The 114505-nt window shown below is 62.2% G+C and carries 106 protein-coding genes, 1 tRNA gene and 4 pseudogenes (1 of these 111 cut by a window edge); 77 read left to right on the top strand and 34 right to left on the bottom strand.

All coding sequences use genetic code 11. From position 1 onward, the window contains the following. On the top strand, nt 1–299 hold the 3' portion of the coding sequence (locus NKH98_RS12805) for a site-specific DNA-methyltransferase (protein ID WP_352898883.1). Its footprint begins 835 nt before the window's first position; 299 of the gene's 1134 nt are visible here — the last part of the coding sequence; its start codon lies beyond the left edge, outside the window; its stop codon occupies nt 297–299. 62 nt (nt 300–361) lie between these two features. On the opposite strand, the gene NKH98_RS12800 is transcribed toward NKH98_RS12805, so the two are convergent. Next, complete coding sequence (locus NKH98_RS12800) at nt 362–973, bottom strand: HAD family hydrolase (protein WP_352645940.1); 612 nt, start codon at nt 971–973, stop codon at nt 362–364. A gap of 11 nt (nt 974–984) precedes the next feature. After that, on the bottom strand, nt 985–2097 hold the full coding sequence (gene mutY / locus NKH98_RS12795) for an A/G-specific adenine glycosylase (RefSeq protein WP_352898881.1): 1113 nt from the start codon (nt 2095–2097) through the stop codon (nt 985–987). A 47-nt stretch (nt 2098–2144) separates the two neighbouring features. Between mutY and NKH98_RS12790 the strand changes: the two genes are divergently transcribed. The 8 genes from NKH98_RS12790 (at nt 2145) to nadE (ending at nt 13139) form a co-directional block, all read left to right on the top strand. Then, a complete protein-coding gene (locus tag NKH98_RS12790; RefSeq protein ID WP_352645944.1) occupies nt 2145–2645 on the top strand; it encodes a DUF721 domain-containing protein in 501 nt (166 codons plus the stop codon). Between the two features lie 129 nt (nt 2646–2774). Beyond that, nucleotides 2775–3503: a DsbA family protein gene (locus NKH98_RS12785; protein ID WP_254818473.1), complete on the top strand. Its 729-nt coding sequence runs from the start codon at nt 2775–2777 to the stop codon at nt 3501–3503. Between the two features lie 117 nt (nt 3504–3620). Next, nucleotides 3621–7079: a chromosome segregation protein SMC gene (smc, locus tag NKH98_RS12780; RefSeq protein WP_352898878.1), complete on the top strand. Its 3459-nt coding sequence runs from the start codon at nt 3621–3623 to the stop codon at nt 7077–7079. Between the two features lie 109 nt (nt 7080–7188). After that, the gene (locus tag NKH98_RS12775) at nt 7189–8160 is read left to right on the top strand and encodes an NAD-dependent epimerase/dehydratase family protein (protein WP_352898877.1); all 972 of its coding nucleotides are present in this window, start codon (nt 7189–7191) and stop codon (nt 8158–8160) included. A 184-nt stretch (nt 8161–8344) separates the two neighbouring features. Next, nucleotides 8345–10282: an asparagine synthase (glutamine-hydrolyzing) gene (asnB, locus tag NKH98_RS12770; protein ID WP_352898874.1), complete on the top strand. Its 1938-nt coding sequence runs from the start codon at nt 8345–8347 to the stop codon at nt 10280–10282. A gap of 19 nt (nt 10283–10301) precedes the next feature. Then, on the top strand, nt 10302–10565 hold the full coding sequence (locus NKH98_RS12765; RefSeq protein WP_254818658.1) for an acyl carrier protein: 264 nt from the start codon (nt 10302–10304) through the stop codon (nt 10563–10565). 22 nt (nt 10566–10587) lie between these two features. Further along, a complete protein-coding gene (locus NKH98_RS12760; protein WP_352898872.1) occupies nt 10588–12135 on the top strand; it encodes a class I adenylate-forming enzyme family protein in 1548 nt (515 codons plus the stop codon). Then, entirely contained in the window at nt 12132–13139 is a 1008-nt protein-coding gene (gene nadE / locus NKH98_RS12755) for an NAD(+) synthase (protein WP_352898871.1), read from the top strand. The genes NKH98_RS12760 and nadE overlap by 4 nt, the downstream gene beginning before the upstream one ends. Nucleotides 13140–13186: 47 nt before the next feature. Here the strand turns inward: nadE and NKH98_RS12750 are convergent, their stop codons facing one another. Continuing rightward, on the bottom strand, nt 13187–14302 hold the full coding sequence (locus NKH98_RS12750) for a hypothetical protein (protein WP_352898870.1): 1116 nt from the start codon (nt 14300–14302) through the stop codon (nt 13187–13189). Nucleotides 14303–14819: 517 nt separating this feature from the next. On the opposite strand from NKH98_RS12750, the gene NKH98_RS12745 reads away from it, so the two are divergent. The 13 genes from NKH98_RS12745 to NKH98_RS12685 all read left to right on the top strand — a co-directional run bounded on the left by NKH98_RS12745 (nt 14820) and on the right by NKH98_RS12685 (nt 28782). After that, a complete protein-coding gene (locus tag NKH98_RS12745; protein WP_352898867.1) occupies nt 14820–15947 on the top strand; it encodes a transporter substrate-binding protein in 1128 nt (375 codons plus the stop codon). Continuing rightward, a complete protein-coding gene (locus NKH98_RS12740; RefSeq protein ID WP_254818481.1) occupies nt 15944–16546 on the top strand; it encodes an ANTAR domain-containing response regulator in 603 nt (200 codons plus the stop codon). Before NKH98_RS12745 ends, NKH98_RS12740 begins: the two co-directional genes overlap by 4 nt. Nucleotides 16547–16565: 19 nt before the next feature. Next, a complete protein-coding gene (locus NKH98_RS12735; protein ID WP_254818659.1) occupies nt 16566–17432 on the top strand; it encodes an ABC transporter permease in 867 nt (288 codons plus the stop codon). Then, on the top strand, nt 17429–18349 hold the full coding sequence (locus NKH98_RS12730; protein WP_352898865.1) for an ABC transporter permease: 921 nt from the start codon (nt 17429–17431) through the stop codon (nt 18347–18349). The genes NKH98_RS12735 and NKH98_RS12730 overlap by 4 nt, the downstream gene beginning before the upstream one ends. 31 nt (nt 18350–18380) lie before the next feature. Beyond that, a complete protein-coding gene (locus NKH98_RS12725; RefSeq protein WP_352898862.1) occupies nt 18381–20024 on the top strand; it encodes an ABC transporter substrate-binding protein in 1644 nt (547 codons plus the stop codon). Then, nucleotides 20014–20958, top strand: coding sequence for an acetamidase/formamidase family protein (locus NKH98_RS12720; RefSeq protein ID WP_352688925.1), 945 nt, complete (start codon nt 20014–20016; stop codon nt 20956–20958). The genes NKH98_RS12725 and NKH98_RS12720 overlap by 11 nt, the downstream gene beginning before the upstream one ends. Next, complete coding sequence (locus NKH98_RS12715; protein ID WP_352737043.1) at nt 20955–22751, top strand: ABC transporter ATP-binding protein; 1797 nt, start codon at nt 20955–20957, stop codon at nt 22749–22751. Before NKH98_RS12720 ends, NKH98_RS12715 begins: the two co-directional genes overlap by 4 nt. Nucleotides 22752–22940: 189 nt before the next feature. Further along, nucleotides 22941–23825, top strand: a complete 885-nt coding sequence (locus NKH98_RS12710; protein WP_352898859.1) for a dihydrodipicolinate synthase family protein — start codon at nt 22941–22943, stop codon at nt 23823–23825. A 39-nt stretch (nt 23826–23864) separates the two neighbouring features. Continuing rightward, a complete protein-coding gene (locus tag NKH98_RS12705; RefSeq protein ID WP_023674176.1) occupies nt 23865–24524 on the top strand; it encodes a GntR family transcriptional regulator in 660 nt (219 codons plus the stop codon). A 62-nt stretch (nt 24525–24586) separates the two neighbouring features. Further along, nucleotides 24587–25924: an extracellular solute-binding protein gene (locus tag NKH98_RS12700; protein WP_352898856.1), complete on the top strand. Its 1338-nt coding sequence runs from the start codon at nt 24587–24589 to the stop codon at nt 25922–25924. Then, entirely contained in the window at nt 25924–26862 is a 939-nt protein-coding gene (locus NKH98_RS12695; RefSeq protein ID WP_352898853.1) for a carbohydrate ABC transporter permease, read from the top strand. Before NKH98_RS12700 ends, NKH98_RS12695 begins: the two co-directional genes overlap by 1 nt. Beyond that, nucleotides 26863–27684 carry a carbohydrate ABC transporter permease gene (locus NKH98_RS12690; RefSeq protein ID WP_023674179.1) on the top strand — a complete coding sequence of 274 codons (822 nt, stop codon included), beginning with the start codon at nt 26863–26865 and terminating at the stop codon, nt 27682–27684. Between the two features lie 39 nt (nt 27685–27723). After that, nucleotides 27724–28782, top strand: a complete 1059-nt coding sequence (locus NKH98_RS12685; protein ID WP_352898850.1) for an ABC transporter ATP-binding protein — start codon at nt 27724–27726, stop codon at nt 28780–28782. 30 nt (nt 28783–28812) lie between these two features. On the opposite strand, the gene NKH98_RS12680 is transcribed toward NKH98_RS12685, so the two are convergent. Together NKH98_RS12680 and NKH98_RS12675 are read right to left on the bottom strand one after the other, a co-directional pair. Then, nucleotides 28813–29886: a Gfo/Idh/MocA family protein gene (locus NKH98_RS12680; protein ID WP_502894249.1), complete on the bottom strand. Its 1074-nt coding sequence runs from the start codon at nt 29884–29886 to the stop codon at nt 28813–28815. Nucleotides 29887–29946: 60 nt separating this feature from the next. Beyond that, nucleotides 29947–30684, bottom strand: coding sequence for a GntR family transcriptional regulator (locus NKH98_RS12675; protein WP_352898844.1), 738 nt, complete (start codon nt 30682–30684; stop codon nt 29947–29949). A 136-nt stretch (nt 30685–30820) separates the two neighbouring features. On the opposite strand from NKH98_RS12675, the gene NKH98_RS12670 reads away from it, so the two are divergent. Both NKH98_RS12670 and NKH98_RS12665 read left to right on the top strand, forming a co-directional pair. Next, on the top strand, nt 30821–31978 hold the full coding sequence (locus NKH98_RS12670; protein ID WP_352898841.1) for an LLM class flavin-dependent oxidoreductase: 1158 nt from the start codon (nt 30821–30823) through the stop codon (nt 31976–31978). Further along, nucleotides 31978–32460 (top strand): flavin reductase family protein, encoded by a 483-nt coding sequence (locus NKH98_RS12665; RefSeq protein WP_352898838.1) that lies wholly within the window; start codon nt 31978–31980, stop codon nt 32458–32460. Before NKH98_RS12670 ends, NKH98_RS12665 begins: the two co-directional genes overlap by 1 nt. Here the strand turns inward: NKH98_RS12665 and NKH98_RS12660 are convergent. After that, on the bottom strand, nt 32445–33512 hold the full coding sequence (locus NKH98_RS12660; protein ID WP_352807644.1) for a LacI family DNA-binding transcriptional regulator: 1068 nt from the start codon (nt 33510–33512) through the stop codon (nt 32445–32447). The two genes, NKH98_RS12665 and NKH98_RS12660, sit on opposite strands and share 16 nt — an antisense overlap. Nucleotides 33513–33623: 111 nt before the next feature. Here NKH98_RS12660 and bglB point away from each other — a divergent pair, with 111 nt between their 5' ends. The 24 genes and pseudogenes from bglB (at nt 33624) to NKH98_RS12540 (ending at nt 59878) form a co-directional block, all read left to right on the top strand. Next, nucleotides 33624–34724, top strand: a complete 1101-nt coding sequence (gene bglB, locus NKH98_RS12655; RefSeq protein ID WP_352898835.1) for a beta-galactosidase BglB — start codon at nt 33624–33626, stop codon at nt 34722–34724. Further along, entirely contained in the window at nt 34721–35554 is an 834-nt protein-coding gene (kduI, locus tag NKH98_RS12650; RefSeq protein ID WP_352898832.1) for a 5-dehydro-4-deoxy-D-glucuronate isomerase, read from the top strand. The genes bglB and kduI overlap by 4 nt, the downstream gene beginning before the upstream one ends. Beyond that, on the top strand, nt 35551–38070 hold the full coding sequence (locus tag NKH98_RS12645; protein ID WP_352898829.1) for a hypothetical protein: 2520 nt from the start codon (nt 35551–35553) through the stop codon (nt 38068–38070). The genes kduI and NKH98_RS12645 overlap by 4 nt, the downstream gene beginning before the upstream one ends. Nucleotides 38071–38157: 87 nt before the next feature. After that, nucleotides 38158–39425, top strand: a pseudogene (locus NKH98_RS12640) (ABC transporter substrate-binding protein). Further along, on the top strand, nt 39422–40444 hold the full coding sequence (locus tag NKH98_RS12635; RefSeq protein WP_502894241.1) for a carbohydrate ABC transporter permease: 1023 nt from the start codon (nt 39422–39424) through the stop codon (nt 40442–40444). The pseudogene NKH98_RS12640 and the gene NKH98_RS12635 overlap by 4 nt, the downstream one beginning before the upstream one ends. Then, nucleotides 40441–41493: a carbohydrate ABC transporter permease gene (locus NKH98_RS12630; RefSeq protein WP_352898827.1), complete on the top strand. Its 1053-nt coding sequence runs from the start codon at nt 40441–40443 to the stop codon at nt 41491–41493. The genes NKH98_RS12635 and NKH98_RS12630 overlap by 4 nt, the downstream gene beginning before the upstream one ends. Before the next feature lie 7 nt (nt 41494–41500). Continuing rightward, nucleotides 41501–42589: an ABC transporter ATP-binding protein gene (locus tag NKH98_RS12625; RefSeq protein WP_352898825.1), complete on the top strand. Its 1089-nt coding sequence runs from the start codon at nt 41501–41503 to the stop codon at nt 42587–42589. A gap of 191 nt (nt 42590–42780) precedes the next feature. After that, nucleotides 42781–45909 (top strand): PAS domain-containing protein, encoded by a 3129-nt coding sequence (locus tag NKH98_RS12620; protein ID WP_352898823.1) that lies wholly within the window; start codon nt 42781–42783, stop codon nt 45907–45909. A 393-nt stretch (nt 45910–46302) separates the two neighbouring features. After that, complete coding sequence (locus tag NKH98_RS12615) at nt 46303–49140, top strand: sensor histidine kinase (RefSeq protein ID WP_352899037.1); 2838 nt, start codon at nt 46303–46305, stop codon at nt 49138–49140. Further along, entirely contained in the window at nt 49137–49778 is a 642-nt protein-coding gene (locus NKH98_RS12610) for a response regulator transcription factor (RefSeq protein WP_352476711.1), read from the top strand. The genes NKH98_RS12615 and NKH98_RS12610 overlap by 4 nt, the downstream gene beginning before the upstream one ends. Before the next feature lie 2 nt (nt 49779–49780). Further along, entirely contained in the window at nt 49781–50170 is a 390-nt protein-coding gene (locus NKH98_RS12605) for a response regulator (protein WP_352898820.1), read from the top strand. Beyond that, nucleotides 50160–50843: a response regulator transcription factor gene (locus NKH98_RS12600; protein ID WP_254818664.1), complete on the top strand. Its 684-nt coding sequence runs from the start codon at nt 50160–50162 to the stop codon at nt 50841–50843. Before NKH98_RS12605 ends, NKH98_RS12600 begins: the two co-directional genes overlap by 11 nt. A gap of 567 nt (nt 50844–51410) precedes the next feature. Beyond that, nucleotides 51411–52394 (top strand): alpha/beta fold hydrolase, encoded by a 984-nt coding sequence (locus NKH98_RS12595; RefSeq protein ID WP_502894240.1) that lies wholly within the window; start codon nt 51411–51413, stop codon nt 52392–52394. Nucleotides 52395–52444: 50 nt separating this feature from the next. After that, nucleotides 52445–52708 (top strand): hypothetical protein, encoded by a 264-nt coding sequence (locus NKH98_RS12590; RefSeq protein ID WP_352476715.1) that lies wholly within the window; start codon nt 52445–52447, stop codon nt 52706–52708. Nucleotides 52709–52882: 174 nt separating this feature from the next. Beyond that, nucleotides 52883–53632, top strand: a complete 750-nt coding sequence (locus tag NKH98_RS12585) for a glucose 1-dehydrogenase (protein WP_352476716.1) — start codon at nt 52883–52885, stop codon at nt 53630–53632. A gap of 458 nt (nt 53633–54090) precedes the next feature. Further along, nucleotides 54091–54882 carry an alpha/beta fold hydrolase gene (locus NKH98_RS12580; protein ID WP_352476717.1) on the top strand — a complete coding sequence of 264 codons (792 nt, stop codon included), beginning with the start codon at nt 54091–54093 and terminating at the stop codon, nt 54880–54882. A 65-nt stretch (nt 54883–54947) separates the two neighbouring features. Further along, nucleotides 54948–55706 (top strand): SDR family oxidoreductase, encoded by a 759-nt coding sequence (locus NKH98_RS12575; protein ID WP_352895689.1) that lies wholly within the window; start codon nt 54948–54950, stop codon nt 55704–55706. Nucleotides 55707–55748: 42 nt separating this feature from the next. Further along, nucleotides 55749–56150: a cupin domain-containing protein gene (locus NKH98_RS12570; protein ID WP_352898816.1), complete on the top strand. Its 402-nt coding sequence runs from the start codon at nt 55749–55751 to the stop codon at nt 56148–56150. A gap of 51 nt (nt 56151–56201) precedes the next feature. Further along, the gene (locus tag NKH98_RS12565) at nt 56202–56849 is read left to right on the top strand and encodes an HD domain-containing protein (RefSeq protein WP_352804469.1); all 648 of its coding nucleotides are present in this window, start codon (nt 56202–56204) and stop codon (nt 56847–56849) included. Between the two features lie 261 nt (nt 56850–57110). Continuing rightward, complete coding sequence (locus NKH98_RS12560; protein WP_352898814.1) at nt 57111–57632, top strand: carboxymuconolactone decarboxylase family protein; 522 nt, start codon at nt 57111–57113, stop codon at nt 57630–57632. 137 nt (nt 57633–57769) lie between these two features. After that, nucleotides 57770–58207: a CBS domain-containing protein gene (locus NKH98_RS12555; RefSeq protein ID WP_352455793.1), complete on the top strand. Its 438-nt coding sequence runs from the start codon at nt 57770–57772 to the stop codon at nt 58205–58207. 127 nt (nt 58208–58334) lie between these two features. Beyond that, entirely contained in the window at nt 58335–59069 is a 735-nt protein-coding gene (locus NKH98_RS12550; protein WP_352898811.1) for a sensor histidine kinase, read from the top strand. A gap of 54 nt (nt 59070–59123) precedes the next feature. Beyond that, a complete protein-coding gene (locus NKH98_RS12545; RefSeq protein ID WP_352898808.1) occupies nt 59124–59423 on the top strand; it encodes a GNAT family N-acetyltransferase in 300 nt (99 codons plus the stop codon). 23 nt (nt 59424–59446) lie between these two features. Further along, on the top strand, nt 59447–59878 hold the full coding sequence (locus tag NKH98_RS12540; protein WP_352898807.1) for a DUF1810 domain-containing protein: 432 nt from the start codon (nt 59447–59449) through the stop codon (nt 59876–59878). A gap of 277 nt (nt 59879–60155) precedes the next feature. Here NKH98_RS12540 and NKH98_RS12535 read toward each other — a convergent pair whose 3' ends face one another. The 3 genes and pseudogenes from NKH98_RS12535 to petA form a co-directional block, all read right to left on the bottom strand. Next, the gene (locus NKH98_RS12535) at nt 60156–61673 is read right to left on the bottom strand and encodes a mechanosensitive ion channel family protein (RefSeq protein ID WP_352898804.1); all 1518 of its coding nucleotides are present in this window, start codon (nt 61671–61673) and stop codon (nt 60156–60158) included. Nucleotides 61674–61696: 23 nt separating this feature from the next. Further along, nucleotides 61697–63000, bottom strand: a pseudogene (locus NKH98_RS12530) (cytochrome b). A gap of 15 nt (nt 63001–63015) precedes the next feature. After that, nucleotides 63016–63492: a ubiquinol-cytochrome c reductase iron-sulfur subunit gene (gene petA, locus NKH98_RS12525; RefSeq protein ID WP_352898803.1), complete on the bottom strand. Its 477-nt coding sequence runs from the start codon at nt 63490–63492 to the stop codon at nt 63016–63018. A gap of 435 nt (nt 63493–63927) precedes the next feature. On the opposite strand from petA, the gene NKH98_RS12520 reads away from it, so the two are divergent. The 9 genes and pseudogenes from NKH98_RS12520 to NKH98_RS12480 all read left to right on the top strand — a co-directional run bounded on the left by NKH98_RS12520 (nt 63928) and on the right by NKH98_RS12480 (nt 72724). Further along, nucleotides 63928–64512 carry a glutathione binding-like protein gene (locus tag NKH98_RS12520; RefSeq protein ID WP_352476729.1) on the top strand — a complete coding sequence of 195 codons (585 nt, stop codon included), beginning with the start codon at nt 63928–63930 and terminating at the stop codon, nt 64510–64512. 435 nt (nt 64513–64947) lie between these two features. Further along, nucleotides 64948–65205 (top strand): annotated as a pseudogene (locus NKH98_RS12515) (alpha/beta hydrolase); the annotation flags it as partial. A gap of 239 nt (nt 65206–65444) precedes the next feature. After that, on the top strand, nt 65445–66617 hold the full coding sequence (gene dgoD / locus NKH98_RS12510; RefSeq protein ID WP_352898801.1) for a galactonate dehydratase: 1173 nt from the start codon (nt 65445–65447) through the stop codon (nt 66615–66617). A gap of 5 nt (nt 66618–66622) precedes the next feature. Beyond that, nucleotides 66623–67399 (top strand): SDR family oxidoreductase, encoded by a 777-nt coding sequence (locus NKH98_RS12505; RefSeq protein ID WP_352898799.1) that lies wholly within the window; start codon nt 66623–66625, stop codon nt 67397–67399. Nucleotides 67400–67431: 32 nt separating this feature from the next. Then, nucleotides 67432–68415, top strand: coding sequence for a substrate-binding domain-containing protein (locus tag NKH98_RS12500; protein ID WP_352898798.1), 984 nt, complete (start codon nt 67432–67434; stop codon nt 68413–68415). Between the two features lie 106 nt (nt 68416–68521). Then, nucleotides 68522–70042 (top strand): sugar ABC transporter ATP-binding protein, encoded by a 1521-nt coding sequence (locus tag NKH98_RS12495; protein ID WP_352898795.1) that lies wholly within the window; start codon nt 68522–68524, stop codon nt 70040–70042. A gap of 53 nt (nt 70043–70095) precedes the next feature. Then, complete coding sequence (locus tag NKH98_RS12490; protein WP_352898792.1) at nt 70096–71040, top strand: ABC transporter permease; 945 nt, start codon at nt 70096–70098, stop codon at nt 71038–71040. A 2-nt stretch (nt 71041–71042) separates the two neighbouring features. Beyond that, nucleotides 71043–71849, top strand: coding sequence for a FadR/GntR family transcriptional regulator (locus NKH98_RS12485; protein ID WP_352898791.1), 807 nt, complete (start codon nt 71043–71045; stop codon nt 71847–71849). Then, nucleotides 71849–72724: an aldose 1-epimerase gene (locus NKH98_RS12480; protein ID WP_352898789.1), complete on the top strand. Its 876-nt coding sequence runs from the start codon at nt 71849–71851 to the stop codon at nt 72722–72724. The genes NKH98_RS12485 and NKH98_RS12480 overlap by 1 nt, the downstream gene beginning before the upstream one ends. Before the next feature lie 43 nt (nt 72725–72767). On the opposite strand, the gene NKH98_RS12475 is transcribed toward NKH98_RS12480, so the two are convergent. From NKH98_RS12475 to NKH98_RS12450, 6 genes are all read right to left on the bottom strand, one after another. After that, nucleotides 72768–73271, bottom strand: coding sequence for a sarcosine oxidase subunit gamma family protein (locus NKH98_RS12475; protein ID WP_352898786.1), 504 nt, complete (start codon nt 73269–73271; stop codon nt 72768–72770). Beyond that, a complete protein-coding gene (locus NKH98_RS12470) occupies nt 73264–76218 on the bottom strand; it encodes a sarcosine oxidase subunit alpha family protein (RefSeq protein WP_352898784.1) in 2955 nt (984 codons plus the stop codon). Before NKH98_RS12470 ends, NKH98_RS12475 begins: the two co-directional genes overlap by 8 nt. Then, on the bottom strand, nt 76215–76511 hold the full coding sequence (locus NKH98_RS12465; RefSeq protein ID WP_352898782.1) for a sarcosine oxidase subunit delta: 297 nt from the start codon (nt 76509–76511) through the stop codon (nt 76215–76217). The genes NKH98_RS12470 and NKH98_RS12465 overlap by 4 nt, the downstream gene beginning before the upstream one ends. Before the next feature lie 13 nt (nt 76512–76524). Then, nucleotides 76525–77781: a sarcosine oxidase subunit beta family protein gene (locus tag NKH98_RS12460; protein ID WP_352898781.1), complete on the bottom strand. Its 1257-nt coding sequence runs from the start codon at nt 77779–77781 to the stop codon at nt 76525–76527. A 10-nt stretch (nt 77782–77791) separates the two neighbouring features. Further along, on the bottom strand, nt 77792–78940 hold the full coding sequence (locus NKH98_RS12455) for a M24 family metallopeptidase (RefSeq protein WP_352898780.1): 1149 nt from the start codon (nt 78938–78940) through the stop codon (nt 77792–77794). A gap of 74 nt (nt 78941–79014) precedes the next feature. Beyond that, on the bottom strand, nt 79015–80211 hold the full coding sequence (locus NKH98_RS12450; RefSeq protein WP_502894248.1) for a M24 family metallopeptidase: 1197 nt from the start codon (nt 80209–80211) through the stop codon (nt 79015–79017). A gap of 235 nt (nt 80212–80446) precedes the next feature. On the opposite strand from NKH98_RS12450, the gene ehuB reads away from it, so the two are divergent. Genes ehuB through NKH98_RS12425 form a run of 5 tightly spaced genes read left to right on the top strand, consistent with a single transcriptional unit; the run spans nt 80447 to nt 84255 of the window. Beyond that, the gene (gene ehuB / locus NKH98_RS12445) at nt 80447–81316 is read left to right on the top strand and encodes an ectoine/hydroxyectoine ABC transporter substrate-binding protein EhuB (RefSeq protein WP_352898778.1); all 870 of its coding nucleotides are present in this window, start codon (nt 80447–80449) and stop codon (nt 81314–81316) included. Between the two features lie 53 nt (nt 81317–81369). Beyond that, nucleotides 81370–82098 (top strand): ectoine/hydroxyectoine ABC transporter permease subunit EhuC, encoded by a 729-nt coding sequence (gene ehuC, locus NKH98_RS12440; RefSeq protein WP_254818529.1) that lies wholly within the window; start codon nt 81370–81372, stop codon nt 82096–82098. Further along, the gene (gene ehuD / locus NKH98_RS12435; RefSeq protein WP_254818530.1) at nt 82095–82754 is read left to right on the top strand and encodes an ectoine/hydroxyectoine ABC transporter permease subunit EhuD; all 660 of its coding nucleotides are present in this window, start codon (nt 82095–82097) and stop codon (nt 82752–82754) included. The genes ehuC and ehuD overlap by 4 nt, the downstream gene beginning before the upstream one ends. Further along, nucleotides 82751–83530: an ectoine/hydroxyectoine ABC transporter ATP-binding protein EhuA gene (ehuA, locus tag NKH98_RS12430; RefSeq protein WP_302895675.1), complete on the top strand. Its 780-nt coding sequence runs from the start codon at nt 82751–82753 to the stop codon at nt 83528–83530. Before ehuD ends, ehuA begins: the two co-directional genes overlap by 4 nt. Further along, a complete protein-coding gene (locus NKH98_RS12425; protein WP_352898776.1) occupies nt 83527–84255 on the top strand; it encodes a GntR family transcriptional regulator in 729 nt (242 codons plus the stop codon). The genes ehuA and NKH98_RS12425 overlap by 4 nt, the downstream gene beginning before the upstream one ends. Before the next feature lie 107 nt (nt 84256–84362). On the opposite strand, the gene NKH98_RS12420 is transcribed toward NKH98_RS12425, so the two are convergent. Further along, nucleotides 84363–85133, bottom strand: coding sequence for a helix-turn-helix domain-containing protein (locus NKH98_RS12420; protein ID WP_352898774.1), 771 nt, complete (start codon nt 85131–85133; stop codon nt 84363–84365). A 261-nt stretch (nt 85134–85394) separates the two neighbouring features. Here NKH98_RS12420 and NKH98_RS12415 point away from each other — a divergent pair, with 261 nt between their 5' ends. Beyond that, entirely contained in the window at nt 85395–85757 is a 363-nt protein-coding gene (locus NKH98_RS12415) for a VOC family protein (RefSeq protein ID WP_352898773.1), read from the top strand. Nucleotides 85758–85827: 70 nt separating this feature from the next. On the opposite strand, the gene NKH98_RS12410 is transcribed toward NKH98_RS12415, so the two are convergent. Both NKH98_RS12410 and NKH98_RS12405 read right to left on the bottom strand, forming a co-directional pair. Continuing rightward, nucleotides 85828–86142 carry a hypothetical protein gene (locus tag NKH98_RS12410; RefSeq protein WP_352898771.1) on the bottom strand — a complete coding sequence of 105 codons (315 nt, stop codon included), beginning with the start codon at nt 86140–86142 and terminating at the stop codon, nt 85828–85830. Between the two features lie 50 nt (nt 86143–86192). Further along, complete coding sequence (locus NKH98_RS12405; protein WP_254818534.1) at nt 86193–86435, bottom strand: DUF1127 domain-containing protein; 243 nt, start codon at nt 86433–86435, stop codon at nt 86193–86195. Nucleotides 86436–86589: 154 nt separating this feature from the next. Here NKH98_RS12405 and NKH98_RS12400 point away from each other — a divergent pair. After that, nucleotides 86590–88099 (top strand): annotated as a pseudogene (locus tag NKH98_RS12400) (winged helix-turn-helix domain-containing tetratricopeptide repeat protein). 31 nt (nt 88100–88130) lie between these two features. Here NKH98_RS12400 and NKH98_RS12395 read toward each other — a convergent pair. Beyond that, nucleotides 88131–88523, bottom strand: a complete 393-nt coding sequence (locus tag NKH98_RS12395; protein ID WP_352898770.1) for a GFA family protein — start codon at nt 88521–88523, stop codon at nt 88131–88133. A gap of 172 nt (nt 88524–88695) precedes the next feature. Further along, nucleotides 88696–89544, bottom strand: coding sequence for a beta-keto acid cleavage family enzyme (locus tag NKH98_RS12390; protein ID WP_352898767.1), 849 nt, complete (start codon nt 89542–89544; stop codon nt 88696–88698). Nucleotides 89545–89640: 96 nt separating this feature from the next. On the opposite strand from NKH98_RS12390, the gene NKH98_RS12385 reads away from it, so the two are divergent. The 10 genes from NKH98_RS12385 (at nt 89641) to NKH98_RS12340 (ending at nt 101677) form a co-directional block, all read left to right on the top strand. Further along, the gene (locus NKH98_RS12385) at nt 89641–90546 is read left to right on the top strand and encodes a MurR/RpiR family transcriptional regulator (protein WP_352476750.1); all 906 of its coding nucleotides are present in this window, start codon (nt 89641–89643) and stop codon (nt 90544–90546) included. Then, on the top strand, nt 90543–91874 hold the full coding sequence (locus NKH98_RS12380) for an aspartate aminotransferase family protein (protein ID WP_352898765.1): 1332 nt from the start codon (nt 90543–90545) through the stop codon (nt 91872–91874). The genes NKH98_RS12385 and NKH98_RS12380 overlap by 4 nt, the downstream gene beginning before the upstream one ends. Nucleotides 91875–91968: 94 nt before the next feature. Beyond that, nucleotides 91969–92922, top strand: coding sequence for a TAXI family TRAP transporter solute-binding subunit (locus tag NKH98_RS12375; RefSeq protein ID WP_352899033.1), 954 nt, complete (start codon nt 91969–91971; stop codon nt 92920–92922). 56 nt (nt 92923–92978) lie between these two features. Continuing rightward, the gene (locus NKH98_RS12370) at nt 92979–95579 is read left to right on the top strand and encodes a TRAP transporter permease (protein WP_352898763.1); all 2601 of its coding nucleotides are present in this window, start codon (nt 92979–92981) and stop codon (nt 95577–95579) included. A gap of 87 nt (nt 95580–95666) precedes the next feature. After that, nucleotides 95667–96572 (top strand): DMT family transporter, encoded by a 906-nt coding sequence (locus NKH98_RS12365; RefSeq protein ID WP_352898760.1) that lies wholly within the window; start codon nt 95667–95669, stop codon nt 96570–96572. 193 nt (nt 96573–96765) lie between these two features. Continuing rightward, nucleotides 96766–97485 (top strand): FadR/GntR family transcriptional regulator, encoded by a 720-nt coding sequence (locus NKH98_RS12360; protein ID WP_352898758.1) that lies wholly within the window; start codon nt 96766–96768, stop codon nt 97483–97485. Between the two features lie 51 nt (nt 97486–97536). Continuing rightward, on the top strand, nt 97537–98511 hold the full coding sequence (locus NKH98_RS12355) for a sialic acid TRAP transporter substrate-binding protein SiaP (protein WP_502894239.1): 975 nt from the start codon (nt 97537–97539) through the stop codon (nt 98509–98511). A 137-nt stretch (nt 98512–98648) separates the two neighbouring features. After that, a complete protein-coding gene (locus tag NKH98_RS12350) occupies nt 98649–99221 on the top strand; it encodes a TRAP transporter small permease (RefSeq protein ID WP_352508693.1) in 573 nt (190 codons plus the stop codon). 3 nt (nt 99222–99224) lie between these two features. After that, on the top strand, nt 99225–100631 hold the full coding sequence (locus tag NKH98_RS12345) for a TRAP transporter large permease (protein ID WP_254818544.1): 1407 nt from the start codon (nt 99225–99227) through the stop codon (nt 100629–100631). Further along, nucleotides 100628–101677: an L-idonate 5-dehydrogenase gene (locus NKH98_RS12340; protein WP_352777288.1), complete on the top strand. Its 1050-nt coding sequence runs from the start codon at nt 100628–100630 to the stop codon at nt 101675–101677. The genes NKH98_RS12345 and NKH98_RS12340 overlap by 4 nt, the downstream gene beginning before the upstream one ends. Before the next feature lie 126 nt (nt 101678–101803). On the opposite strand, the gene NKH98_RS12335 is transcribed toward NKH98_RS12340, so the two are convergent. From NKH98_RS12335 to NKH98_RS12290, 10 genes are all read right to left on the bottom strand, one after another. Further along, nucleotides 101804–103546: a relaxase/mobilization nuclease domain-containing protein gene (locus NKH98_RS12335; protein ID WP_352898755.1), complete on the bottom strand. Its 1743-nt coding sequence runs from the start codon at nt 103544–103546 to the stop codon at nt 101804–101806. Continuing rightward, a complete protein-coding gene (locus tag NKH98_RS12330; RefSeq protein WP_254818547.1) occupies nt 103543–103794 on the bottom strand; it encodes a hypothetical protein in 252 nt (83 codons plus the stop codon). Before NKH98_RS12330 ends, NKH98_RS12335 begins: the two co-directional genes overlap by 4 nt. Continuing rightward, nucleotides 103791–104834: a lytic transglycosylase domain-containing protein gene (locus NKH98_RS12325; protein ID WP_352898753.1), complete on the bottom strand. Its 1044-nt coding sequence runs from the start codon at nt 104832–104834 to the stop codon at nt 103791–103793. The genes NKH98_RS12330 and NKH98_RS12325 overlap by 4 nt, the downstream gene beginning before the upstream one ends. A gap of 4 nt (nt 104835–104838) precedes the next feature. After that, nucleotides 104839–105165, bottom strand: a complete 327-nt coding sequence (locus NKH98_RS12320; RefSeq protein WP_352895641.1) for a DUF736 domain-containing protein — start codon at nt 105163–105165, stop codon at nt 104839–104841. Between the two features lie 45 nt (nt 105166–105210). After that, the gene (locus NKH98_RS12315; protein ID WP_352898751.1) at nt 105211–105771 is read right to left on the bottom strand and encodes a S26 family signal peptidase; all 561 of its coding nucleotides are present in this window, start codon (nt 105769–105771) and stop codon (nt 105211–105213) included. After that, nucleotides 105768–106199: a replication initiator protein A gene (locus NKH98_RS12310; RefSeq protein ID WP_352898749.1), complete on the bottom strand. Its 432-nt coding sequence runs from the start codon at nt 106197–106199 to the stop codon at nt 105768–105770. Before NKH98_RS12310 ends, NKH98_RS12315 begins: the two co-directional genes overlap by 4 nt. Before the next feature lie 16 nt (nt 106200–106215). After that, nucleotides 106216–106506: a helix-turn-helix transcriptional regulator gene (locus NKH98_RS12305; RefSeq protein ID WP_254818552.1), complete on the bottom strand. Its 291-nt coding sequence runs from the start codon at nt 106504–106506 to the stop codon at nt 106216–106218. 114 nt (nt 106507–106620) lie between these two features. Continuing rightward, a complete protein-coding gene (locus NKH98_RS12300) occupies nt 106621–107145 on the bottom strand; it encodes a DUF2285 domain-containing protein (protein ID WP_352895635.1) in 525 nt (174 codons plus the stop codon). Nucleotides 107146–107191: 46 nt separating this feature from the next. Next, nucleotides 107192–107377, bottom strand: a complete 186-nt coding sequence (locus NKH98_RS12295; protein ID WP_352476789.1) for a transcriptional regulator domain-containing protein — start codon at nt 107375–107377, stop codon at nt 107192–107194. A gap of 167 nt (nt 107378–107544) precedes the next feature. Continuing rightward, nucleotides 107545–107823 carry a DNA -binding domain-containing protein gene (locus tag NKH98_RS12290; RefSeq protein ID WP_352895633.1) on the bottom strand — a complete coding sequence of 93 codons (279 nt, stop codon included), beginning with the start codon at nt 107821–107823 and terminating at the stop codon, nt 107545–107547. Between the two features lie 126 nt (nt 107824–107949). Here NKH98_RS12290 and NKH98_RS12285 point away from each other — a divergent pair, with 126 nt between their 5' ends. Continuing rightward, complete coding sequence (locus NKH98_RS12285) at nt 107950–108165, top strand: helix-turn-helix domain-containing protein (RefSeq protein WP_023674290.1); 216 nt, start codon at nt 107950–107952, stop codon at nt 108163–108165. Between the two features lie 194 nt (nt 108166–108359). On the opposite strand, the gene NKH98_RS12280 is transcribed toward NKH98_RS12285, so the two are convergent. From NKH98_RS12280 to NKH98_RS12265, 4 genes are all read right to left on the bottom strand, one after another. Beyond that, nucleotides 108360–108689, bottom strand: coding sequence for a DUF736 domain-containing protein (locus NKH98_RS12280; RefSeq protein ID WP_352896004.1), 330 nt, complete (start codon nt 108687–108689; stop codon nt 108360–108362). Between the two features lie 783 nt (nt 108690–109472). Then, nucleotides 109473–110408: a DUF2493 domain-containing protein gene (locus NKH98_RS12275; protein WP_352898748.1), complete on the bottom strand. Its 936-nt coding sequence runs from the start codon at nt 110406–110408 to the stop codon at nt 109473–109475. Nucleotides 110409–110719: 311 nt separating this feature from the next. Then, nucleotides 110720–111766: a DUF7146 domain-containing protein gene (locus tag NKH98_RS12270; RefSeq protein ID WP_352898747.1), complete on the bottom strand. Its 1047-nt coding sequence runs from the start codon at nt 111764–111766 to the stop codon at nt 110720–110722. Beyond that, entirely contained in the window at nt 111766–112083 is a 318-nt protein-coding gene (locus tag NKH98_RS12265; protein ID WP_352899048.1) for a hypothetical protein, read from the bottom strand. Before NKH98_RS12265 ends, NKH98_RS12270 begins: the two co-directional genes overlap by 1 nt. Nucleotides 112084–112987: 904 nt before the next feature. Between NKH98_RS12265 and NKH98_RS12260 the strand changes: the two genes are divergently transcribed. Continuing rightward, complete coding sequence (locus tag NKH98_RS12260; protein ID WP_352898745.1) at nt 112988–114259, top strand: tyrosine-type recombinase/integrase; 1272 nt, start codon at nt 112988–112990, stop codon at nt 114257–114259. Beyond that, nucleotides 114260–114357, top strand: a tRNA-Pro gene (locus tag NKH98_RS12255). It abuts the gene before it with no gap. Nucleotides 114358–114505: the final 148 nt, after the last annotated feature.

Raw genomic sequence — 114505 nt, 5'->3', positions numbered from 1 at the left:
TGACCGGCAAGCGGGCTGAGCCGCGCGTCGCATTCGTCACGCTTCTCGACAATGGCTTGGTGGCGCCCGGCGCCACGCTCTACGACGCCAAGAAGCGCTGGGCGGCAAAAGTGCGTGCCGATGGCACGCTGGCGATCGGCGACAGTGCCGGGTCGATCCACAAGATCGGCGCACACGTGCAGGGGCTGGACGCATGCAATGGCTGGACCTTCTGGCATTATGAGCGCAGCGGCGGTCTGACACCGATCGACGAGCTTCGCCGCATTGCCCGCCTGGGCATGGAGCGGGCAGGGGCCTGAGGCTCCAAGCTGCGATAGATCGGTTATGCCAAGGCTCACCCAACCTCTGGAAGCGATTCAAATCACACTTTGATCCCAAGGCGCTCAAGGTCCGCCCTGAGCGTCTTTGCATCGGTGAACAGCACAGCCTGCCAACCGGCCGCCTTGGCGCCGTCGACATTCTTCTGGCTGTCGTCGATGAACAGCGTGGCTGCCGGATCGAGGCCGAACGCGGCGACGTGGTGATCGTAGATGGCGCGATCCGGCTTGATCTGGCGGATGTCGCCCGAAACGGTCACGCCGCGCGGCCTATTGAGGAAATCGAACCGCTCGCGGGCCTCGGCAAGCGTATCGGCCGCGAAATTGGTCAGCATCGTCACGTCGTGGCCGCTCTCGATCAGCCCGATCATGATGGCGACGCTGTCCTCATAGGCATGAGGCACCATCTCGTGCCAGTGCCGGCGGAAATTGCGGATGTTTTCGGCATGGTCGGGATACTGAGCGATTGCCAGCGCTTCGGCCTCTTCCCAGCTGCGGCCGCGGTCCTGCTCGATGTTCCAGTCATGCGTGCAGACATTGTCGAAGAACCATTTCCGTTCGTCGGGATCGGGGATCAAGCGGCTGAACGGCAGGTTCGGATCATAGTGGATCAGCACTTTGCCGATGTCGAAAACGATGTGGCGGATTTCGGACATTCTTCTCTCTTTCAATGCGGCCGCTGCTTCTTCGTCGCGCCCGGTATCGCCGCTTCGATTACCTTTTTCATGACGCTCGGCAGCGCCTCTCCGGAAATTTCATGGGCCAGCGACCAGAAATGCCCGGCCGGGCCGACGCTGTCGGTCTTCGCCTTGAACACGTCGAGTTCAAGCGCAAAATGGGTAAAGATATGGCCGATGCGTCCGGCCTGCCGCCAGTCGCCGGGGAACGGGGCCGCCGCCGCCGTGGTGGCGCCATCGATCCGCGCGGTCCAGCCGGTCGTCGGCACTTCTGTCATGCCGCCCAGCAGGCCTTTATCCGCGCGCTTGCGCAAAAGGATGGCGCCGTCGCTCCTGACGGCGACGAAGGCGGCGCCGCGGCGCAAGGGTTTCTCGGCCTTGGGCAGGCGGACCGGAAAGCGCTCGGGATCGCCCGAGATTGTGGCGCTGCAATCCTGCCTGACGGGGCAGAGCATGCAGCGGGGCCGGCGCGGCGTGCAGATCGTCGCGCCCAGGTCCATCATCGCCTGCGCGAAGTCGCCGGGCCTTGTCGGGGGAACCATGCGTTCGACCTGACCGCGTATCTCGCCCTTGGCGTCGCCCAGCGGCGTGGCGATCGAATACAGCCGTGAGACGACCCGTTCGACATTGCCGTCGACGACCGCGGCTGGTCGGTCGAAGGCGATCGCCGCGATCGCCGCCGCCGTATAGGCGCCGATGCCGGGCAGTTCCCTCAAGCCGGACTCGCTGTCCGGAAAGCGGCCGCCTTGCCGCGCGACGAGATCGGCGCAGGCTTTGAGGTTACGGGCGCGGGAATAATAGCCGAGCCCGGCCCAGGCCTTCATGACGTCTTCGGTCGGTGCCGCCGCCAGTGCCTCGACAGTTGGCCATTTCTGCACGAAAGCCCGGAAATAGGATTTTACCGCCTCGACCGTGGTTTGCTGCAGCATCACTTCGGAAAGCCAGACGAGATAGGGATCGGGCTGGGCGCCGCCTGCCAGCGCACGCGGCGGAACGCGCCACGGCAGCTCGCGGTGATGCGCGTCGTACCAGCTAAGCAGCCGGAACGCGATCTCGCCATTGTCTCCGGATACGGCCTTGCGGGTCTGGTCGTGCAGTGCCATTGATCGAGGGTCGGCTAATCCACTGGTGCTGAAGTTGGAGAACGCACATGGCAGGGAAAAGGCCCTTCGGCAATCCCGTTCCGGTGAGCGATCTCGCAACCGAGATCCTCGACCCGGTGCTGCGCAAGCGGGCCGGCATGTCGATCGGGCTGGTCCAGTCGTGGGAAGAGATTGCCGGACCGCGGCTTGCCGGCCGCTCACGCCCGGAAAAGATCCAGTGGCCGCGCCGCATGCACGAGGACGATCCGTTCGAGCCGGCAGTGCTGGTAATTGCCTGCGAGGGTGTGGCGGCACTGCATCTGCAGCACGAGACCGGCGAGATCATCAACCGGGTCAATGCGTTTCTCGGTTTCAATGCGATCGGCCGGATCAGGATCGTGCAGAAGCCGGTAATGGCGGGCAAGGAAAAGCCGAAATCCAGTTTGCGGCCGCTGACCGTGGCGGAGAAGGCGAAGCTGTCGGGCACTGTCGGTTTGATCGAGGACGACGGGCTGCGCGCCTCGTTGGAGCGGCTTGGCGCCACCATTCTTGGTCAAAAGAAGCCGTGATCTCGCGCTATCGTGATGGTATGCCCGGATTTGGCGATTGGAATAGGGGCGGTAATGCCTTAATTCGCGCCAACTCTCGCTTTTTGTAGCCTTTGCATTGCAAAATCCAACTATTGCCAGGTGATTCGTATGCTTCGTTCCTTGTCCCGCAGACACCTTTTGACTTCGCTGGCCGCAATACCAGCGGCGGCCCTGCTTGCCGCCTGCAGCGACTCGGGCGAGAAAGCCGAGGCGCAGGATGTGAAACCTGCGGCTCCGGCGGAACCTGCGAAGCCGGCCGCTCCGGCCGCCGCCAAAGCGCCTGAAGCTCAGGGCACGGTGGATATGGCAGCCTTGTTGAAGCCCGGCGCGCTGCCCGACATGCAGCTCGGCAAGGACGATGCAAAGGTCACTATCGTCGAATATGCATCGATGACCTGCCCGCATTGCGCGCATTTCGCCGAGACCACTTTTCCGGAGCTGAAGACGAAATATATCGACACCGGCAAAGCCCGTTACATCCTGCGCGAGTTTCCGTTCGATCCCAGCGCCGAGGCCGGTTTCATGCTGGCGCGCTGCTCCAAGGACAACTATTTCCCGATGGTCGACGTTCTGTTCAGGCAGCAGGCCAACTGGGTTGGTGTGAACAATACCAAGGACGCACTGCTGCAAATCGCCAAGCTTGCCGGTTTTACACAGGAGTCCTTCGAGGCCTGCTTGACGGACCAGAAACTTCTGGACGATGTGAGATCCGTCCAGAAGCGCGGCGCCGACGAATTCAAGGTCGATTCCACACCGACCTTTTTCATCAACGGAAAGACCTACAAAGGGGCGATGTCGATTGCGGAAATGTCGGCCATCATCGACCCTCTGCTCTGACGTTTCGGCAGTGCCGAAGCGGCGTCGCTTCGGCGTACGCACTTCTTTGTTTTGCCGCGGGTTCTCCTTGCAAAACCCCGGAACAGTGTTGCGAAACTTGGCTATGGGCCGGCGCGAATGAAGTTCTCGCGCCTTCGCCTGCTCGGCTTCAAATCCTTCGTAGAACCCGGCGAGTTCGTCATCGAACGCGGTCTGACCGGCATCGTCGGGCCGAATGGCTGCGGCAAATCGAACCTGGTCGAGGCGCTGCGCTGGGTTATGGGCGAAAGCTCCTACAAGAACATGCGTGCGTCCGGCATGGACGACGTCATCTTTTCCGGTTCCGGAACACGACCGGCCCGCAACACCGCTGAAGTCACGCTTTTTCTCGACAACAGCGACCGTAGCGCGCCCTCGGCCTTCAATGATGCAGACGAGTTGCAGGTTTCGCGCCGCATCGAACGCGAGGCGGGTTCGCTCTACCGCATCAACGGCAAGGAAGCCCGCGCCAAGGATGTGCAGTTGCTGTTCGCCGACCAGTCGACCGGCGCGCGTTCGCCGTCGATGGTCGGGCAGGGCCGCATCGGCGAGCTGATCCAGGCAAAGCCGCAGGCGCGCCGCGCGCTGCTGGAAGAGGCGGCCGGAATTTCCGGCCTGCACACACGGCGCCACGAAGCCGAGCTGCGGCTGAAGGCGGCGGAACAGAACCTCGAAAGGCTGGACGACGTCGTCGGCGAGCTGGAAAGCCAGATCGAAAGCCTGAAACGCCAGGCCCGCCAAGCCTCGCGCTTCAAGAACCTGTCGGCCGACATCCGCAAGGCCGAAGCGACGCTGCTGCATCTTCGCTGGACGCTGGCCAAGACGCAGGAAGGCGAAGCGCGTTCGGCGCTGGCGATTGCCACCGCGCTGGTCGGCGACCGTGCTGCCGCCCAGATGGCTGCCGCCAGGGAACAAGGCATCAACGCCCACCGGCTGCCGGACCTGCGCGATGCGGAAGCAGCAGCCGCCGCAGCCTTCCAGCGTCTGTCGATCGCCAAGGCGCAGATCGAGGAAGAGGCAGGCCGCATCCGCGCCCGCCAGGCAGAGCTCGACCGCCGACTGCAACAGCTTGATGGCGACCTTGCCCGCGAGGAGCGCATGGTCCGCGACAATGCGGATATTCTCGAACGTCTCGCTGCCGAAGAAGCCGCGCTCAACGCCGAAAACGCCGGCGCCGCCGAGCGTGAGGCCAGCACCCGCGGGGCTTTCGAGCAGGCGGCATCGACGCTTGCCTCGAGCGAGGCCAGGCTCGCCGCGCTGACCGCCGAACGGGCGGAGGCCGCCGCCTCGCGCAACCAGATCGAACGGACGCTGCGCGACACCGCTGAGCGCCGCGACCGCTTTGGCCGCCAGCTTGCCGATGTCGACCGCGAATTGTCGGAGATCGTCTCCAGGGCCGCCGGCCTGCCCGATCCCGCCGAGAAGCGGCTGCTGGTCGAACAGGCGCTGGCACTGCTCGAAGGGGCCGAGGCAGCAGCGATTGCAGCCGAACGGGCGGTCGCCGAGGCGCGTGCGGGCGAAGGTGCTGCCCGCCCACCGGTTCAGGACGCAAAGGCCGAGCTGGCGCGGATCGAAACCGAGGCCCGCACGCTTGCCAAGATCCTCAATGCTGCGAGCGGCGACTTGTTTCCCTCGGTGCTGGAGCAGATCAGCGTCGAGCGCGGCTACGAGACGGCGCTGGGTGCCGCACTTGGCGAAGATCTCGACGTGCCCCTCGACCGCAGCGCGCCGGTGCATTGGGGCCAGAGCGAAATCCAGCCCAGCGACGCCGCGTTGCCCGAAGGTATAAAGAGCCTCGCTAGCGTGGTGCGCGCGCCGGCGCAGCTGGCCCGCCGGCTGGCCCAGATCGGCATTGTCGAAGCCGCCGACGGAAGAAGGCTGCAGACGCTGCTTGCTCCCGGGCAGCGATTGGTCAGCCGCGAAGGCGCGCTGTGGCGCTGGGACGGCTTTACCGCCAGCGCCGATGCGCCGACCGCTGCCGCGCAGCGGCTGGCGCAGAAAAACCGGCTGGCCGAACTCGACGCCGAAGCCGTTGATGCCACCCGCATCCTGCGCGACGCCGAACAGGCTCTTGCCCGGGCCGAACAGGCGCTTGCCCAGGCGAGCGAAGCCGAACGCTCCGCTCGACAGGCCGGGCGCGACGCCCAGCACGGGCTGGACGCTGCTCGCAATGCGCTGGCCGAGGCCGAAAAGGCCGGCGGCGAACTGTCGAGCCGGCGTGCAGCACTTGACGAGGCGCGCGCCCGCATTGTCGACAGCCATGAGGAAACGGCGACAGCATTCGTCGAGGCGGAAATGCTGCTGCAGGACGCGCCCGATCTCGGCGATCTGCAGTCGCAACTCGACCAGTCGGCCGCCAACGTCGCCCGCGACCGCGCCGCCCTTGCTGATGCGCGCGCCGTTCACGAGGGCCTGAAGCGGGAAGCCGAGGCACGTGCGCGCCGGCTCGACGCCATCGGCGCGGAACGGCGCAACTGGGTGGAGCGCGCCGAAAACGCGTCGACGCAGATCGCAGCGCTCGGCGAACGCAAGGCCGAGGCCGAGGCCGAGCGCGAGCGGCTGGCCGACGCCCCCGACGAGATCGACGCCAAGCGGCGCGCCTTGCTGTCGCAGCTCGCCGAGGCCGAAAGCCTGCGCAAGGCTGCCGGCGACCGCTTGCAGGAAGCGGAGAACCGGCAGTCCGAGCTGGACAAGGCTGCGACCGCTGCCATCCAATCGCTCGCCGAAGCGCGCGAAACGCGTGTTCGCGCCGAAGAGCGGCTGACCGCCGCCGACGAGCGTCGGCTGGAAGTCGAAGCGCGCATCCAGGAAACGCTGAACACGCCGCCGCATCTGGTGATCCGCCACACCGGCCTCGAACCCGACAGCCCGATGCCCGAAATGGCCGAGATCGAGCGTCAGCTCGACCGGCTGAAGGTCGAGCGCGAACGGTTGGGCGCCGTCAATTTGCGCGCCGAGGAAGAGCAGAAGGAACTGTCGGACCGGCTGGAGACCATCGTCTCCGAACGCGACGACATCATCGAGGCGATCCGGAAGCTGCGGCAGGCGATCCACAGCCTGAACCGTGAAGGCCGCGAGCGGCTGCTCGCTGCCTTCGAGGTGGTCAACGGCCATTTTCAACGGCTGTTTTCGCATCTGTTCGGCGGCGGCACCGCCGAGCTGCAACTGATCGAGTCCGACGATCCGCTCGAAGCCGGGCTCGAGATCCTGGCGCGACCGCCCGGCAAGAAGCCGCAGACGATGACGCTGCTGTCCGGCGGCGAGCAGGCGTTGACGGCAATGTCGCTGATCTTCGCCGTGTTCCTGACCAACCCGGCGCCGATCTGCGTGCTCGACGAAGTCGACGCGCCGCTCGACGACCACAATGTCGAACGCTTCTGCAATCTGATGGACGAAATGGCCGCAACCACCGAAACGCGCTTCGTCATCATCACACACAACCCGATCACGATGGCGCGCATGGACCGGCTGTTCGGGGTAACCATGGCCGAGCAAGGCGTCAGCCAACTGGTGTCGGTTGACCTGCAGGCGGCCGAAGCCATGCGCGAGGCAAGCTGACGCATCAGCTTAATGGTGGTCTCCACCTCGGCTTTCGACTATAGCACGACGAAATGGGCTGGATCTGCCGCTCCAGATACCGGCCCGGCTGTGCACGTGGAGAAGCTTGTTGCCTATACTTGTCACCGGAGCCGCAGGGTTCATTGGCAGTCACGTTTGCCACTATCTGCTCGACCGGGGAGAAGCGGTCGTCGGCGTCGACAACATGAACGACTATTACGACCTGGCGCTCAAAAAGGGGCGGCTTGCCCGCCTTCTGCCCCGCAAGGATTTTTCGTTCCACCAGCTCGATATTGCCGAACAGGGCGCGCTTGCGGCTGCTCTGGCCGGGCAAGGCATCGTCAGGATCGTGCATCTCGCCGCGCAGGCCGGTGTGCGTCACTCACTCGACAATCCGCGGCTCTATGTCCGCTCCAATGTCATGGGCCACCTCGAAGTGCTCGAATTCTGTCGCGCCGAGCCGGCATTCGAGCATCTGGTCTATGCCTCGTCGAGCTCGGTGTATGGCGGCAACCGCAGCGTGCCGTTCAGCGAAGCCGATCAGGTCGACAAGCCCGTTTCGCTCTACGCCGCCACCAAGAAAACCGATGAGTTGATGAGCCACACCTACGCCCATCTGTTCGGCATACCGCAGACCGGCCTGCGGTTTTTCACGGTCTATGGTCCCTGGGGCCGCCCCGACATGGCCTATTGGATGTTCACCCGGGCGATGCTCGAGGGCAAGCCGATCCGGGTTTTCAACAATGGCGAAATGTGGCGCGATTTCACCTACATAGACGATGTGGTCAAGGCGGTCGTCGCCGTGCTCGATAAGCCGCCGGCAGCCGACGTTCCGCCGAACAGGCTCTACAATGTCGGCAACAACCGGCCGGTGCGCCTGGGCGACTTCATCGACATTCTGGAAAGGCTGCTCGAGGTCAAGGCAATCCGCCACAACGAGCCGATGCAGGCGAGCGACGTCGAGAAGACTTACGCCGACATGACCGCGCTGGAGCGGGATTTCGGCTTCAGGCCTAGCGTTTCGATAGAGGACGGGCTGAAGAAGTTTGTCGACTGGTACCGGCCGTACTCGAAGCAGTGATTTGCACCACTCGCCGTGAGGCCTTCAAGCGGGACACCTGGGGTGGGCACAAGTCGGTCCGCAAAAGCATCATTTTGTCCTAACATCCTGTTAACCACATGCTCGCTGAAAGGTATCCGATTAACCTTTGAGGCGCTTATGACCGCTATGTTTCGTGGCTTGCTGTTCAATATGAGCTGTGTGGATGTGCGGATTCGGGGGCTATTTCGGTTCAGTCCGGGATGCGGAAGCTTTGCTTGCGCGCATGACGTCCGCGATCGCCCATCGCGGACCGGATGAACAAGGCAGATTCGTAGCGCCCGAGGCTGGACTTGGGCATGCGCGGCTGTCGGTGATCGGGATTGGTGATGGCCAGCAGCCGATGTCCGACGAAACCGGCAATTTGACGATAGCGTTCAACGGCGAGATTTTCAATTACGTGGAATTGCGCGAAGGGCTGCTGGCCAAGGGCCGATGCTTCCGCACCTCGAGCGACACCGAAGTTCTCCTGCAGCTGTATGAGGAGATGGGCGAAGACTGCCTGCCGCTCCTGAACGGTGATTTCGCCTTCGCGATTTGGGACAACCGGCGGCGGCGGATGGTGCTTGCAAGAGACCGCATGGGTGTTAGGCCGCTGTTCTATACCAGCAAGGACGGGGTGCTCTACTTTGCATCCGAGATAAAAGCCCTGCTGAAGGTACCCGGCATCTCGGCCGAAATCGATCCGATTGCACTCGACCAGATCTTTACGCTGTGGGCGCCGATCGCTCCACGCACGGCTTTCCGCGATATCCACGAGCTGGAGCCGGCAAGCGTAATGATCGCGACACAGGGGCAAGTGACGATCAAACCATACTGGCATCTGGACTATCCTCATCGAGATACGCCATCGAAGATCACCAATGAGGACGACGCGGCCGAGGAACTGCAGGCCCTGTTGACCGACGCGGTGAGGCTTCGCATGCGCGCCGACGTGCCGGTCGGTTCTTACCTTTCGGGTGGGCTCGATTCATCCCTCGTTTCGGCACTCGCGGCCGGTATGACTCCTCTTAAGCTGCAGACATTTTCCGTAACGTTCGACAGCGCCGAGCATGACGAAAGCGCCTTCCAGACCGAAATGGCGTCAGCACTTGGCACGCGCCATCGAACCGTAGCCTGTCGTGCCGGTGATATCGCCGGCGTGTTTCCCGAAGTCATCCGCTTTACCGAGCGGCCGATCATCCGCACCGCCCCGGCCCCCCTCTATCAACTGTCCGGCCTCGTTCGCCAGGCCGGTTTGAAAGTGGTGCTGACAGGCGAAGGCGCCGACGAAGTCTTTGCCGGCTATGATGTCTTCAAGGAAGCGCGGGTTCGCCGTTTCTGCGGACGACAGCCGGCGTCGCGCATAAGACCACAGCTGTTCCGGAAGCTTTATCCCTATCTGCCAGGTCTGCAGCAGCAGTCCGTAGAGTACCTGGCCGCGTTCTTCGGCACCGGCAGCGCAGCCCTGGACGATCCGCTGTTCTCGCATCGGCCGCGTTTCAAGACCACATCAGCGGCCAAGATGTTTTTCTCCGGTGATCTGCGTGCGACATTGAAGGGCTACGACGCAGCCGAGGAACTGGCCGGCCGGTTGCCTGAGGCGTTTTCCCGGTGGCATCCACTGCATCAAGCGCAATATCTCGAAACCCGCTTTCTCCTGCCGGGCTACATTCTCTCCAGCCAGGGCGATCGCATGGCAATGGCGCATGGTATCGAAGGGCGTTTCCCCTTCCTTGACCATCGTTTGGTGGAGTTTGCGGCAAGACTTCCGCCGGAGATGAAGCTCAAGGGACTGGTGGAAAAACACATACTGCGCAAAGTTGCCAAGCACCTGCTTCCGACTACCATCAGCGAGCGCACCAAACAGCCTTACCGGGCGCCGGAAGCCCGCTCCTTCGTTGGACCCGGAGAACTGGACTACATACGCGACTCGCTGAGCGAGGCGAGCATCGCCGCCGGAGGACTATTCAACGCCAAGGCGGTGGCGAACCTGCACGAGAAATGCCGCTTGCAGCCCGCGTCCGGATTCCGCGACAATGCGGCTTTCGTCGGCATTTTGTCGACGCAGCTGTGGCAGAAGATTTTCACCGGCGAAAAGGTCGGTGCAGCACGAGCGGCCTGAGAAATCGAGGGAATGAAAAATCATGGTAGCAATCAAGGACAAGGTCAAAACCTTTATCGTCGACAACTTCTTGTTCGGCGACACGTCCTACGAGCTTGCGGACTCCGCATCACTGATCGAGAACGGCATCATCGATTCGACGGCCGTGTTGGAGCTCGTGGCATTCATAGAGGATGATTTCGGCATAGCGATGGTCGATGCCGATATCGTACCGGCCAATCTGGATTCGATTGACCGCATCTCAGCCTTCATCAAGGCAAAAGCAGAAGCGCTGGCAGCGTAGGCGCCATCGGCGAGGAGCGTCCGTGCGGATCGAACATTTTCTGACGGCGAAAGCCGCTGCCCATCCAGCCAAAACGGCATTGATCACCGAGCACAAAAGGCTGTGCTACGAAGAGCTGGACGATCTCTCGAGCCGTCTGGCCGCCGCCCTTTTCATGAATGGCGTCAGGCGCGACGACCGGGTCCTGATCTTCATGGACAATTGCTGGGAGGCTGCGGTTTCGATTTTCGCGGTTCTTAAAGCGGGCGCGACTTTCAGTCCGATCAACGCATCCACCAAGGCCGAAAAGCTGGCCTACATCATCACCGATTGCGATGCGGCCGCGATCCTCACGCAAGCAAGACTGATGCCCGTGGTCGCCGAGGCGTCCGGATACTCCGGCAAGACCGGTATCTTCGTGGCTTCCACCGTTGCTGCCGATAACCAATGCCCGGCAGGAGCCACATCCCTGACGGATTGCTTGACGTTTCAAGCCGGAGAGATTGACCATCGCGGCATTGACGTCGATCTTGCGATGTTGATCTACACCTCGGGCTCGACCGGCCGGCCCAAGGGTGTGATGATGACGCACCGCAATTGCGACGCGGCGGCCGACTCCATCACCACCTATCTGCGCAACTCGCCCGACGACATCATCTTGAATGTTCTGCCGCTCGCCTTCGACTACGGCCTCTATCAGTTGCTGATGGCCGTCAGGCTCGGCGCCACGCTCGTGCTCGAGAAGTCCTTCGCTTTTCCCCAGGCGGTCTTTGAACGCATCCGCCAGGAACGAGTGACCGGGCTTCCGCTCGTGCCCACGATGGCAGCGATGATCCTGCAGATGCGTGATCTGGCGCCGGGCTTCCTGCCCAGCCTTCGCTATATTTCCAACACGGCGGCTGCCTTGCCGCCCTCTCACATAGAACGCCTTCGGTTCCTTTTCCCCGGTGTCAGGCTCTATTCGATGTATGGCCTGACGGAATGCAAGCGCTGCACCTATCTGCCGCCGGAGGAGCTCGACCGCCGGCCGGGCTCGGTCGGAATAGCCATTCCGAACACCGAAGCCTTTGTCGTCGACGACCACGGGCAACGGGTGCCGCCGGGCGTAGCAGGCGAGCTGATTATTCGCGGGCCGCACGTCATGCAGGGTTATTGGCGAAACGAAGCTGCGACGGCACGAGCCCTGCGCCCGGGTCCCAACCCTTGGGAGAAGGTTCTCTACACCGGCGATCTGTTCAGGGCCGACGAGGAGGGCTTTCTTTATTTCGTAGGCCGCAAGGATGACATCATAAAGTCGCGGGGAGAGAAGGTGGCGCCCAAGGAAGTGGAAGCCGTGCTTCACGCTCATCCGGGCATCGCGGAAGCGGTGGTTGTCGGTGTGCCGGATCCCGTGCTCGGGCATGCGATCGGCGCAGTTATCGTACGGTCCGACCCGGCGCTTAGCGAAAAGGATATCATCCGTCACTGTGCACGCCACCTTGAGGACTTCATGGTCCCCAAGGTCATCGAGTTCCGCCGGGAGCTGCCGAAGACCGATACCGGCAAGGTCAGCCGTCGGCTTGCGGCAGAAACCATGGAGGTCGCGCAATGAATGTTCGCCCGACCGAGGATGCGCGGACCTTTCTGGCGCAGGCTCTGGCAATCGACCTGATCACCGAAACGGACCGTATCGTAACGGCCTTGCGCCAGCAGTTGCGCGGGCTTCGCAAGCGGGGCCTTGTGCTCGGTCTTTCGGGCGGGATCGATTCGAGCGTGTCGGTCGCGTTGGCGGCACGCGCCGCCGGGCCCAAGAATGTGCTTTGCCTGTTCATGCCGGAAAGCGATTCCGATCCTGAAAGTCTGCGGCTCGGCCGCCTCGTCGCCGAAACTTTCGGTGTCGAGGCTGTGACGGAGGATATCGGGCCGATCCTGCGCGCAATGGGCTGCTACAAGCGTCGCGACGCCTTCATCCGCGAAGTGGTCCCGGAATACGGCGAAGGCTGGGCCTCGAAGATCGTCATCGCGAACGCGCTCGAGGGCGGGGGTTACAACATCTCATCCCTGGTGGTGCAGGATCCGGAAGGCAAGCAGACGAAACTGAGAATGCCGCTGCCTGTCTATCTCGGCGTTGTCGCCGCTACCAATATGAAACAACGCACCCGCAAGCAGATTGAATACTATCATGCCGATCGCCTGAACTTCGCCGTTCTTGGAACGCCGAACCGGCTGGAATACGATCAGGGTTTCTTCGTGAAGAACGGTGACGGCGCCGCGGACGTCAAGCCGATCGCCCATCTCTATAAAACGCAGGTCTATGCGCTTGCGGCCCATCTCGGCGTTCCGGAGGAAATCCTTAACCGGCCTCCGACCACCGATACCTACTCGCTGGCGCAGACCCAGGAGGAGTTTTACTTCTCGCTTCCTTATGACCGTATGGATCTTTGCCTTTACGGTCTCAACAACGGCGTGGCGGCTGAGGTAGTGGCGCAGGCGGCGGGGTTGGCCGCCACACAAGTGGAAAGCGTCTGGGCCGATATTATCGCCAAACGCAGGGCGACGCGTTATCTGCACCAGCGTCCGCAACTCGTTGATGTCGTCGAGGAAATCGGCACCTGACAAACAGGTAGAGCGGTGTGCACGGTTCGATTTGCATGCATCCCGCTCTAGCTGAAACGGCTCCCGATCAGTCGGCTCCATTGCTCGCCCGCAAGCCCGTTCAGGAAGGCTTGCGAGTTCTTCATCGCGTCCAACAGCTCTGGATCACGTGAATGCACGACCGTTGAAGCAACGGTCAGGAAAGCGATCCGTCGTCCAAGCATCGCCTCTAGAAGTGCAGGTTGAACACGTCCACGCAGGCCGCTGACGCCGCGCGCGGCCGCATGATCGATCAGGCAGTCTATCACGGAGCCCGCCTGGCCGGGCAGGGCGAGGATCTGCAGCACGCGGCCAATTTCATACTTCCGTGCGTAATAGGCGAAAGCGCCGACATCGGTGCCGACTGGCGACGTCACGCAAACGTAGACAAGCTCGCCCAGATCCGGCTTTTGTGCGGCATCGGTCAGGATGTGGTCGAGTTGGTCTTCCGTCCATTCCGGGCGTAGCGCGAAACGCGCGATAAACGGCTCGATTAGCTTGGCAAATGTGTGGCTGTCGATTTCGGACATCCGAAATCCCCCGTGACCTGCCCCGTCCGCCGCCACACCCGACCAGCGTCGTTCGCTGGACGTCATCCTCCTGCAATAGAATCGGTCGACGGCACGCGCCAACGGATTGAGCGCTCGGGCAAGCTCCATGCGATTGGCGGAAAGGCTGAGCATGAAGGTCGCTGGCCGCATCACACGCACCCAGTCGAGGCTGTATTGCGGCAGGACCACGCCGCGCAGCCGGGTCCACAATTTCACGGAGATATCGTTGGCCGTCTCGCTGAAGGAGATGTCCTGCGGACCATCCAGGTAAGCTTTCAGCAAGCGGGCGCCGGCCAGCGGGTCGTGCTCATGGTCCTCGACCATGAGCGAGCTACAGATGGCGGCGCGTACTTGACGGCCGTTGAACGTCATCGGCAACACATGAACACCGACAAACCCGGAGACACGACCGGCGTCGTTGACGTGGACAAGCGACCGGAGGCTATCTCCGCAACCGGGCGCATCCAGATAAAACCGTTTCATGTATTCCACGAGAGAGGCCGGCGCTTCGGTCCTTTCCTTCAACAGCACGCGTTGAAACATGTTCGCGACTGCTGGGAGATCGGCGCCTTGCAAGGCGCGAATGACGCTCAAGCCCGGCTCCCGCCACCAAAGTTCCGCCCACCGAGCTTCCGGGCCAAGGCGACACGAGGCACGAGAACATCGGGCGCGCGTTCCAATTCGACGCCCATGAAGCCGTGGAACCTCGGCCAGTTGCGATCGCCCGGGTGACCGAACGGAGTGCTGAATTGCTGCGGCAAGGTGAACCCTTTGCTTGACCGACGAAAAACCGGCGTCATTGCTGCTAGCAGATTCAGGTAAACCGATATTAAAGTCGTTGCTTTGAATGGTAGCGAACCTGGTTGTCCGGGCCTCATACCTGGGGATCAGCAATTTTGGTTCCTGGCGGACTCCATACGACCGGCGTGAGTTGCGTGCCCCACGTCGAACCGTTTCGGCTAGCCAAAGTTTCGTGCGGCGGCTCTTGACTGCGGGCGCGGGCGGAATACGGTGAGGACAAATACCGGCTCTGGCCGCCGGGCGGCAAGAATGCCTCGTATGCCTCGCCTTGCGGCGGTGGCTGCGGGGCATTGTCATTTTGAGGCTTTGCTTGAAACGGCATATCGAGATCGGCATTCTCTATTCGCGGTCCGGCAACTACCGGCTGGTGTCCGAATCCTGCCGCGCGGGCGCGATGAACGCCATCGCCGACGTCAATGCCGATCCCGCTGTCCCCTTCGAATTCGTCCCGGTCGAGCGCGACCCGCAGGGCAACATCGACCGGTATGCAAGCGGCTGCGCGGACATTCTCGCCAACAGTGGCGCGCGTCACATCATTGGCTGCGTGACCTCGTGGAGCCGCAAGGAGGTCATTCCAATCCTGGAAAGGGCAGGCGGCACGCTGTGGTACGCCTGCCCGTACGAAGGCTTCGAAGCCAACGAGCACGTCGTCTATACGCACGCCTGCCCCAATCAGCATCTCGTACCGCTGCTTGCCTATGTCGTGCCTCGTTTCGGCGCCGACGGCTTCCTGCTCGGTTCCAACTACATCTGGGGTTGGGAGACCAACCGTGTGGCGCGCGACCTGATTGCGGACGCCGGCGGCAAGGTGCTGGGCGAACGCTATCTGCCGCTAGGGGAGGTCGACGTTGCGCGGCTGATCGCGGAGGTACAGGCGACGAGACCTGATTTCATTCTGAATAATCTCATCGGCCCTTCGTCCTATGCCTTTATCGCCGCCTATGCCGAGCTTGGCCGGCGCGACCCGCATTTCAGGCCGGAGCGTTGCCCGATCCTGTCCTGCAATCTCACGGAATGCGAATTGCCGGCGCTCAACGGGGCAGGCGATGGCCATCTTTCGGTTGGGCCCTATTTTCACGACATCTCGGGCGCGGATCGCGGAGCGGCTTCAGTGTCTTCCGTTATGCCTGCCTCATCCTTCGAGGCGGCGGCTTATGCCTCGGTGCGTACGCTCGCAGAGATACTCACCCGCAACCCCGGTGCACAATGGATGGACCTTCCCAAGGTCTTTGCCGGAACATCATTTCGAACGCCGCTGGGCGACATCGCCATCGACCCGCAAACCCAGCATGCTACGTTGCCGGTGCAGATCGGACGTATCGATGGAACATCGTTCAAAACGGTCACGCTGGCGAAGGGCGTGGCACCCGATCCCTACCTTTCCCGCTATGACCGGACGGAGACGTTCGGGCGGCCACGCCTGCGGGTGGTGTCGTGAGCAAGATGGCGCGTATCCCGAACCTTGGAGGCGCCAGGGCTTTTGTCCTGCATCGTCCACATCCGACCGTGCAGGCGATCACAAGACAATTGTCGGCCATCGGCCTTGAGGCGATTGGCTTCTGGCCGGAACTGCCGGCCGAAGCGCTGGCGGCGGACTTCGTCTTCTTCGACGTCGACCTCGGCTTTGACGAGCAATTTCCGTGGAAGCCGGGCGAGGCCCCGATGCCGCTGATAGCGCTGATCGGCTCCGAGGCGCCGGGGCGTGTCGAATGGGCACTGTCGCACAAGGCCGATGCCCAATTGCTGAAACCGGTCGGCAATGCCGGCGTCTATAGCGCGCTTTTGATCGCAAGGCAGAGTTTCGAGGCGCGCAAGCTTCTGGCCGGCGAGATCGCCTCGCTTCGTCAGCGGGTCGCGGAGCGCCAGACCATCGTACGCGCGGTGGAGGCCTTGTCGAAGGGCGCCGAGGACGGCCGTGCCTATGCGCAGCTCCGCTCGCTGGCGATGAGCTGGCAAATCAGCGTCGAGGAAGCAGCGCGCAGGATCGTGGCGATGACACAAGGTGAAGGCGACGATGACCAATCCGATCGCGCCTGAGCTTTCAGCCGCCGGGCGTATGCCAGCCAAGCCTCGCGCCGGCGTCTGGCGACGTCTGCTAAAACGGCCTCTCGCTTTGCTCGGCCTCGGGATTATTGCCCTTGTCTTGGCCGGCGCCATTCTTGCACCGTGGCTGACAGGCTACGATCCGAACGAGCAGATGTTCGACGGGCTCACGCTTGAAGGCGCGCCACTGCCGCCGGGAGCCCAGTTCTGGCTAGGCACCGACCTGCTTGGCCGCGACCTGCTGACCCGTCTCCTATTCGGCGCGCGCACGTCGCTGATCATCGGCATCGTCGCCAATGGCGTGGCGCTTCTGATCGGTACGCTGGTCGGCATCACCGCCGGCTATTTCCGCGGCTGGATCGGCAGCGCGCTTATGCGCTTCACCGATTTGATGATGGCTTTCCCGGCGCTGCTGCTCGCCATCTGCCTGGCGGCGGTGCTCCAGCCGAGCCTGTGGATCGTCGCCATGGTGATCGCGTTGGTGAACTGGGTGCAGACCGCCCGCGTCATCTACACCGAGACAAGTTCGCTCTCCGAGCGCGAGTTCATCGATGCCGAGCGCACCATCGGCGCAAGCGCTCCACGTATCCTGTTTCGCCATATCCTGCCCCACCTTTTGCCGACGATCATCGTCTGGGGCACGCTCGGCATCTCGACGACGGTGCTTCTGGAAGCGACGCTCAGCTATCTCGGCATCGGCGTGCAACCGCCGACTGCTTCCTGGGGCAACATCATCTTCGAAAATCAAACCTATTTTCAGGCAGCGCCCTGGCTGGTTTTCTTTCCGGGTGCGGCGATCCTGGCGCTGGCGCTAGCCTTTAACCTGGTCGGCGATGCGCTGCGCGACATCCTCGATCCGACGCAAAGGGGGCGGGCATGATCGCCTATCTCGGCCGCCGCGTTGTCCAGTCGGTGCTCATCTTGCTCGGCGTCTCCCTGATCACCTTTGCGCTGCTCTATCTGCTGCCCGCCGATCCCGTCCGCCAGATCGCCGGCCGCAGCGCAACGCCCGAGACGGTCGAGAGCATCCGCCGGCAGCTCGGTCTCGACCAGCCCTTTTTCGTCCAGTACTGGCACTACCTGACCAGCCTTCTCAGCGGCGATCTGGGGCGCTCCTACATTCAGCGCTCGGAGGTCACGGAGCTTATCGTCTCGCGGCTGCCGGCAAGCCTGCTGCTAATGGTCGGCGCCGTTGCTTGCGAAGTGGTGATCGGGCTGACGATGGGCCTCATCGCCGCCGTAAAGCGTGGCACCGCTACCGACCAGTCGCTGATGGTCGCCTCCTTCGTCGGCGTCTCGGCGCCGCAGTTCGTCGTCGGCCTGCTGCTGCTTTATGTATTCGCGGTACGGCTCGGCTGGTTCCCGATCGGCGGTTACGGCACCTGGCGTCATCTGGTGCTGCCGTCGCTGACCATGGGAATTCTTGGCGCCGGGTGGTACGCCCGCATGATGCGCTCGTCGATGATCGACGTGCTGCGCCAGGATTACGTGCGTACCGCGCGTGCCAAGGGTCTTGCACGCAGCGCCATTATCTTCCGGCACGCGCTGCCCAACGCCATCCTGCCGGTCATCGCCATGATCGGCATCGACATCGGCATCTTCATGGGCGGCATCGTGGTTGTCGAAAGCGTGTTCGGCTGGCCAGGCATCGGCCAGCTAGCCTGGCAGGCCATTCAGCGCATCGACATTCCGATCATCATGGGGGTCACCCTGGTTTCGGCCTTTGCCATCGTGCTCGGCAATCTCCTGGCCGACACTGTCGCACCGTTCATCGATCCGCGCATCAAGCTCAGATGAAAACCAAAAAATCAGAGAAAGGGAACATGACATGAGAAAATATCTAATATCCACCGTGGCGGCATCGGCGCTTGCGCTGGTGCTTGGCATGACGAGCGTACGCGCCGAAGACGTCGTCGATCCGAATGCCAAGCAGGGCGGCGCGATCACCATCACCTACAAGGACGACGTCGCCACGCTCGATCCGGCCATCGGCTATGACTGGCAGAACTGGTCGATGATCAAGAGCCTGTTCGACGGGCTGATGGACTACGAGCCGGGCACCACCAACCTGCGGCCCGACCTTGCCGAGAGCTACGAGATTGCGCATGATGGCAAGACCTTCACCTTCAAGCTGCGCCATGGAGTGAAGTTCCACAACGGCCGCGAGATGACCGCCGACGACGTGAAATATTCGCTCGACCGGGTCACCAATCCAAAGACACAGAGCCCGGGTGCCGGCTTCTTCGGCTCGATCAAAGGCTATGACGATGTCGCTGCCGGCAAGGCGGAAAGCCTGGCCGGCATAACCGTCGTCGATCCCTACACGATCAAGTTCGAGCTGACCCGGCCCGACGCCACCTTCCTGCATGTCATGGCGATCAACTTCTCGCACGTCGTGCCGAAGGAAGAGGTCGAAAAATACGGCGCGGACTTCGGCAAGCATCCGGTCGGAACCGGCGCCTTCAAGCTCGCCGAATGGACGCTCGGCCAGCGCGTGGTCTTCGAGCGCAACCCGGATTACTGGCACAAGGGTCTGCCGCATCTCGACAAGATCACCTTTGAGATCGGCCAGGAGCCGATCGTGGCGCTGCTGCGGCTGCAGAAAGGCGAAATCGACGTTCCCGGCGACGGCATTCCCCCGGCGAAATTCCAGGAGGTGATGGCCGATCCCGAGCAGAAGGCCCGTGTCGTCGAGGGCGGCCAGTTGCACACTGGCTATATCACCATGAATACCACCATGGCGCCCTTCGACAATGTGAAGGTACGGCAGGCGGTCAACATGGCGATCAACAAGGACCGCATCGTCCAGCTGATCAACAACCGTGCGGTGCCGGCCAATCAGCCGTTGCCGCCGTCGATGCCTGGCTACGACAAGGAATTCAAGGGCTATCCCTATGACGTGAGCAAGGCCAAGGCTTTGCTTGCCGAGGCCGGGCATCCCGACGGATTTGACACGCAGCTGTTTGCCATGAACACCGATCCCAACCCGCGCATCGCGCAGGCCATTCAGCAGGATCTGGCGGCGGTCGGCATCAAGGCCAGTATCCAGTCGCTCGCGCAGGCCAACGTGATCGCTGCCGGCGGCGACAAGGCCGGTGCGCCGATGATCTGGTCCGGCGGCATGGCCTGGATCGCCGACTTCCCCGATCCGTCGAACTTCTACGGCCCGATCCTCGGCTGCGCTGGTGCCGTCCCGGGCGGCTGGAACTGGTCGTGGTATTGCAACAAGGACCTCGACGCCAAAGCGGCCGAAGCCGACTCAATCGTCGACCCGGCCAAGGCTGGCGAGCGCGCCAAGATGTGGAGCGAGATCTACGGCAAGATCATGGAAGACGCGCCCTGGGCACCGGTGTTCAACGAGCAGCGTTTCACCATGAAATCAGCCCGCATGGGTGGCGCCGACAACCTCTATGTCGACCCGGTCCACATCCCGATCAACTACGACAATGTGTATGTGACCGATGTGCAATAACTGCGACTACACCATCCACGGGCGCCACCATCATTTCGGCTGGGACAATTCCTTTGTCCCGGCCGAACGAGTGGCGCCAGGGTCGACGATCGAGTTCCAGTGCCTGGACTCGTCCGGCGGGCAGCTGACGATGGAGAGCACCGTCGACGACGTTGCTGTGCTCGATTTTGCCAAGGTGAACCCGGTCACTGGGCCGATCTATGTCGACGGGGCGGAGCCGGGCGATGCCCTGAAAATCACCATCGAAGCGTTCAAGCCGTCCGGCTTCGGGTGGACGGCAAATATCCCGGGATTCGGTCTGTTGGCGGATGACTTCACTCAACCGGCACTGAATATCTGGAAGTACGACGCCGCCTCGCTCGAGCCGGCGCTGTTCGGCAAGAGCGGCCGGGTGCCGCTCAAGCCCTTCGCCGGCACCATCGGCAATGCCCCGGCTGAGCCGGGTCTGCATTCGGTGGTCCCGCCGCGGCGCGTGGGCGGCAATCTGGACATACGCGATCTCGCTGCCGGCACGGTGCTCTACCTGCCCGTAGAGGTCGCGGGAGCGTTGTTCTCGGTCGGCGACACGCACGCCGCGCAAGGCGACGGCGAGGTCTGCGGCACGGCAATCGAGAGCCCCATGAATGCCGTGCTGACGCTCGATCTGGTCAAGGATGCCCGGCTGCGGACGCCGCGTTTCACAACGCCCGGTCCGGTGTCGCGGCATCTCGACGCCAAGGGCTATGAGGTGACAACCGGTATCGGGCCGGATCTGATGGATGGCGCCAGGAGCGCCGTCTCCCAGATGATCGACCTGCTCTCCGGCCGCTACGGCATGGATCCGGTAGATGCCTATATGCTCGTCTCGGTTTGCGGTGACCTGCGCATCAGCGAGATCGTCGACATGCCCAACTGGGTGGTTTCGTTCTACTTCCCCCGCTGCGTCTTTGAATGAACGTGGAGGACATCAAACGATCCGGGCAGGCCGCCGCGGAGAGTGGCTCCATTAGGCCGGTACTCAGCGTCTCAGGTCTGAGCGTCGCCGTGCGTGGCGAGGAGGGCGAGCGCGACGTCGTTTCCGACCTGACATTCGGCCTGATGCGCGGCGAAACGCTTTGCATTGCCGGCGAGTCCGGTTCCGGCAAGTCGATGACGGCGCTGGCCATCATGGGCTTGCTGCCGCAGCCGGCGGCACGCATCAGATCAGGCTCCATCCGGCTCGGCGATCAGGATCTCGCGGCTCTCAGCGAGAGCGGCATGCGCCGCATCCGCGGCAACCGTATCGCAATGATTTTTCAGGAACCGATGACATCGCTCAATCCGGTTCTGTCCATCGGCCGTCAGCTCACGGAGGCGATCGAGGCACACACCTCGCTGTCGCGCTCCGACTCGCGGCTGAGGGCGCTCGAGGCGCTGAAGGCAGTCCGAATTCCGGATGCCGAACGGCGGCTCGAGCACTATCCGCACGAACTCTCAGGCGGCATGCGTCAGCGCGTGATGATTGCCATGGCTCTGGCCCTGAACCCGGATGTGCTGATCGCCGATGAGCCGACGACCGCCCTCGACGTCACGGTTCAGGGCGAGGTGCTGGAGCTGCTGCGCGACCTGCAGCGCGAGCACGGCACCAGTGTTATCCTGATCACGCACGACATGGGCGTCGTCGCCGAGATGGCGGACCGCGTCATTGTCATGCGCGACGGCCGGATGGTCGAGCAGGGCAGGGCGGCTGACATCTTCAATCGCCCGCAGGCCGACTATACGCGCGAGCTTCTGGCCGCCGTGCCGCGTATCGGCGGCGGACGGATGGCCGAAGACCGACAAGATGCCGCCAACATGCCGGCCGAGCTTGTACATGTCGGCGATCTTCACGTCCGCTTCGACCTGCGTGGCGGCTTCTTCGGCCGCGTCGACCGCAGGGTGCACGCGGTCGAAGGGGTCAGTTTCTCGATCGCGCCGCACGAAACCCTGTCGCTGGTCGGCGAATCGGGCTGCGGCAAGTCGACGACGGCCAAGGCGATCGCCGGGCTGGTGCCCTACATCGGCAGCATTTCAATCGGCGGCCAGGACTTGTCGGCACTCAGCCGAAAGGAGCGCAAGGCTGTCCGCCGCAATGTGCAAATGATCTTTCAGGATCCCTTCGCGTCCCTCGACCCGCGCATGCGAGTAGGCGATCTCGTCGCCGAGCCTCTGCTGATCCACGGCCTTGGCGACAGAGAGCAACGGCGTGCCCAGATCGCCGCCCTGTTCGAACGCGTGGGCCTCTCCGCTGACCAGATGGAGCGCTATCCCCACGAATTCTCCGGCGGGCAGCGCCAGCGAATCTGTATTGCAAGGGCGCTGGCGCTGCGACCAAAGCTGATCATTGCCGACGAGAGCGTCTCTGCTCTCGACGTGTCGGTGCAAGCGCGCGTGTTAAGATTGCTGAAGGAACTGCAGCGCGAATTTGGCGTCGCATATCTCTTCATCTCGCACGACATGGCGGTGGTAGAAAACATCTCGGATCGCGTGGCGGTAATGTATCTGGGGCAGATCGTCGAGATGGGCACCCGCGACCAGATCTTCTCCAACCCGTGCCATCCTTACACAAAGCGGCTGATCGAAGCCGTTCCGGTTCCCGATCCAGGCCGCCGGCGCGCCCGGTTCGCCCGCTTGGACAGCGAAATTCCAAGCGCTGTGCGGCGCATCGGTGACGAGCCCCGGAAGCTCAAGCTTGAAGATGTTGGCGACGGCCACCTCGTCGCCACTTGAGCGAGCTTAGGCTACCTCGTCCAGCCAATCCGCAGAGCTCGGGACAGCAGCCTATGTGATGCCGGGCGCGGGAAATGATCGGCGATGGCGCTGCCGCGGCAGCGCCAGTCGGCGATGCCGATCGCCAGTTTACATCTGACATGTTAGCGTGCTAACGCTACGTGCACATTGATTTCAACGGAGTTCGCATTGGCTTCCCGCTTTGGTCTTTCGGTTGCCCTAACCACACCCTTCGACCCGTCGGGGCAGATAGCGCTCGCGCCGATGATCGCGCATGCCCGAGCCTGCCTTGGCGCCGGCTGCAGCAGTGTGACGCTGTTCGGCACCACCGGCGAAGGAGCCTCGGTCGGCACCGACGAGCGGCGGATCGTGATCGAGGCCATGCTGGCGGCCGGTATTCCGGCACATCAGCTCGTTGCCGGCGTGCTGGTCGATGCAGCCGAAGATGCCGCCGATCAGGCCCGGCACGCTTTGCAGCGCGGCGTTCGCAACATTCTGCTCGCTCCGCCGAGCTACTTCAAGAATGTCGGCGAGGACGGGCTGTTCGGATGGTTTTCCGCCGTCTTCGCCGCACTCGGTCCGCTGGCGCGCGACGTGCTCCTCTATAACATCCCCTCAGTCACCATGGTGCCGATCCCGCTTGGGCTGATCGGCCGGCTGCGCACCGCTTTTCCCGCCGCGGTGGCCGGGGTGAAGGATTCCGGTGGGGACTGGAGCTACAGTGAGGAGCTGCTTGAAGCGCACGGCGATCTGGTGATCCTCATCGGCGACGAACGGCATCTGGCAAGAAGCGTGCGCCGCGGCGGACAGGGTGCGATTTCCGGCATGGCTAATTTTGTTACCGGCGAAATCCGCGCAATGGTCGAAGAGGGCCGCGACGACTCACGCGTCGAGGACTTCGTGCTCGAATTGCTCAAATACCCGGTCACGCCGGCGGTGAAGGTCATGGTCGCGCGCAAGATCGGCGACGAGCGCTGGCTGGCGGTTCGCCCGCCCCTGGAGGCGATTGGCCCGCAGGGACAGCGGCAGCTTGCTGCTGCATACGACAGGCTGTTTGCGACAGAGGCGGCCTGACCGACAAGGCCGGGCTGACCGACAAGGAAGCGAGCTGAAGTGGAAGACGGCAGCGAACCGATTACTCTCCGGGAGAAAGCCTATGCCAGCTTCACGCGGCATTTGCTGGCCCGTGATCTGCGGCCGGGGCAGTTCGTGTCACAGCGCGAACTGGTCGCTTTCACCGGACTGCCGCTGGGTGCCATTCGCGAGATCGTGCCGCGTCTCGAGGCTGAGGGACTGCTGACCACCATCCCGCAGCGCGGCATGCAGATCGCGCATATCGACATCAATCTGATCCGCGAGGCGTTTCAATTTCGGTTGTTCATGGAACGCGAGGCAGTGGCGCTATTCACGACCAGCGCTTCTGATGCCGAACTTGCCCGCATGCGGCGCGAACATGAGGAGATGCTGGCTCAAGCTCTGGGACAGGCGCCGACGCCGGAAATGGAAGCCAAGGCCCAGAACATCGACTGGGCAATGCACGACACCTTCATCAATGCGCTCGGCAACGAGATTATCGCCAAGGCCTATCTGGTCAACTCGGTGAAAATCCGGCTGATCCATCAGGAGCGTTTCCGCATCGACGGACGTGTGGTGCCGGTGATGCGCGAACATTTGGCGGTCATCGAAGCCATGGAGAGCCGCAATCCGCAAAAGGCGGTTGAAGCGATCAGTCTGCATATCGACAATGCGCGCCGGCTGGCGCTCCAGATCTGAGGAAATATAGCCGCGCCGCGGGTTCGCGGCGCACCCACAACGACAGCAACCGGGAGGAAGAAATGTCGTCCAATCTGTTCAACCCAACCAGGAGGCAACTCCTTGCCGGAACCGCAGCGCTAACCGCTGCCGGCCTTGTGGGGCTTCGCCCCGGCTTTGCCGCAGGCGTCGACTGGAAACGCTTTGCCGGGACGACGCTTGACGTCAATCTGGTGAAAAGCCCGCGCAGCGACACCATCCTGAAATATCTTGCCGAGTTCGAGGAACTGACCGGCATCAAGGTCAATGCCGAGGCGACGCCCGAGCAGCAGCAGCGCCAGAAGACGGTGATCGAGTTGAGCTCGGGCAAGCCGAGCTTCGATGTCGTGCATCTGAGCTACCACGTGCAGAAGCGCCAGTTCGAGAAGGGCGGCTGGCTGGCCGACATCGCCGGCTATCTCGCCGACCCGTCGCTCACCGATCCGGCGCTGGTCGAAAGCGACTTCGCCGAAGCCGGCATGCTGTTTGCCAAGGACGGCCAGGGCGTGCTGCGCTCGCTACCCTTCTCGGTGGACTACTGGATCCTCTACTGGAACAAGGAGCTGTTCGAGGCCAAGGGCCTCAAATACCCCGAGACCTTCGAGCAACTGGTGGCCGCCGCCGAAGCGCTGACCGACCCCTCGACCAATACATACGGCTTCGTCGCCCGCGGGCTCAAGAACGCAAACACGCCGGTGTGGACGTCGCTGATGCTCGGCTACGACATGACGCCGCTCGATGACAAGGGCACGCTGCGCACCGAGGCTCCCGAGGCGGTCGAGGCTGCCGCGCTCTATCAAAGATTGATGACCAAGTCCGCCCCTCCGGGCGTCACGGGGTTCAATTGGGCCGAAGCACAGTCTGCCTTCCTGCAGGGAAAGATCGGCATGTGGTTTGACGGTGTGGGTTTTGCCCCGCCGATGGAAAACCCGGAAAAGTCGCGGGTAGTCGGTAAGGTCGGTTATGGCGTCATGCCCAAGGGTCCCAAGGCGCATGCCTCGGGCACCTTCGGCGACGGGATTGGCGTTACCGCCGCCAGCGAGAAGAAGGAAGCTGCCTATCTGTTCTGCCAGTGGGCGGTATCGCCAGCCATGAGTGCACGGCTGTTGCAGGCCGGCGCCGGTGTTCCGTTCCGCAAATCCGTGCTGGAGGATCCCAAGGTGCGCGAAGGCGTCACCATGCCGGCAAGCTGGCTCGATGCCGTGGTCGGCTCGGGCAATATCAGCCGGCTGGCGCTGCCGGTCATCATCCCCGTCACCGAATTCCGCGACATCTATGGCGTGGCGCTGACCAACATGATTGCCGGCGCCGATCCCGCCGCGGAGCTGAAGAAGGCCACCGAGCAGTTCCAGCCGGTTCTCGACAGGAGCGAGCAGGGCTGATGTCGGCCACCACCCCAGAACAGACCGGGGTGACGATTCCGGTTATCGACGGGAGCCAGACCATCCGGCTGGCTCCCAACTACTGGCCTTTCGTTGTCCCCGCACTCGTCGTCGTCGGCGCCGTCATCGTCTTCCCCTGGGCTTTCACCCTGTGGATGAGCGTCAACCGTTGGACGCTCGGCCAGTCGCGGAGCTTTGCCGGGATGGAAAACTATTTGCGCCTGGCCAGCGACCCACGTTTCTGGGAATCCCTTGTTCATACGTTGACCTACACCTTCCTCTCGGTTGCAGCGCCGATGCTGCTGGGCACTCTGGCCGCCCTGATTTTCGACGCCAGGTTTCCGCTGCGCGGCTTGCTGCGTGGCGTCTTCGTCATGCCGATGATGGCGACACCCGTTGCCGTGGCACTGGTTTGGACAATGATGTTCCATCCTCAGCTCGGCGTGCTCAACTACCTGCTGTCGCTGGTCGGCATCCCGGCTCAGGAATGGATATTCAACGCCAACACGGTCATCCCGTCGCTGGTTGCGGTCGAGACCTGGCAGTGGACGCCGCTGGTCATGCTGATCGTGCTCGGCGGGCTGGCCTCGGTGCCGCGCGAGCCCTTCGAAAGCGCCGAGATCGACGGCGCCAATGCCTGGCAGCAATTCCGCTATCTCACTCTGCCGATGATCGCGCCGTTCCTGATGATCGCGGTCATCATCCGCACCATCGATGCGTTGAAGAGCTTCGACATCATCTACGCGATGACCCAGGGCGGCCCGGGCACGGCGTCGGAGACCATCAACATCTATCTCTACAACACCGCCTTCTCCTACTACGATATCGGCTACGGTTCGGCCATGGCCGTGGTGTTCTTCATCGTCATCGTGGCCCTGTCTTTTGTCCTGCTGATGCTGCGCCAACGCTCGCAGTGGATCGATACGGAGGGCAAATAGATGAGTTCACGGCTGCTCAACCAGATCGGTCTGTTTTTCGCTGCCCTGGTTTTCGTCTCGCCGGCGATCCTGTTCTTCCTCTGGATGATCTCGTTGTCGCTGAAATTCGAAATCGATAACGGTGCCTATCCGCCGATCCTGATCCCCGAACGTTTCGCCTGGTCGAACTATGTGAAAGTGTTCGAGGAGAACAATTTCCTGCTGTATCTCTGGAATTCGGTTCTGGTCACCGGCACGGCGACCTTGCTGGCGCTGTTGATCGGCGTACCGGCCGGTTATGGCATTGCACGGCTCAAGGCTGAACGATCGGCGGTCGTCATCATGATCGCCCGCATGACGCCCGGACTATCCTATCTCATCCCGCTGTTTCTGCTGTTCCAATGGATCGGGATCCTCGGCACGCTCTGGCCGCAGATCATCATCCATCTGGTGGTGACGGTGCCGATCGTGGTCTGGGTGATGATCGGCTATTTCGAGACCACGCCGATGGAACTGGAGGAGGCGGCCAACATCGACGGCGCCAGCTCCTGGCAGGTTTTCCGGCTGGTTGCCCTGCCCATCGCCAAGCCGGGCATCGTCGTCGCCTTCATCCTGTCCGTTATCTTCTCGTGGAATAATTTCGTCTTCGGTGTGGTGCTCGCCAGCCGTGAGACGCGCACACTCCCGGTCGCCGTCTACAACATGCTGTCCTACGAGCAGGTCAGCTGGGGGCCGCTCGCCGCGGCGGCGCTGGTGGTGACGCTGCCGGTTCTGATCCTGACCATGTTCGCGCAAAGGCAGATCGTCGCGGGGCTGACCGCCGGCGCCGTCAAGGGCGGCTGAGGGCGCGTCCTGACATCACTCTTTTCCAGGAAAGATCCAATGGCATCGGTAACAATCAACAACGTGCAGAAGGCCTTCGGGGCCACCAAAATCATTCACGATGTCACCGTTGACATCGCCGACGGCGAATTCGTCATCCTGGTCGGTCCGTCGGGATGCGGAAAATCGACGCTGCTGCGCATGATCGCAGGCCTTGAAACGATCTCCGGCGGAAAGATCGCCATCGGCGAACGCATGGTCAACAATCTGCGCGCGCGGGACCGGAACATCGCCATGGTGTTCCAGAATTATGCGCTCTATCCGCATATGACTGTTGCCGACAATATGGGCTTTGCCCTCAAGATCAAGAAAGCCGATCCGGCCGACACCGCTGGCCGGGTCCGGAAGGCAGCCGGCATTCTTGGCCTGGAAAAGTTGCTTGACCGCTATCCGCGCCAGCTTTCTGGCGGCCAGCGTCAGCGCGTTGCCATGGGTCGCGCGATCGTACGCGACCCACAGGTCTTCCTGTTCGACGAGCCGCTCTCCAACCTCGATGCCAAATTGCGCGTCCAGATGCGCGGCGAGATCAAGGCCCTGCACCAGCGGCTGGGTACTACGACGATCTATGTCACGCACGACCAGATCGAGGCCATGACCATGGCCGACAAGATCGTCGTGCTGCATGACGGCCTGGTCGAGCAGATCGGCGCGCCGCTGGACCTCTACGACCATCCGGCCAATCTCTTCGTTGCCGGCTTCATCGGCTCGCCCGCCATGAACTTCATTGCCGGCCGCATTGAGGAGGGCGTGTTCCGCAGCGCCGGCGGGTTGATCCTGCCGTTACCGGAAGGCGCCCAGCCGGCGGATGCCGCAGGACGCGAACTCGTCTACGGCATTCGACCGGAACATATCCGGGCAACCGGGCAGGGCGTGCCGGGCACGATCACGCTTCTCGAGGCGACCGGCTCGGAAATCTTCGCCAGGGTCGACTGCTCCGGTGAAGAAATCTCCTGCCTCTTCCGAGAAAGGCTTGCGCTCAAGCAAGGCGAAGGGGTGCGGATCGAAATCGACCGCGCATGTGCACATCTGTTCGACGCAGCAACCGGTCGGCGCATCTGACCCGATGGTTTGGTGAATGCGTGGTTGGCCTTAGGTCGGCAATGCGAATTCACCGGCGAGTTCGATGGCGCGGCCTTCGCGGGCCGATCTCTCGGCGGCGAGGCCCATGACGACAGCCCACCAGCCGTCTCGCAAGGTCACTTCCACTTTGCCTTGTCCGCGCACCGCAGCGGTGAAGCGAGCGTGCTCGAAAAAGGTCGAACCGTTATGGTCGCCTGCCTCGAGCAGCCGGGGGTCGACGGGAATCTCCAGCAGTCGTGGTCCAGGCGGATTGCGCGGGCTGACGATCAACTGGGGCACTGGCGCAGGGCCAAGGTGGGTCGGCCAGAAACGGCCTGGTCCGGGCACCAGACATTCGATCTTTCCGTCGCCGCCGACAGCGCAGAGTTCCTCCTGGTAGCGGCTGCCCTCGGCAAACATGCACAGTTCCAGCATGGCGCGCGCGCCGCTCGCGAAATCAACCAGCACATAGCCATGGTCAAGGATATCCGGCCTCTCACCGTCATAGCGTTCGTCGAGATGGTTTACGGCCTGTCCAGCGCTCGCCATCACGCGGACGGGGTCGGATTCGAGGATCAGCCGCATCAGGTCGAAGAAGTGGCAGCATTTCTCGACGAACGTGCCGCCGGTGTTGCGGTTGAAGCGGTTCCAGTCGCCGACTTTGGCCAGAAACGGGAAGCGGTGCTCGCGGACCGTCAGCATGTGGATGCCGCCGGTGGCGTGGCGCGCCTGCTCGACGAATGCGGCGACGGGCGGCATATAGCGGTATTCCATGGCCACCCAGACGAGCGGAAGCCGAGCTTTCAACGCCGCGATCCGCCCCTCGTCGGCGGCCGCGGTGAAGAGCGGCTTTTCCACCAGCACCGGCAGTGGTCGAAGTGCGGCGATCTCCTCCATCTGACTGAGGTGATGGTGGTTGGGGCTGGCAATCAAGATGCAGTCCACCTCGTCCATCGCCAGCAGCTCGGCGATCGATGCCGCCGATCGCGCGCCCGACGCCGCCGCCAGTGACGCCACCAACATGCCGGGGTCCGGCTCGAAGATCGCGGCCACATGCGCGTCGGGCAACAGAGCGATGTTGCGGATATGCTCGCGGCCCATCATGCCGCAGCCGATGATGCCGTAGCCGATCGATGATCTGGTCACGCTGCGTCTTGCTCCGGCCTATCTGAAACGTGTGACGTACCGCGCCGCGCCCGGATCGAACCAGCTGCGGGAATATTCCGCGCTGGCGCCGTCGCCAGCCCAGGCGATACGTTCTATGAGACCCACGACCGTCCCCGGCGGTGGCCTGAACTCGAGCGGGGCCCAGTCCGGCACAGGCGCGACGGCGACATGGTCTTCGGCGCGAACGATCGAAAAGCCGAGCGCGAGCCTGTAGTGGAGATAGAGGGATTCCGACAGGTCCTCGCGCTTGAGCTTCTCGGCGCGGCTGACGTCCAGCCAGATCTCCTCGACCGCGGCCGGCTCTCCGTCGAGCCGCCGCAGCCGGCGTATACGATGGGCTTCGCCGGCGCTGCCGAATTGCGGCAGGTCGGCTGGCTTGGGCAGTCGCTCGACGGATAGCACGTCGGCGCTCGGCAGGCCGCCGCCACCGATACGCTCCAGGCGAAAGAAAGCATAGATCCCGAGCAAGTCGCCGCGCGCCCGCACATAGTTACCCGAGCCCTGGATGCGGTCGAGAAGGCCCTTTTCGGTCAAATCTGCCAGCGCCCGCCTGAGCGTGCCGACGGCAATCCCGAGGCTCGCCGCCATCGCGCGCTCGGGCGGCAGCCGCGCCCCGTCGGCCAGCCGTCCGGCCGCGATTTCGCGGATCAGCATTTCGCTGGTCTGCAAGTGCACAGGCAGGGGGCCGCGCATCTGGCTGGATCGGTGGCCGGGGTCCGCCCTTGTCAAATGCATCCGGTGTTTCCAATCGCATCCCGGTTTCGGGTTTGGCTCCAAAATTGATACAGTATTGATCTACACTAAAACGAATGCTACGCAAGCCCCTGAGGTCATTGAAGAGTGGCCCGGACGTCTTTTCTGAAGAGTGGCAATGAGCATCGTCCCAATCACTTCGCCGGATCTCGAAGCTGCCGAAGTCTCGTGGTTCGCCGCACTCTGCTCGGACGACTATCGATATCTCGGCGTTCCGGACGGCGCGCTGCGCTCGAGCTGGGCGCATTGCTCCGAGATCGTGAAGACGTCCGAGGAACTCGGTTTCCGCAACATCTTGTGTCCGTCGTCCTATCAGGTCGGCCAGGACACGCTGAGCTTCGTAGCCGGCTGTGCGCCGATCACGTCGAAGATCAATCTGCTCGCCGCTGTGCGCTGCGGCGAGATGCAGCCAATTATGCTGGCGCGCACGATTGCGACGCTGGATCACATGCTGGAAGGCCGGCTGACGGTAAACATCATTTCGTCGGACTTTCCGGGCGAGACGGCCAACAGCGCCTACCGCTATCAGCGTTCCCGCGAGGTGGTGCAGATACTGCGCCAGGCCTGGACCAGAGACAGCATCGATTTCGAGGGCGAGGTCTATCGTTTCAAGGGGCTCTCGACGGCACCGGCGAAGCCCTATCAGCAAAATGGCGGTCCGCTGCTCTATTTCGGCGGTTATTCGCCCGACGCACTCGAGCTTTGCGCCGAACAGTGCGACGTCTACCTGATGTGGCCTGAAACCAGGGTGGAACTTGCCGGCCGCATGAAAGCCGTCCACGAACGCGCCCAGCGCCATGGGCGGACGCTCGACTACGGCCTGCGCGTCCACATGATCGTGCGCGACACCGAGGCCGAGGCAAAGGAATATGCCCGGGAGCTGGTTTCGAAGCTGGACGACGAGCAGGGCAGGGCGATCCGCGAGCGCGCGCTCGACGCCCGATCGCTCGGCGTATCGCACCAGGCCAGGAACCGCCAGATCGCTGATGCCGAAGGCTATGTCGAGCCGCATCTGTGGACGGGCGTCGGGCGAGCGCGCTCTGGCTGCGGCGCGGCGCTGGTGGGCTCGACCGATCAGGTTCTGTCGGAAATCGAGGCGTATATGAAGATGGGGATCCGCGCCTTCATCTTTTCCGGCTACCCGCATCTCGACGAGGCGCGCCATTTCGGCACCAAGGTGCTGCCCGAGCTCAAGACATGCTCGCTCCCGCACGCCTATGGCCGGGTGCCGGAACGGATCCCGGCGACACCACTGGGAACGGGGGAGCGCCGCTGATGGAGCATGTCGTGTGCGATCCACGCCTTTTGCGCAATGCCTTCGGGCGCTTCGCCACCGGCGTAACGGTCGTCACCACTGGCACGGCCGACGGTCCGGTCGCAATCACCGCCAACAGCTTCTCATCCGTGTCGCTCGACCCGCCGCTGGTGCTCTGGTCAATCGGCCGCCACTCGCGCCGGTTCGGAGCCTTCGCTAATTCCGCGCACTACGCCATTCACGTGCTGGCGGAAGATCAGATCGATCTGTGCTGGCGTTTTTCGAAGTCGGGCACGGACTTTGCCGATCTTGACCTGTCGTGGAGCGAGCACGGCGTGCCATTGCTGCCGCGCGCGCTGGCGCGGTTCGAATGCAGCGTCGCCGACCGTTTCCCGGCTGGCGACCATATGATCCTGCTTGGACGTGTCCTTGAACTGGAGACGCAAGAGGGTTTGCCGCTGCTCTTTGCTGGCGGCAAGTCGCGCGCTCAAGAGGCCAGTTGATGACCGCCGGCGCCGCTCCGGGCTGGTGCCGTCGACTGGCGCACCACGAGATTGCAGGCAAGCTCGACGCGGCGCGGCGGCGACCCCGAATGGGCCATGTCGTCGAGCAGCAGGCTAAGTGCTGCCGATCCGATCTCGCGCATGGGAATGTGCATCGCCGTCAGCGGCGGGTTGCAGAAGGCAGCGAGCGGCAAGTCGTCCATACCGACCACGGATACATCGCCAGGCACCGAATATCCGGCCTCCTGGAGGCCGGCGATGGCACCAAACGCCAGGCTGTCGCCGGCTGTCAGCACGGCGGTGAAATCGAGGCCGCGGGCCGCGATGCGCTCGGTCACGGCTCTGTTCGCAAGTTCCGGCAGCCAGTCCTGCACCTCGACCACGAAGTCGTCGAAGCCGGCAATGCCGGCCGTGATCAGCGCGTCGCGCCAACCTTCATAGCGCCGCTCGATTGTGCGCCGGCCACGCCGCATCAGGAACAGGATGCGGCGGTGGCCAAGGCCGATCAGATGCTGCGCGGCAAGCATGGCGCCAGAGCGATTGCAGGGCGTCACGCTCGAATGGCGCATCGAGGGATCGTCGCCGTTGACGAGCACGATCGGCTTAGCGAAGCCGGCTGTCAGCGTCAGCACATCGTCATCGTCCAGCGTCAGAAACAGGCAACCGGCGACGCTGTCGTCGCGCTCGGATTCACGCAGCAGCGCGATTTCGTCCTCGGGCGCCGAAACCGGCCGGGTCACCAGTTCGACGCCCAGCAACCGGGCACGCTCGTTCAGTCCATCAAGGACATGGTAGGTGAACTGATTGCGGGCACTGTCCACCATTGCCACGCTGCTTGCGGCCAGGATGACCTTGCGCCCGGCAACCGAGGCGGGAATGGCGTAGTTCATCGACTTCGCTATTTCGATGATCCTGGTGCGAAGCTCATCCCTCACGCCGCCGACGCCGCTCAGCGCACGGGAGGCGGTGCTGACCGACACGCCGCAACGCGCCGCGATCTCTTCAAGTCGAATGCGGCGGCTGGGGCGGCCGCGCTTGCCCTGGATATTCATCCGCTCCGTCATCTCCAGCAAAGTCATCCGATTAATGCAAAAAATTTTCAGATTGCGCAAGAAAAATGGCTGTGAAACAGTTCTGATGAAGCGGGAGAAACGGGAGGAGTGATGCCGCTATCGGCCGAACGCCTGAATTCCGCGCTTGCCAGCCTCGTGGCGGGCATGACCGGCTTGCGTCATGACGGGCGGTTCCATGAGCCGAATCTCGACGGCACGCCGGGCGACTATGTCAGCTTCGACAGCTGGGAATGGCCGCAAGGCGTGGGGCTCTACGGGCTGGTTCGGCTGTGGGCGCAGACCGGCGACGATCGGCTGCTACAGACGATCGAGGCGTGGTACGATCGACGCATCGCTGCCGGTCTCCCGGCGATGAACGTCAACACCACCGCGCCTCTGCTGGCGCTAAGCGAATTGTGGCGACGCCGGCGCCAGCCGCGCTTCGAGCCGGTGCTGCGCGAATGGGCCGAGCAGGTAGTCACCGCCTTCCCGCGAACGCCCGAAGGCGGTTTCCAGCATGATGTTTCGGATCGGGTCAACGACGACGAATTGTGGGACGACACGCTGTTCATGGTGGCGCTGTTCCTCGCATCCTACGGCCAGGCTGCCGGCCAGCGCCGCTTCGTCGAGGAAGCGGAACGGCAATTCCTGGTTCACGCCCGTTATCTTGCCGATCCGGCATCAGGGCTGTGGTTCCACGGCTGGACGTTCGCGGGCCGGCACAATTTCGCCCGCGCGCTTTGGGCGAGAGGCAATGCCTGGATTACCGTCGGTATCCTGGAACTGGTGGAGTTCGCCGAAGTTGCGCCTTCGGTTCGGGCCTATCTGCTCGGCGTGCTGGAGACGCAGATCAACGCCCTGCTCGAAGTGCAGGCGAGTTCGGGCGCCTGGCACACTCTGCTCGACGACCCGACGTCTTACGAGGAGATTTCTGCCACGGCCGGCTTCGGCTACGGCTTAATGAAAGCCGCGCGGCTCGGAATCGGCTCGACAGAGTGCCGTGCCGCCGGCCTCCGCGCCTTGGAAGCCGTGGTGGCCAACATCGATGACAAAGGTGTGGTTGCGAACGTGTCCTATGGCACACGCATGGGCGCCGACCTGCAATTCTATCGCGATATACCCATCCATCCGACGGGCTACGGGCAGGCGCTGGCCATTCTGTGCCTGACCGAAGGGGCGCGGCATCTGCAGTCGAAGGTGGAGGCGGCATGATGCGGACGCTCTATGGCGTGTCGCCGGCCGATATTGCCGGCATGGACACGGACCGGCTGAGGGCCGAGTTCCTCGTCGACGGGTTGTTCCGGCCCGGCGCGATCGAATTCGTCTACACCCATGTCGACCGCATGATCGTCGGTGGCGCGGTGCCGCTGGCCAACCCGCTGGCATTCGGCAACGGGGCCGAAGTCGGCACCCCGCTCTTCTTTGACGCGCGCGAGATGGGTATCGCCAATCTCGGCGGCAATGGCGCGGTCGCGGTGGACGGCCGGCGCTTTCACGTCGCTAACCGCGACATCGTCTATGTCGGACGCGGAGCGCGTGAGGTGACGCTGGAGAGCGACGATCCGGAGAGGCCGGCACGCTTCTCCATGAACTCGGTGCCAGCCGGCGCCGATATTGCGCATCGGCTTATCGTCAGCAGCGAAGCCAAGCCGCTTGTGCTCGGCGATGAGGCCCGTACGAACAGGCGCACGCTGCGTATGTACATCCATCCCGAAGTGGCCCCGTCCTGCCTCTTGTTGATGGGGATCACCGACCTCGCGCCGGGCAGTGTGTGGAACACCATGCCGCCGCATCTGCATGAGCGGCGCATGGAAGCTTATTGCTACTTCGACCTCGCCGAGGCCGACCGTGTGGTCCATCTGATGGGCCGGCCTGACGAGACGCGCCACCTGATGGTCGCTGACGGCGACGTCGTCCTGTCGCCCGCCTGGTCTATCCATATGGGCGCCGGCACCGGCCCCTATGCTTTCGTCTGGGGCATGACTGGCGAGAACCAGGCCTATACCGATGTCGATCCAGTTGCCGTGAAGGATTTGCGATGAGCGAGGCCGCGCAAGGCGTTCGGACGGATTTTACGCTGCGCCGGCCGCTCACGGCGGGGCAGCCTATCGTCTATTGGCGGCTCGGGTCCATCGCCGGGCAGCGCTACGACGTGGCCGACCAGCCTATGCAAGGCGAGATGGATCCCTTCTTCTTCCTGACCAAGCACAAGAATTTCATTCCGCATGAATATCCGTGCCGCACGCAGTTCGCAGCGGAACGCCGCGGCAAGCGACCACAGGTCAGCGCCGAATTCGGCGCCGAGCGCATCTGGCTGCCCTTCGCCTCACCGCGCATCGACCTGTCGGGCTTCTGGTTTCGGCCGACGGTGCTTGGCACCTGGGCCGAGACCACCATTGAGGCGGCCTCGACTGGCGAGGCGCTGGTGCGGCTGCGCACATGCGGCGGCGCCTTACTCTTTGCCAATGGCGAGAAAGCCGGCTGGATGGCGCCCTACGGCCGCAATCTGGAAAGTGCCGAGCATTTCAAGATAGTGCTGAAGGCCGGCCGTAACGACATTCGCGTGTGGTTCGACGATCTCGCCGAGCGCGACGCCCGCTACTATTTCCAGCTCGACTATCTATCCGGTCCGGCTGCTTCGGTGGCACTGCCGATCGAAGTCGAGAGCGGCGTTGCCGATGCGATGGAAGCAGCCCTCGACGACATGCATTTCGAGCGTCCCGCCTATGACGGCGGCGAGGTGGCGCTCGTCACCGGCGTGGCCCTGCCGCGCGACGCGCAAGTCGAGGTCGAGATCGAAGGCGATTTCATGTCGATCGAGGCGCCGGTGCGCTTCGCCTTCGATCTGCCGGCGGGCCAGGCGCGGCTGGCGATCGCCGATACCGAGCAGCTGCCGGCCGACTTTCGCCATTTCAAGGTGACGCTGAAGGTCGCCGACCATGCCGTATCGCGTGTCTTCGGCGTCGAGATATGCCACGCGCGCCGTCAGGGCGATGCGCCGGAAACGCTTACCGCGCGTATAGATGAAGCCCTGCGCGAGGTCGCCGGTCACGCCGAGGCCGACACCGTGCGCGCGCTGGCGCGCCTGGCGATCGGACAGCAGGGCGCCGAGACCGACGCCATGATCGCCGGCACGCTGCCGGCGATCGAGGATTGTCACGATTGCGCCGACTTCATCCTGGTGCCGCTGCTGTGGTGCCGCACGGCCTATGGCGATCGGCTGGAAGCGAGCCTGCGTGCGCGCGTCGACAACGCCATCCTCGGCTATCGCTACTGGATGGACGAGCCCGGCAATGATGTACAGTGGTACTTCTCCGAGAACCACGCGCTGCTCTTCCACACCGCCGCCTATATTGCTGGGGGCCTGTTGCCTGATGTGCGGTTCGTGCGGTCGGGCCGCCTTGGCCGCGAACAGTCCGCGGTTGGAGCCGCGCGTGTACGCGCCTGGCTCGACCATTTCGAGGCATGGGAGATGGCCGAGTTCAACTCGGCGCCTTATTTCCCGATCGACCTCAAGGGCCTGTGCGCGCTCTACGCGCTGGCCCCTGACAAGGACATCGCCGAACGTGCCGGCAGGGCAATCGTACGCCTGCTTGAAATCGTCGCGCGCTCGGCGCACCGCGGCATCCTCACCGGGGCGCAGGGCCGCTCCTACGAGCACACGCTGCGCGCCGCGCGTTCCCTGGAATTGTCCGGCATCTGCCGCATGCTTTGGGGCAAGGGCAATTACGGCATGCGCTTTCACGCGCTGCCGCAGCTGGCACTCTGCCTGCGGGATCACGATTTGAGCGTTCCGGATGGGTTGGCTGCAATTGCTTCCCTCACCGACGATACGGCGTGGGAATGGACTTTTGCGCAGGGACAAGACCGCTTCGCGCGGCTCTACCACTACAAGACGCGCGACCATGCGATGGGCAGCGCCGCTGGCTTCCGCTGGAACCAATGGGGCTATCAGGAAACCGTCATTCACGCCCGGCTGGGCAAGAATCCGGATGCGCAGATCTGGATCAACCACCCCGGCGAAGTGCTGCAGTCGGGATATGGCAGACCATCATATTGGGGCGGCTCAGGCACTTTGCCCCGACTTCATCAATACCGCGACCTCGCCATAGTCAGCTTCTCCTGCTCGGATGAACAGCCCGACTTTACACACGCCTGGTTCCCCGCAAGTGCCTTCGATGCCGTGCAAGTGGGCGGCGATCGGGCGTTCGCGCAATCTGGCGACGCCTTCGTTATGCTGAAGACGGATGTTCCGCTCACGCAGGTCGTGGCCGGCCCGACCGCCGGCAACGAGTTGCGGGCGGCGGGACGCAGGACGACATGGATCGTCCGCCTCGGTGACCGGAATGCCAATCTGCCGGCGCTCGACGCCTGGGCGGGCGCCTTTGCCGGCCTGTCGGTGCGGTCGGGTCCCGACGGCGAGTTGACCGTCGAGGATCCGGAGTACGGCACGGTGCATTTCCTCGCCGACGCAAGGATTGTGGCTGAGGGACGTACACTCGATCCGGCCAATTGGACCGTGCGCGGCGAGGCGATGCGTATGAAGCAAAGAGAGTAGGGAGGAAATCGGCTGCGACGCTCAAGAGGAGAGGGCGTGGCGGCTTGAACCATCGGGGCGCCGCCCTGGTAAAGGAGGAGACGAAGCATGAATAAGACCCGCACTTTGCTGGCCGCGCTATCGGTCAGCCTGCTCGCATCGACCAGCGCGTTTGCCGGCGACGTGCGCATCATGTGGTATTCGGACGGTGTCGAGGGCGATGTCATCCAGGACATTCTGAACCGCTTCATGAAGGACAATCCCGACATCCACGTCACGCTCGACAACGTCGCCTACAAGGTGATCCAGGAGCAGCTGCCCATCCAGCTCGAAGCCGGCCAGGGGCCGGACATCGCCCGCGTCACGAACATCAAGGAGCTTGCCCAGCACTGGCTCGATCTCAGGCCCCTGGTGGCCGATCCGAAATATTGGGAGGCCAATTTCGCTGACACGCTGGACTGGATGCGCCCCGATGGCTCCAACGCCATCCCGGGTTTCATGACCCAGCTCACGCTCACCGGCGGCTTCGCCAACAAGACGCTGTTCGAACAGGCCGGCGTGCCGCTGCCCGGTGACAAGGCGACCTGGGACGACTGGATCGCCGCCGCCGCCGAGGTGGCGAAGAGCCAGCAGCTTCCGGCTGCCTTCGCCATCGACCGTTCCGGTCACCGCATTTCGGGTCCGAATGTCTCCTTCGGAGCGAACTATATCGGCCCCGATGGCATGCCGGCGAAAGTGGACGACGGCACCAAGGCGTTCGTCGGCAAGCTCGTCGACTGGACCGCCAAGGGCCTGATGCTGAAGGATACCTGGGTTTCAGCGGCAGGCTCGACCTATCGCGCGGCCGCCGACGACTTCATCAACGCCCAGATCCCATTCTACTATTCGGGCAGCTGGCAGGTCGCCAATCTGTCGACCAAGATCGGCGATAGTTTCGACTGGGTGGCAACCGGCTCGCCCTGCGGTACCGCAGGATGTTCGGGCGTGAAGGGCGGCGCGGCGCTGGTCGCCATCAAATACACTAAGAATCCCAAGGACGTCGCCAAGGTCATGGATTATCTGGCCCGTGAAGACGTGGTGAAAGAATTCAGCGAGCGCACGCTGTTCTGCCCGCGCACAAGGGCGTCGTAGACAAGGGCGGGCTGAAATGGGTCTCGGCCGACAAGAACGTCGGTCCGGCGCTCGACAAGTTCGTCAAGGCGGCGGGTGAAACCCTGCCGGCGGCCGATGCGCTGCCGCCGTGGAAGTGGGCCAACGCTTACTTCGCCGCGCTGGTGACGCGCGTCAGCCAGGTGATGGCCGGCGAACTCAGCCTCGACGATGCCTGGGGCAGGATCGACCAGGATATCGCCGACAAGGTTGCCGAGGCGAAGTGACCGCCGCCGCGACACTGAAGGCATGGACTGGCGCCGCGCTCGCGGCGCCGGTCGTCTGGCTGGCATCGATCGTCAACGTGCCGCTGAAGTTCTGGCAGCGCGCGACAGGCACCGGTGGCATGGCCGCGTTCTTCCTCGCCCCAAACATGGCGATCTTCGGCATTTTCGTCCTGGTGCCGATGATCATCAACTTCTTCTATTCGGCCACGTCGGGAACGGCCTATTTCCTGCAGGACCGAACCTATGTGGGGCTCGAGCAATACCAGCGCTTGCTCGATTGCGGCAACTACCTGGACACTGCCACTTGCCACGAGGATCTCTTCTGGAAGGCCGTGCACAATACGGGCCTGTTCGTCGTCGTGCAGGTGGCACTGATGACGGTCGTGTCGATGGCGACAGCGTTGATCCTCAACCGCGAGATCGTCGGGCGCAGCTTCTGGCGCGCGGTGTTCTTCTTTCCGGTGCTGCTGTCGCCGGTCGTCACCGGCCTGATCTGGCGTTGGATCCTGCAGCGCCAGGGCCTGCTCAACCTGATCGTCCATGATCTGGGCGGCGAGCCGCACAACTGGCTGACGGACCGTTTCTGGGCCTTCACCGCCGCCGTCAGCGTTTCGGTCTGGGCACATATGGGCTTTTACACGCTCATCCTGCTTGCCGGATTGCAGGCGATCCCGCGCGACCTTTACGAAGCGGCCGAGATGGACGGCACGAAGCCGGCGCGGGTGTTCTGGCGCATCACGCTGCCGCTGCTGATGCCGAATCTGCTTGTCGTCATCGTACTGACGCTGATCCGCGCTGTGCAGATCTTCGACGAAGTCTATGTGCTGACGGGTGGAGGGCCGGGAACTTCGACCCTCTATATCACGCAGTATATCTATGAGATCGGCTTCGCCTCCCTGTTGCGCAATCCGGGGCTGGCTTCGGCGGCTTCGATCCTGATGGGATTGGTGCTGGTCGTGCTCACCTTGGTTCAGCTGCAGGTCGGACGCCGGGGTGAGCGGAAAGGAGCCCGCGAATGAGCCGGGTCGTGACATTCCTGACCCGCCGGCGCGGCGGTCGCGGCTGGCACTGGACGGATATCGTGAGCTGGCTGTGGCTGCTCGGCGGCGTTGTCATCATGTTCGGTCCGGCCGTCTGGCTGGTGGGTTCGTCATTCAAGACGCCGGCACAGCTCGCCGAGTTCCCGCCGACCATAATGCCTTATGTCAGCCAACAGGCGAGGGTCGAAGGCTACGACAAACCGCTGACCCTCTACAAGGTGAAGCTGGCGGATGGTTCGACCAAGGTGCTGGCCGAGGTGCGGCGCATCGGCATCATGGCGCAGATGGTGGACCCGCAGGCGCCCAACGATGTCGTGAAGATCAACATCGCCGACCGGCAGCCGGTGCGCGAAATCGGCTTCGCGACGGAGAACTACACCGAGCCCTTCGTCCATTTCGACTTCCTGCGCTATCTGCGCAATTCGATTTTTGTGACGGCAATGGCGACGCTGATCACGCTGCTCACCAATTCGATGGCCGCCTTCGCCTTGTCGAAATACAAGTTCCGCGGTCGCGATCTGACGATGCTTGTTATCGTCGGTACGCTGATGGTGCCGCTGTCGGTCATCCTGGTGCCGCTCTATTCGGTGGTGGGCGCCGTTGGGCTGCTCGATTCGCTGTGGGGCGTGATCTTGCCGACCGTGGCGACGCCAACCGGCGTCTTCCTGCTGCGCCAATACATGCTGACCATCCCCGACGAGCTGCTCGATGCGGCTCGCATGGACAATGCTTCCGAATGGCAGATCTACTGGCGCATCGTATTGCCGCTTGCAGCACCGGCGCTCGCCGTGCTGGCGATCTTCTCGGTCGTCTGGCGCTGGAACGACTTTCTGTGGCCGCTGGTGGTGCTGTCGCGCAAGGAACTCTACACACTCCAGGTCGGCCTCAATACCTATGCCGGCCAGCTAAACGTGCAGTGGCACTACATCCTGGCGATGACCGTGGTGACGATGATCCCCGTCGTCCTCGTCTTCGTTTTCCTGCAGCGTTACATCACTTCCGGCATTGCCGGCACCGGGCTGAAGTGAGGATGTCATGGGACGGATAACGCTGACCAACATCGATCGCGCGTACGGCAAGATGAAGATCTTGCACGGCATCAACCTCGACGTCGGTGACGGCGAGATGCTGGTCCTCGTCGGCCCGTCGGGTTGCGGCAAGTCCACGTTGCTGCGGCTGATTGCCGGGCTCGATCGACCGACCGACGGCAAGATCGAGATCGACGGGGTCGACGTCACCAACGTTTCGGCCGCACAGCGCGGTCTGGCAATGGTGTTTCAGTCTTACGCGCTCTACCCGCACATGAGCGTGCGCCAGAACCTCGCCTTCGGCCTCGAAAACATCCGTATGCCCAAAGCCGAGATCGACGCGCGGATCACGGAAGCGACGCGCATGCTGGAAATCGCTCCCTATCTCGACCGCCGGCCCGGTCAACTGTCGGGCGGCCAGAAGCAGCGCGTGGCAATCGGCCGTGCGGTGGTGCGCAATCCGACCGCCTTTTTACTCGATGAACCGCTGTCCAACCTCGATGCCGAACTGCGTATCACCATGCGCGCTGAACTGGCGGGCCTGCACCGGCGGCTGGCAACCACGATGATCTACGTCACCCATGACCAGATCGAGGCGATGACGCTGGCGGACCGCATCGTGGTCATGCGCTCGGGGCGGATCGAACAGGTCGGCCGGCCACTCGATCTCTACAACGCGCCGGCCAACCTGTTCGTCGCCGGCTTCATCGGCGCGCCGCGGATGAACCTGCTGCCGGTGAAGGTGCGTTCGGCAAGCGCCGCCGAGGTGCGTGTCGAAGGTCCAGGCGGGCTCTCAGCCTCGATCGCGGCCGATGGGGTCGCGCTGAAACCGGGAGACGACGCGACGCTTGGCATCCGGCCACACGACATCCAACTTTCGAATGGCAGCAAGGGATCGGTGGAAGCGCGTGTAACGCTGGCCGAGGCGTTGGGACCGGAAACCGTTGTCCACGCCACCATTGCCGGCGGCACCAAACTGATCGCCGTTCTCCAGCAGCAGGGCGTTGAAACGCAAGGGCCGCCGATCAACCTCGCTCTGCCGCCGGAGCGCATGCATCTCTTCGATGCCGTCGGGCTGCGTGTCGCACCGCGTTAGCCTCACGCGAGGCCATCGTTAGGGGCCTCGTAGCGGCGATATCTCCGCGCAATACATGGATTTCCATGAGATGCAGCCGAGGCATGGCGGAACTAGATTTAGGCGGTGAGTTCGCCTGTCCAGATATTGAAAACAAGTGCTATATCAAGCGCTGACCCTCCCCAGGCTTTTTTTTCCGACAGGAGAAGCCAATGACAGCAGCGTCCGACTCACTTGGCGAAATCGACCCCGAAGCAACGCTCGCGCTGCAAATCATCGAGAGCATGCCCGGCAACGCGTGGGCAGCCGATGCCATCGGAAGGTTCACCTATGTCAGCCCAAATACCCTGGCGTTCATCGGCAACACGCATGAGGGTCTCAACACCTCCGAAGACAACGATGAGTTCAGCTGGCGTCGAGCCGTCCATCCCGACGATTATGATCCTGTAGCCGCCAGATGGCGGCATTGCCTCGAAACCGGCGATCCCTATGATGCCGAGCATCGCCTGCGGCGCGCCGATGGCGCCTATCGCTGGTTTCGAAGCTCAGGACGACCTTTTCGCGATAGCCAGGGGCGCATCATTCAATGGTACGGCACGACAATAGACATTGAGGACCAGAAGCGGGCCGAGTCAGCATTGCGCGACCGGGAGCGGGAACTCTCGCAGCTCGTGGATATGGTCCCGAGTCACATCTGGCGGCTCGATCCCGACGGCGAGCCGATCTTCTTCAATGGGCGCATGGTTGACTTTCTTGGCCTCGACGTAGCGGATCTGGACCGACCGGGCATGAGCCGGCTGGCGGCGATGATACAGGCCGCCGTTCATCCGGACGACGCGGCAGCATTCGGCGATGCACTCCGTGGTTGCTTCGCTACCGGTGCGAGCTTCGCCATGCGCTATCGCCTGCGCCGTGCCGATGGCGTCTATCGCTGGATGTCGAGCCGGGCGGAGCCGATGCGCGATGACGCCGGCCGCATCGTCCAGTGGTACGGCCTCTGTCACGATATAGACGATCAGATGCACGCCGAAGCGGCGTTGCGGCAGAGCGAGCAACAACTTCGGCACATGATCGACGCCGTGCCGGTCCGTATCTGGAGCGTGATGCCGACCGGCGGGCCGGTCTACTTCAACAAGCGATACCAGGACCATTTCCGCTCCGTTATCGCGAACTTTGACGCGCTCGGCGAGCCGGGAATCGAAACGTTGCTGCACGAGGTGATTCATCCCGAAGATGCTCCCGAGGTGCAGCGCACGTTGCTGAGGTGTTTCGAAACTGGCGGCGGCTCCGCGATGCGGTTTCGCTGGCGCGAAAAAGACGGCACCTATCGCTGGGCTGAGTGCAGGGTCGAGCCGCGGCGCGATGACGACGGAACGGTCGTGCAGTGGTACGGGGTTTCTCTCGACATCGACGATGAGGTGCGCGCGCAGGCGGCGTTGCGCAAAAGTGAGCGGCGCCTTCAGCAGCTTATCGACACCGTGCCCGCTTTGATCTGGAGTACGACACCGGAAGGGACGCCATCCTACGTCAACAAGCGGTTCACCGATGTAACCGGGGCCACGCTCCATGACATCACGGCCCCGGACGGCTCGCCGTCGCTGAGCGTCATCCATCCAGACGATATCGACACCGCACGGCAGGCGATCCGCCATTCATTCGCAACGGGCGTGCCTTACGTTCAGAGATATCGCCAACGGCGGGCCGACGGCGGCTATCGCTGGACCGAGACTCGCGCCGAGCCGCTGCGCGACGAAGATGGCAGCATTCTCCAATGGTACGGTGTGAGCGTCGACATCCATGACCTGGTGACCACGCAAGCGGCGTTGCACGACCGGGAACGAGAGCTCTCTCAACTCGTCAACATGGTTCCGAGCTACCTCTGGCGGCTGTCTCCCAACGGTGAGCCGACCTTCTTCAACAAGCGCCTGATAGATTTTCTCGGCCTGGACATAGCGGACGCGGAAAAGCCGGACACGAGCCTGCTGGCGGCCTTCATTGCCACCGTCGTCCATCCCGACGATGCAGCCAGCCTGAAGGAAGCACTCGACAGCTGCTTTGCCACCGGCGAGCGCTTCTTCATGAGGTATCGCCTGCGCCGTGCCGATGGCGTCTATCGTTGGATGGAGGGCCGCGCGGAGCCGCTGCGGGATCACGGCGGACGTATTGTCCAGTGGTACGGTCTTACGCACGACATCGACGATCAGCTGCGCGTCGAAGCGGCGCTGCGCGAGAGAGAACGCGCTCTCTGGCAGCTCGTTGAAACGCTGCCGGCAATGATCGATTGCGCCGCGCCGGATGGCGAACCGATATACCGCAGCCAGCAGCTCCGCGAATTCCTCGGATACAATCTTGAGGAATTGGACGAAGCGGGAAAGTCGCGGCTGGCTGGCACACTCGACGCCGGTGTTCATCCCGACGACCTGACAGGCGTCAAAGAAAGATATGCCCATTGTCTGTCCACAGGCGAGCCGTATGCGCGACGGCACCGTCTGCGGCGCTTCGATGGTGAATATCGCTGGGTCGAGACGCGTGCCGCGCCGATGCGCAATGCTGAAGGCGCCATAGTGCAATGGAACGTTATCTGCCTCGACATCGAAAATGAGGTGCGGACACAAGAGGAGCTTCGACTGGCACAAGAGAGACTTGCGCGTGCGAGTCAGGCGGCGAGCCTTGCCGAACTCTCCGCATCCATCGCTCATGAGGTGAACCAGCCGCTGGCCGCCATCGTCGCCAACTCGAACGCATGCCACCGTTGGCTGTCCGCCGAGCCCCCGAACGTCGAGCGCGCGAAGATCACGGCCGAGCGCATCATCCGCGACGCCAACTCGGCGGCGGATGTCGTCAGCCGCATCCGTGCCTTGTTCAGACCTTCGCTTGAAATGAGAACCAGTACGCCGATCCCCAGCGTCGTTGCGGAAGCCCGTGACCTTATGGCCGAGGAAGCCATGCGGCGTCGCGTTCGCATGGACATCGACGTCGAAAGCAACCTTCCGCTGGTTGCGTTCGATCGCGTCCAGATCCAGCAGGTCCTGGTCAACCTCATTCGCAACGGCATGGAGGCGATGGACACCACCGCGGGCGACAAGGTTCTTGGGATGCGCGTGCACCGGATAGAGGACACGATCCAGACCGAGGTCAGCGACCGAGGCCCGGGTATCGAACGTCCTAACAAGATATTCGAGCCGTTCTTTACAACGAAAGGGAACGGGATGGGCATGGGGCTCGCGATCTCCCGTTCGATCATTGAGTCTCACGGCGGACGCCTTTGGGTGGAAAATAGCGTGCCGCGTGGGGCGACATTCATCTTCACTCTCCCGGTTGAAGCGAAAGCTGCGCAATAAGTCGGGCGACACCTCGGCCACCGGCGGCGCTCAGTAAGCGCTTGGTTTTTCGGCTCTCGGTGAAGGGGCGCCGCCGCCCCGTGCAATGCATGGATTTCCATGAGGTGCGGTTGGGGCGTGGCGGGATTAGGGTGGCGACGTGAGTCCGTCAGCCCAGTCCAGCTATCAAGAACAAGTGCTACACGAAGCGCCGACAATCTCCAGATTTTGTTTGTCCGTCAGGGGCACCCGATGACGATAGCGCCCAACTCACTTGGCGAGACCGATTCCAACGCAACGCTCGCGTTAACGCATGACTTGGACCGATCCGGACCAGGAAGTGGCCGACCTTTCGCGACGAATGAACCGGGCCTGATTCGCGGCAACATGATCAGCGATCTTGAAAGAGGCAGGTTGTCGCGCGTCTGGTCGCACCGCCCTCAATTCTTGCATCTGGGGCTTTTTATTACGGCCTATGTCGTGGGCTGCGGCTTCGCCCAGTCGCTCGCAATTATACCTGGAACAGGGATTTCCATTTGGCCTCCGAGCGGGCTTTTCATCGCTACGCTTGTCTTCGCCTCCAGGTACAGCTGGCCGTGGTGGGTGTTGGGGGCCTGTGTGGCAGAACTGTTCAGCAACTTCTTGTGGTTCCACACTCCGCTGCCCGCGGCCTTCCTGATCTTTGCCGGCAATGCTCTTGAAGCGGTGACCGGGGCATGGCTTGTGAACCAGACCTGCAAGCGCCCAGTTCGGCTGGAAACGTTGCGGGACGTCCTCGCATTCGTCGTACTGGCCGCTGGAGTTGCGCCGGTTGCAAGCGCCACGGTCGGAAGTGCGGCGCTTGCGTGGTTTGGCATACAATCGCAAAGCTTTGTGACGGCTTGGCCGCTGTGGTGGATCGGAGACGCGACGGGAGTCCTGATCGTAGCGCCACTGGCGCTGGTCGTGTTCCAGAACTGGCGCGGCAAGGCGCAACTCTCGGCAGCGCGGTGGATGGAAGCTTGCGTCCTAGGGTTGATCTTTCTTGGGATCGCCGCCCTTTCCTTGAGCGGCTATCTACCCTTCGCCTACATCATCATGCCGCCCCTTCTTTGGGCCGCGGTGCGCTTTGAGTTCCGAGGCGCCGCCGTAGCATTGACCGTTCTCGCTCTGATCACGGCGGTATTCACGATATCCGGTGCCGGCCAATTTGCCGGCGATCCCGAGTCCCAGAAGCACAACCAGATCATGCTGCAGCTTTTTCTGGGCATCTCTGCATTTTCGGCGCTCGTCGTGGCCGCCATTTCCAGGCAGCATCAGGCGGCGGTGCTCACTTTGCACCAAAGTGTGGAGACCTTGCGGGAGCGGGAGCGAGAACTCTCGTTGCTGGTCGAAATGATTCCCGCTCACATCGCCCGCATGGCGCCCAACGGCGAACCAACCTTCTTCAGCAAGCGCACGACAGACTATATCGGCCTCAACGACATCGCGGGCTGGGACAAGCCGGGCACGAGCCGCCTGGCGACCGTAGTCGCGGCAGCCGTCCATCCCGACGATGGACCCAGGATGAGAGAATGGCTCAGCCGCTCCCTCGCCACCGGCGAACCCTGTCCCATACGGTATCGCCTGCGTCGCGCTGACGGTGTCTACCGCTGGAGGGAAGGCCGCGCCGAGCCGCTGCGGAACCAGAGTGGAGCGATCGTCCAATGGTACACGGCCAGCATCGACATCGACGATGAGGTGCGCGCGCAGGAGGCATTGCGCGACCGGGAGCGGGAGCTCTCGCAGCTTGTCGACATGGTTCCGAGCCACGTTTGGCGCCTGACGCCGGACGGCGAGCCGACCTTTTTCAACAAGCGAATGGTCGACTTTCTCGGCCTTGACGTAACGGATTTGGACAAACAGGGCATCGGCCGGCTGGCGGCGATGATAGCGGCCACCGTCCATCCGGACGACGCAGCAGCATTCGGCGACACGCTCAGTCACTGCCTTGCTACCGGCGAGCGCTTCTCCATGAGGTATCGCCTGCGCCGCGCCGATGGGGTCTATCACTGGATGTCGAGTCGGGCAGAGTCGATGCGCGATCACGCTGGCCTGATCGTGCAGTGGTACGGCCTCTGTCACGACATAGACGATCAGATGCAAGCCGAAGAGGCGCTGCGGCGGAGCGAATTGCAGCTTCAGCAGATGATCGACGCTGTGCCGGTCCGCATTTGGAGCGCGGTGCCGACCGGCGGGCCGGTCTACTTCAACAAGCGATACCAGGACCATTTCCGCGCCGTCATCGCCAATGTCGAAACACTCGGAGAGCCGCGCATCGAGGAATTGCTGCAAGAACTGGTTCATCCCGAAGATGCTCCCGAGGTGCTGCGCACGTTGCTGACCTGTTTCGAAACAGGCGGCGGTTCCGCGATGCGGTTTCGCTGGCGCGAAAAAGATGGCTATCGCTGGGCGGAGTGCAGGGTCGAGCCGCGGCGTGATGAAGACGGGGCGGTTGTGCAATGGTACGGGGTTTCCCTCGACATCGACGAAGAGGTGCGCGCGCGGGAAGCGCTGCGACAAGCCTCCGACAAACTCGCGCAAGCCACTCAGGCTGCAAGTCTCGCCGAGCTTTCCGCTTCGATCGCGCACGAGGTGAATCAGCCGCTGGCCGCGATCGTCGCCAATTCCCATGCATGCCACCGTTGGCTGGGCGCCGTCCCGCCGAACGTCGAACGCGCGAAGATTACGGCCGAGCGCATTATCCGGGACGCCAATTCGGCGGCGGACGTCGTCGGCCGCATCCGCGCGCTGTTCAAGCAATCCACCGAGACGAGGACCAATGCGGCGCTCAGCAGTGTCATCGCAGAGGCCCGCGACCTCGTGACCGAGGAAGCGATGCGGCGGGGCGTTCGCATCAGCGTTGATGTCGGAAGCGACATTCCGCCTGTCGCGCTCGATCGCGTCCAGATCCAGCAGGTTCTGGTCAATCTCATTCGCAACGGCATGGAGGCGATGGACTCTGGTGCGGATGACGGAGTTATCAGCATCCGCGTGCGCCATATCGGGGATGTTGTCCAGACCGAAGTCAGAGATCGCGGCCGGGGCGTCGAGTTTCCCGACCGGATATTCGAACCGTTCTTTACCACGAAAGAGCAAGGGATGGGCATGGGACTGGCGATCTGCCGTTCAATCATCGAGTCCCACAGCGGGCGTCTATGGGTCGAGAAGAACGAACCACGTGGAGCGACGTTTATCTTCACGTTGCGGGTTGAAATGGAAGCGGCGTCATGACGACGGACGGCCAAATTGTCTTCATCGTAGATGACGATGAACGCATCCGGGAGGCGCTTAGTGAGCTGCTGGCCGCACATGGCCTGCGTGCCGCAGCGTTCGGATCGGCGGGCGATTATATCCGCGCTGACAAGCCGGACGTCCCTGCCTGCCTCATCCTCGATATCGAGTTGCCGGATATTAACGGCCTCGATCTGCAGCGGCAGATTGCCGAGGGCGATCATCCGCCGATCGTTTTCCTGACAGGACATGGCGATATCCCGTCCTCCGTGCGTGCGATCAAGCACGGTGCCGTGGATTTCCTGACCAAGCCCTTCAGCGATGCAGACCTCATGGCCGCAATCCATGCGGCGATTGCCCAGGATCGGATACAGCGATCGGAGCGCGCCGAGCTGGGCGTGTTGAAGCAACGTTATCTCGAGCTGACGCCGCGCGAACGTGAGGTGCTGCCGCTGGTGGTCAGCGGCCTGCTCAATAAGCAGGCCGCCGCTGAACTAGGGATCAGCGAAGTTACGCTGGAAATTCATAGAAGGAACGTCATGCAGAAGATGATCGCGGCGTCGCTCGCCGACCTAGTGCGCATCGCCGAGCGATTGGGAATACCGATCACGCACTCGCGCCGGGCAGGGGGGAGCTGAGGGTGAGCAAGCGGAGGCCTGTCGTTGCGATTGTCGACGATGACCCAAGACTGCTCGAGTCGCTGGAGGACCTCTTGGAGTCCGCCGGCTATGTGGCCCGCAGCTTCTCGTCGCCGGGGGCATTGCTGGTCAGCGGCCTGTCTGGATTGGACATGCTCATCACCGACATCGGGATGCCCGGCATGGACGGCTTTGAACTTCGTGACCTGGTCAAGAAGGCGCGTCCGGACCTGCCTGTGTTCCTGATCACCGGTCGCCACGAGATAGTGGATCAGCACCGCGCCAAGGGCATTGGCGGGCTTTTCTGCAAGCCCTTCGATGGCCAGGCCCTGCTTGCGGCGATCGGCGATGCTTTACGCAACCCAAGAACGGAGCCTAAACATGACAGTTGACCAATTGCCATTACGGAGATCGACGCCGTCATCACAGCAGCGGAGGGCTGAAGCCGAGCAGCCGCTGGTCATTATTGTTGATGATGATGCCTCTGTTCGGGAGGCGCTGTCGGAATTGATCCTGTCGGCGGGTTTCCTGCCGGTCAGCTTTACCTCGACCCGCGAATTGCTTGACGCCGATGTGTTGGAAAGTCCCGGCTGCTTGATCCTCGACGTGCGCATGCCAGGGACGAGCGGTCTCGATCTGCAGCACCATCTTGCGAAAAACGGCAACCCCAAACCCATCATCTTCCTGACCGGGCATGGCGATATCCCGATGACTGTCCAAGCGATGAAGGCCGGCGCCGTGGACTTTCTCACCAAGCCGGTGCGGGATCAAACGCTGCTTGACGCCGTGATCACGGGCATTGCGGTGGACGCCAAGCGGCGGGCGGATGCGGTGATCGTCAAGCGCAATGTAGAGCGGGTCGAGACGCTGACGCCGCGCGAGCGCGAGGTTCTGCGAGAAGTGGCGCGCGGACGCCTCAACAAGCAGATCGCCTTCGACCTCGGCATCAGTGAAGTGACGGTCAAGCTGCATCGCGGCAATGTCATGCGCAAGATGGAGGCCGCTTCCATCGGCGAGCTGATCAGGACATGGGAAACGCTGCCCGCGCCGATGCGCCAGGCCTAGAATTTGGCACAAGCCGATCCGTGCCCCATCCAATAGGATCGCCCGGCGCGCCCGGCTGCTTCAGGCTGCGGGAAATTGCTTCCTCTGCGCGCCCCAGGCCTTCCTGCTGTCGGTACGCTCGTGCTGATGGGGGTGATCCTGATGTACATCGGTGGTCCTGTTGGGTGTTTCGCGGCAAGGCCCGCGCCAACATCGGTTACCATTGAGCGGCGCTCCTTGGCGGCCCCAGCCTGACCGACAAACTCGCAACATTCCATGCAACAACAACTGACGCCGGCCATGCCGCGTCGGTCCCCGCGCCGCTACCCGAGCCTAAATTGACGTGTGTCTATAAGAGCTTGCCTTAGCCCGCCCCTATCCTCGGCGTGCCTGCCCTGCACCTTGGCATCGTATGACAGATGCTTCGGTAGAATAGGTTCGCGGCCCGGATCGGTGCATCCTGTTCCTCGCAAGCATCACGACCGTCGCGTTTCTACCGCTCCTCGCTCGCTCCTCCCCGAACGCGACCGCACAGGCCGACTCGACGGTCGTGATGGTGAGCAGGATGTTCAAAGCACATGGATGGACATGATGAACAAAGACGGACTTTTCTCCGTCGGCGGATCTCGCCGCGATGTCTTGTTGGCAGGCCTGATCTCTACGGTAGCCGCCGGACTGCCCCGCGCTGCTTCGGCCGCGAGCCGAAAACAAAAGCTTTCCTCTTCCCCCTCCATCAAAGGAACCAAGACGATGAGCACCATCACGACCAAGGACGGCACCGAAATCTACTACAAGGATTGGGGCAAGGGTCCTGTCGTCACATTTTCGCACGGCTGGCCGCTGAATTCCGACGCCTGGGACGGCCAGATGCTGTTTCTTGCCCATAACGGCTTTCGCGTCGTTGCGCATGACCGGCGCGGCCATGGCCGATCGAGCCAGGCCACGTCCGGCAACGACATGAACGGCTATGCGGACGATCTTGCAGCCGTGATCGAGGCGCTGGATCTCCGGGACGCCACGCTGGTCGGGCATTCCACCGGAGGAGGCGAGGTTGCTCGCTATATCGGACGGCACGGGACGAAGCGGGTGGCCAAGGCTGTTCTTATCGCCGCTGTTCCGCCGATCATGGTGAAGACGCCGGCCAATCCGGAAGGCCTGCCGATCGAGGTATTCGACGGCATAAGGGCTGGCCTCGTCAAGGATCGTTCGCAGTACTACCGGGACCTCGCACCGTTGTTTTATGGCGCGAACAGGCCGGGCGCTAAGGTTTCCCAGGGGACTCTGGATCAGTTCTGGCTCTGGAGCATGCAGGCGGGTCTCGTCAACGCGTACGAAAGCGTCAAGGCGTTCTCCGAGACCGATTTTACCGAGGACCTCAAAAAGTTCGACGTACCAACCCTGGTCCTGCATGGCGAGGACGACCAGATCGTCCCCGTCAAGGACTCGGCAGTCAAGTCGGCCCGACTGATCAAAGGCGCAAAGGATATCTACTACCCCGGCGCGCCCCACGGGATCACGGCCACGCACCAGGATCAGGTCAATGCTGACCTGCTCGCCTTCATCAAAGGATAGTACGCCCTCAGACACGACCGCATGTTGTCCGCACTTCCTTGGAGCCGCCGATGACCACCTTTGGCAATATTTCGCGCGCCCTGAACAGCATTTCAGGTGGCGCGCCAGGTCAAACCTTGTGCGCTCGCATAGCCGAGCGGTGGCCTGAATGCCGGTTCTGTCGGCTCATGTCCCGGATTGTGGAACCGAACCACTGCGCCATCGAGTTGGAGCGCTGGCAAAGGCGGCAAACATATGCCGCGACAGCGCTGCCATTCGGGCAACTGCGCCTGTGCAGCGCGGAGGCGATCGCCGGGGTCGCCGCCGCGCCTTGAAGGCCAAAGCGCTCTCGAGGACGTCAAACTGGCTAATCGCCGGGAGTTTATCAATCGGTAGCCGTTTGCGATTGCCGCTCATTTTGGCGGTCTCAATTCGGCGTGAAATTTTCTTGGCCAGCAGTTGCGACCATCGCAGCAGCACCGGCACAATTTTTCGAAGGCAGGAACGACATGGGCGCACTCTCAGGCAAGATCGCGGTGGTCACCGGCGGAAACAGCGGGATCGGACTATCGGCTGCAAAAATCTTTGCGGCCGAGGGCGCGCAAGTCGTCATTACCGGCCGCCGGCGGCAGGCGGTCGAGGAAGCGGTCGCACAGATCGGGGCAGGCGCGCTGGGCATTCAGGGAAATGTGGCCGACGTGTCGCACCATGACGAGGTAGCGCAGCAGATCCGCCAGAGGTTCGGGGCGCTCGACATCTATATGGCGAACGCCGGCATAAACACCATCACGCACTCGGCCGACGTCTCCGAGGCAGAATATGATGCGCAATTTGCCGTTAACACGCGAGGCGTCTTCTTCGGCGTCCAGAAGCTGATTCCGATCATGCGGAACGGCGGCGCAATCATCCTCACAGGCTCGCTCGCCAGCGAGAAGGTTCTGGACGGTCATGCTGTTTACGCGGGCTCGAAGGCGGCCATAAATGCCTTTGCGCGCGCTTGGGCGATCGAACTGAAGTCTCGCGGCATCCGGGTCAACGTGCTCAGCCCAGGTCCGGTGGATACGGCTATTCTCGATAAGCTAGGCATACCGTTTGAGCAGCGCGGGCTGTTTGAAAAGGCGATGGCGGAGGCAATACCCCTGGGCCGGATGGGGCAGCCGGACGAGCTGGCAAAAGCTGCTCTGTTCCTTGCCTCGGACGCGAGCAGTTTCGTCACGGGTATCAATCTGCGGGTGGATGGCGGGATGGCAGTGCTGTGAGCCATGACTGCGAGATCCCGCCAATAGACTGCCGGTTATCGGCTGAGCAATCGGTCTTCCTCACGAAAATTTTTTGGGAAGCTGCCGCACGAGTCGCGCCAAATAGGTCGGAGGCGACACGTTTTGTCGACGTGGCGCAAATTGAGCCACGTAAATAGCAAGTCGCATTGCAGGGATCGACGCGCAAGAGAAGTCGGGTCGCCAGGTCTCGCCACGGCGGCAGCGGCGTCTTGCAAACACAGCTCTCCGGCCGCGCGCCCTCAGTGTCTGTTCCGGCGTCCGCCGACAATGCACACCCGGCATAGACACCTCAATTATGCTGCAGGCACCTGATCTCCCCGGTGACCTACCCTGCACCTTGGCATTGTATGACAGACCCTTCCGCACAATAGGTTGGCGGGCTGCGTCGGCGCATTCTCTTGAGCATTGGTCACCACAGGCCACACGGGAGAAAGCAAATGCGAAACATAACTCGAGCCCTGGCGCTCACCGCAGCGCTGGCCGCGTCGAGCGGCGGGATGGCGCAGGCCGCCAATTCTCAGCCCAAGCCGACGATCGTACTAGTGCACGGCGCCTTCGCGGAATCGTCGAGCTGGGACGCAGTCATCACCAAGCTCAGCAAAGACGGTTATGTAGCGATAGCCGCAGCTAATCCGCTCCGCGGCGTTGCCAGCGATGCGAAAGCAGTCTCAGCCATCGTCCGGTCGGTTTCCGGGCCGGTCGTGCTGGTGGGGCATTCCTATGGCGGGCCTGTCATCACCGAGGCCGCCAATGGCAATCCCAATGTAAAGGCGATGGTCTACGTGGCGGGTTTCGCGCCGGATACCGGCGAATCGAGCCTTACGTTGTCCAGCATGTTTCCCGGCAGCACCTTGGGGAGCGCGCTTGCTCCGGTAGCGTTGCCGGACGGCGGGCAAGACCTCTTCATCGAGCCGGCCAAGTTCCGCGCCCAGTTCGCCGCCGACGTTCCGCAAGAGCAGACTTTGCTGATGGCTGCCACTCAACGTCCTGTTGCGCAGGCGGCTCTGGCTGAAGCCTCGGGCGTCGCCTCATGGAAGACGCTGCCGTCCTACATGATCTACGGCTCGGATGACCGCAACATCCCGGCAGCCGTCATGAGCTTCATGGCCAAGCGTGCGCACGCGGTAAAGACCGTCGTCATCGAGGGTGCGTCCCACGCGCTCATGGTTTCGCACCCCGACGAGGTCACGTCACTCATCGAGGATGCTGCTGCATCGGTCAGTCAATAGCAGGCTGGAAACGCCTGCATCCGATCGAGCAACGAAAATAGACACGCAAGACCAGGAGACCAGACATGAAGATCGTCGTCATCGGCGGAACCGGGCTGATCGGTTCAAAGACCGTGGAGAGGCTGCGAAACAAAGGACACGACGTGCTGGCGGCGTCGCCGAATTCGGGCGTCAACACCGTTACGGGAGAGGGTCTGGCGTCCGCGCTTGCCGGTGCGCAGGTCGTCGTCGACCTGGCGAACTCGCCGTCGTTCGAGGAAAAGGCTGCCCTGGAGTTCTTCGGGGCATCCGGGCGTAATCTTTTTGCCGCCGAAACGGCCGCCGGCGTCCGTCATCACGTGGCGCTGTCCGTCGTCGGTACCGACCGGCTGCAGGGCATGGGCTATTTCCGCGGCAAGTTGCTTCAGGAAAAGCTGATCACAGAGTCCGGAATTCCCTACACCATCGTTCACGCCACTCAGTTCTTCGAATTCACAGCCGCCATCGCAAACACGGGCGCCGTCGGAGATACCATTCATATGTCGCCGGCCTACTTCCAACCCATGGCGGCTGATAATGTTGCCGATGCGATGGCGGACGTCGCGCTTGCCGCGCCGTTGAACGGCATGATCGAAATTGCCGGCCCGGAGCGTGTTCGCATGAGCGAACTTGTCGAGCGCTTCCTGAAGGCCACCAACGACCCGCGCAAAGTCGTCCCGGATCCCGGCGCGCTCTACTACGGCCAAGTGGCAATCGACGACCGAACGCTGGTGCCCGGCGAGAATGCGCGCATCGGCGCCGTGCGTTTCGATGATTGGCTCAGCCGATACACGCCACCGAAATAAGCAATCATCGGATAGGCCATTCTCACAACAAGGAGACCAGACATGATCAGAACACTTCTCTGCGCCGCGCTCACCGTCGCTTCCGTCACCGCAGCAATGGCCAATGACGCCGCCAGCGTGAAGCTTGTCTACGACCAGGCCCTTCCAAACGTGCCCGGCAAGAGCATGAAGGCCGTGCTCGTCGAGTACGCGCCGGGGGGTACGTCGCCGGCCCATACCCATCCCAAATCCGCGTTCATCTATGCCACGGTTCTGGAGGGGGCGATCCGAAGCCAGGTCAACGATGGGCCGGTGAAGACTTATCGCGCCGGCGAGAGTTTCTCCGAATTCCCGGGCGACCGTCATGCCGTCAGCGAAAACGCCAGCAAGACGGAAGGCGCTCGTCTGCTTGCTGTTTTCGTCGTCGACACCAGCGAGACGGAACTGACGACGAACGCGAAATGAAATCGTAGCCCCCGGGACCATCGGGGCGTATGCGAAAGGACGGTCAGTGACATGAATTCGATCGCCAGCCGCACACTTGCGGGGATTTTGGTCCCCGATACACCGCTTGTTGGCCGAGCGATCGAACATGCCCGCCAGCGATGTGAACCCTACCTGTTCAACCACGTGGTCCGATCCTGGCTTTTCGCGGCCCGGATCGGACAGATTCAGAATATCCAGCACGACGCGGAGGTTGTTGCCGTTGCAACCCTGTTGCATGACATCACGCTCAATGAGGACTTCGCCGGGCCGCGCCGTTTCGAAGTGGAAGGCGCCGATCTTGCCCGCACCTTCGTTCGGGAAGGTGGCTTCGACGAGCGGCGCGCCCAATTGATCTGGGACAGCGTCGCCCTCAATTCGACGCCGTCGATCGGCCTCTACAAGGAGGCTGAGGTGGCGCTTTGCACAGCCGGCATCTGTCTCGATGTCGTCGGCTTGCAATACAGCCTCATTTCGTCAGCCGAGATTGCAAAGATCATCGGTGAGTTTCCGCGCCTCGGGATGAAGCGGCGGATGACGCGATGCTTTTGCCATATCGCCGAGATCAGGCCCGAAACCACCTACGACAACTTTGCCCGGGACTTCGGCGAGCGCTTTGTTTCAGGCTACAAGGCGACTTCAGCAGTTGATCTTGTGATGAACGCTCCCTTCGAAGAGTGAACGCAGTTTCGATCCAGGTCTCCCGATCGACGCCGGCCAGCTCAGCCGACCCCTTCATATGACCCAAAACGCTGTGCGCCTGTCGCATGCCTGCGGCAAAGCGAATTGCCGAGGGCAGCGTTCCACCGCTTCCTATACTTCGGTTTAGGCGCGCCGACCTATTGAATGGCAATACATATCATCGGGCACGATAGCAACAATTTGGCTCGCCGGTCATCCTTACGCTGCAATGGATTGCAAACACCTCAAGGAGATAAAGTAATGAATATTGCAGCGTCACCGGTCGCTCTGAAAGGAAAAGCCGCCGCCCAACGCGCGAGTTATGCTGAGCAGTCGCCCGAACTTCTAAAGAAATTTATTGAATTTCTTGGTGCGACGCGAGAGGGGTCGATCGAAGAGCCAATCCGGGATCTTGTTGCCGTCCGAGCCGCGCAGCTGAACGGGTGCACCTTCTGCCTCGATATGCACGTCAAACAGGCAAAGATTCATGGCGAGCGCGAACTGCGCCTTTACCACCTGGCAGCCTGGCGGGATTCGACCTTGTTCGTTCCTCGCGAGCGTGCAGCCTTGGCATGGACGGAAGTCTTGACGAAGTTGCCCGAGCAGGGTGTCCCGGACGAGATCTACGATCGGGTCAGGTCGCAGCTTTCCGAGAAGGAAATCTCCGATCTGACCTTCGTTGTCATGGCGGTCAACTCTTGGAACCGTCTGAACATCGGCTTCAAACCCGTCCCGGGCTCAGGCGATGCGAAGTTTGGCCTGAGCAAAGCAGCACTGAGCTAATCTTTGGAATGGGTCAGAATGGCGCTTGTTTGTGAGCCATTCTGAGCGGCCGGGCAAAGTCGCCGAGCTCGGCGACCAACACTGGAACCGATCTCAGCCTCCCGGCCGCGGCCGCGAGGCGCTCTCAGGAGGGCGTCATGCGCATTGACAGTCTGCATCCAGTAATATCGGCCCGTCTTATGGTGGTCGATGTCGACGCTCCACTCCGCAGTGCGGCACTCTCACTTTCCAGGCCTGCAATAGGCCTGGTCGTGGTGTGCCACGGCAGTGGGGAGGCGGCAGGCGTGCTGAGCAAGTCCGACCTTGTCCGCCATCTGGCCAATTCAGGGCCAACAGAAGCGCCGATTGCGGCATTGATGAGCCGGTCCATCGTGTCCTGTGGTCCCGATGATGATCTTCATTCAGTCTGGCAGACCATGGCCGCGCAAGGCCTGCAGAATGTGCCGGTGCTCGGGGCTGACTCGAAACCGCTAGGCGTCCTCGATATCCGTGATGCGATGAAGGCGCTCTTTAAACAAGAGGAACTGCAGGAACGGCTGCTTGCCAACTACATCAGCGGGATCGGCTACCAATAGAGCATGGTCTGGCGATTGAATATACGGAAGTATGCATCGGCGTCTTCTTAGATATAGTAGAAAATAAAGGTCGCAAATTATAGCGTATTGAAGCAGATAGGTGACGACTTAGCCAGCTGGGAATGAAATGTTTCGTCCGGACATAAAAGAAGATGTCTTCGACGGCCCGCCCGATGGCCCTGGAAGTGGTATGTCCGTGCAAATGTCGACGACCGGCATCGTCCATGACCTGGGCAATCTCATTCAGGTCGCCTCGTCGGCGTTGAACCACCTGGCCCGCGATCCGAGCGTCCAAGCGGCTCCGGCGCTCGGGCCTATAATAGCCGGCGCCAAAACGGCTTTGGAACGGGCCGGGGGCCTTGTCCGGCAAACCATCAGCCTGGCCCGAGAGAGCCACGCTGAAATCGAATACACAAACGTAGGTGCTTGCCTGGCTGAGATCGAGACCCTCGTACGGAGCGCCTTGGACGCCAATTTCGGTCTTGAGCTTCGGGTCGGGTCCGACCTGCCTTTGGTGCGATGCGATCGCTTTGGATTGCAAAATGCGGTTCTGAATCTTCTGTTCAACGCGCGCGATGCAATGCCTGACGGCGGTTTCATCTCGATCGATGCCGGCGTGGCCTCTGAAAACTCTGCCGCCAGTCAGGTAGATATCCGTGTCGCGGACAACGGTATCGGGATGACCAGCGAGACGATGGTCTGCGCCTTCGATCCGTTCTTCACCACCAAAAGCGAAGGCCTCGGCGGCGTCGGTTTGCCGATGGTGAAGCACTTTGCCGAGCAATCAGGCGGAAGCATCAATATTCAGAGCACACTTGGGGCAGGCACGACCGTCACTCTGCGGTTGCCTGCGATGCGATAGCGGCCCGCCAATCTGCCTCCGGTGACAAACGTGACATACAATCGAGAGATAAAGATGGATGCACAAGTCGTCGAAAACGTCCAACAGCACCGTTTCGAGCTGCCGATCGCCGGCGATATGTTTGCGGCGGCCTATTGTCGGCTCGAGGGCGGGAAGGTTGCGCTGATACACACCGAAGTCCCGTCGGAATTTTCCGGACAAGGGATCGCGTCGCAATTGGCCCACGGGACCTTCGAACTGCTCCGCAAAACCGGCCGTAAAGCGATCTTGAAATGTCCCCTCATGAGCCGCTTTTTCGCCAAGCACCCGACTATGCAGATGTCGTCGGCGGCTAGTCATGGGCACGAATGTTGAGGGTTTCCCAAGGATCCATCCAAATGCCTGACGAGTATGATTTGCAGAGGTTCGTCAGCGCACAGGATCCGGTCTACGACGACGCGCTGGCCATTCTACGTCGAGGGATGATGTGCACTCCCTACATGGAGTTCATTTTCCCAAGGTTGGCCACAAGGCAAAGTGGTGCAGCGCCTGAGCCATATGCAATCACATCGCTCGACGAAGCCAGCGCCTATCTCTCATTTCCGATCCTCGGAGGCCGTTATCGGGAATGCGTTGGCGCCCTGCAACGGCTCTCCGGCCTGAGCGCTCGCGCTGTCTTCGGTGAGGTTGATGCGAAGAAGGTGCACGCGTCCCTCACGCTGTTTTCCGAAGCAAGCAACGAGGAGTTCCTGCTCGAGACAATCTTCGACGTCTGGTTCGACGGTTTGCTCGACGAGGAAACGATGAACGATCTCTACTTGATGTCGTAGTGGTCTGCTCGTGCCAGCGGCGTAAAGCCGTCGCGGCGCAGAGGTCACCATCCGCTGCCTTCTCATGCGGTGCCATTTCGAAACCGTGACCTGTGTCGAATATAGCGGTGCCGAAATGGTCGAACAGGACGAAGGGCCCGATCATGAGGCGATTCGAGGAGGGCAATACGCGCCCTACCTTCAGTCCGTCCGCAAAATCAAGGATAGCCGGCTGGATCGATGCCTGTGATATCGCTTTGGCGGATGGTCATGGATCTCTGTCCTTCTGCATGCCTTGTCAGCCAGGTGCTCGAACGCGCTTGAACGGAGCGGCGCGAAAGACCGTCTGAATGGCTTTGAGGAGCGCGAATTTGGAGCTCGCGTGGTGCTGTCCGGCGATGCCGCTTTCATTAAATGCCGACACCCTCATCGACAGGATCGCGGCAAGATCTTCGGCCATTTCGGGCCTGTCGTGCAGCAGCGGCGCAAAGCTTTCCTGGTCTATCTCGTAGACCGTGGCGGGGGTCATTGCCCGCAAACTCGACATCTCGCCAATGCCGGCGAGCAATCCGGTCTCGCCAAAGAAATCGCCAGGTGCAAGCCGGCCGATCTCCTTCAGTTGATCATCGTCCTCGCCAATTTGCCGCACGATGACTCCCGTCCGTACGATCATGAGCGACGGCAGCATCTCTCCCTGTCGTGCGATGATCTCGCCCTTATGGTAGGTGCGAACCGAGGCCGCTTTGGCGAGCGACTCCTGCTCGGTACCCGTCAGAGCCGAGAATACCGGTATGGAATTGATGAGGTCGATCGGGGTGAAGCCTTGCGAGGCTGCCGTCTCGTGGCTCGGCCGGTTGGTCATGGCAATCGAAGCCGAAAGTGGCTGCGCCAGCAGCATGCCGGTCGACCTTGAATGGCGATAAATGAGATCGAAGATGTCGTTCCGAGCGGTACTTCGCTGGTCAATACTTGCGACGCGAAACGACAACTCGATCTCGATAGCTGCGGCATCCAGGCTTCTGATGGTAACCGAAGGCGAAGGGTCCTGGAGGATTGAATTGCAGCTCAGCAAGACAGTGCGCATGAGATCTACGATGATCGCCGGCGTCTTCGTTGGCGCCACCTTGACGGTGACGGCAAGTCCATGGCTCTCGTCCGGACCGCTTAAATTTGTTACCCCGATCTTGGCGAGAAGGCTGTTTGGCAGCGCGACGACATTGTGGGTCGGGGTAAGGAGTTGAGTCGACCGCCAGTTGGTCTCGACAACGCGGCCTTCGGTTCCGTCGCCCAGAATGATCCAGTTTCCAAGCACGTAAGGGCGGCCGAGGTTAAGCGCGATCCCCGAGAATACGTCGCCAAGCGTATTCTGGAGCGCCAGTCCCAGCATAACGGCAAACACGCCCGACGTGGCAATGAGCGTTCCGACCGGCACTGCAAAGACGAACGCCAGGATCGACAGGAACATTCCAGCATAGACGATGCCGACCACGACGTCCTGCAGGAGACGTGCCTCGCGCGGCTTTCGCTCAAAGACGAGATAGATACGGACAAATCCGATCAGCGCCCAGGCAAGGTGAACCCACCAGAGCAGCTTGACCGAGCCGATGAGGATCGCTCCTCCGGTTGTCTCGTTGTCCCCTGCGGCCTCGTACGGCACGACGCGCAGGTGGAGAACCATGGCCGACATCGCGACGAAAAAGGCGAGTTGGACGACCAGCTTCGCATTGGCGAAGCGTCTGGGGATGAGAGACCAAACGACGATCCCGGCGAGGCCGAGCAACACGATGTAGACCAGAGGAGAGTTCCACCAGTTCATGAACGATCACCGCAATGCCCAGTTCAATGTTTGGTCTCCGGCCCGGCGATCGGGCCTCTGCCCCTGGCCTTGTCTTTTTCGAGCACTGCTTCGGTGATCGAATTCGGCAGCCGTCGCGGCTTTTCGATCAGCCCGAGCACCGGCATGGCGATGAGGAAGAACGCGAAATAGTAAAGCGTCGCCAGTTGGGACATGACGACGTATGCGCCTTCCGCCGGCCGGGAGCCGAGCCAGCCGAGAAAGAGGGCATTGGCAACGAACAGCCAGAAGAGCACCCTGTACCAGGGGCGATAGACTGCCGAGCGCACCTTCGAGGTGTCGAGCCACGGCACCAGGAACAGCACCGCGATCGAGCCGAACATCGCGAGCACCCCGCCGAGCTTGGAATCGATCGGCCCGATATTGAAGGTGATGGCGCGCAGGATCGCGTAAAACGGCAGAAAGTACCATTCCGGCACGATGTGGGCCGGCGTCTTCAGCGGATTGGCGATGCTGTTGTTGTCTGGATGGCCGAGATAGTTCGGCAAGTAGAAGACGAAGTAGGCGAAGACGAACAGGAACACGAGGATGCCGAAGGCATCTTTGACGGTGGCATAGGGCGTGAAGTCCACGACATCGGTTTTCGATTTGACCTCGATGCCGGTCGGATTGTTCTGGCCGACGACATGAAGCGCCCAGATATGCAAGGTCACCACGCCCGCAAGCACAAATGGCAGCAGGTAATGCAGCGCAAAGAAGCGGTTCAGCGTCGGATTATCGACCGCGAAGCCGCCGAGCAAAAGCTGCTGGAGCCAGTCGCCGATCAGTGGGACGGCCGTGAAGAAGTTGGTGATGACAGTAGCGCCCCAGAACGACATCTGTCCCCAAGGCAGCACGTAGCCCATGAAGGCCGTCGCCATCATCAGCAGGAGGTTGGTGCAACCGAGCACCCACAGCAGCTCACGCGGCGCCTTGTACGAACCATAGTACAGCCCGCGGCAGATATGGATGTAGACGGCGACGAAGAAGAACGACGCGCCGTTGGAATGGAGATAGCGCAGCAGCCAGCCCGAATTCACGTCGCGCATGATTTTCTCGACCGAATTGAAGGCCAGCCCCGTATCAGGAGCGTAATGCATCGCCAGCACGATGCCGGTCAGGATCTGTGAAACCAACATGATCGTGAGGATGCCGCCGAACGTACGAACGTATAAGCGTAGTTTAGGTTGCGCGGGACGGGATAGACGATGAAGCTGTCATAGACCAGCCGCGGCAGCGGCAGGCGGGCGTCGAGCCAACGTTCGATTCTGGTTTTGGGCGTATAGGTCGAGTATTTGTCGCCGCTCATCGAAAGCCCCCTGCCTCAGCCGATACGGATCTTGGTGTCGGAAACGAACTGGAACACCGGTACCGCCATGTTCTCTGGTGCCGGCCCCTTCCGGATGCGGCCGGCGGTGTCGTATTGCGAACCGTGGCAGGGGCAGAACCAGCCGTCGAAATTGCCTTCCTGACCATGCGGGATGCAGCCGAGATGGGTGCAGACCTGGATCATCACTACCCAGGCTTCCTTGCCCGGCACAGTTCGGTTGGCGTCGGTTGCCGGCGCATCGGCCGGCAGGTTGGCATTGCGGGCGATTGGATCCTTGAGCTCGGGGAGACTGACCGCCTCGGCGTCTTTCCTCTCTTTTTCGGAGCGGTTGCGTACGACCACCGGCTTGCCATGCCAGTCGACGATCAGCGACGTTCCCGGCGTCAGCGATGAGACGTCGACCTCGATCGCGGCGGGCGCTTCGACGCGCAATGTGTGCTCGGCTGTGGAGGTTTCGGAAAGGTCGGCCATGATGGCGACTCCTGTTGTTGGAAGCTGCGTCATCGCGTTGGTGGCAATCGCAAAAGCAGGCCACGGCTTTCGCCTTTCCAGTCTGCTCATGCCGCGCCGAATATGCCGGCCGTGGCCGGGTGTGAGCCATCGTGCCAACGGCACGCGCGTCCAATACTTTCGTTTAGGATTTCCTGAGCGAAGGACTGGCCGGGCTGGCGATGATGCCATCATGGAAGGTTCTGGATTCGTCCAGATAACCGATATGCCCCGGCATTGCGCACGGCGATCCCAAACTTCAGCCCGACCATACCTCGGCATAGGCACGTCTAGCTGTCGGTGTCGTAGTCGCCGTCCCCGCCAAGTGCGAGTTCTTGGAGCGGTTGTCTCGCGTGGCAGGTTTTCCGCCCGACGACGACCAGCGCGATTCAATCGGGTTCAGAAAAGGGAAAAGCGGTGAAACTCTACTACAGCCCTCTCGCCTGCAGCCTGGCCGACCACATCGCGCTGGAGGAGGCTGGTGCATCCTTCGAGCGCGAAACCGTCAATCTCAAAACCAAGCGGACGGCCTCCGGGGATGATTTCACCACCGTGACGCGCAAGGGGTATGTTCCAGCCCTCGTGCTGGATAGCGGCGAAACGCTGACGGAAAACATCGCCGTCCTCGATTGGCTCGCGTCGCGATACCCGGCACTGGGAGTGGAAGGGCCTTTGGGCCGTACGCGCGTTCTCGAAGCGCTGACCTATGTCTCGACTGAAATACATCGAAGCTTCAAGCCGATGTGGCACCAAAGCAGCGATGCTGAAAAGGCCAAGGCGAGCGCGACGATTACGAGCCAACTCGAGTTCTTCGCAGACGGGCTCAAGACCGACTATCTGTTCGGCGACAAACCCAGCGTCGCGGATTTTTATCTTTTCGTGATGCTGCTTTGGGCGGCCCGCTTCCACGTCCCTGTTCCCGCGCCTTTGCAAGCCCTTCGCGCCCGAATGGCTGCCCGACCGGCTGTGCGCATCGCAATGGATCGTGAGGGCCTCGCCTAAAGCCGAGGGTGGCCCCGAGCATAAGATCAGACGCAACATATCCTCTCTCCCCGCCAGAAGATCAGGAGTCATTCTCATGCTGCCGTTTCTGCGGATGCTACATCCTGCCGCTTCCAAGCGCGGGGACGGCCTACATCTCGAATTTCTCCGAAGGGAAATCGAGGAAACGCTGGACCTTACTGACATTCCGTCAGAACTCGCCGCACTGCCCCCTGGCCGAGTGGTTGCAATACTGGATTCGGCGCAGTCACCATCGAAATAAGCGCAATATTTCCTGTCGGCCGATGCGGGCAGTATAGTCGTTCCCGCTTGTTGGTCGTCATAGAGGCTTCATCATGAATGCGAGTAAGGCCCCCGACACGGTTGATCATCGCCGCCGGCGCATTGTCGGGGCGACTGCAATGACGTTCGCCGCCACCGAACTCGGCTGAGCGCGCCGCAGCCCTGGACAACCCGGATCACGTAAGCATCGTCATACACAATTACCGCTGGAGGCTCGGCCTGGCACATGGCGAGCCGGAATATGACGTTCTGGAAAACCGGCTGGCCGAAGCTCCCGTCATCACAGTGCCGACCATTACCCTTGAGGGCGATGCCAATGGCGCACCCCATCCCGAAAGCAGTTCCTACGCCAAGAAATTCTCGGGCAGATACACGCACCGGATCATCACCGGCGGTATCGGCCACAACTAGCCTCAAGAAGCCCCGCAAGCCTTTGCCCGGGCTGTCATCGACGTTGGCGAATACTGATCAGGCAAGCTGAGCGAGCTGCTGATGCCTGCGCTGGATGGGCGGCGAGGAACATGATGGTTGCGAGCTGAACATCGAGGCGTGGCCTTGGTCCACAGCGACGTTGCGCTTGACTCGTCCATATTATCTGTAATAAATCATACATATTGCCTTCAAAAAAGACGGCAGGTCTGGGAGGACCGATGAAAATCACGGCCATCAAGGCGCGCGTCTGCAATGCGGAAATGCGCAACTGGGTCTTCGTTCGGATCGAAACCGACGAGCCCGGGCTGTTTGGCTGGGGTGAGGCGACGCTGGAATGGAAGACCCGAGCCGTCGTTGGGGCGCTTCAGGATCTTGAGGCCCTGCTCGTCGGGCAAGATCCGCGCAACGTGGAGCAGTGCTACCAGATACTTACGCGCCACGGCTTTTGGCGTCTTGGCGTCGAGGGAATGTCTGCCGTCAGCGGCATCGAGATCGCGCTCTGGGACATCCTGGGCAAGTCATTGGGCGTCCCCGTCTGGCGCCTTCTGGGCGGCCAGGTCCGCGACTATCTGCGCACCTACACGCATCTCGGCCTCGGGGACATGAAGGCGGTCTATGAGACCGGATCCGTGGATGCCATCGCAGAACGCGGACGCATCGTGACGCAAGCAGGCTACGATGCGGTCAAGGTCGTCTGCGTTCCCTACACCCACTACGTATCGCCCGCCAAGGCAGTCGATTCCGTTGCCAATATGGTTGGCTCACTTCGCGAGGCGGTAGGCCCGGATATCGACATCATGGTCGATTTCCACGGACGCCCTGCATCGGTTAACGCAGCGATGGACTACCTCAAGGCAATCGAGCCGGCCCGCATCATGTTCGCGGAAGAACCCGTTCCACCCGAAGATGTTGCCGGACTGGCGCATATCACGGCGCGATCGGCCGTGCCGATCGCTTCCGGCGAGCGGCTGATCGGGCGCCGCGAATTTACGCACTCGATCGCAGCCCGCGCCTTCAACATTGCCCAGCCTGATATTTGCCACACTGGCGGTCTGCTCGAGACGAAGAAGATCGCGGCCATGGCGGAAACCGCAGGCATCGGCCTTGCGCCGCACAACCCGCTTGGCCCGATCGCCGGCGTGGCTGCTCTTCATTTCGGCATATCGACGCCGAACGTTGTCATTCAGGAAGAGATGTCCGGTGCCGTCGCCTGGTACGACGACGTCGTCACCTGGCCAATTCAGCGTAAACCCGGCCGCTGGGATCTGCCCGAACTGCCGGGCCTTGGCGTCACCGTCAATGAGGACGTGATCGCGCGCCACCCCTTCAAGCAGGAAGTGCTGCATGCCCGTAACGCCGTTATGCCGGACGGCACCGTGGTCGACTGGTGAATGCAATGGCAGACCGGCTGCAAGGAAAGATCGCAATCGTCACAGGAGCGGGCCAGGGCATTGGTGCCGCCACCGCCCGCGCCTTTGCGATGCATGGGGCAAAGACCGTTATTGCCGAACTGAATGCGGCAAGCGGGAAAGCGATCGCCGACGAACTGCTGGCACAAGGCGCGGACGCCCTGTTCGTCGAGACTGACGTCACCGACGCATCCGCAGTCGCGGACATGGTCGCGCGGACGATCACGGCCTATGGCGGCGTCGACATTCTGGTCAACAATGCCGGTGCCAACGTCTTCTACGAACCATTGATGATGCCGGATGAGGAATGGGAGCGCTGCCTCAAGCTCGACCTCCAGGCCGCGTGGTTCTGCGCCAAGGCGGTTTTGCCGACGATGCTGGCGAAGGGCTCGGGGTCCATCGTCAACATAGCGAGCTGTCACGCCTTCCAGATCATTCCCCATACGTTTCCGTATCCGGTCGCCAAGCACGCACTTTTGGGCCTGACCCGTTCGCTGGCCATCGAATACGCCGCACGCGGTATCCGGGTAAACGCGATCGCCCCCGGCTATATCGAGACGCCGATCGCGGACGCCTACTGGAACACATTCCCGAACCCCGCCGAGGAGAAGCGGCGAGCCTACGACCTCCATCCGCCCAGGCGCATCGGCCGGCCGGACGAGGTTGCAATGACGGCGGTTTTCCTCGCTTCGGACGAAGCCCCGTTCATAAATGCCGAGACGATCACCATCGATGGTGGGCGCTCGGTTCTCTACCACGACTAGCAACCACCAAAGAGCTCTCAGGGAGGATTTTCATGAAAACCACAACAAAGGCTTTGGCGACATTTGCGGTACTGGCTGCCGGACTGATGGGTGGCACAGCAAGCGCAGACGAAATCAAGATCGGCTACATCAACAAGATGGGTGACCATCCATGGTTTGTCGCCGAAGTTGGTGGCGCCAGGAAAGCGGCTGAGGCGGCAGGGGCCGCGTTCGTGTCGCAGGACGTCCAGTTCGACGCCAATTTGACGATCACGACCTTCGATACGATGGTCGGCGATGGTGTGAAAGGCATCGCCATCGTCGTCCCCGACAAGGCGCTGGGACCGGTCATCGCGGAGAAAGCAAAGGCCGCAAAAATTCCCTTGGTGGCGGTCGACGACGACATCTACTACCAGGATGGCACCCAGGTCCCCTATGTCGGCATGAATGCCTACAACATCGGTGCGCGGGTGGGCGAAGAGCTCGCCAAGCTCTACAAGGCCGACGGCTGGGCGGGCAAAGAGGTGCGCATTGCCTCGATCGAGGACCGCAAGGCCGACACCTGCATGCAGCGCAACAAGGGCGCGGAGGAAGCGTTCCTGAAGGCGGTGCCCGATTTCAAGCCCGGGAATATCGTGCGCGTCCCCTACGACAACACGATGGTCAACGCCATCGACGTGATGACCACCACATTGACGGCCAATCCCAGCGTCACGAACTGGATATTCTACTCATGCAACGATGATGGCGTACTGGGTGGTGCGCGAGCACTGGAGAATGCCGGCTACACCGCAGACCAGGGCATGGGGATAGGCATCGATGGGAGCCGCGCCTGCGACGCCTTCGGATCAGGAAAGCCCTCGGCATTCCGTGGCACGATGTGGCTCAATTCGGAAAATCACGGCGCGCTTGCGGTGAAGATTCTGCTGGCCTCGATCAAGGATGGAACGAAGCTGCCGGTTCAATCCTTCACCGACCCGGAATACATCACCGCCGACAATTTTGCGTCGGCCTACAAAGCCAAGCTCTGCCACTGAACCGGCTATGCGTCATGCGCCGTAGGGCGCATGACGCTTTTTGGCCGGCAGGTTGTCAGCGCACACACGCCACCGACACAGGATCGATCCTCGGGAGTGAGCTTTGATGCAATCGGATTTCTTCTCGCTCGATAGGATATCCAAACGCTTCGGCGTCGTGCAGGCGCTCGACAACGTCTCGATTGCCTTTCGGCCGGGAGAGGTGCTCGCCCTGGTTGGCGAGAATGGGGCCGGCAAATCGACGATGATGCGAATTCTCGAGGGCGTGTTCGAGCCCGACAGCGGCACTGTGCGGCACGGTTCCACGCCGATCGTTTTCAGCGAACCGCGCGACAGCCATAGGGCCGGAATACGCGTCATCCATCAGGAGCCGGAGATCGTTCCGAACCTGACCGTGGCCGAGAACATTTTCGTTGGGGAACTGCCGCGGCTGGCGGGCGTCCTGCTCGACTGGCACAGGCTGGAGGAGCAGACCGACCGGGTGCTTGCGACCTTCGGCATGCAACAGGATATGCGGCCGCGGCAACTCTGCAGCACGCTCGGTCCGGCGCAGCGTCAGATGATCGAAATCATGCGCGCAATACGTGCCGGCGGCCAGTTGATTGCGTTCGACGAGCCGACCTCGTCACTGACCGACGACGAAGCGCGCCGTCTGTTTTCAGTAATCCGCCGGCTGCGCGAAGAGGGCACTTCGATCGTCTACATCTCTCACCGGCTGAACGAGATCATCGACCTAGCAGACCGCATTGTCGTTTTGCGGGATGGCCGGCTGGTCGATGACTCCCCCGCTGCCGGTGCCAGCGAGCAGACCATAGCCAAGCTCATGGTGGGCCGCGACATCGCCGATCTGTTTACGCGCGAGACGTGGCAATCGGGAAAACCGTTGCTGGACGTGACGGGCCTGACCACCGACCGCGTCACCGATGTGAGCCTCAAGGTCCGCCGCGGTGAGGTGCTCGGCATCGCCGGCCTTATGGGGGCGGGCCGATCCGAACTGGCGAAGGCGATCGTCGGCTATGATCGGCGGCTCGGCGGAACCATAACGATGAATGGCGTGCCCGTTGGCCCTAACAGCCCGCATGCAGCGATCGTGGCGGGCATCGGCTTCGCCCCGGAAGACCGCAAGCACGAAGCCCTGCTGCTGTTCCGCAGCATTCTTGACAACGCTTCGCTTTGCGTGCCCGACAGGACGTCGACCTTCGGCTTCTTCAACCGGCGCAAGGCGCAGGAGATCGTCTCACCGCTCGCAGCAAAGATGTCGATCAAGGCGCCTAACCTCGACGAACAGGTTTCGAAACTGTCGGGCGGCAATCAACAGAAAGTCGTTCTCGCGCGCTGGCTTGCGCGGCAGCCGATGCTTCTCATCCTCGACGAACCGACCCGCGGCATCGACATCGGCGCCAAGGCGGAAATCTATCGCCTGATCGATGAACTCGCCGCCAGCGGCATCGGCATAATCCTGATTTCCTCGGAAATGCCGGAACTGATCGGGCTCGCCGACAGGGTGCTCGTCATGGCTGGAGGCCGGATCACCGCCGAACTTTCCCGCCCCGACATTGACGAGGCCACGATCCTGAAACACGCAATGCCGCAATCTGTACCATCGCTCGGAGGACAAATTCAGTGAACAGCCTTGAGCTCAGGACAGCAACAGCACAAACCGACAAAAGGCGCGCCTCCTTGCGCATCGCGGAGCGCATCGGCATTCACAATATAAGCCTTTTGGTTGCTCTCGCCATCCTCGTGCTCATTTTCGGCACCCTGAGAGGCGACGTGTTCTTCTCAAGCCGAAACCTGCTGAACATTGGCCTGGGCATCACCATCCTGGGTGTTCTGGCGATGAGCCAGACCGTGGTCATTGTCGCGGGCGGACTTGATATCGCCGTCGGCGCAATTGTCGGTCTGACCACTGTATCGACGGCAATGGCCATCCAGTCGACGGGCTCGCCTGCGGTGGGCATTGTTGCCGGCCTGGTCCTGGGCGGTCTTGCCGGTCTTGTGAACGGCATCATCATCACCTATGGGCGGGTCAACGCAGTCATCGCGACTCTCGGTACGATGGCGATCTTCCGCGGCATCGCATTCATCATGTCCGATGGGCAATCGATCGCGATCTTCAGCGACACGTTCCGCTTCATCGGGATCGGGCGAATCCTCGGCCTGCCTCTGCTGATCTGGATTCTCTTGCTGACCGCGATCGTGTTCCATCTCTTCCTTGCCCGCTCGATCGTTGGGCGTAACATCTATGCCCTGGGCGGCAATCCCGTTGTCGCGCGCTTCTCCGGCATCAACATCAACCGCTACCGCGTCGGCATCTACATCATGAGTGGCGTGACGGCTGGATTGGCCGGGATTCTGTTGGCTGCCCGTACCGGCTCGGGGCAGCCCGTATCCGGATCCCAAGGTCTGGAACTCGAGGCCATCACAGCGGCCGTGCTGGGTGGCTGCGCCTTGCAGGGCGGGAAGGGTACGATCATCGGCGCGCTGCTGGGCGTCGCCATCATTGGCGTCCTCAACAACGGAATGATACTGACCTCCGTGCCAACCTTCTATCAGTTGCTTGCCAAGGGCTCGCTGCTGATACTTGCTGTGGTAATTGCCGAGTACCACTTGAACAGGACATGACGATGGACGCGGCGATCGCTTCGACTGGCCAGGGCAAGCAGGACATTCCTGCCGCAGATGGCACCACGTCATCGCTCAAGGATCGCATCGCACGCGATCTAGGACAGCGCATCCTCGCCGGTTCCTACGCGCAGCATTCCGTGCTGCCAACGGAAGCCGAACTTTGCGTCATCTACGGGGCGAGCCGCACTGCACTTCGCGATGCTCTTCTGACGCTTTCGGCGAAAGGACTGATCGAGGCACGCAAGCGGGCCGGGACGCGTGTGCGCGCGTCGAGCGAATGGAACAGGCTGGATGCACAGGTTCTGGAATGGATGCGCGATATCGAGCCCGACCTCGATTTCGTCCGCGGATTGATCGAAGCGCGACTGGTCATTGAACCCGCTGCCGCCCAACTTGCCGCCAAGATGGCGACGTCAGGCGATCTCGCAGTCATCGAAGCGGCCTATGAAGCCATGCGCATTGCTCCGCAGGACGATCTCGCTGCGTGTCTCGACGCCGACGTCAGGTTTCATACCGCCATCCTTCGTGCCAGCCGCAACCCGGTATTCGCCAATCTCGGCAATATGCTCGCGGCCGCCCTCAGCTTCTCCTTCCGCTTGACCACATCGGCCACCGCCAATTACCAGCAGACGCTCAGCGCGCATGGCGACGTGCTGGAGGCAATTAGGATGCGCAGGGCCGACGACGCTCACGATCAGATGAAGGCGCTCATCGGTATCGCGTCGAACGACCTTCTTGCAGTGGCTCGCAAAGGCCGCCATCAACAGCCGATCGCCGCTGCCAAGGCCGACACCGTCCGAAACTGATGGTCCGGACGATCAAGATCAGAAGCGGAGACCTGTCCGCTGAAATTGTCCCATCGCTTGGGGCAGGCCTTGCGAGACTGGACTATGGGCGCGTGCCGCTCTTCCGGCCATGGCCGGATGGCGGGAGCAGCAACCCGTTCGACCTTGCCTGCAACCTGCTTTTGCCGTGGTCAAATCGCATCTCGGGCGGCGGGTTCACATTCGACTCCAAATTCCACGAACTGCCTGCCAATGTTGCAGGCGAGCCATTTCCCATCCACGGCAATGGATCTTCCAGCGAGTGGGACGTCGACAGCGTAGCGCAAGACAACGCGAAGCTGTCGCTCATCAGCAACGGGCCCGGCCCATACCGATATCGCGCCGAGGTGAGCTACGCGCTGGCCGGACAGGGATTCGAGTTGAACCTTCGCATCGTCAATCAGGCATCGATCAGATTGCCGTTCGGACTTGGCATCCATCCATGGTTCCCGAGAACGGCACGAACCGCGCTTCATGCGCCGGCCTCGCAGGTTTGTCTCGAACTGCCCAACCATCTCCCTGAACGGTTTGTGGATGTCAAAACCCATCCCGATTGGGATTTCGGCGCCCCAGTCGTATTGCCGAGTGGATGGATAAACAATCTGTTTGCCGGTTGGAGCGGCGTCGCCACCATATCGTGGCCGGAGCACAGTTGCAGCCTGCGAATTGAAGCTTCATCGCCCTTGAATTTCTACCTGGTCTATTCGCCATCGGACGAGAGCGACTTCTTCTGTTTTGAACCGGTCAGTCATGCTGTCGATGCTCATAATCGTGGTTCGATCGACAAATGGAATGGACTGTCGGTGCTTGCGCCTGGCGAGGGCCTGGCAGCCTGTTGCAGCTTTGCCGTCAGTTAGGCGGACCTCAGCTGCGCCCTCGAATTGGCGGATCTCGGCCAGGCTAGCCGTCGGCGATCCAATCCGAGAGGCTGCGGGCAAAACTTCGCGGCACGATAAGTTCGCACGCGGTCTCGCCGGTGCGCAGGAAGAGCACGGACACGTGATGGAAGGATGTCAGCACGGCGCGGCCCGGAGCGGCGGCCGGCGCGTGCCAGTCGACGGCAATGCAGCCGGACAGAAGCCTTGCGATACCAGGGCCGGCCATTTTCAAACGAACACGACCTTCCGCGAGGGGAACGGAACAGCCGAGATCGGGGTCGACGGCAAGCGCAGGCGCTTGCGTGCCTTCGTCGAGAGCCAGCCAGAGGCGGCGAGGTGCAACGCGGATAATCAGAAACCCCTTGTGGCGAACCGTCTCTCCGACCGAAGCGGGAAGTTTCTTGCCCAGCGGCGCCGAGACGCTCTTTTCGAATTGCGTCAATGTCGCGTCCCAGCCCTCGATCTGGATGAGCGGACAATCTGCCACGGACAGGCTGAAATCCCGAGAAGAGGTCAAGCTAGCCATGCAGCCGTTCTCCCTGTGGATCGACGAATACCGGCGAGACAACGCGGGCGCGAACCGTTTCGGCCTTCATCGGATAAACTGCTACGACCTCGCTTCCTTCTGCCGCGACATCACCGGCAAGCAGGGCCAGCCCGACATAATGGCCGCATTCGGGGCTGAAAGTGACAGAGGTGACGCGACCGCGCCCATGGCCATGGAGTTTCTCATCCGGCAGGAACAGGATGGCGCCGCCGCGCAGGCGTTTTCCGTCCTCAATGCATTCCAGTCCGACCAGGCGCTGTCGGTTGGGGGCCTGGAGGGCAGGGCGCCGTCGCAGGACGTCGCCTACGAAGCCGCTGCGCTTGCCGGCCATGCGGCCGAGGCCGAGATCGTCGAGCGTCGTGCGCCCGTCGATCTCAGGTCCGGCGACATGGCCCTTTTCGACCCGCAGCGCACCAAGCGCCTCGACGCCGTACGGCTTCAGCTCGAGCAGTCTGCCGGCTTCGAGCAGACAGCTCCAGAGCTGTTCACCGGCAGTGGCGCCGACATAGATTTCGTAAGCGCGCTCGCCGGAATAACTGAGACGCAAGATGCGGAGCCCACGGCCCTCCCACTCGCTTTCGAGTAGTCCCATGTGCGGAAGTGCCTCATCGGAAACGTCAAGGGCAGGAAAAGCAGCACCGAGAATTGCGCGGCTGTTAGGCCCGGCAACCGACATTGCCGCCCATTCATCGCTGACCGAGGTGACGGCCACACGCAAATCCGGCCAGGCCGTGTCGAGCAGGAATTCGAGACGCGACAGCACATCGGCGGCCTTGGCGGTCGAGGTCGTCATGAAGAACCGGTTTTCCGCCAGCCGCGTCGTGGTGCCGTCGTCGAAGACGATACCGTCGTCGCGCAGCATGATGCCGTAGCGGGCGCGGCCTACCGCCAGTTTGGCAAAGCCGTTGGCGTAGACGCGATCGAGGAAGATTGCCGCATCCGGGCCCTGGACATCGATCTTGCCGAGCGTGGAGATGTCCATCAGCCCCCCGGCCTGGCGCACATTCCGCATTTCGGCGACATAGGCGTCGTTCACGTCACGTCCCGACTGCCGGTAGAAATAGGGCCGCATCCAGAGCCCGACCTCGAGCATCTCGGCGCCGTTCGCCACGTGCCAGTCATGCATCGGCGTGCGGCGGATCGGCTTGAAATGATGGCCGATGGCGCGCCCGGCAAGCGCGCCGATGGCAACCGGCGTATAGGGCGGGCGGAAGGTCGTGGTGCCGGTCTCAGGAATCGTTGCGTTGCGCAGCGCTGCCATCGCGGCAAGTGCGGGAAAATTGCTGGTCTTGCCTTGGTCGGTGCCCATGCCGAGCGTAGTGTAGCGCTTCAGGTGCTCGACCGATTCATAGCCCTCGCGATGGGCGAGCTCGATATCCCCGGTTGTCACGTCCATCTGGAAATCGACGAAGGCCTTTGCACGTCCAGCGGGCAGGGCTTCGCGAAGGACGCTCGAGCCGGTCTCACCGAGATCGAGTTTCGATGGAGCGGACACTGGTGCCGACTTGCCGCAGGAGGCTGCCGCTTCGATGCCGGCGCGATGGCCGTCCTCGATGGCAGCGACTGTCGCATAGGCTCCTATCATTGCACCGGCGCCGAACTGGCTGGCTGAAAAGACGCCCGGCACGAAGCCGTCAATGTCGTCGCGATACACAGGTTTGACACCGAGGTGTGAGGTGAGATGCACGGTTGGCGACCAGCCGCCGGAGATGCAGACCAGGTCGCAGGCGGCCGAAGATTGTCCCTCCGGACCATTGAGCGTTACGCGCCTGATCGCATGGCCGCCATGCAGGTCGACAATGCGCGTTGCGGCCCGCACCACCACGCCGAGCCGTGCGGCTTCTGCGGCAAGTGCTGCGGGCGGGACGGGGCGCAGATCGGCAACCGTCACCTCCGCGCCGGCTGCGGCATAGTCGAAGGCGGTGCGCCAGGCACCGTCATTGGTGGTGGCGACGACGATTTTCTTGCCCGGCAGGACGGCGAAACGGTTGAGATAGGTCCGGGCGGCCGAGGCAAGCATGACGCCGGGCCGGTCGTTGTTCGAGAACACCATCGGCCGCTCGATGGCGCCGGTGGCGAAAACGATCGAGCGGGCGCGCAGCACGGTGACCGTTTGCCGTGTCTCGCCATTCGGCTGCGGATTGGTTGGATCGCGCTGTTCGACCAGTCCCAGGACATTGCCGTCATAGCTGCCGAAAGCGGTCGTCCGCTTCATCACCCTGATGGTTTCGAAGCCCTCCAACTCGGCCTCGGCCTGCCGCAGCCATGCGGCCGCTGCGCTGTCGGACGGTTCCGCCAGAAGCTGGCCGCCAAGCACGAAATCCTGCTCGATCAGCGCGACCCGCGCGCCGGCCGCGGCGGCCGCCCGCGCCGCCGACAATCCCGCCGGGCCGCCGCCGACGATGGCGACATCGGCGAAGGCATGACGAACCTCGTAGTGGTCGGGATCTGCGCCGGTGCCGGCTCTGCCCAGACCGGCAGCCTTGCGGATAAAGTGCTCGTAGAACATCCAGGCGCGGCGCGTCGGGCCCATGAAGGTCTTGTAGTAGAAGCCGGCGGACAGAAACGGTGCCAACAGCCCGTTGACGCTTTGCATGTCGAAGGCAAGCGATGGCCAGCGGTTCTGACTCTCCACGACCATACCGTCGGCGAGTTCCAGTGTGGTCGCCGGCAGATTCGGCTCGCGCCTCCCGGCGGTCCCGAGCGTAACCAGCGCATTCGGCTCTTCGGGTCCGGCTGAAAAAATGCCGCGCGGGCGATGATATTTGAAGCTGCGCCCGACCAGCGTGACGCAATTGGCGAGCAGCGCGGAGGCAAGCGTGTCGCCGCGATATCCAGCCAGCTTGCGGCCGTCGAAGGTAAACTCGACCGGCTGCTCGCGAATGATGCGGGCACCCACCGACAGCCGTTTGCGGTTTGAACTCATGCCGGTGACTTCCTGAGAGTTGATTTCCTGGCCCGCAATTTTCTGGCAAAGTCGACGGCTGCGATGGCATGGTTGCGGGTGTCGCGTTCGACCACCAGCCATTGCCGGCAGCCGGTCACGTGCTGCCAGAATTCACGGTGCGCGCCGGCCGGGTTTGTCCTGACATAGACATAACGGTACCAGGCCTCCGGATCGGGATCGTCATGGGCCGGACGCTTGACCGAGGCATCGCCGCCATAGCGGAACTCGTCATGATCGCGCGGGCCGCAGCAGGGGCATTCGATGCGCAGCATTTTGTCCCGCCTCCTATTGCAGCCAGGCGGAAGGGCCGACACCGGCCTCATCGAGTGTGTGGCCGGTGCGGAAACGATCGAGCCCGTAGGCCGCGATCAAGGGATGCGCCTTGCCGGTGACGATCGTGTGGGCGAAGCACCAGCCGGAAGCCGGCGTCGCCTTGAAGCCGCCATAGCACCAGCCGCCGTTGAGATAGAGACCCTCGATCGGCGTCGGGCAGATGATCGGGCTAGCATCGGGGGTCATGTCCATGACGCCGCCCCAATGTCGAAGCAGGCGGACGCGCGAAATGCACGGCATCAATGCAATCGCGGCCTCCGCCACTTCGCGCACGACGCCGAGATTGCCGCGCTGGGCATATGAATTGTAGCCGTCGAGATTTCCGCCGAAGACCAACCCGCCCTTGTCCGACTGGCTGACGTAGAAATGGTCGGCGCCATAGGCCACGACGTGATCTACCAGCGGCTTCAGCGGCTCGGTGACGAAAGCTTGCAGCACATGACTTTCGATCGGCAATTCAAGCCCAGCCTTGGCGCCGAGCACGGACGTGTGGCCAGCAACCGCGAGGCCGACCTTGCCGGCGCCGATCCGGCCTTTCGTGGTTTCGACGCCGACGATGCTGTCGCCGTCACGGACAAAGCCTGTCACCTCGCAGTTCTGGATGACGTCGACGCCATGGCTGTCGGCGGCACGCGCATAGCCCCAGGCGACGGCGTCGTGGCGTGCCGTGCCCGCGCGGCCCTGAAAGATGGCGCCATGGATCGGGAAGCGGGCGGTGTCGGAAAAATCGAGATAGGGCACCAGCCGGCGCACGTCTTCGCGGTCGAGGATGTCGGCGTCGATGCCGTTCAGCCGCATGACGTTGGCGCGGTGGCTGAAACCGTCGAGCTGATCGGCCGAGTGCGCCGTGACGAGTTGACCGCGCTGGGAGAACATCACGTTGAAATTCAGCGCCTGAGACATGTCCTCCCAAAGCTTCATCGAGAATTCGTAGAACTGGGTGTTGCCGTCGAGCAGGTAGTTGGAGCGGATGACGGTGGTGTTGCGGCCGACATTGCCGCCGCCGACATAACCCTTTTCGAGCACCGCGACGTCACGGATGCCGTGGTTCTCGGCGAGGTAGAAGGCGGTGGCGAGGCCGTGTCCGCCGCCGCCAATAACGATCACATCGTAGGACGATTTTGGCTCCGCGGCCCGCCAGGCGCGCTGCCAATTCTTCTGGCCGGAAAGCGCGTTGCGTAAAATCGAAAATGCCGAGTAGCGCGCCATGTGTGCAGGCCTATCGAACGATGGGGCCGGCCGGCGTGCGGGTAAGCACTTCAGCGCCCGCATCGGTCAACAGCACCGTGTTGGAGACGAAGTCATTGCCGCGACCCGTTCCCATCAGCCACGACAGGATGTGAAAGCTCATCCCGGTCTCGATCTCGAGGTCGGAATCGTGCCTCAAGCCGGTCACCGAATTGCCGCCGGTCCATGACGGCGGCTGGCCGGCGCCGACAAGGTAACCGCAGTGATGGCGGCGATAGTGGGAAAGACCGGCCTCGTCGGCGACGGCCTGCCAGGCGGCGTAGACATCGCGCGCCTTGGCGCCCGGCCGTAGCGCCTCGACGACCGCGTTGAACGCCTTGGCGGTCACCTCCGCCATTGTGGCGTCTTCATCGCTGATGTGGCCTATGCGAACGAGCCGGCCGAGCGGGGCGTGGTAGCGCGAGATGCACCCGGACAGTTCGACAAAGACGGGCTCGCCCTTGCGGTAGATCCCGTCGCCCCAGGTCGTGTGCTCTTCACCCAGGCGCGCGGCCGGGCGGATGAACGGTCCGAAGCCCGGCGCATGACCGCCGGCGCGGATCATTGCCGCAACACATTGGGCGGCGGCCTCCTGTTCGGAAGCGCCATCGGAGATCGCCGCGATCGCGGCACCGGCGGCGGCGTCCGTCACTTGTGCCGCCCGCCGCATCAGCGCCTGTTCTTCGGCGCTTTTGACCCGCCGCATTTTGTCGATCAGACCGGAGACATCGCTCCACTTTGCATCGGCTTTCATCTGGAGTGCCACGGCAAGTCCATGGCTAAGGCCGGCTGTCCAGTATTCGAGGCCGATCCGCTTGCCGGATAGGCCGAGCTCTGCCAGCACCCGCGCGGCAAGGTCGGCCGCCGTTTCGCTGTCGGAATGGCCACGGAATTCCGCTGCCTTCACCTGCTTCTCGATCGTCACCTTCTCCATCGAGCGGGTGACCAGGACAGGTTTTCCCCGGAGCGGGACAATCAGCAGGTGAGGGGCAAAATACCCCCAGTGATCAAGCCCGGTGAGATAGAAGACGTTCTCCGGCGAGGCAAACACTGCCGCGTCGAGCTCACGCTCAATCAGTGCAGTACGGACCTTTGCCAGGCGGCCGGCGATTTCGGCTTCGGAAAAAGGATTGCGGTCCATCGGGCGTCCTCGTGCTTGTTGCCGGCTTGCTGGCGGGCATGGTCTTTTCGGCAGCCGGTTTCCCGGCCGCCATGTCAGTCGATGACGATGAGTTCGCGCGCCACATCGCAGAGGCGTTTGCCGCCGCGTTCCGTGACGACGAACGATTCCGAGATGGCGATGCCGAAATCGTCGAGCCAAACGCCGGCCATGAAATGGAAGCACATCCCAGGCTGCATCTCGGTAGTATCGCCCGGACGAAGGCTTGCGGTGCGTTCACCCCAATCGGGCGGGTATGCGAGCCCGACCGGATAGCCTACGCGGCTGTCTTTCTTCAGCCCGTTCCGTCGCAGGACTGCCTGCCAGGCGGCTTCCACCTGTTCGGCGGTGTTGCCGGGGCGCGCCTTCTCGAGGCCAGCGTCGACGCCCTCGACGATCGCCTTGGCCATGTCGAGGATGGCTTGCGGCGGCTTGCCGAAATGTACCGTCCGGGTCAGCGCCGCATGGTAGCGGCGGCGCACGCCGGCGATCTCCAGAATGGCGAGGCCGCTGTCCGGCAGCGGCGCGTCGGACCACGTCAGGTGCGGCGTGCTAGTGCCCTCGCCAACGGGCATCAGCGGACAGATCGCGGCATAGTCGCCGCCTGATCCGGGCACGCCCATGATCTGCGCGTGATAGATTTCCGCAATGACGTGGTTCTGAGGCACACCAGGCCGCATTTTCTCGATGGCACGGTTCATGGCATGCGTGCAGATCGCACCCGCCTCGCGGATCAGCACCAGCTCGGCTTCGGATTTGACCAGCCGCGCCCAGTTGACGAGATCGTGGTTGTTGGCGAAGTGCGCGTCGGGCAGTCCCTCGACAAGGTGGGCGTGGCAGCGCGCAGTGTAATAATGCGCGTCCATCTCGACGCCGATACGGGCCTTTTCCCAGCCGCGCGACCGGATCAGTCGGGCGAGTTCGTCATAGGGGTGTTCGACGGGCTGCTGCACCAGCCGCTCCGAGAACGGCACGATGTTTGTCTCCGGCAGGCCGGTTGTCAGGCGCGCGCTCTTGGCATCCTGCGCCCTGCCGAACCAGATCGGCCGATCCTCCTCCAGATGGACGAGGACGCACTGCGGAACATAGAACGACCATCCGTCATAGCCGGTCAGCCAGCACATGTTGGCTGGATCCTGACAGACGATGAGATCGAAGCCGGCTTTTTGCATGCGTGTCTTCACGCCGGCGAGGCGCTGCCCATACTCCGCTTGCGTGAATGTCCCGAACCCGTTCGCAGTCGCCACCGAAATCCTGCCTTCCAGGTACGCCGCTTGCCCTTTGATCAACATGGGCAAACAGGCCAAATTGTGCACAACTCGACGTCAATTTGTTGGCTAACTACGAATTATCGCCGAATTTTCGTGGTTTCTATATCTCTGCTTGCGAAATGTCTAGGGCAGTTGTATACGTCTTATCAAGCAGGCGTCGACCTCGAAGAAGGGCGCGCCCTGGGAACCATCCACAGTTGTCCAATGGGAGAAAAGCATGCTCAATTCATCGATATCGCGCCGCATGGTCGTGAAAGCGGCTGCCTGCATCGCGCTCGCCGCGACGTCATTGACGTCGCTATCCGCTCACGCGGAAACCACCCTCGAACGGGCCAAGAAGGACGGTTACATCCGCGTCGGTTTCGCCAACGAGGCGCCGTTCGGTTACGCCACGCCTGACGGCAAGCTGACCGGCGAGGCCCCTGAAGTCGCCAAGGCGGTGCTCGCCAAGATGGGCATCCCGCAGGTTGACGGTGTGCTGACCGAATTCGGTTCGCTCATCCCGGGTCTCAAGGCCGGCCGCTTCGACATCATCGCCGCCGGCATGTTCATCAACCCGAAGCGCTGCGCTGAGATCAATTTCTCCGAGCCGTCCTACGGCATCGGTCAGGCCATGCTGGTCGCAAAAGGCAATCCGAAAGGCGTGAAGGACTTTTCCAGCTTCAAGGAAAATCCGGATCTCAAGCTCGCCGTGATGGCCGGCGCGGTCGAAGGCGGTTACGCCAAGGACGCGGGCGTCGCTGATGGGCAGATCGTCGCCTTGCCCGACCAGTCCAGCCTGGTCGCGGCCGTCCAGTCGGGCCGCGCCGATGCGGCCGCGCTGACCGCTCTTTCGATCGCCGATATGGCCAAGAAAGCCGACGGCGTCGAATCGACCAAGCCCTTCGGCGAGGTTGCCGGCAAATCGGTGAAAGGCCATGGCGGCTTCGGCTTCCGCAAGGAAGACACAGACCTGCTGGAGGCGTTCAACGCCGAGCTGAAGAAGTTCATCGGTTCGCCGGAGCATATCGCGCTGGTCGAGCCCCTCGGCTTCGGCAAGGACTACCTCCCCAACAAGACCACCGCGGAGCTTTGCGCGGGCAAGTAGGTTCCCAACTGCCGGCGGCGCGAAAGCGCCGCCCTTTTTCCCGAGGGAATCGCATGGGTATCCGTACGCTCGTTGCCATGCTGGTCATCGCGCTCGTCGTGATCGGCGCCTTGGCAACACAGGAAAGCTATCGAGTGTTCATGCCGGGGCTGCTGCAAGGCGCGGTCCTGACAATCGAGATCGCCGTCCTCGGCAGCCTGCTCGCAATCGTCATGGGCGTGCTTGCAGCACTTGCACGGATGTATGGCCCGGCGCCGCTCAGATGGCTGGCCACGGTCTATGTCGAGATCTTCCGCGGAACGTCGGCATTGGTACAATTGTTCTGGCTGTTTTTCGTGCTGCCGCAATTCGGCGTCACGATCAACGCTTTCGTGGTGGCAGTCCTGGCACTCGGCCTGAACGTCGGTGCCTACGGGTCGGAGGTCGTGCGTGGCGCGATCCTGTCGGTCGCTCGCGGCCAGTGGGAGGCGTGTACGGCATTGAACATGAGCCGGCCACAGATGTTGCGCCGGATCATCCTGCCGCAGGCCTTTGTGGCGATGATCCCGCCCTGGGGCAACCTGTTCATCGAGCTTCTGAAATCGACAGCGCTGGTCTCGCTGATCACGCTTTCCGACCTCGCCTTCAAGGCGCAGCAAATGAACCAGAATACGTTCAAGACCATTCCGATCTTCACACTGGTCCTTTTGATGTACCTGGCAATGTCGCTGGTTCTCACCATCGGCATGCGGCTTCTCGAAAGGCGGGCATCGATCGGACTGGCGCGAGGGAAGGCAGCATGATTTGGGACTGGGCATTTGCTTTTGAAATCCTGCCGGTGCTCGCCCGCGCGGCCATCGTCTCCATCGAGGCGACGCTGATCGGCTTTGCACTTGCCGCCTCGCTTGGCCTGGTGCTGGCCGTCGTCCGTATCGCCGTGCCGTGGACCGGCTGGACAATTTCGGTGCTGGTCGAACTGATCCGTTCGACCCCGCTGCTTATCCAGATATTCTTTCTCTATTTCGTCTTTCCGAAATTCGGTGTCGTGCTCGACGCCTTCACCGCCGGGGTGCTGGCCATCGGCATCCACTATGCCGCCTATTGCTCTGAGGTCTATCGCGCCGGTTTCGACAACATCCCTCGCGGCCAGTGGGAAGCCTCGATCGCACTTAATCTTTCGGCCTGGACAACGTTCCGCGACATCATCATTCCGCAGGCGATTCCGCCGATCGTTCCGGCGCTCGGCAACTATCTGGTTGCCTTGTTCAAGGAGACGCCATTGCTGTCCGCAATCGCCGTGCTGGAGCTGATGCAGACGGCCAAGATCATTGGCTCCGAAACCTTCCGCTACACCGAGCCGATGACGCTGGTCGGTCTGTTCTTCCTTGCCATGAGCCTGGTTTCTGCTGCGCTCATTCGCTCCCTCGAAGGCCTGCTCAACCGGAGGACCATGCGATGACGGAACAACCGATGGTTCGCTTCGACAATGTATCGAAACGCTACGGCACGTTAACCGTTCTCGACGGGCTTAATCTGGAAATAGCACGCGGCGAAAAGGTCTCCATCATCGGCCCGTCCGGCTCCGGCAAGACGACGGTGCTGCGCATGCTGATGACGCTGGAGACGATCAATGACGGTGTCATCTGGGTTGAAGGCGAGCCGCTGACCCATATGGAGAGGAACGGCAAACTTGTTCCCGCCGATCTCGCCCACATCCGTAAGATCCGCGCTAAGATCGGCATGGTGTTCCAGTCGTTCAACCTGTTCCCGCACATGACGGCGATGCAGAACTGCATCGAGGCACCGATAACCGTGCTCGGCATGAAGCGGGCCGATGCCGAGGCGCGTGCCGCCGAACTGCTCGACATGGTCGGCTTATCGGATAAGAAGGACCACTATCCCTCGCAGCTCTCCGGTGGTCAGCAGCAGCGTGTCGCCATCGCACGCGCTTGCGCCATGCGGCCCAAGATCATGCTGTTCGACGAGGTGACCTCGGCCCTGGACCCCGAACTCGTCGGCGAAGTGCTTGAAGTCATCCGAAAACTTGGTAGGGAGCATGACCTCACTATGCTGATGGTCACCCACCAGATGGGATTTGCCAAGGAATTCTCCGATCGCGTCTGCTTTTTCCACGCGGGCAAGATCTGCGAGCAGGGGCCGCCAGGCGAGTTGTTCGGCACCCCCAAGAACGAGCGGACACGGCAGTTCCTGCACGCTGTCCTGGAGGCTGGATGACGCTTGAGACAGATGCCACGCCCACAGCCGTGACCGCCGCGGCGCCACGTCCGCTCTCGGCCCGGGAGCGATTTGAACGCATTTACCGGATACTGCGCGACCGCATCTGCCTGCTCGATTATGCGCCGGGAAGCCATCTGTCCGAGGAAGAACTTGCCCAGGAATTCGAGATCAGCCGCACGCCGGTCCGGCGTGTCCTGGCGCGTCTCGAATCCGAGGGTCTGGTTCAATCCGTCCATGGCGTCGGCACGATCGTCACCGATGTCGATATCGAGGAATTGCAGCAGGTCTATCATTTGCGCCTGGAGTTGGCGCTCCTCGTCGGCAAGCTTTCGCCGATCCCGCGCACGGCGGACGATCTCGACCGGATACGGGCGCTCATCGCGCGCTGCGATGCCGATATACTCAATCCCGACCAGCGCGCTTTCCTGCGCCTCAACATGGATTTTTTCTACGAGCTCACGGCGATGACCGGCAACCAGCCGCTGCGCGAGATCAGCGAGCGCCTGTATTTTCAGGTCGCGCGCGTCGTCCTGAAGATGATGCCGCAATTGGGCCTTGTCGAGGAGTTCACCGCGTTCCGCCGCGAAATGGAAGAGGTCCTTGCCGCCGCCGAGATCGGTGACTGGGAGTCCATAGGGCACATAAGGCGGGCGCATATCTCAATGAGCTTTCGCCGCATGATGCGTCATGCAGGCGAGGCGAATCTGGATAGAGCAACATAGTCAGCCCCTCGGGGTTGTGCTGGCCGCCAAGGTCGGCGACAGCGATAGTCAAAACCGAATGTGCGGTTTCATAGCAGTCTCCTCTGGTCGAAGAACGCGCCGAGAATTCACTGGCAGTGCAGCAGATGATGAATCTGTCGCGGGGTGTTTCCCGTCAGGCGGCGGCTCTCGCGGACAAGATGCGCCTGGTCGGAATAGCCCGCTTCGGCCGCCAGCATGGCGGTGGAGCTGCTGGAGCGGCTGGAAAGCCGCAGAAAGCGCTGGTAGCGGAGGATACGGTCAAGCGTCTTGGGGCCATAGCCGAAGCTCGTGTCGAAGCGCCGGCGCAACGTCCTTTCGCTCATCTCGAGCGCGCGCATCAACCAAGGGACGAGCGGCGCGTCGGGTGGCGGCCCGCGCTCGATCAAACGATATGCCGCCTGCATGGGAACGTCGGTCGCGGGCGCGGGCACCTCCTCGGCGACGGCCTGTTGGAGCGAGCAGGCCAGATCCTCGAGACTGTCGCTGGAGCGCACGCGGCTGGCGAGGCGGCGAGCTCGCGCCCCCCACAGATCTTCGAGCGACAGCCTCTTGCCGACCAGCTCGATTTGCGGCACGCCGAGCCATGCCGCCGCCGCGGCAGGATGGAAGCGCAAGCCGATCACGACCTCGTCCGCCGCTAGAACCTCGGTCTGCGGTTCCTTGTCAGGGCCGGCAATTCGGAAGCTGTCTCCGATCCATTGCAAATCGATCGTCGTGTCGGGCATGATGACGATTGGCGGTGAGCCCGCCGGGTCCATTCGATGCACCCACACCGAAGCAAAGCTCCCGCGAAGCCGCGCCGACGCTGGACGTTGCTGAAATGAACCCGTTGCCTGCGCTGGGACGGGATCGCTCATCTCGCTCCCCTTCGGATTAGCGGCGGTGAACCTACGGCGCAGCGGCTGCGCTCGGCCGTCGCTCGAGACAACGTCTTCCAATCGAGAACGGTTGCAAGAATCGGTTGTTTTCTTCCGGCCGGAACGAAGAGGGCAGGTGGGGGGCGATGCGACGTGCATCGCCAGTGTGCGGCTCATACGTCAATGGCCGTTCTGTTCAATAAGGCAAGCGACATGCGTGCTTATCTTTCGGCGTCGTACATCACATGAGAGGTATGCGTCATGAGCAACAAAAACGACCAACGGATCGACTACGTCGAATTCAACGTGAAAGACATTCAGCGGTCACGCGACTTCTACGGAAAGGCGTTCGGCTGGACCTTCACCGACTACGGCCCGCAATATTGCGAGTTCAACGACGGGCGCTTGTCAGGTGGCTTTGCTGCTGGCCCAGCGAGGTCCGGAGGAGGCCCGCTCGTCATTCTCTATGCCGATGATCTGCCGGGAACCGTCAAGCGTGTCGAGGAAGCGGGGGGCAAGATCGTCAGGCCGATTTATGGCTTCCCCGGCGGCCGGCGCTTTCATTTCGTGGACCCGGACGGTTACGAGCTAGCGGTTTACACCGAAGATGGCAGCAATGAATGATCGCGTTCCTCCCACCTCGGGTTGGTTTTGCTCGGCGGCGTCTTGATCTGGGCGGGCGCCGAGCATGTCCTCAGATTCCGGGCGATTGCAGCGTCCCTGGCCGGGCGGGGCTTCCTGCTCCCAAGCCTCTTCTCGCGGCCGGATCGGTGCTGGAGATCGCAGGCGGCCTTTGCCTCGCAACGGCCTTGGGTGGACCCTTTCCCGCCGCGGCGTTGGCCGTATCCACCATTGCGGCGTCGTTCATGGCGCTCAACTTCTGGCCTACAGCGGCGATGAACGCGAAGCGCTTCGTACCGGCTTCACCAATGTTGCCGTTGGGCGGGTTGATTGTCGCCGCGACCACTAGCCTGTGATCATCATTTCGGGGCGGCGGCTTCGTCTTCATCTGCAATCAGCCGCTGGTCGTTGGTGATCCGGTGTTGTTGCAGCATCCGCCTATCGCTGCCAGAAGGGCAGCTTGGCGATCTCTTCCTCGGCCTGTCGCCTCGTCAGACCGATATCGTCGATCAGATGGGGATTGGTCTCCGCCAATCGCTTGAGATCCCAGCGAAAGCGTGTCGGCTCGCGCCAGGCCGCGATAATGCTTCGCAGCGTCGCCAGGCTGTAGCGCCGAGGCGATGCTTCCGCCGGCCGCGTAGCCTCAAGCGGGGCCGAGGCAAAGGTGGGAATATCGTTCATGGCAACCTCCATGTGGTTTGAGGGGCCCATACGATTTTGGGAGTGTGGGGCCCTCGACCTGAAAGAGGCTGAATTCTGCAGGATACGAACCGCGCCGTAATTAAGCTCTCCCAAATAGTTCTCAAAACTTCCAAACGGGCTATAGATGCGCCGTATGCAGGGACCGCGCTTTGCCTTTGGTCCGTTCGTGCTTGATCCGGGTGCGGGAACGCTCCTTCGGAACGATGTCCCCGTTGCCGTTAGCTACCGCGGGCTAAAGCTGCTTGCGGCGCTCGTCGGACGGCCCGGCGAAATCCTTGAAAAGGCTGAGTTGATGGACGCGGCGTGGCCGGGTACAGCCGTCGAGGAAGGCAACCTCACCGTCCAGATCGCAGTGCTGCGGAAGCTGCTTGGCCCGGCCGCCGACGGCGGTGAATGGATCGCCACGGTTCCGCGCGTCGGCTACCGCTTCACGGGCGCCGGCGAACAGCTCGGCGTCGCGAAGCGAAAACCTTTGCCGCTGCCCGACAAACCATCGATAGCCGTGCTGCCCTTCGTCAATGTCAGCAACGATCCCGAGCAGGAATCCTTCGCGGACGGGTTGACCGAAGACCTGATCACCGACTTGTCGAGGGTCTCCGGCCTGTTCGTCATCGCACGCAACTCGGCCTTTGCCTACAAAGGAAAGGCGATGGACGTGCGCGGGATCGCTGAGGACCTTGGCGTGCGCTACCTGCTGGAGGGTAGCGCAAGGCGCGCCGCAGGGCACGTGCGCATCAACGCACAACTGGTCGACGCGGTGAGTGGCGATCATCTATGGGCGGAACGCTTCGATCGCAGCCTGGAAGATATTTTTTGCCGTTCAGGACGAGGTCACCGGCAAGATCGTCGCGGCGTTACTCGGCCGGCTGCGCGCACCGCCGCCGCGCAATCGGCCCCAAAATCTCGAGGCCTACGATCTCTGCGTGCGAGCGCGCAAGCTGATGGATGATTCGCCGCAGACGGCGCGGGAAGCGCATCTGATGCTCACCCGCGCGGTTTCACTCGATCCGGAATATGCCGAGGCCTATCGCTGGCTTGCCATGAACCACTGGATGGGATGGGTGCATTCCGGCGGACCAACCGAAACATCCCGTAGCGCTGCTTTGGAACTCGCGCGCAAAGCCGTGGCGATCGACCCCAACGATGCCGGCTGCCGCTGGGTTTTGGCTTACCTGCTTGCCTACGAGCGCAGCTTCGCGGAGGCGGACGCGGAATTCGCCAAGGCGATCGAGCTCGACCCGAACGAGGCCGATGCCTGGGCGGCATTGTCCGACATCGCGGTCCTGGCCGGACGGGTCGCGGAGGGTCTTGAGCACATTCGCAAGGCGTTCCGGCTGAATCCGTTTCCGGCAAGTTGGTATTATCTCGCGCTCGGCCAGGCGCAATATGCAGCCGGCGAATACGAAGCCGCTGTCGAGACACTGCGCAGGGACGAGACCTATCGTACAAGCTCACGCCGTTTCCTGGCGGCAAGCCTTGCCCAACTCGGCCGGCTCGACGAGGCGCGCGCAGAGGTCGAACTGTTTCTCGTCGGCAACCCGCATTTCACAACCCGCCACTGGGCGGCGACGGAGCCATTCCGCGACGCTGCGACGCTTGAGCATTTCGTTGGCGGCTTCCGTAAGGCCGGCCTTCCGGAGTGACGCGCCGGCGCCGTCGCACGGTTCGTGCGACCTATTCCTCAAAGCGACCCGTGGCGTCACGATCGCGCTCGTATCGTCTCGTGACCGGAAACGGCGGCAACCAGGACTCGCGACGGATGATCCAGCTTTCGTAAGTTGGCATCAGTTGGTCAGGCGCATCCAGGGATCCCAGGTTCACTTCGATTTCGTCGCCGGTGCGTCCGAAAATGGACGAGCCGCAGCGGGGACAGAAAAACCGCCCGGCGTAGTCGCGTGTTTCGCCGTCGATCGTCACCGCATCCTGAGGAAATATCGCGGAAGCGTGAAAAAGGGCTCCATGATGCTTGCGACAGTCGAGACAGTGACAAAGGCCGACCCGGTATGGGCGTCCCGAAGCGACAATTCGGACGTTGCCGCATAGGCACCCGCCGGTGAATCGGTCCATGCTGCGTCTCCTCCAAATCAAGCGGCCGGAATGGTTACAACGACCGGCACTGTTGTTGCAATCGCCGCGCCGCGGGCGGGGACATGTCGTTCTTCCGTGGCGATGACATTGCAGCCGCCTCTCTATGCCTTATGCGAGTTTGCCGCCGAAAATGGGCTTTGGTTTGTCATTGTCATATGGAACGAAACGGCGCGTTCCATTGAGCCGCCAACTCGGCGGCCGAGGCGAGCTTGACTCCGCAGTCGGCGAGTATGCGTGCGGCCGTCCCTACAGCCTCGGCGTTGGACGAGGCTATGCTGCCGTTCGGAAGGAAAAGATTGTTTTCGAAGCCGACCCGGACATGGCCCCCAAGCAATGCGGCGGCGGTCACGCACGCCGCTTCATTGCGGCCGAAGGCGCAGACGCTCCAATGGTCGAAGCGCGGCATGTTCGCCGCGAGGAATGGCAAGAGATCGGCCGGAACGGACGTCTGTCCCGGCGTGTAGCGGCCCAGCACGTAGAGAACCGGTATGCTTGCCCAAGGGATCAGTCCGCGCTGCTGCATGTCCGAAATCCTGACGGCCTCCTCGGGCGAATAGAGGATGATCTGTGGCGCAACCCCCTCGGTGTGCAGCCAGGCCATGAAGCGCACGAAGGCGAGTTCCGATCCGGCATCAGGAACGATTTCGCGAAGCGCCAGGGAGACAGCTTGCGGCTTCACATCTTGTACGACGGCCATCTGTTGGGCCGGCGAATAGATACCGAGTGCTTCGGAGGTGATCTGGATTACCAAGCGGTCGCCGGCAGCACCGCGGATGGCGGCGATCGCCTGATGGTAGGCGTCGGCGTCGAGCAGATGATTGCCGCTTCGGTCGCGGACATGAACGTGGATCATAGCCGCACCGGCATCGGCGCATTCCGCGGCCGTCCTCGCAAGTTCGGCTGGTGTCAGCGGAATCGCCGGATGGTCGGCCTTGCCGCGACGTCCCCCGTTCGGAGCGACGGCTATGGCGATGCGGTCGAGACCATGGGCCGGTTTCATGGGAACGTTCCGTGATTGACAAGATTCATATGAATCAATCTTTGATCACACTGAAACAGACGTTGCAATCGCTGGTCTGGCGAGTTAGCAATATCCATGGACCAGGAAGAGCTTGCTGGACAGATCGTCACTGCCTTCGACGGCATGTCGGCGCAGCTTCGGTCGGCCGCGCGCTATGTCCTTGATAAGCCGTATGATGTCGCGCTGTTGTCCATGCGCGAGCAGGCCCGGCACGCAGGAGTGCAGCCGGCGACGATGACGCGGCTGGCCCAGCATCTCGGCCTTGATGGCTACGAGGCGGTACGCGATATCTACGCCGCCGCGATCCGGGACGGCGAAATCGGTTTCGCCGGCAAGGCGGGCCTTCAGGTCGCCAGCCAAAAGCTCAAGGGCGACCACGCGCTGGCGGCCGATATTCTGGATTCGATTTCCAGCCAGCTTGCCCATCTCGCCGAAGGCAGGTCGATCGACCGTCTGGTCGAGACGGCCAGGGCGCTCAGTGCGGCAAGGCGCGTCTATTGCCTCGGCCTGCGCTCGAGCCACGCAGTGGCCTGGCATCTGCATTACATCCTGTCGCTGATCGGCGAGAAGTCGGTGCTGCTGCACGGCATCGGCGGAACCGATGGCGACGCTCTGGCCCATGCGACCAGGGACGACGTGCTGATCGCCGCCAGCGTCCTGCCCTACACGCGCTTCACCATCGAGCTTGTCGAGTACGCTGCCGGCCGCGGCGTACCGGTCATTGCGATTACCGACAGCGGGGTAGCGCCCTTGGCGCTGCTTGCCGATCACCTGGTCGTCGTGCCGACCGGCAGCCCGTCCTTTTTCCACACCATGACGCCAGCTTTCATCGTTGCTGAGGTCCTCGGTGCTCTTGTCGCGGGGCAGGCAGGCGAGGGCGCTGTTGAGTCGCTGCGACGTTTCGATGAGCAGGGCGCCGCCCTCAAGACCCATCTGAACCAGCGTCCGCCGAAGAAAATGCCCATCAGGGACCGTCGATGACACACATTCTTCATCGAACCATCCGCTCGACGCTGCCGGTCGCCGCTCGCGGCCAAGGCATCGAACTGTTCGATGCCGAGGGCAAGTCCTATATCGACGCGTCGGGTGGCGCCGCCGTGTCCTGTCTCGGCCACGGTCATCCCGACGTGATCGCCGCGCTGCACGCCCAGCTTGACCGCATCGCCTACGCACACACCAGCTTCTTCACCACCGAGGTGGCGGAGCGCTTGGCGGATCGGCTGGTCGAGGACGCGCCGAAAGGATTGGACCACGTCTATCTGGTCAGCGGCGGCTCGGAGGCGGTCGAGGCCGCGCTCAAGATGGCCAGGCAATATTTCGTCGAGAAAGGGGAGCCGCAACGGCGCCATCTCATCGCACGCCGGCAGAGCTATCACGGCAATACGCTCGGCGCTCTCGCCACCGGCGGCAACGAATGGCGGCGCGCCCAGTTCAGGCCGTTGCTGATCGAGACCCACCATATCGACCCCTGTTACGCCTATCGCTATCAAAAGCATGGCGAAAGCGACGAAGCCTATGCGGCGCGCGCCGCTCGGCAGCTCGAAGACAAGATCCTTGAACTCGGCCCCGACGCGGTCATCGCCTTTGTCGCCGAGCCGGTGGTGGGTGCGACACTCGGCGCCGTGCCGTCGGTCGCCGATTATTTCAAGCACATTCGCGCGATCTGCGACCGCTACGGCGTGCTGCTCATTCTCGACGAAGTGATGTGCGGCATGGGCCGTACCGGCACGCTGCATGCGTGCGAGCAGGGCGGCATCGCTCCCGACCTGCTGACCATCGCCAAGGGCCTAGGCGGTGGCTACCAGCCGATCGGCGCGGTGCTGCTTGGCCGGCATATCTTCGAAGCCTTTGCCCAGGGCTCGGGCTTCTTCCAGCATGGACATACCTATATGGGGCATCCAATGGCGGCGGCGGCCGGCCTCGCCGTGCAGGAGGTCATCCGGCGCGACCGCCTGCTCGACAACGTAAGTGCAATGGGCGCGCAGCTCGACGAGCGCCTGCACCAGCGCTTTGATAATCACCATCACGTCGGCGACATTCGCGGACGAGGTCTGTTCAGGGGAATCGAGCTGGTGGTCGATCGCGCCAGCAAGGAACCGTTCGACCAGAGATTTGAACTCAACGCTCGGATCAAGCGCGAAGCAATGGCCCGCGGCCTCATGATTTATCCGATGGCCGGGACGATTGACGGTGTGCGGGGCGTTCATGTGCTTGTGGCGCCGCCTTTCATCATTTCCAGACAGGATATCGATCGGATCGTCGAACGGCTCGGTGAGGCGATCGACGCTGCGATCGCTTCAGCGGCCTGACCCGCACGACGCGGACCGCCTCAAACCAGTTCCAACGCGTCATCGGCGATGGGCCGGGACACCCACCAGAGAGGTAGCAACCATGTACAGTTCGATGAAAACCCTGATCGGCGCGGCGGCTTGCATGCTGCTGGCGCTGCCGTCCGTCGGAGCCGAGCAGCGCTTCGTCACGGTCGGCACCGGCGGGGTCACCGGCGTCTACTATGCCGTCGGCGGCGCCATTTGCCGGCTGATGAACAAGGACCGGCAGAAAACCGGCATCCGATGCTCGACCGAGTCGACTGGCGGTTCGGTCTTCAACGTCAACTCCATCCAGACCGGGGACCTCGATTTCGGCTTGACCCAATCGGACGTCCAGTACCAGGCCTATGAGGGGACCGGAAATTTCGAAGGCAAGCCGTTCAAGGATCTGCGGGCCGTCTTCTCCGTCCATCCCGAGCCGTTTACCGTGCTGGCGCGGCCCGATGCCGGCGTCATCAAATTCGAGGACTTCAAAGGCAAACGCTTCAACGTCGGCAACCCCGGGTCAGGCACCCGCTCGTCGATGGAGGAGTTGCTGAAGCAGATGGGCTGGACGCTCGGCGATTTCTCGCTTGCCGCGGAGCTGAAGGCGGACGAGCAGGGCAACGCGCTGTGCGACAACAAGATCGACGGTTTCTTCTACGGCGTTGGTCATCCTTCCGCCGCGATCCAGGATCCGACCACGGCCTGCGGCGCCAAGCTCATCCCGCTGACCGGTCCGGCAGTGGACGCGCTGTTGGCAGCTCATCCGTACTATTCAGTCGCCACCATCAAGGGTGGCATGTACGCCAACAACCCGGACGACGTGAAGACATTCGGCGTCCGCGCCACCGTGGTGACGAATGCCAGCACGCCCGATGAGGTGGTCTACCAGCTGGTGAAGTCGGTCTTCGAAAATTTCGACGACTTCAAGAAACTGCATCCGGCTTTCGCCAATCTCGATCCCAAGGAGATGATCAAGACCGGTCTGTCTGCGCCAATGCATCCGGGCGCGGAGCGCTATTACAAGGAGAAGGGCTGGCTCTAAGGCCTTCAATGCGAGGCGCCAAGGGCGCCTCGCATCGCAAATAAATGTGGGGAACGATGACAGATCAAAGCCAGCGGGCGGCAGCGCCTGACCAACCCGTTATCGACATCGACAAGCTCAGCGAGATCGTCGCGGAAGCCGACACCGGTGGGCGCAAGCCGACCGGCCGCACCGCGAAGCTGATCCTCGGCGTATCGCTTGCATGGTCGCTGTTCCAGCTCTGGTATGCCTCGCCCCTTCCGTTCATGCTCAATTTCGGCGTTGTCAGCGACGGCATCGCCCGCTCCATCCATCTGGCCTTCGCCCTGTTTCTGGCGATGCTGACGTTTCCGGCCTTCAAGACCTCATCACGCAGCCGGGTGCCGCTACCCGACTGGGTGCTAGGCATCGCCGGGGCGGCGTCCGCCCTCTATCTGCTGGTGTTTTATAGCGATATCGCCCACCGGCCGGGTCTTCCCACTACAGCTGACCTGGTCGTATCGATCGCCGGCGTCCTCATCCTGCTCGAGGCCGCCCGTCGCGCCGTCGGGCCTGCCATCACTGTCATCGCGGCGATCATGCTGATCTATATTTTCGCCGGGCCTCACCTTCCTGGCCTGCTCGGCCACAAGGGCGCGACGTTATCGCGCGCAGCCTCGCAGATGTGGCTGACGTCCGAGGGGGTGTTCGGTGTCGCCCTCGGTGTGTCCACCAATGTCGTCTTCATGTTCGTTCTGTTCGGAACATTGCTGGAGCGCGCCGGCGCCGGCGGCTTTTTCATCCAGCTTGCCTTCTCGCTGCTCGGCAAATACCGCGGCGGTCCGGCCAAGGCCGGTGTCGTGGCTTCCGGCCTGACCGGCATGATTTCCGGCTCGTCGATCGCCAATGTCGTGACCACCGGAACCTTCACCATCCCGCTGATGCGGCGGGTCGGATATTCTGCGGTGAAGGCGGGTGCCATCGAATGCGCGGCCGGCGTCAATGGTCAGCTGATGCCTCCGGTGATGGGCGCCGCCGCGTTCCTGATCGCGGAATATGTCGGCATCTCCTATGCCGAGGTGGTCAAGCACGCCTTCTATCCGGCGCTGCTGACCTACGGCTCGTTGTTCTACATCGTCGATATCGAGGCGATGAAGACAGGGATGAAGGGCCTGCCGTCACGCCGCACGCACTCCGCATTTCAGGGTGCGCTGCGCGGGCTGATGGGCATGTGCGGCTTCATCGTCCTCGCAGGGCTTGTCTATTACGGCATTGGCTGGACGAAGATCGTTTTCGGCGCGGCCGCGACCTGGATGATTACCGCCGCGCTGATCGCCGTTTACATCGGCCTTGTCGCCTACCGGGCGCGCTATCCCGACCTGCCGCTCGAGGATCTGGAGGGCGAGATCGTCAGGATTCCGCACTTCGGCGAGACGGCGCGCACCGGATTGCATTTTCTGCTGCCGGTGATCCTGCTGATCTGGTGCCTGATGGTGGAGGAGCTGTCGCCCGGCCTCTCGGCATTCTGGGGCGTTGTTGCCCTGATGGCGCTGATCGTCACGCAACGGCCGCTCACCGCCTTTTTCCGCAAGGACCGAGCGCTGGCACCGCATTGGCTTCACGGTTTCGACGATCTGGTCGGTGGCCTGTCCGCCGCTGCGCGCAACATGACGACGGTCGGCATTGCCACTGCGACGGCCGGCATCATCGTCGGCACGGTCCTGCTCACCGGCATCGGGCTGGTGATGACCGAGCTCGTCGAATTCATCTCGGGCGGCAGCTTCATCGTCATGCTTTTGTTCACCGCGGTGATCTGCATCATTCTCGGCATGGGCATGCCGACCACCGCGAGCTATGTCGTCGTCGCCACCTTGATGGCGCCGGTCATCGTCGATTTGGCGGCGCAGAACGATCTTGCCGTGCCGCTGGTCGCCGTCCACATGTTCGTTTTCTATTTCGGGCTGATGGCGGACGTGACGCCGCCCGTGGGGCTGGCGGCCTATGCTGCTGCGGCAATTTCAGGCGCCGATCCGGTGAAGACCGGGATTCAGGGCTTCAAGTACGAGATCCGTACCGGCCTCTTGCCGTTCATCTTCATCTTCAACACCGGCCTGCTGATGATCGATCTCGAAGGGCCGTTCGACTTCGTGGCGATGGTGGTCACATCGACGCTGGCCATGGTCTCGTTTGTAGCAGCGACGCAGAATTGGCTGCTCGTCCGCAACCGCTGGTACGAGACGATTGCGTTGCTTCTGGCCTGTTTCATCTTGTTCAGACCGGGATTGTTGCTCGATCAGGTGAGCGAACCTTATCGGGCAGTGCCTGCCTCCGAACTCAGCCGTATCGTCGACGAGACAGCCGAAGGCGGAGCGGTTCGCCTGCGCCTGACGACACTGAACCTCAACGGCGATGAAATATCGAAGCTGGTTCGGCTACAACTCGGGCCCGCAAATTCATCGGCCGAACGCCTGAAGGCTGTGGGGCTGGACGTCAGCGCGCTCGGCGACAGCGTGATGGTCGGCGTCGTGCGACTGGGCAGCCAGGCGGCCAAATTCGGCCTGCAGCCCGGCGACGAAATCAACCAGGTGCTAGTGCCCGCGGAGCGGCCGTCGCGCTATTGGTTCGCGGTTCCAGCCCTGCTGTTGCTCGGTCTCGTCTTCTGGGTTCAGAAGCGGCGAAGGCGGACAGTCGGCCCGTAAGCGTCTTGTGAGCGGAAGAGGCTCGCCAGCATGTCAGTAACAAGAGAACCAAACGGCGCCGCGGAACCGGCTAATGCGGAAATGCGCATGACGACGCGCGACCGCCCCTTCGAACCCGTCGACTACGGGCTTTACGCACTAACGGTCATTGCCTGGAGCGCATCGTGGTTCGCGATCGAACTTCAGGTCGGCAGCGGCGTGTCGAACGAGGTCAATCTGGTCTGGCGCTTCGCCATCGCCACGCTGCTGATGTTTGCCTGGGCGGGTTTCTCCGGTCGGCGGCTCCGCTTCCCGATCACCGATCATTTGCGCTTTGCTGTGCTTGGCATCCTCATCTTCTCGTCGAACTTCCTGTTTTTCTATTATGGCGCCGGCTATCTCGTCAGCGGCTTGCTCTCGGTCGTCTTCTCGCTCGCCTCGGTCATCAACATGCTGCTCGGTGCCTTGGTCATCGGCGAGCGCCCGGCGCCGCGCATTCTCGCCGGCGGCGTCATCGGCTTCGCCGGCATAGCGCTGATGTTCTTCCCCGAAATCGCTGCCAACGGGCTTTCCGGCGGCACGTTGGTGGGCCTTCTTCTGTGCCTCTGCGGCACCCTGAGCTTCTGCGCCGGCAATCTCGTCTCCGTCGCAAACCAGCGCCGCGACCTGCCGCTCGTTTCAACCAACGCCTGGGGCATGCTCTACGGCACTTTGTGGTCGGCGTTCCTGGCCTTCCTGTTCGGTGAGCCGTTCGTGTTCGCGACGACCGCCTCTTATATCGGCTCGCTGGTCTTCCTCGCCGTCATATCGACGGTCGTGGCTTTCGCCGCCTACCTGACGCTGCTCGGACGCATTGGCGGCGCCCGCGCCGGTTATGCGACCGTCATATTTCCCGTCTTTGCGCTTTTGATCTCCACGGCGCTGGAAGGCTATGCCTGGACTGCGTATGCGATCATCGGGCTCGTCCTCGTCGCCGCCGGAAACGTCCTGGTCATTCGAGGAGGACGACGCTGACGCATGCAATGCTTCGCAATGCGCCGCCTTCCGCTGCGCGGGCCCCGCCACATAGGTGGACCGGATAGATCGGGCAGGGCGCCTTCTTCTTCTGTCTGTTTATCCAGCTTGACTCTCTTGGTCGTCAGTTTAGGCTGCGGTCAATGGGTCAGACCAATGTACCAGGGCGGCCGGTGAGGGGAATTAGACGCGCATGCCGATCCAGGCTGTTGAACCTCGCCGGCTATACCGACAGGTCGCCGATCAGCTCAGGCAGCTGATCGATGCCGGCGAGTTTTCCGTCGGCGACCGTCTGCCGACCGAGCGGGATCTGGCCGACCAACTCGGAATTTCCCGCCCGACGGTCCGTGAAGCGCTGATAGCGTTGGAGGTCGAAGGCCGTATACGCATCCGCGTCGGCTCGGGTATCTACGTCACCGATCCGCCGAGCGCCGCCGCCTCCGAACCCGAAGTCGAGGAAGGGCCTTTCGAGCTGTTGCGCGCGCGCGAATTCGTCGAAGGCGCGATCGCCGCCGAAGCGGCCCTCCATGTCCGGCCTGCAGACATCGAACGGCTCGACGACGTGCTGCGCCGGATGGAGGCCATGCGTCACCCCAACAAGATGACCATTGCGCTCGACCGGGAATTCCATACCGCTGTCGCCGGCATTCTCGAGAACGCGGTGCTGGTGCGCTTCATCGGCGAGCTTTTCGACCAGCGCATGAACCCGTACTTCGAACGCCTGTCGATCTATTTCGAGACCAGCGATTCCTGGCAGGTCGCGGCAAGGGAACATCGTGCCGTGCGCGATGCAATTGCCTCGCGCGACCCCGAGCGGGCCAAGGCCGCCATGCAGCAGCATCTGCGCCAGTCGCAAATCAGATTCTCACGCAATTTCGATGAGAGAGCCGCAGCCAAGGAGGTTGCGGAATAGCAGTTGGCCTGGGGGAGATCCGGCCGTCAAATTCAACCACGGAGGAATTAGATGCTGAGAAAATACGCAGTTCTGCTCGGTGCGATCGCCGCAATTGCCATACCCATGGCGTCGGCCTCGGCGGAAACGGTCCTGAAATGGGCACATGTCTACGAGACGACGGAGCCCTTCCACACCGAATCCGTGTGGGCTGCCGACGAAATCAAGAAGCGCACCCAGGGCCGCTACGCCATCGACGTCTATCCGGCCTCGCAGCTTGGCAAGGAAGCCGACATCAACCAGGGCCTGATGCTCGGCACCGTCGATATCATCATTTCCGGATCGAGCTTCGCGGCGCGCGAATATCCACCGATCGGCGTCACCTATTTCCCGTACACTTTCCGCGATGCCGACCATCTGCTGAAATACACGAAAAGTGACGTCTACAAGGCCCTGACCAAGGGCTATGAGGACAAGACCGGCAATCACATCGTCGCCACCACTTATTACGGGACGCGGCAGACCACCTCGAACCGGCCGATCGCCAAGTGCTCCGACATGCAGGGCTTGAAGATGCGCGTTCCCGACGTGCCGGCCTATCTGGCCATGCCGCGTGCCTGCGGGGCCAACACGGCGCCGATTGCCTTCGCCGAGGTCTATCTGGCTCTGCAGAACGGCACGGTCGAGGCCCAGGAGAACCCGCTGACCACCATCGAGGCGAAGAAATTCTATGAGGTGCAGAAGAATATCGTGCTAACTGGCCATATCGTCGATCATCTCAACACCATCATATCGGCGTCGCGCTGGGCCTCGCTGTCCGACGAGGACAAGAAGATCTTTACCGAGGTGATGCAGGAGGCTGCCGCCCGCGCCACGGCGAAGATCGTCGCCCGCGAAAAGGAACTGGTGCAGGTATTCAAGGACCGCGGCATCACCGTAACGGATGTCGACCGTGCCGACTTCGAGAAGAATGTGTTGGAGAAGGTCACCTTCGAGGAGTTCGGGTACAACAAGGCCGATTGGGAAGCGATCCGCGCTATCAAGTAGAGCATCGGAAACTGGATGCTCAATCAAGAGGATAGAGCGGCAATCGGATTCGCCGCTTTAACCTGCCCATCCGTCCGGCTTCAAATTGCGCCGGACGGCCTTCCTTGACGATCCACCAGCTTCGGGAGTCCGCGCCAATGGCCGAGGAACACCACACCGAGATCACCGTCGAAGAGATTGCGCACGCCTTCGAGGAGGTGCCGATACGCGTCGACCTGTCGGACCACGGTATCGAGGACTGGGTCACGCTTGCCGTGTTCTGGGGCATGGTCGTCTGTGTCTTCCTGCAGTTCTTCACCCGTTATGCGCTGAACAACAGCTTTGCCTGGACCGAGGAGATCGCCATCAATGCGCTCGTCGTCGTTGTCTTTCTCGGCGCCGCCATGTGCGTGCGCCTTTCGCGCCATATCCACGTCGACGTGCTTTACCACTATCTGCCGGAGCGTGTCGGCCGCTGGCTGGCGCTCGCCGTCGATATTATCCGCATCGCCTTCTTCGCCTACGGATCCTGGCTGATGTGGCGCTATGTCACGATCGTGGCGCATGAGCGCATGGTCACCGTCAACTTGCCGCGGCGCTGGTTCTTCTACGCCGTCCTGGCCGGGTTCGTGCTGATGCTTCTGCGCTCGATCCAGGTCTTCATCGGCAATTACCGGCGCGGCTATTCGGTGCTCGAGCGTCCTGGTGCGTTCGAGACGGCGGGGGTCTGAGCGATGCTGCTTCTGGTCGGGGGCTTTCTTGTCCTGATGCTCATCGGCGTGCCGGTCGCTGTTTCGATGGCGGCCGCCTCGATCCTTTACCTCGTCATCTACGGCGTGGCGCCCGATATCATCGCAGCCCAGCGCATGATCGCCGGGGTGGAGAGCTTTCCACTGCTCGCCGTGCCCTTCTTCATTCTGGCCGGCAACCTCATGAACATCGCCGGCGTCACCGGGCGCATCTATTCCTTTGCCCTTGCCCTGGTCGGCTGGATGAAGGGCGGCCTGGCGCAGGTCAACATCATCGGATCGGTGATCTTTTCCGGCATGTCGGGCACCGCGCTCGCCGACGCCGCCGGTATCGGCACCATCGAGATCAAGGCGATGAAGGACCACGGCTATCCTATCGACGCCGCGGTTGGCGTCACCGCCGCTTCCGCCACGCTCGGGCCGATCTTTCCGCCCTCGCTGCCCTTCGTCATCTACGGCATGATGGCCAATGTCTCGATCGGCGCGCTGTTCATGGCCGGCATCCTGCCCGGCGTGGTCATGACCATGCTGATGATGATTACGGTTGCCATCTTTGCCTACAATCGCGGCTGGGGCTCCGACACGCCTTTCGAGCTTCGGCGGCTCGCCGAAGCGGCGGGCGAGGTGCTGGTGGTGGCTGCCTTTCCGATTGGCTGTTACGTGCTTGTGCAGCTTGGCCTGTCGATCAACGTCGCGGTCGGCATCGCGCTGCTGCTGCTGATCGCCGCAGACTGGTATTTCGATTTCTCCGCGGTCATGGCGCTGATGACGCCGGTCATCCTGATCGGCGGCATGACGATGGGCTGGTTCACGCCGACCGAGGCGGCAATGGCGGCTGTGATCTGGTCGCTTTTCCTCGGGCTGGTGCGCTACCGCACGATGACGCTGCGTTTGCTTGCCAAGGCCAGCTTTGACACGATCGAGACGACCGCCTCCGTACTGTTCATCGTTACCGCCGCATCGATCTTCGCCTGGCTGCTTACCGTCAGCCAGGCGGCACAGCTGTTTTCGAACTTCATTTTCGCGCTCACCGAAAACAAGTGGGTCTTCCTGATCCTGGTCAACATCCTGATGCTGGTGGTCGGCTGCTTCCTCGATACGATCGCCGCGATCACGATTCTGGTGCCGATCCTGCTGCCGGTCGCCGCCGTCTACGGCATCAACCCGGTGCATTTCGGGCTGATTATGACGCTCAATCTGATGATCGGGCTTTTGCACCCGCCGCTCGGCATGGTGCTGTTCGTGCTGTCACGCGTCGCCAAGCTCTCGGTCGAGCGCACCACCATGGCGATCCTGCCGTGGCTGGTGCCGCTTATCGTGGCGCTGCTTCTGATCACCTTCATACCCGCCATCACGCTCTGGCTGCCGACCGAGATGGGCTTGATCCGGTGAGTGGCCAGGTGATCGCCGCAACGCTGTTCGGCCCGCAGGACCTGCGCGTCGTGGAGCATCCGCTCGAACCGCTGGCACCAGGCATGGTGCGTGTGCGCTTCGGGGCCGGGGGCATCTGCGGCTCCGACCTGCATTATTTCCGCCATGCCCGCACCGGCGACTTCGTTGTGACCTCGCCGCTTGTCCTCGGCCATGAAATCTCCGGCGAAATCGTCGAGATCAACGGCGCGGCACCCGGCCTGGGCGTCGGCGACCACGTCGCGGTCAATCCGTCACGCTGGTGCGGGCATTGCGCTCGATGCCTGGAAGGCCGCGCCAATCTCTGCGAAAACATCTACTTCATGGGCTCGGCATCGAAGACGCCGCATATGCAGGGCGGCTTCGCCAGTCTGTTCGACGTCACGCCCGCGCAATGTTTCAAGGTTCCATCTGATGTGGCCTACCAGGCGGCCGCACTTGCTGAACCGCTGGCGGTCAGCCTGCACGCCGTCGCGCGGGCCGGCGACATCAGGGGCCGCAACGTCGTCCTGTTCGGTGCCGGTCCCATAGGCCTCTTGACCATGCTCGCGGCCAGGCTTGCCGGCTGCGCTGAACTGACCGTCGTCGATATCGCCGCCGCGCCGCTCGCCTTCGCACGCAGGTTGGGCGCCGACAGGACGATCGACCTTGCCAGCGGGGACGCCGAGATCCAGTCGCTCGCGGCCGGCGGTTCGCTTGATGTGGCGTTCGAGATTTCAGGCACTGCCGCAGGCCTTGCCGCGGCAATCGCCAGCGTCCGGCGCGGCGGCACGGTGGTCCAGGTCGGCAATCTTCCCGGTGGCCAGATCCCGCTGCCCGCCAATGCGGTGATGGCCAAGGAGATCGACCTCAAAGGCACCTTCCGCTTCGGCAGCGAGTTCGGTCGCGCAGTCGACCTCATTGTGTCACGGGAGGTGGACGTCCTAAAGCTGGTGACGGCGGAGCGCACGCTTTCCTCCGCCCCCGATGCCTTCCGACTTGGCGCCGACCGCGCTCAAAGTGTCAAGGTCGTGCTGACCGCGGACTGATTGAGGATTCGCAACGTCCCTGTTTTTACGAGCCCATTGGCGCTTCACCGTGCAGGTACAAACAGAGGATGTGCGACGGACCGTGCCGGCTTCCCAGCATCAGGATAGAGCATACGCGTGTAACCATCATAAGCCGATGCCGCGCTTCTTTCCAAGGCGCCAATCCACGCCCCCCGTATCTGAACACACGACCCCGGTAACTTGATTGCCCAATCGCTTTTCGAGCGACGGCGACCAGGGCACCAGCTTGAATTCGAGTCCATTATCGATCATTGCGAGCCGGCCTGAAGCCAGCAAGAAACGCCGCCGGTAAATCCCAGCCAAATGATTGCCGTTGGCGGCCTTCGTGAATGACAGGCCCGTCTCGGCGGCGACGCGGGCACCGAGCGATTCCACCTCATGATCGTGTAGTGTATCGATCAGATTGCGGGCAAAAATGACGCGCTGTCCCTCGCGCCTGGCCAGATCGCGCCTGACAAGGTGATCTACCCGATCTTGCAGTGCCCGTCTTACGTCCTTGCCAAAGCCGCCGTCACCGAATTCGGCGGGCTCGCGTGCAACGAGTTGGCGATCGAGCCAAGTCGCGCCGGAAGCATGGACCTGCTGTTCGATTGAGAGGTCGGAGCGGACGGCGAGCGTGACCCGGCCACCGCCATTTGCACTCGCATCGCGACACAACTCCACGACCGAGCCCGGGTCGGAATCTCCTGCCGCATCAGGATCATGGAAGCGAATGTGGTGCGTGCGTCCATCGATGCCATCGACGATGGCATAGGCCGCGCCGCGCCGTTCGTCATCAAGGCCGCGTTCGAGCAGTCGGCCGATCACGGGCGCATCAATTTTTTCCGCGGCCAGCACGTAGTCGACTGTCCCCTTTTCTAGCCCATGCACGGTGAGACTGCGGTGCATGCGCTTGATGATGTCGCCGCGTTCACCGAGGGCGCGCAAAGTGGCCTCGGCCTCTTCGACCACCATCCATTGGCCGGGACCGATCTCGTTCGCGAGACCCAGGCATTCCAGTTGCCGCAGCCGGCCGACTTTGAGCCCAAGGAACTGGTCGGGATGGCGATCAGGGTGTGGCGCGAGATCAATGATACCATGACGGTCGGCGTCACGAACAAGCTGGCGATCGAGCTGCGTCCAGCGCTCATTGTCGACTTGGTGCTCGATGGCCTGGCGGATGTCGAGGTCGGTGCGGAGCCCAAGCGTCTGGGTGAGAATGTCGCTCGCCCGATCGCGCATGCCTTGGCGGATGTAGTCGCGCGAGATGACAAGACTCTCGCCATCGTCGGCAACGCCGCGAACGAGGATATGAACGTGCGGATGTTTGGTGTTCCAGTGGTCGACGGCTATCCAGTCGAGCCTCGTGCCGAGGTCGCGCTCGATGTCGACCATCAGGTCACGAGTGAAGTTCTTGAGGTCGCCGAGCTCCATTGCGTCGTCCGGTGAAACGATGAAACGGAAGTGATGCCGATCGTCCTTGCAGCGATCGCAGAAGGCGTCATGATCTGCCTCTTTGGTCTCAGGGCCGAACATCCTCGCCTTCTCACCATCACGCGTAACACCTTCGCGGCGAAGATATTTGAGATGGGTGGCGAGTGGCGCAGACCCTCTGAACTGCCGCACCACACGGGTCTTGACGACGGCGCCGCGTGAGCGGTCAGAGATGAGGCGACTGGCGCGGATGCTCGCTGACCTGCCGCGGCCAAACGTTGAAGCTCGCGGGGAGGTGATCCGACCCTCGCATGTAAGGTGACCGCCGGCGCGCTGTGTGGCCGCAAGAGCCTGGAAGATGAAGGGTCGTGCGCGCTGGCCGGCGCGGGAGCGGATACGACCGGGGCGGACGCGAAAGGTATCGTCACGCTTCATGCTAGGCGGCCACGAGGTGCGGTTTCCATTGAAAGACTGAAAAAATGGGGATAGCGCACATCGCTGATTGTGGCAGCACATCGCGAAATGAGTCGAAAATTGTAAGGAAAACAATCGGCCGAACCGAGCCGCACCTCGCGGCCCTTTATCCTGCCACTCTCTCTGTCCTCATCTGCGGCCAACCCTTCCGCCGCAATTTCCGCGACGGAACAGGCCGGAATGGAATTGAGGAGGAACGTGGCGATCATCGCGATATGCCTAAAGAGGGCTGAGCGAATAGGCCGGAAACAGCGTGGTTCGATTGGAAATCGGTTTCACTCCGCCGTGGCTCGATCGCGGTCAGGTCCGCAACAGGATGGCCCATTGGCGACTGCATCGCTGACGAATGAATCGCCGCAAAGATCGTCTCGGCATAACCATTGCCATCCGATACAGCGGCGTTCCGAATGTCATGGGGATGCGCAAAGATCGTTGCACGGAGTGAGCTGGCTCTGCCCCTTCTTTGCCGCGCGCGGCGCGGACTGAGAACTGCACCATCAAGCAGCGGCGCGAGTTTCCTAACGTAATCGACCGTCTCGCGTGGGAGCGGACGGCCGGTCGAGAGATGTTCCGTGTACCGACCAGGACCGGCATTGTAAGCGGCAAGAAAGCCGCTGCGCCCGAAGCTGTCGAGCATTTCGCGAAGATATGCTGCACCTGCAAGAATGTTGTCACGCGGTCGATAGGGATCGTCACCGAGACGGTATTTGATGCGCAGTTCTTCCCACGTCGCCGGCATGATCTGCATCAAGCCCATTGCGCCCTTGCTTGAAAGCGCACGAACATCGCCGACGCTCTCAACATGCATGACGCCGCGCAGCAACCGCTCTGGAATCGCGAAGCGTTTTGACGCTTCCCGGATATGCCGCGACCACGGGCCAGCCGACAAGATCGTCGACTCGGAGTGCGCCGGCCGTTCACCAGAGGAAGCCGCTGCACCAGTTTCGGGCGCCACGAAGCCGAGCATGACACATGCGGCAAACGTCGTCATGCCTCTGTGGACTGCATCCCGCAGACCGCAGAACCGATGCGCCGCCAGCCTGCGACGGTGTTCGCTTCCGTTAAGGGCAGGGGCTCGCCGATCGAACCGGCTTTGCCAAAACTGTGATGAGATCGGTGTCCGGAGCCACAGGCAAGTGTCCGGCCCCCTCTGGGCTGCGTCGCGGGCGATCGGGTCGAAGGGTTTGACCGGCACGCAATGGATCAAAAGGGTTGGCGAGAAAGATTCGTCGAAGGGCTCCAGAAGCATCTGTTCAGCCTCGCCCGTCGCGCTTCGAGGATCGGTTCCAGTGCAGGCTCCAGACGCTGTTCTCTGCATCGGACCTGAACAGCTTGGCGCGGATCGGCTGCGTAAAGGACGGGTCGTCAATTGAGACGGAGAGGTGATCCCCAGCCTTGTCTCCGGCGCGGTCCCAAGCCGCACCGACCGCCATCCCTTCGCAATAGATCAGATAGTCGGGCGCGTTTTCGGTTTTTGATTTCTCGGCAGGCAGAATGGCAATCTTCGCCTCGATTGTTAGCGTGGAGAGATTGCCGAAGAAGCCGTCATCATTGCGCGTGAAGGTTCCGATCTGGGTCATTGCAGTGCTCCTTTCATGAGTGTTAGTGCGCGTTCAGCCGAGCCGTCACGGCTCGCTAGAAAGGGGATCGTGGGTGACCTCCAGCACCGGAGTGGTGGGCTCCGTGGTCCAGACGGGAACCGCGCGGCCAACGATTGATGAGAGCGGGAGCGGGCCGAAATAGCGGCTGTCAAAACTGTCGGCCGCACCCGGGTTCATAAGGAAGACGTCCGCCTCGGCAATGTCGCGGCAGCCCTGCCAGATGGGCAGGGGTCGACCGCGACTGTCACGCTCGCGCGCATGTCCATACGTCTTGCCGTTGACGATGATCGTTGTGCCTTGGCGACAGACGGTTGCGCCTCCCAGTGCTAAAATAGGCTTCAGGAGCGGCACATTTTTCGGCAGATACCCGCGTCTTGCCATGAAGGCCGCCAATGGCTCGGGCGGCATGATGACGGCGATATCGGCAATACCGATTTTGTCGGCCGGCTGGACGCGATAGAGCCCGACGGGGATGCTCGCCGATGCGTTCCAGATGGACAGCGGCGGAGGGCTTATCCATGCCGGCGCCGCCGCGAGCACTGCGCCGCCAATCATCGTGGCGATGATCTTTGTGCGCTTGCTCATGACTCGATCCCGGGGCGCAGCAGGCAAGTTTTACGACGCTGGGCCGTGTATCGGCTCGGCTGCTCGCGTGGGGCTATCCGGCTGTGGACATGGCGCCGATTACGCGGCGACATGAACGTCAGGGTTTGCTGCTGTTTCGCCGCTACCACGCGCCGCAGTTGCAATCTCCTGGCTTGCGCGTGGATGGTTTGCGACGCAGCCCAGACCAGGATGGCAGCGTTCCAAATCGCTGCTATGCCGTGCACACTTGCCGCCTCAACGCAGGTCGATTCTTCGCCCGCATGAGAATGGATCGGTCTCAGGTGGCGGGATTTCACCAACAAGACGAGTTGCCACGCCACAACGTCCTGCGTGCCGGGTGGAGCGAAGCCGGATGAGGGGACATGAGACAGCGCAAATTGCTGCTGAACGGTCTCGCGATACTGCATTGCGGTGCGCCACAGATCAGGAGCTGCGGTCGCGCCTGCCGACATAGGCGGGCGCGCGGGCTGCATGGGGTTTTGCCGGCGGAACATAGGTCGCGTTGGCATCGCTGGTGGAGGTGCGTGCGCCCAGATCTATCCAAGCGTGCAGGTCGTTGATGTCGTAGAGAACGCGCCCGCCGACCTTTCGGTATTTTGGGCCGGTGCCGTAGGTCCGGTGCTTTTCGAGTGTGCGGGCGCAGAGCCCGACGATGTTTGCTGCCTCCTTCGTGCGCAAATACTTTTGGGGCGCGTCCGCGGGACCCTTCGACATCGCTCGATCTCCATTCGGTTCTGCTGTCGTCCTGGCCTGCCGGGACGCGCGAAGTGGACCATGATCGAAATGAGGAAAGGCGAGGGAGGGCAAAGATTGGGGGGTGCGTTTTTGCTACCCCGAAGAAGGACTTCGGCGGCCGGACTTTTCGCTGCGGTTGTGGGGGTAGAAGAGAAGATCGCGATAGCCGCCGGCGACTAAAAAAGCTGCACGGCGTAAGATAGCTCGGACCTTGTGGCGGAGATGATGATCACGCCAATCTCGCGGCACAATCGGCTCTTGCGAGAACAGCACCTCCGCGAGCTGACGATAGGTTGCACCCCTGCGGTGACCATCATGTGCGCGTAAATTGAGGATATGCCGGGTCTTGGTCTGTTGCGGCAGTGCGCCGTAGGATGGACCGGCTGCCCGGCCGTTCAGTGCGCGCCAGAACCGGCGCGCTGCATCGAGCCGCGTCTCGAATGCAGCGTCGAGCGGCAGAAGGATGGCGTTGAATTCACCGGCGCGGTCGTTAGCGACGAGATGACTTTTCCCAATTGAGGTAGACCAAATAATGTGAAGGCCTTCGTCCTGCGGCCAAACGCTGGCTCCGCCAAGGCTGGAAGGTCGAACTGTCTGATCGGATGCAGATACCCGCATGACCCGGAGCACGCGCGGCGAGGCCTGTTCCGTCCAGATGATATTGTCAGCTTTCGGAACTCCGGCAGCGGCAGTTTTGAAATCGCGCGCCCCAACGGGCGGCGAGATCGGGCTGACCGGCAGGTTCTCCAGAACCAGCGGGTTGCGATGCAAGCTGGCTGCACTCTGCCACGAATTCGTCATTCCGGATCAGATACTCGGCAGCGAACTCCGTAGCCTGGTAGCTGCACATATGTGCATACGCCGCCGGATCGGTCCAATCGCCTTGCACTGTTCCTGTCCTCGCCGCGTACCCGGATGTGAGGCGTCGGCGTCAACATTCAGGGGGATAAGGAAGTTGGATAGTTGGAGAGTCGGCAAAACATTATGCCGATTCAGCAAAGTGGAGCGCCGGTCGCGTCAGTGCGGAGCGCCGCCGGCGAGAAGATATCGGTAGCCGCTGGTCGTCATCCATCGCGCGCGGGCAAGATGGGTCTCCCAGGACCGGAACGCTCGTTCCGGCTCCTGCTCCGGGTCCATATGCAAGACGATCCTGGCCACCTCTCGCCAATCGGCATCTTCGGCTGCCGCGTCAAGCAGGCGAATATAGGTGAGCAGACGCTCCTCGTCATAGCCGGTCAGGACCGGAGCATCCGGCGCAATGTCGGCGACATCAGGATCGAGCAGCGGTTTAGGCATGGTATTTGACCGTTCATATTTCGATCGCGATCTCGAAGGAGCCGTCCTGCAGATCGAGCACCAATCATAGCGAATAGGAACGATCATTCCTAGAACGATAGTTCCCTTTCTGATCCCTAATCCGTCATGAACCTCAAGGAGATCATGGCGGCCAACATGCGTCGTCTGCGCCATGACCAGAACGTGACGCAGGAGGAACTGGCCGCCCGCTCTGGACTGAGCATGCGTTACGTGGGATCGATCGAGCGCGCTCGGGTCTCGGCCAGCATCAGTGTTCTTGGCAGGATCGCCACTGCGCTGAATGTGGACCCATGCGAGTTGATCAGAAAATCGGCACCGTGAGTTGACGCGGGAAGCACCGCGAATTTTCGATGATCGGCGAGGCAACATGCAGGAATGAAGTCTCCAGTCGCGAACACGACCGGTAGTCGCCCCACAGACCGACGGAGCTCGTTGCGCAGCGACTGCGCTCAGCTTGTCGGGTAAAAGGAGAGCGGCCCCGCCCTGTTCGTCCGGGCGGAGCCTTGGTCGGGGCCTTACTCGGCGTTGCGGCGCCCGTTGGGGCGGGACCAGACGAGGCTGAAGCCTTCGCCTTCCTCATCGTTGAAGAGGTTGGCGTAGATCGGAGCAGTGAAGCTCGGATCGTCCAGCTTCATGCCGAGATAGTCGCGGCCGTCATTGGAGCGCTTGGACCATGCGGCGCCGATCTCGACCTGCCCGACGAAGACACGGTGGCTGGGGGCGCTGTCACCAGAGCGGTTGGTCTCGGGCACGACCCGGACGTTCTTGGTCTGGAGCGAGAGGGTCACGATTTCGCCGGTGAACTCGTTGTTGCCGGCCCTCTTGAAGGTTCCGATTATCGCCATGAGTTTTCTCCTTGAACTCTGTTTCGAGCCCGCACCGTTGCGGCCTCGATGGCGATCGGCGGGCCGGAGGCGATCGACGCCGCATCGCTTGCGACCGCAGCGCCAGCGGAGGATGGCAGCCAGGCGACTTTGTTGTTTGGCGAGGAAATGACGGCGCAGCCGGCAGGGGAAGAAAGTCGATCGGCGCCATTGCGGCTTAGGCGATCGAGGCGCAGCCGACCTTCGGCCAGATCAGCCCATTAAAGAGGCCGTTTGGAGCGGCCCACCAGATAGAGACATCAACGGAGAACCTGGCGATACCGTCGCTGGCGAAATCCCGGCCACGAGGATCAGCGGCGTCGATGCTCCTCTGTACAGGCAGTGCGAGTCGCAAGCTGTTGTCAGCACCGCGCTTAAGACACGGTTCAAGTCACGGCTGACGTGCATCACCGGATATCCGCTATCTCTGGAACGAGACGGCACGCCGTGGTGGATTCGAACTGTGCGTCGCGCGATGCCGTGTCAGCGACAACGCTAACAATGCGACGGCCGCTCAAGAACAAGCATCCTGCCCACGCCGGTGTTCGATGAGTTCGCCCAGATCCGGCCCCTGTTCGGTTGAACAGGCGTCGTTATTCGCAGCTGTGATGCCAGCTGCGACGCAGCTGAAACGTTGACGGCAAGCGTGACGGCGTCGCTCGCCTTTGCCAGGGCGCGGACTTGAGTATCGCATAAGACGGGCGGCGCCGCGCCGCCCGACCGCGGCCGTATTGTACAATCGACAAAGGGTAGGGCGGGCAGCGCTTACGCGCCGCCTCCCTTGGGGCGGAAGTCGAGGACTGGGATGCCGAGCTTTTTTGCCTTGTCAGCAAGACTGTCCTGAATTCCGGTCCCGGGAAAGACGATGACGCCTATCGGCAGCAACTCCAGCATTGCGTCATTGCGCTTGAACGGAGCGGCTTTGGCATGCCTTGTCCAATCAGGGGCAAAGCCGATTTGGGGTACCTTGCGATGATCTGCCCAACAGGAGGCGATTTTTTCGCCACCCTTCGGCGATTTCCCGTGCATCAAGACCATGTCGGGATGCCGGGCGTGGACCTGGTCGAGCTTGGCCCAGATCAGCTGGTGGTCATTGAAGTCGAGCCCAGCGGTGAAGGCGATTTTCGGGCCAGGTGGCAGAAGGACTTCCTGCGAGGCACGTTTCTTGGCGCTGAGAAAGTCGCGGCTGTCGATCAGCGCAGAGGTCAGGTTGCGGTGGTTGACCATCGATCCGCTGCGCGGTCGCCAACTGGATCCGGTGTGGCGCTCATAGTGCTCCGCGGCCTGATCACGCATCAGTTCGAAGGCGCTTTGGCGTTCGATCAGCGTCTGCCCTTCGGCCGTCAGGCGTTCCAGCTCGACGGATTTCACTTCGCTGCCGTCCTGCTCACACTGGCTGCGGCGTTGCGCCTGCTCGTTGTGGTCGAGCTCGCGCTCGATCCGATCTGCGGCGCGGTGAAAGATGTTGACGGTCGACCATAGAAGATCGTCGAGATCGGGCTCGAGGCGAGTGTCTTGTAGTGCCACGATGAGGGCGTCGAAGATGTCGGCGATCGCGCCGGCGACGCAGTGGCCCTCTGGAAGCGGTCGAGGATCAGGCTCATCTGCGAAGGGCCGGTAGCCATAGAGCTGGAGTTCGGTGAGGACTTGGTCGATGGGTGAAGACGAGCGCTGTGGTTCGTAGTCGTTATGCTCGCTCATTGGATGCTCCGCGGTTGGACCGCGACCCTCGCGGCCTTCATGGCGACGGAAGCCGGCGGGCGGGACGGACCTGCACCCGCAGCGAAGCGAAGGGCCGGAGTGTCAGCGGAGGAGGGGGAAGGCCGGCTATTTTGCTTCGCGATGGAAAGCGCTCCCTTGGGAGCGCGCCGGAAAATAGTCGGCCGAAGACATTGCGGGTCTGGCTCGTTTGCTGGCCGATCGCCCTCTCGAAGGCCCGCAGGCGCGGTTCTCTCCGACTTCGGGGCATCCGAAGCGATGCAAGCGACAGCGGACAGGTTGTTCGTTCCAAATTATCCCGCCACTGCCATGAAACGGGCGATGTCCTGCGGCGCGAGCTGGACACGCGCGCGTGCTCGAAGATCATCCACGCCAAGCGTACAGAGATCTTCGTTGAAGTCTCCAAGTATCGGCGAGAGCACAATCGCCTCAATCCCGGCAGCATTCGCTCTTTTGATCAAGGTGTCACGTGCGCCGTCGCCGGCTGGATCGGCATCGCGCACGATGTAGAGCCGTCTCAGCGTGAGGGGGAACAGCATGGCAGCGAGATGGGCTGCCGAGAGTGCCGCTGCCATAGCCATATCGGGCAGGATGCACCGAAGCGACAAGACGGTCTCGATGCCTTCGCCGCCCGCCATGACGTCGCCCGGCAGGCCAAAGCGAACCGCGTGACCGAGAAGATCGCCCATCGCGCGCTTCGGCGTACCGACCGGTGCCTTGCCCCTGCCGGAAGGATCAAGCCAGGTGCGATGTGCGCCAGTCAAATGGCCGTCGAGATCGGTGACGGAAGCGATCATCGCCGGCCAGGTCTCGGTCGGCGCGTATTCGTCGGGCCGGTAGTAGCAGTGCGGGTGAAAACGCAGGCTTTCGGTCCCGTGCAAAGCGGTAATACTGCGGTTGCGCAGATACGCCTCTACGACTGTACCCGCAATCGGCTGCGACATCGCAAACAGCCGACGCGCTGCTCCCGATGATCCGGATGGCGTGTCTACCGATTTCTGCCGGGGAGAGATCTGCTCTGGTTCGGGATGCGGGAAGCCGAGAAACGCCATTGCTTCATTGACAACGTCCTTGAAGTTGCTGAAGCCGCGGCTTTCGCGGATGACGTCCAGAAGGTCGCCATGCTCGCCAGTCGCCGCATCGGCCCACTTGCCGGCGGCTCCTTTTCCGTTCGCTGACCCGACGAGACGCACGAACATTGAGCGGCCCGGCGTGTTTTGCACATCGCCGACAAGCCAGTAGCGGCCCTCACGATGCCCGTTCGAAAGATAATAGCGACAAACCGCCTCAGCCTGCCGGCCGAGGCGGTGCGCCAGTTCTGACGCACCGTGGCGGGCCATCACGCGTCCTCCCGCGTGTCGATGCGCTGCATGGGATAGGGTTCCCGCAGCTCGGCCCAATTCGCGGGTCCGAGTGCCTGCGGCTTAGTGGGATGGGCCGACCCGGCGCGAATCTCGACTGCGAGGCGGTCGATGCCTCCACTGCTGGTCTTGGGCGCGATAAGGCGCGAGTGGCTCGCCACTTCAGCTACGAGGTCAGGCAGGTCCTCGATCCAGATGTCAGCCTTGATGCGGGCCTGGGACTGGGAGAACACCAACTTCCTGAAGGTGATGTCTCGCGAGGACAAAAGGGTAATTTTCTGAACGGTAGTCGCCATCGGGATGTACTCCGAGACGGGCAGTCGAGAGCCTCTCTCTCGAGCTTCAAACCCGTCATGGAGATCCCGGCACTCCTTGTCCTCTTGTGCTTGGCAGCCAACCGAAGTTGTCGCGGGATAGCAACTCAGTCACGGCGCTCCTGTTTACAAACGCGGCTGCAACATACAAACGTGCAGCAGCGCGCCACGGCGCTGCGATGAACAGGAGCGCGGTCGGTAGCGTGCGACACCGAGGCTATGCGGCTGAGCTCCATCGCGAATAGAGCGCTTTTTGCGACGGGAAAACGATTTGGACGTGGATGGTCATCACGGGCGGCCTGCCGCTAATCGTCGCCAGCAATAACGTTGCCAGCCAAGAAGCGAAGGAGATAGTCCGATTCCCTGCTCGCCTGAGAGGCGGCGCGGGGCGCGCAGGCGTTGCGGCGCAAGGGGCCATGCCGGCAGTGTCGATACTGAACCGATGGTCGAATCCCCTTAGGAGTGTGTCTGGCCGGACTGGAAGCAGAGGCCAGCCAAAGACTTGGTGGCGTAATCACGCCGATTGACAGGTCGAAGGCGCCTCTTCGCCGCAGCACCTCCGGGCGGCGGTTTTCGCAGCGGGTTTTTTGGACAAGAGTTCTCTAGCAGGACCGTATCCAGAATGGCGAGACAGAACGGCGTGCTCAACGAGATCCGCGAACAGCTTGGGCCTAAGGACTGCTGAGGACTTCTTATTGAAAATCCCCGACCAATTCGACGAAACCACGCCATTGCGCGTCGAAATCGCTGCGCGAATTGCCTTTCCCGACGGCTCGATGAGTGCAGCAGGCCTACGTAAGGAACGTGACGCCGGTCGGCTTGAAACGGAGCTAATCGCCGGAAAGGAATACGTGACCTTGATAGCAATCACGAGGATGAGGGAACTATGCCGCGGACGTCGAAAGGGCCACGCCTTGTATGGCGTGACGAAAGCTGGAAAAAAGATGGAACGCTCCGAAACAAAGCTGGATGGTTTATCCGCGATGGGACCAGCTTCATCAGCGCTGGCGGCGGCGAAAAAAGCCGTCCGGGAACTGAAGCGGAAAAGGCGCTCGCCGCCTACATCGGAAGCAAATACCACCGAGCGCGCGGAGCCGAGGAAGTCTTAATTGCCGATGTGGTCAACCTCTACCTTAAAGAGGTTGCACCGAAGCACGCCACACCAGAAGAGACCGCGGCTCGGCTGGACAAAATCCTTGATTTCTTCGGCGAAAAAACTCTCGCCGCCATCAACGGCAAACTCTGCCGCGAGTACGTTGCCTCGCGCCCAACCGAAGCCGCGGCGCGCCGCCAACTCGAGGATCTTCGTGCCGCCATCAACTATTACCGCAAGGAGGGTTATACAACCGCCGCACCGACCATCACCCTGCCTGACAAGGCCGTCGCTCGCGAACGCTGGTTGACCCGCGGCGAGGCGGCCGCACTCATATGGGCCGCCTGGCGAATGAAGCAAACATGGAAGGGCCAAGAGAGTTGCCGGCGCACCGGGCGACATCTCGCGCGCTTCATGCTCGTCGCGCTTTATACGGGAACGCGCTCGGCCGCAATCTGCGGTGCCGCCATGCGTCCAACCAAAGGGCGCGGTCATGTGGACCTCGACCGCGGTATTTTCTATCGGGGTGCCACCGGCGCAAGGAAGACCAAGAAGCGCCAGCCCCCCGTACGCTTGCCGGAGCGGCTGCTAGCGCACCTCAGGCGCTGGGCGCGCACCGATCTCCACATCGAGACCAAATCGCGCGGCAAAAGTGCGAACATCGGTCGCAAAATATCGCAGGATTTTGTTGTCGAATGGAATGGAAAGCCGGTGCAGTCGATAGACAAGAGCTTCAAGAGGGCGCGCGAAATCGCCGGCTTAGGGCCCGACGTTACTCCGCACGTGTTCCGCCACACCGCGGCGACTTGGATGATGCAGGCCGGCACCGATATGTGGCAGGCTGCCGGCTTTCTTGGCATTACAGTGGATGTCCTGATTGAAACTTACGGTCATCATCATCCTAATTTCTTGGCAGACGCCGCCGAGAAGATCACGAAGAAGCCGGTTTTCTCCAGGTCGCCGCAAACCGTTCCCAGTATGACTCAAATCACGAGATACGAACGCGGTGTGCTCATCCCACAGGTTTCCCACAGATACGGCGAAAGGACACGCGACCAGTCGTGAGCGAGCGTGGCGAAGGAGCCCAGGAACTTAACGGCTTTCTGGTAACTCTACATCGTTCGGGGCGATGGGGTCGCAGGTTCAAATCCTGCCACTCCGCACCCCCGCTCAAAGGTACGACCCGGAGACATGGGTAACAGAATGTACCTAAGACATGGGTGACAACCTCGTGCCGAACGGGTTGTCGATGGTCTGCAAGGTTCTCTGTTCCAGGTCGATATATCCCAGATCATAGTGCATGAAGCTTAC

The organism is Mesorhizobium sp. M0833, assembly GCF_040319905.1.
Lineage (GTDB): Bacteria > Pseudomonadota > Alphaproteobacteria > Rhizobiales > Rhizobiaceae > Mesorhizobium.
Note: the sequence above shows the minus strand (reverse complement) of the source record. Positions and strands in the feature narration are given on the sequence as shown.

Excerpts from the sequence above, each read along its gene's own strand:
- NKH98_RS12580 (WP_352476717.1), top strand. The coding sequence starts at position 54,091 with ATGCGAAACATAACTCGAGCCCTGGCGCTCACCGCAGCGCTGGCCGCG.
- mutY (WP_352898881.1), bottom strand. The coding sequence starts at position 2,097 with ATGGCACTGCACGACCAGACCCGCAAGGCCGTATCCGGAGACAATGGC.
- NKH98_RS12695 (WP_352898853.1), top strand. The coding sequence starts at position 25,924 with ATGTCGGCCACCACCCCAGAACAGACCGGGGTGACGATTCCGGTTATC.
- NKH98_RS12265 (WP_352899048.1), bottom strand. The coding sequence starts at position 112,083 with ATGGCGACTACCGTTCAGAAAATTACCCTTTTGTCCTCGCGAGACATC.
- NKH98_RS12500 (WP_352898798.1), top strand. The coding sequence starts at position 67,432 with ATGAAAACCACAACAAAGGCTTTGGCGACATTTGCGGTACTGGCTGCC.
- NKH98_RS12495 (WP_352898795.1), top strand. The coding sequence starts at position 68,522 with ATGCAATCGGATTTCTTCTCGCTCGATAGGATATCCAAACGCTTCGGC.
- bglB (WP_352898835.1), top strand. The coding sequence starts at position 33,624 with ATGCCGCTATCGGCCGAACGCCTGAATTCCGCGCTTGCCAGCCTCGTG.
- NKH98_RS12420 (WP_352898774.1), bottom strand. The coding sequence starts at position 85,133 with ATGAGCGATCCCGTCCCAGCGCAGGCAACGGGTTCATTTCAGCAACGT.
- NKH98_RS12585 (WP_352476716.1), top strand. The coding sequence starts at position 52,883 with ATGGGCGCACTCTCAGGCAAGATCGCGGTGGTCACCGGCGGAAACAGC.
- NKH98_RS12545 (WP_352898808.1), top strand. The coding sequence starts at position 59,124 with ATGGATGCACAAGTCGTCGAAAACGTCCAACAGCACCGTTTCGAGCTG.
- NKH98_RS12645 (WP_352898829.1), top strand. The coding sequence starts at position 35,551 with ATGAGCGAGGCCGCGCAAGGCGTTCGGACGGATTTTACGCTGCGCCGG.
- NKH98_RS12570 (WP_352898816.1), top strand. The coding sequence starts at position 55,749 with ATGATCAGAACACTTCTCTGCGCCGCGCTCACCGTCGCTTCCGTCACC.
- NKH98_RS12325 (WP_352898753.1), bottom strand. The coding sequence starts at position 104,834 with ATGCTTCTGGAGCCCTTCGACGAATCTTTCTCGCCAACCCTTTTGATC.
- NKH98_RS12290 (WP_352895633.1), bottom strand. The coding sequence starts at position 107,823 with ATGCCTAAACCGCTGCTCGATCCTGATGTCGCCGACATTGCGCCGGAT.
- NKH98_RS12410 (WP_352898771.1), bottom strand. The coding sequence starts at position 86,142 with ATGAAGACGAAGCCGCCGCCCCGAAATGATGATCACAGGCTAGTGGTC.
- NKH98_RS12460 (WP_352898781.1), bottom strand. The coding sequence starts at position 77,781 with ATGGCGCGCTACTCGGCATTTTCGATTTTACGCAACGCGCTTTCCGGC.
- NKH98_RS12550 (WP_352898811.1), top strand. The coding sequence starts at position 58,335 with ATGTTTCGTCCGGACATAAAAGAAGATGTCTTCGACGGCCCGCCCGAT.
- NKH98_RS12335 (WP_352898755.1), bottom strand. The coding sequence starts at position 103,546 with ATGAAGCGTGACGATACCTTTCGCGTCCGCCCCGGTCGTATCCGCTCC.
- ehuC (WP_254818529.1), top strand. The coding sequence starts at position 81,370 with ATGGGTATCCGTACGCTCGTTGCCATGCTGGTCATCGCGCTCGTCGTG.
- NKH98_RS12385 (WP_352476750.1), top strand. The coding sequence starts at position 89,641 with ATGGACCAGGAAGAGCTTGCTGGACAGATCGTCACTGCCTTCGACGGC.
- NKH98_RS12310 (WP_352898749.1), bottom strand. The coding sequence starts at position 106,199 with ATGCAGTATCGCGAGACCGTTCAGCAGCAATTTGCGCTGTCTCATGTC.
- NKH98_RS12360 (WP_352898758.1), top strand. The coding sequence starts at position 96,766 with ATGCCGATCCAGGCTGTTGAACCTCGCCGGCTATACCGACAGGTCGCC.
- NKH98_RS12295 (WP_352476789.1), bottom strand. The coding sequence starts at position 107,377 with ATGTGCAGCTACCAGGCTACGGAGTTCGCTGCCGAGTATCTGATCCGG.
- ehuA (WP_302895675.1), top strand. The coding sequence starts at position 82,751 with ATGACGGAACAACCGATGGTTCGCTTCGACAATGTATCGAAACGCTAC.
- asnB (WP_352898874.1), top strand. The coding sequence starts at position 8,345 with ATGTGCGGATTCGGGGGCTATTTCGGTTCAGTCCGGGATGCGGAAGCT.
- NKH98_RS12700 (WP_352898856.1), top strand. The coding sequence starts at position 24,587 with ATGTCGTCCAATCTGTTCAACCCAACCAGGAGGCAACTCCTTGCCGGA.
- NKH98_RS12315 (WP_352898751.1), bottom strand. The coding sequence starts at position 105,771 with ATGAGCAAGCGCACAAAGATCATCGCCACGATGATTGGCGGCGCAGTG.
- NKH98_RS12785 (WP_254818473.1), top strand. The coding sequence starts at position 2,775 with ATGCTTCGTTCCTTGTCCCGCAGACACCTTTTGACTTCGCTGGCCGCA.
- dgoD (WP_352898801.1), top strand. The coding sequence starts at position 65,445 with ATGAAAATCACGGCCATCAAGGCGCGCGTCTGCAATGCGGAAATGCGC.
- NKH98_RS12575 (WP_352895689.1), top strand. The coding sequence starts at position 54,948 with ATGAAGATCGTCGTCATCGGCGGAACCGGGCTGATCGGTTCAAAGACC.
- NKH98_RS12305 (WP_254818552.1), bottom strand. The coding sequence starts at position 106,506 with ATGTCGAAGGGTCCCGCGGACGCGCCCCAAAAGTATTTGCGCACGAAG.
- NKH98_RS12610 (WP_352476711.1), top strand. The coding sequence starts at position 49,137 with ATGACGACGGACGGCCAAATTGTCTTCATCGTAGATGACGATGAACGC.
- NKH98_RS12260 (WP_352898745.1), top strand. The coding sequence starts at position 112,988 with ATGCCGCGGACGTCGAAAGGGCCACGCCTTGTATGGCGTGACGAAAGC.
- NKH98_RS12330 (WP_254818547.1), bottom strand. The coding sequence starts at position 103,794 with ATGATCGCCACGTTCCTCCTCAATTCCATTCCGGCCTGTTCCGTCGCG.
- NKH98_RS12560 (WP_352898814.1), top strand. The coding sequence starts at position 57,111 with ATGAATATTGCAGCGTCACCGGTCGCTCTGAAAGGAAAAGCCGCCGCC.
- NKH98_RS12425 (WP_352898776.1), top strand. The coding sequence starts at position 83,527 with ATGACGCTTGAGACAGATGCCACGCCCACAGCCGTGACCGCCGCGGCG.
- NKH98_RS12270 (WP_352898747.1), bottom strand. The coding sequence starts at position 111,766 with ATGGCCCGCCACGGTGCGTCAGAACTGGCGCACCGCCTCGGCCGGCAG.
- NKH98_RS12660 (WP_352807644.1), bottom strand. The coding sequence starts at position 33,512 with ATGAATATCCAGGGCAAGCGCGGCCGCCCCAGCCGCCGCATTCGACTT.
- NKH98_RS12320 (WP_352895641.1), bottom strand. The coding sequence starts at position 105,165 with ATGACCCAGATCGGAACCTTCACGCGCAATGATGACGGCTTCTTCGGC.
- NKH98_RS12285 (WP_023674290.1), top strand. The coding sequence starts at position 107,950 with ATGAACCTCAAGGAGATCATGGCGGCCAACATGCGTCGTCTGCGCCAT.
- kduI (WP_352898832.1), top strand. The coding sequence starts at position 34,721 with ATGATGCGGACGCTCTATGGCGTGTCGCCGGCCGATATTGCCGGCATG.
- NKH98_RS12345 (WP_254818544.1), top strand. The coding sequence starts at position 99,225 with ATGCTGCTTCTGGTCGGGGGCTTTCTTGTCCTGATGCTCATCGGCGTG.
- NKH98_RS12415 (WP_352898773.1), top strand. The coding sequence starts at position 85,395 with ATGAGCAACAAAAACGACCAACGGATCGACTACGTCGAATTCAACGTG.
- NKH98_RS12565 (WP_352804469.1), top strand. The coding sequence starts at position 56,202 with ATGAATTCGATCGCCAGCCGCACACTTGCGGGGATTTTGGTCCCCGAT.
- NKH98_RS12475 (WP_352898786.1), bottom strand. The coding sequence starts at position 73,271 with ATGGCTAGCTTGACCTCTTCTCGGGATTTCAGCCTGTCCGTGGCAGAT.
- NKH98_RS12720 (WP_352688925.1), top strand. The coding sequence starts at position 20,014 with ATGTGCAATAACTGCGACTACACCATCCACGGGCGCCACCATCATTTC.
- NKH98_RS12455 (WP_352898780.1), bottom strand. The coding sequence starts at position 78,940 with ATGGACCGCAATCCTTTTTCCGAAGCCGAAATCGCCGGCCGCCTGGCA.
- NKH98_RS12375 (WP_352899033.1), top strand. The coding sequence starts at position 91,969 with ATGAAAACCCTGATCGGCGCGGCGGCTTGCATGCTGCTGGCGCTGCCG.
- NKH98_RS12555 (WP_352455793.1), top strand. The coding sequence starts at position 57,770 with ATGCGCATTGACAGTCTGCATCCAGTAATATCGGCCCGTCTTATGGTG.
- NKH98_RS12405 (WP_254818534.1), bottom strand. The coding sequence starts at position 86,435 with ATGAACGATATTCCCACCTTTGCCTCGGCCCCGCTTGAGGCTACGCGG.
- NKH98_RS12665 (WP_352898838.1), top strand. The coding sequence starts at position 31,978 with ATGGAGCATGTCGTGTGCGATCCACGCCTTTTGCGCAATGCCTTCGGG.
- NKH98_RS12725 (WP_352898862.1), top strand. The coding sequence starts at position 18,381 with ATGAGAAAATATCTAATATCCACCGTGGCGGCATCGGCGCTTGCGCTG.
- NKH98_RS12730 (WP_352898865.1), top strand. The coding sequence starts at position 17,429 with ATGATCGCCTATCTCGGCCGCCGCGTTGTCCAGTCGGTGCTCATCTTG.
- NKH98_RS12625 (WP_352898825.1), top strand. The coding sequence starts at position 41,501 with ATGGGACGGATAACGCTGACCAACATCGATCGCGCGTACGGCAAGATG.
- ehuD (WP_254818530.1), top strand. The coding sequence starts at position 82,095 with ATGATTTGGGACTGGGCATTTGCTTTTGAAATCCTGCCGGTGCTCGCC.
- NKH98_RS12355 (WP_502894239.1), top strand. The coding sequence starts at position 97,537 with ATGCTGAGAAAATACGCAGTTCTGCTCGGTGCGATCGCCGCAATTGCC.
- NKH98_RS12365 (WP_352898760.1), top strand. The coding sequence starts at position 95,667 with ATGACGACGCGCGACCGCCCCTTCGAACCCGTCGACTACGGGCTTTAC.
- NKH98_RS12540 (WP_352898807.1), top strand. The coding sequence starts at position 59,447 with ATGCCTGACGAGTATGATTTGCAGAGGTTCGTCAGCGCACAGGATCCG.
- NKH98_RS12275 (WP_352898748.1), bottom strand. The coding sequence starts at position 110,408 with ATGAGCGAGCATAACGACTACGAACCACAGCGCTCGTCTTCACCCATC.
- NKH98_RS12675 (WP_352898844.1), bottom strand. The coding sequence starts at position 30,684 with ATGCATTTGACAAGGGCGGACCCCGGCCACCGATCCAGCCAGATGCGC.
- NKH98_RS12395 (WP_352898770.1), bottom strand. The coding sequence starts at position 88,523 with ATGGACCGATTCACCGGCGGGTGCCTATGCGGCAACGTCCGAATTGTC.
- NKH98_RS12680 (WP_502894249.1), bottom strand. The coding sequence starts at position 29,886 with ATGATGGGCCGCGAGCATATCCGCAACATCGCTCTGTTGCCCGACGCG.
- NKH98_RS12620 (WP_352898823.1), top strand. The coding sequence starts at position 42,781 with ATGACAGCAGCGTCCGACTCACTTGGCGAAATCGACCCCGAAGCAACG.
- NKH98_RS12715 (WP_352737043.1), top strand. The coding sequence starts at position 20,955 with ATGAACGTGGAGGACATCAAACGATCCGGGCAGGCCGCCGCGGAGAGT.
- NKH98_RS12480 (WP_352898789.1), top strand. The coding sequence starts at position 71,849 with ATGGTCCGGACGATCAAGATCAGAAGCGGAGACCTGTCCGCTGAAATT.
- petA (WP_352898803.1), bottom strand. The coding sequence starts at position 63,492 with ATGGCCGACCTTTCCGAAACCTCCACAGCCGAGCACACATTGCGCGTC.
- NKH98_RS12600 (WP_254818664.1), top strand. The coding sequence starts at position 50,160 with ATGACAGTTGACCAATTGCCATTACGGAGATCGACGCCGTCATCACAG.
- NKH98_RS12630 (WP_352898827.1), top strand. The coding sequence starts at position 40,441 with ATGAGCCGGGTCGTGACATTCCTGACCCGCCGGCGCGGCGGTCGCGGC.
- NKH98_RS12470 (WP_352898784.1), bottom strand. The coding sequence starts at position 76,218 with ATGAGTTCAAACCGCAAACGGCTGTCGGTGGGTGCCCGCATCATTCGC.
- NKH98_RS12790 (WP_352645944.1), top strand. The coding sequence starts at position 2,145 with ATGGCAGGGAAAAGGCCCTTCGGCAATCCCGTTCCGGTGAGCGATCTC.
- NKH98_RS12485 (WP_352898791.1), top strand. The coding sequence starts at position 71,043 with ATGGACGCGGCGATCGCTTCGACTGGCCAGGGCAAGCAGGACATTCCT.
- NKH98_RS12590 (WP_352476715.1), top strand. The coding sequence starts at position 52,445 with ATGACCACCTTTGGCAATATTTCGCGCGCCCTGAACAGCATTTCAGGT.
- NKH98_RS12735 (WP_254818659.1), top strand. The coding sequence starts at position 16,566 with ATGCCAGCCAAGCCTCGCGCCGGCGTCTGGCGACGTCTGCTAAAACGG.
- NKH98_RS12380 (WP_352898765.1), top strand. The coding sequence starts at position 90,543 with ATGACACACATTCTTCATCGAACCATCCGCTCGACGCTGCCGGTCGCC.
- NKH98_RS12800 (WP_352645940.1), bottom strand. The coding sequence starts at position 973 with ATGTCCGAAATCCGCCACATCGTTTTCGACATCGGCAAAGTGCTGATC.
- nadE (WP_352898871.1), top strand. The coding sequence starts at position 12,132 with ATGAATGTTCGCCCGACCGAGGATGCGCGGACCTTTCTGGCGCAGGCT.
- NKH98_RS12390 (WP_352898767.1), bottom strand. The coding sequence starts at position 89,544 with ATGAAACCGGCCCATGGTCTCGACCGCATCGCCATAGCCGTCGCTCCG.
- NKH98_RS12465 (WP_352898782.1), bottom strand. The coding sequence starts at position 76,511 with ATGCTGCGCATCGAATGCCCCTGCTGCGGCCCGCGCGATCATGACGAG.
- smc (WP_352898878.1), top strand. The coding sequence starts at position 3,621 with ATGAAGTTCTCGCGCCTTCGCCTGCTCGGCTTCAAATCCTTCGTAGAA.
- ehuB (WP_352898778.1), top strand. The coding sequence starts at position 80,447 with ATGCTCAATTCATCGATATCGCGCCGCATGGTCGTGAAAGCGGCTGCC.
- NKH98_RS12595 (WP_502894240.1), top strand. The coding sequence starts at position 51,411 with ATGATGAACAAAGACGGACTTTTCTCCGTCGGCGGATCTCGCCGCGAT.
- NKH98_RS12300 (WP_352895635.1), bottom strand. The coding sequence starts at position 107,145 with ATGCGGGTATCTGCATCCGATCAGACAGTTCGACCTTCCAGCCTTGGC.
- NKH98_RS12670 (WP_352898841.1), top strand. The coding sequence starts at position 30,821 with ATGAGCATCGTCCCAATCACTTCGCCGGATCTCGAAGCTGCCGAAGTC.
- NKH98_RS12690 (WP_023674179.1), top strand. The coding sequence starts at position 26,863 with ATGAGTTCACGGCTGCTCAACCAGATCGGTCTGTTTTTCGCTGCCCTG.
- NKH98_RS12350 (WP_352508693.1), top strand. The coding sequence starts at position 98,649 with ATGGCCGAGGAACACCACACCGAGATCACCGTCGAAGAGATTGCGCAC.
- NKH98_RS12505 (WP_352898799.1), top strand. The coding sequence starts at position 66,623 with ATGGCAGACCGGCTGCAAGGAAAGATCGCAATCGTCACAGGAGCGGGC.
- NKH98_RS12370 (WP_352898763.1), top strand. The coding sequence starts at position 92,979 with ATGACAGATCAAAGCCAGCGGGCGGCAGCGCCTGACCAACCCGTTATC.
- NKH98_RS12280 (WP_352896004.1), bottom strand. The coding sequence starts at position 108,689 with ATGGCGATAATCGGAACCTTCAAGAGGGCCGGCAACAACGAGTTCACC.
- NKH98_RS12685 (WP_352898850.1), top strand. The coding sequence starts at position 27,724 with ATGGCATCGGTAACAATCAACAACGTGCAGAAGGCCTTCGGGGCCACC.
- NKH98_RS12535 (WP_352898804.1), bottom strand. The coding sequence starts at position 61,673 with ATGAACTGGTGGAACTCTCCTCTGGTCTACATCGTGTTGCTCGGCCTC.